We start from the raw sequence: 115,343 nt of genomic DNA, 5'->3' as shown, positions 1-115,343 counted from the left end.
GGAGCGTGCCCGTCACGTCGTGCTCGTCGACCCCCGCACCCGGTCCCTCGACCTTCTGCTGGCCGGCTCGTCGCTCGGCTCGTACGCGGGCGACATCGCCGTCGCCGCCGCGTGCGACGTGCCCGCGGCGCAGAACGCGCGCACCGCGCGCGTCGGTTCGCTCTTCGTCCCCGGCACCGGCGTCCAGGGGTGCTTCGCAACCGACGGCGGGTACGGCCTGCTCACCGTCGCCGAGGCCGACCGCACCGTCACCGCGATCGACGGCCTCGCGACCGTGACCAACGCCGCGCTCCCCCGCGACGGTGACGCCGCCCTCGCCCTGGGCGTGCTCGGACAGAGCGAACGACTCGTCTGGTACGTGCCGTCGCCCGGCGACGCCGACCCCGGCACCGCCCCTCCGACGATCTCCGAGCTGACCCCGCCGTGGGTCACGCCCGCCATCGTCCTGCTGCTGGTCTCGGCCCTCGTCGCGGCCGTCTGGCGGGGGCGCCGCTTCGGCCCGCTGGTGACCGAACGCCTCCCGGTGACCGTGCGGGCGAACGAGACCACCGAGGGCCGCGCGCGTCTGTACGCCTCGTCGGGCGACGCTGCGCACGCCCTCGACGAGCTGCGGCGAGCCGCGCGCGCCCGTATCGGTCGTCTGCTCGGCCTCGCGCCGCGCTCCGCCCCGGCGGATGTCGCGGATGCCGTCGCCGAGCGCCTGGGGGCCGAACGGGCGCGCGTGCGCGGCATCCTCATCGACGACCAGCCCCGCACCGACCGCGAGCTGGTCGCGGCCGCCGATCGACTCCGCGACCTCGAGGCGAGCGTGCGCGCCGCCGTCCGAACCGAAGGGACCACCCGATGAGCGACACCCCCGACACCCCGGCCTGGCCCGCACCCGCGCAGGCGACGCGCGTCGCCGCCGAGACCGCGGCCGACCACGCGGCGTTGCGCGACGCGATGCACCGAGTGCGTCTCGAGGTCGGCAAGGCCGTCGTCGGTCAGGACGGCACCGTCACCGGCCTGCTGATCGCCCTGCTCGCGCGCGGGCACGTCCTGCTCGAGGGCGTCCCCGGCGTCGCCAAGACGCTGTTGGTGCGCTCGTTCAGCCGCGCGCTGGGCCTCGACACGCGACGCGTGCAGTTCACTCCCGACCTCATGCCCGGCGACGTCACGGGCTCGCTCGTCTACGACGCGCGTGCGGGCGGCTTCGACTTCCGCGCCGGCCCCGTGTTCACCCACGTGCTGCTGGCCGACGAGATCAACCGCACGCCCCCCAAGACGCAGGCGGCCCTGCTCGAGGCCATGGAGGAGCGGCAGGTGTCGACCGACGGCGAGAGCCGGCCCCTGCCCGACCCCTTCCTGGTCGCGGCCACGCAGAACCCGATCGAGCACGAGGGCACGTACACCCTTCCCGAGGCGCAGCTGGACCGCTTCCTGCTCAAGCTCCTCGTCGACCTGCCCGGCCGCGACGCAGAGGTCGACGTGCTGCGTCGGCACGCGGACGGCTTCGACCCCCGCCGCCTCGGCGACGCCGGTGTCGAGCCGGTGGTCACGGCATCCGAGATCCTGGCCGCACAGCGCGCGGCGGCCTCGGTCGCCGTCGACGACGACCTGCTCGGGTACGTCGTCGACCTCGCCCGGGCGACCCGGCAGAGCCCGTCGGTGCTGCTGGGGGTGAGCCCGCGCGCGACGACCGGTCTGCTCGCGGCGGCCAAGGCGTGGGCGTGGCTCGGCGGGTACCCGGCGATCACCCCCGACCACGTGCAGACCATGCTGGTGCCCGTCTGGCGTCACCGCATCCGCCTGCGGCCCGAGGCCGAGATCGAGGGCGTCTCGGTGGATGCCATCCTCACCTCCGTCCTGCAGCAGACCCGCGTGCCGATCTGATGGTCGTGACCGGCCGCCTCGCCCTGCTCGTCGCCCTCGGTGTCGTGCCGCTCGTGGTGTTCGCCGCGGGCGGCGCGCCCGCGTGGGTCGTCGCGGGCGGGTGGGTGCTGCTGTGCGCGGTGCTGACGGGCGTTGACGTCGCCCTCGCGGCCGACCCGCGCCGGGTCGAGATCACCCGCACGCACCCCGACCGCGCGTTGCGCGACGAACCGGTCGCGGGCGAGATCCGCGTGCAGAACCGGGGCTCGAGACTGCTGCGCGCCCGCGTCCGCGACGCCTGGCAGCCGACCGCGGGGGCCCCCGCGGCGCGGCAGAGTCTCGTCGTCCCGCCCGGGGAGCGCCGCGGCGCGCCGCTCCCCCTGCTCCCCCGCCGTCGCGGCGAGCTGCGCAGCGCGTTCGTCGTGGTGCGCGCCATCGGCCCCCTGGGCCTGGCCGGACGCCAGGCGCGGCAGGACGCGCCCGCGCGGTTGCGCGTCCTCCCGCCGTTCACCTCGCGTCGGCACCTGCCGTCGCGGCTGGCGCGCCTGCGCGAGCTCGACGGCAACACCACGCTGCAGGTGCGCGGCCAGGGCACCGAGTTCGACAGCCTGCGCGAGTACGTCCGCGGCGACGACGTCCGCTCGATCGACTGGCGGGCCACGGCCCGCGCGGGCACGACCATGCTGCGCACGTGGCGCCCCGAGCGCGACAGACATGTCGTGATCGTCATCGACACGGGGCGCACGGCCGCCGCCCGCGTCGGCGACGGCGTCCGGCTGGACGCCGCGATGGAGGCGGCGCTGCTGCTGTCGGTCCTCGCCGCACGGGCGGGCGATCACGTGCACCTGCTCATGTTCGATCGCGTCACCCGCGCCCGCGTCACCCGGGTCGACGGCACGCAGCTGCTGCCCGCCCTGGTGGATGCCATGGCCCCCGTCGACCCGCAGCTCATCGACACCGACTGGGATGCGGCCCTCGCCCAGGTGCGCGGACTGTCGGTGCGTCCGGCCCTCGTGGTGCTGCTCACCGCCGCCGACGATCCGGAAGCGGCGCGGGGTTTCCTCGCGGCCCTCCCCGCCGTCGCCCAGCGCTCGCGCCTGCTCGTGGCCACGGCCACGGACGGCCCGGGGGACATCCCGGTCCATCGCGATGCGGCGGACGTGTACGCCGCCGCGGCGGTCGAGCGGGCCCGTCATGACGCCCAGCGCGTGCGCGACGCGGTCGTGCGCGCCGGCGGAGACGCGGTCTCGGCCTCCGCCGACGAGCTGCCGCCCCTGGTCGCCGACCGCTACCTGGCGCTCAAGGCCGCGGGGCGCCTCTAGCACGTCCAGCCCGCATGCAGCCCGCGACATACGTCCCGGCTTATTCTGGGGGGTACCCTTCCAGCCGTCAGCGTGTCCCCTCCGCGCGCGGCCTCGCCGTCTACGCACAGGATGCGGGAGCTCTCTTGCCAGGTAACGCCACCACGCACTTCGACGATGTGGCCCTCGTATCGGTGGCGAGCGTCCTGCCCAGCCGCGTCACGACGTCGGACGACATCGAGGAGCGTCTGGCTCCCGCGCTGAAGCGCCTCAAGCTCAAGCCGGGGCTGCTGCGCCGCGTGGCGGGAGTGAACGAGCGCCGCAACTGGGCCGAGGGCGAGTCGTCCGACGAGGCCACCATCGCCGCGGGCAAGCAGGCCCTGGCCGAGGCCGGTGTCGACCCGAGCGAGATCGGGCTGATCATCAACACGTCGGTCACCCGCAAGCACCTCGAGCCCTCGGTCGCGGTCCGCCTGCACCACGGCCTGGGATTGCCGAGCTCGGCGATCAACTTCGACGTCGCCAACGCGTGCCTCGGTTTCATCAACGGCATGAGCCTGGCGGCCGGCATGATCGAGTCGGGCCAGGTCAAGTACGCCCTGATCGTCAACGGCGAGGATGCCGACGAGATCCAGGTGAACACCATCAACCGCCTCGTGCGCGAAGACCTCGACCGCGACGCCTTCATGCAGGAGTTCGCCTCGCTGACGCTCGGCTCCGGTGCCGCCGCGGCCGTCCTCGGTCGCGCGAGCGACCACCCCGAGGGCCATCGCATCGTCGGCGGCGTGACGCGCGCGGCGACGCAGTTCTACGACCTGTGCGTGGGCAGCGTCGACGGGATGTTCACCGACGCCAAGGCGCTGCTCAAGGGCGGTCTCGACCTCGTCGTCTCGGCGTGGAAAGAGGCCAAGGACGAGTTCTCATGGACCGGCATGGACCGCTACGTCACCCACCAGGTGTCGTCGGTGCACACCTCGGCGATCGTCCGCGCGGCCAAGCTCGACCGCGAGCGCGTACCCGTGACCTATCCGAACCTGGGCAACGTGGGCCCGGCATCCATTCCCATCACCCTGGCCGCCGAGCAGAAGACGCTGCGCCGGGGCGATCGCGTGCTGCTGATGGGAGTGGGCTCCGGCTTGAACACCGGCATGCTGGAGCTGGCCTGGTGAGCCGTCCGCGCGTGACCGGCCCGCAGGCCACCCTTCCGCCCGCGGGGCTGCCCGGACTCGACCCCGCCCTCTCCCGTCTCGTCGGCGTCGACGGCGTCCTCGCCGATGCCGGCGCGACGCGCACCTGGCACGTGCTCGACACGGGCGACGCCCTCGCCCAACGGGGCATCGAGCCGGTGGGCACGATCGTGGCGGTCCACGGCAACCCGACCTGGTCCTACCTCTGGCGGGCCCTGGTCACCGCCTCGCTCGCGCGCGCCGACGCGGGGCGCACCGCCTGGCGCGTCGTCGCCGTCGACCAGCTCGAGATGGGCTTCTCGGAGCGCACCCCCCTGCGGCGCACGCTCGGGCAGCGGATCGCCGATCTCGACGCGCTCGTGAGCGAGCTCGGCATCCCGGGGCCGATCGTCACTCTCGGGCACGACTGGGGCGGGCCCGTCTCGCTGGGGTGGGCGGTCGAGAACCGCGACCGGCTCGCCGCGGTGATGGCGCTGAACACCGCCGTCCATCACCCCGAAGGGGCGGCTCTGCCGTTCGCGCTGCGCGTGGCGACCGCGCGGGGCATGCTCGCCGCCGGCACGACGGGGACGACCGCGTTCCTCGACGTCACCCTGGCCCTGGCCGACCTCGACCCGGCCGTGCGCGCGGCGTTCCGCAGCCCGTACGCGACCGTGGCGCGCCGCCGCGGCATCGGCGGGTTCGTCGCCGACATCCCGGCGACGCCCGAGCACGAGAGCACTCCGGCGCTGCACCGGATGTCGGCGGGCCTGCGCGAGCTGACGGTGCCGGCGCTGCTGCTGCGCGGACCGAAGGACCCCGTCTTCGGCGAGGACCACCTCGACGACCTGGCCGAGCGGATGCCGCACGCCGACGTGCACCGTTTCGAGGGCGCCGGCCACCTTATCGCCGAGGAACGCCCCTACGCCGAGGTCGTCCTCGACTGGCTCGACGAGAAGGTGACGGATGCCGCGCCGGAACCGTCGCGGCGGACCCGCACCAGACGCCGGTCGGCCGAGGCGTCGACCGGGCGCCTGTGGGACGCCCTCGCCGCCCGCCGCGACGACGACGACACCGCCGTGATCGACATGAGCACCCCGCGCGACGCCGAGCCGCTGCGGGTGAGCTGGCGTCGGTTGGCCGCCCGTGTCGACGAGATCGCGGCCGGGCTCGACGCGTTCGGCGTGCGGGCCGGCGACCGCGTGTCGCTGCTCGTGCAGCCGGGTCCGACGCTGACCGCCGCGCTGTACGCGTGCCTGCGCATCGGGGCCGTCGTCGTCGTCGCCGACCGGGGTCTGGGCATCCGGGGTCTGTCGCGCGCCGTGCGGGGCGCCGTGCCCGACGTCGTGATCGGCGAGGCCGCGGGACTCGCCGCGGCGCGAGCCCTCGGGTGGCCCGGCCGCCGCATCTCGGCCGCTTCGCTGCCCGCTGCCGCGTCGCGCGCGCTGGGCGTCGAGGCGAGCCTGTCCGATCTCGCGCGCGCCGGTCGCGGCCGTGCGCTGCCCGAGCCGCCGGCGGCCGACGCCGACGCGGCCGTGCTGTTCACCTCGGGCTCGACGGGTCCGGCCAAGGGCGTCGTGTACACGCACGCGCAGCTGACGGCGCTGCGCGACACCCTCGCCGCGCACTTCGGCGTCACGGCAGAGACGGGCCTGGTCACCGGTTTCGCCCCGTTCGCGCTGCTCGGCCCGGCCCTGGGCACCCGGTCGGCGACGCCCGACATGGATGTGTCCGCCCCGCGCACGCTCACCGCGGCCGCCGTCGCCGCTGCCGTGCGGGCCTCGGACGCGCGCATCGTGTTCCTCTCGCCCGCCGCCGTCGCCAACGTCGTGGCCACCGCGTCGGAGCTGACGGATGCCGATCGCACGGCCCTCGAGCGCGTGCAGACGTTCCTGTCGACCGGGGCCCCCGTCGGCGTCGACCTGTTGCGGCGCGCGCAGGCCCTGATGCCGAACGCGGTGGCGCACACCCCCTACGGCATGACCGAGTGCCTGCTCGTCGCCGACGTGACCCTGCCCGAGATCGAAGCCGCTCACGGCGACCGGGGTGTCTGCGTGGGCCGACCGCTCGGAACCGGCGAGGTGCGCATCTCGCCGCTCGACGAGCGCGGACGAGCGGCGGGCGACACGATCACCGACGCCGGTGTGACGGGCGAGATCGTCATCTCGGCGCCGCACCTCAAGAGCGGGTACTTCCGTCTGCACCTCACCGACCGCGAGGCGCGCCGCGGCCTCGGCGAGCGGTGGCACCGCACGGGTGACGTCGGGCATCTCGACGCGGACGGCCGCCTGTGGGTCGAGGGGCGCCTCCCCCACGTCATCACCACCGCCGACGGCCCGGTCACCCCGGTCGGGGTCGAGCAGGACGTCGAAACCGTCCCGACCGTCTCCCGCGCGGCGGCCGTCGGCGTGGGACCGGCGGGGCGGCAGGTCGTGGTCGCGGTCGTCGAGGCCGGAACCCGGCGGCCGGGGCTGGCATCCCCCGATCTGACCGACGCCGTGCGCGCGGCGACCGCGCAGCGCCTGGCCGCGGTCCTGGTGGTCCCGACCCTGCCGACCGACATCCGCCACAACTCCAAGATCGACCGCTCCCGCGTCGCCGCGTGGGCCGAACGCGTCCTCGCCGGCGAGAAGCCGAGCGCGCTGTGAGGGTCCTCGCCACCGGCGCGTCCGGCTTCCTCGGGCGGGCCGTCGTCCGCGCACTGCACGACGCCGGACACACCGTGCGCACACTGCAGCGCCGCCCCTCGGGCGTCGACGGCGCCGAGGACCGCCTCGGCTCGGTGACGGATCCGGATGCCGTGGCATCCGCCGTGTCGGGTGTGGACGCGGTCGTTCATCTGGCCGCGAAGGTCTCGCTCGCGGGCGATCCGGCCGACTTCCGCGCGGTCAACGTCGAGGGCACCCGCACGCTGCTCGACGCCGCGGCCGCCGCGGGGGTCCGACGCCTCGTGCACGTGTCGTCGCCGTCGGTCGCGCACGCGGGTCACGCCCTCGCCGGCGTCGGCGCCCAACCCGCCGACCCGGACTCCGCGCACGGCGAATACGCCCGCACCAAGGCCGAGGCCGAACTCCTCGCGCTCTCGCGCGCGGGTGGCGACACGGCCCTCGTGGCGATCCGGCCGCACCTGGTGTGGGGGCCGGGCGACACGCAGCTGATCGCGCGGGTCGTCGCGCGCGCCCGCCGGGGCACGCTGCCGCTGCTGGACGGCGGCACGGCGTTGATCGATTCCACCTACGTCGACAACGCGGCATCCGGGATCGTCGCCGCCCTGGCGCGCGCCGAGGACGTCAGCGGCCGGGCCTACGTCCTGACCAACGGCGAACCGCGCCCGGTCGGCGACCTGCTCGCGGGCATCTGCCGCGCGTCGGGGGTCGCCCCGCCGCGCTTCAGCGTGCCGGCGGGTCTCGCCCGGGCAGCCGGGTCGCTCATCGAACGCGTGTGGGCCGTGCGACCGGGGCAGGACGAACCGCCCATGACGCGCTTTCTCGCCGAGCAGTTGTCGACCGCGCACTGGTTCGACCAGACCGGGATCCGCCGCGATCTGCGCTGGAGCCCGACGGTGTCGCTCGACGAGGGGCTGCGGCGGCTGTCCCGCGCCTGACCCCGCCCGCCGGCCGGCACCTCGTCCCCCGTCCGGCGGGCGTAGGTCCCACCGATGGTCACCCGGCGCAGCCCCGACCGACCGCAAGGGGGACGAGGTCGCAAGCCCCGCCGCACGGCAGCCGCCCCGGCCACACGGCAGAAGGCCCGCCCCGCGAGGGGGACAGGCCTTCCGCATGCCGCGACGACCGAGCCGCAGCGGACCGCGCTCAGACCAGGTCGAACCGGTCGAGCTCGGTGACCTTGCGCCACGCGGCGACGAAGTCGCGGACGAACTTCTCCTTCGCGTCATCCGAGGCGTAGACCTCGGCGAGCGCGCGCAGCTCGGAGTTCGACGAGAACACGAGGTCGACGCGGGTACCGACGCCGACCTTGTCGCCCGAACCGTCCTTGGTGCCGATGAAGGCGTGCTTGCCGGCGTCGAGCGGCTTCCACGTGGTGCCCAGGTCGAGCAGGTTCGCGAACACGTCGTTGGTCAGGGCACCGGGGGTGTCGGTGAACACGCCCCAGTCCGAGCCGTCCCAGTTCGCGCCGATGGCCCGCAGGCCGCCGACCAGCACGGTCATCTCGGGTGCGGTCAGAGTGAGCAGGTTGGCCTTGTCCAGCAGCAGGAACTCCGCGGGCAGGCGCGTCTCGCGCGAGGCGTAGTTGCGGAAGCCGTCGGCGATCGGCTCGAGCCAGCGGAAGGACTCGATCTCGGTCTGCTCCTGCGTGGCGTCGGTGCGGCCGGGGGCGAAGGGCACCTCGACCTCGACGCCGCCGGCGAGGGCGGCCTGCTCGACCCCGGCGTTACCGGCGAGCACGATCAGGTCGGCGATCGAGACCTTCTTCTCGCCCTCAGCGTCGAACGCGGCCTTCACATCCTCGAGGACGGAGAGCACGGATGCCAACTGCTCGGGGTTGTTGACCGTCCAGTCCTTCTGGGGCTCGAGGCGGATGCGCGCGCCGTTCACACCGCCGCGCTTGTCGCTGCCGCGGAAGGTGGATGCCGCGGCCCAGGTCGTCGTGACGAGCTGCTGCACCGACAGGCCGCTGTCGAGGATCCGCTGCTTGAGCGTCGCGGCATCCGCGGCGTCGATCAGGGGGTGGTCCACGGCGGGCACCGGGTCCTGCCAGACGAGCACCTCGGCGGGGACCTCGGAGCCGAGGTAGCGCTCGCGCGGACCCATGTCGCGATGGGTCAGCTTGAACCAGGCGCGGGCGAAGGCGTCCTGGAACGCGGCGGGGTCCTCGGCGAAGCGCCGAGAGATCTTCTCGTAGGCGGGGTCGACGCGCAGCGCCAGGTCGCTCGTGAGCATGCGCGGCTCGCGACGTCCCTCGGAGTGGGCGAGCGGCACCATGTCGGCTCCCCCGCCGTTCTTCGGCCGCCACTGGTGGGCGCCCGCGGGGCTCTGGAAGAGCTCCCACTCGTAGGCGAACAGGATGTGGAAGAACTCGTTGTCCCAGCGGGTCGGGTGGTAGGTCCAGGTGACCTCGAGACCGCTGGTGATGGTGTCGTCGCCCTTGCCGGTGCCGTGGCTGTTCTTCCAGCCGAAGCCCTGATCCTCGATGCCGGCGGACTCGGGGTTGACGCCCACGTTCGACTCCGCGCCGGCGCCGTGGGTCTTGCCGAAGGTGTGGCCACCGGCGATGAGCGCGACGGTCTCTTCGTCGTTCATCGCCATGCGCCCGAACGTCTCGCGGATGTCGTTGGCGGACAGCTGCGGGTCGGGGTTGCCGTTGGGACCCTCGGGGTTGACGTAGATCAGCCCCATCTGGACGGCGGCGAGCGGCCGCTCGAGCTCGCGGTCCCCGGTGTAGCGGTCGTCGCCGAGCCAGGTGGTCTCGGGACCCCAGTACACATCGTCGTCGGGCTCCCACACGTCGGTGCGGCCGCCGGCGAAACCGAAGGTCGGGAAGCCCATGTCCTCGAGCGCGACATTGCCGGCGAGGATCATGAGGTCGGCCCACGAGATCGACTGGCCGTACTTCTTCTTGACCGGCCAGAGCAGTCGACGCGCCTTGTCGAGGTTGACGTTGTCGGGCCAGCTGTTCAGCGGGGCGAAGCGCTGCATGCCGGCGCCGGATCCGCCACGCCCGTCGGTGACGCGATAGGTTCCGGCGCTGTGCCAGGCCATGCGGATCATGAGGGGGCCGTAGTGGCCGAAATCGGCGGGCCACCAGTCCTGCGAGGTCGTCATGACCTGCTGCAGATCCTTCTTGACGGCCGCGAGGTCCAGGGCCTCGAAGGCCGCGCGGTAGTCGAAGTCCTGATCGAGCGGGTCGCGCTGGGCGGTGTTCTTGGCGAGGATCTTGACGTTCAGGCTCTCGGGCCACCACACGCGGTTGGCCGATCCCTGGGTGGGGTGCGGCAGGGCGCCGGCGGGCTCGCTGTCGGCGGGGGCCTCGCCCGTGCCCAGGCGGCTGTTGTCGGGGGCGGCGCCGTCGTGGAAGACGGGGCATCCGTTCAGAGTGTCGCTCATCGGGATCCTCTCGGGTTCTCTTGGTCGGATTCCGCTCGGCAGTCGGGGCACACGCCCCAGAACGTCACCTCGGCCGTCTCGATGACGAAACCGCTCCCCTCCGGCGCATGCAGGCACGGCGCTTCGCCGACGACGCAGTCCACGTCGTCGATGCGTCCGCACCGGGTGCACACCACGTGGTGGTGGTTGTCGCCCACGCGCAGCTCGAACGTGCCGGAGTGACCGGCCGGTTCGATGCGTCGGGCCAGACCCGCGTCGGCGAAATCGCCGAGCGCGTTGTACACCGATTGCTTGCTCGTTCCGGGGAGGAGGCCGACCAGACGCGCGTAGACGTCGTCGGCGGTGGCGTGCGGCCGGTCGCGCAGGGCCTCGAGCACGGCGACACGCGTCGCCGTCACCCGCAGCCCGGCTCCGCGGATGAGGGCATCCGCGGCGGCGTCCGGCTGACTGTCGAGCATGCGACCCAGCCTAGCCAGTTTTGAATGAATCAAAAATGACACGCCGGGGAACGGTCGGGAACCCGGATGCCGTCACCCGGCCGTGAGCGTGGGAGTCCCCGCCTCGTACTCGGTGACATCGCCCGTCTCACCGGCCCGGGCCGCGCGCCGGCCCACCCCCAGCATGTAGAACAGGAGCACCCCGAGCGCAGCGGCACCGATCGCGATCTTGATCGGCCACGGCCACTCGCGCGGGGTGACGAAGCCTTCTACGACGCCCGACAGCGCGAGGGCGAACACCAGTCCCACCGCGACGGTCGCGAGCGAGCGACCGGCGGCGGCGAGCGCCGCGGCGCGCGTGCGACGCCCCGGCGCCACCCAGGCCCAGAAGATCTGCAGCCCCGCCGCACCGGCGACGAAGATCGACGTGAGCTCCAACAGGCCGTGCGGGAGGATGAACTGGAAGAAGACGTCGGCGCGGTCGAAGGCGATCATGATCGCCGCCGAGCTGCCCACGCCCACCGCGTTCTGCATGATGACCATGACGGGCCAGAACCCCGTCACCCCGAACAGCACGCACTGCGCGGCGATCCAGGCGTTGTTGGTCCACACCGTTCCGGCGAAGATCGCATTCGGGTTCTCGCGGTAGTAGCTGACGAACTGCTCGTCGGCGTAGTTCTGCAGTTCGCTCTGCGACCCCAGGGCCGCCACGGCGGCCGGATCGCCCGAGATCCACAGGGCCACGAGCGTCGACACGGCGATGAAGAACAACGCCACCGCCAGCGTCATCCACCGCACGCGGTACAGCGCCGCGGGCAGCTGGAGCACGAAGAACCGCGGCAGCTGCTTCAGGACGTTGTCGCGGACGCCCGTCAGACGCAGTCGCGTGCGCGCGAGCAGGATCGAGACGTGATCGCCCTGGTCGGTGCGCCCCGCCGAGGTCTTGATGTCGGCCAGGTCGGCCGAGGCCGCACGATAGCGGGTGACGAGCTCGTCGACCTCGGGTCCGCTCAGTCGCCGGCGCCGGCCCAGTTCGTCCAGTCGCGCCCACTCGTCGCGCCGGGCGGCCGTGAGGGCGTCGAGGTCCATGTGGTCAACTGTACGCATGGCTTCGCCCTCGACCCCCGCGCCCGCGGTCGCGCTGGTGCACACGCACGCGGACGAAACGCTCACGGGCGAGGCCGTCGCCCTCGACGTGCAGCCCGTCGGCTTCTTCTTGCGCGCGGTGGGGGCGCTCATCGACCTGCTCGTCGGCGCGGTGGTCCTGGTCGGGGGCGTCCTGCTGCTGGGGGTGCTGATCGATCAGGGCGTGATCGCCGAGTCGGCGGTGAACATCGGGGTGATCTCGCTGATCGTGCTGGTGTTCGTCGCCCTGCCCACCGCGGTCGAGACGCTCTCGCGCGGGCGCAGCCTCGGTCGTCTCGCGGTGGGCGCCCGTATCGTGCGCACCGACGGCGGCGCCGCCGGATTCCGGCAGGCGCTGATCCGCGCCCTGACCGGGGTGCTCGAGATCTGGTCCACCCTCGGGGCGATCGCGGCGGTGGTCGGGATCTTCACCCCCCGCGCCCAGCGCCTGGGCGACCTGCTCGCGGGAACCGCCAGCGAGCGCACCCGGACCAGACCCCTCCCGCCGGCGGCGCCCGGCATCCCTCCCGGGCTCGAGGCGTGGGCCGCGATCGCCGACGTCTCGCGACTACCCGACCGGTTGGCGGCGCGCGTCTCTCAGTTCGTGCGGGGTGCCGCCGCGCTCGAGCCCTCGGCTCGCGCGCGCGTCGCCGCCCAGCTGGCCGAGGCGGTGCGGCCGTTCGTCTCCCCCGTGCCCGAGACGGATGCCGAGACCCTCGTCCGCGCGGTGTCGGCGGTGCGGCGCGACCGCGAGTACCGCGCCCTGCTGCTCGAGAACGAGCGGGCCGCGGCCCTCACCGAACGCGCCTGAGGCGGCGCATCGCGGAGCGCGGGGAGACGACGGGCACCACGATCGGAGGATCGCTGCGGGCCCGGGGCCCGGCATCCGTCAGGTGCGCAGCGTTTCGTGCCGCACGACGACCCATCCCTTGGGGACCGACAGTCGGTCGGCGTGGATCGCGCACAGGTCGTGCGCGTGCGGGTCGCCCGCGCGCCCCAGGGGGCCGAGCGCCGCCATCTGGTCGCCGTAGTCGTAGGTGAGGGTGCTCATCGCCTCGCGGGCGCATCCCACCTTCGAGCAGAGTCTGTCGCGCATCGCGGGTCAGCCTAGCCAGCCCCCACGGCACCGCCGCGACGCCGCGCCGCAGCGTCGGGCTTCGGGACGCGGGGCGGTGGACGGGCCGGGTGGGGGTGGATGGGGCGGGGGCGGGGAGGGTGGACGGGGCGGGGGCGGGGAGGGTGGACGGGCGGGCCGAACCGTGCACAAAGGCGGGCGGATGCCGGGACACGCCGCACTCGTGCGCTCACACGCGGCGTGTCCCGGCATCCGCCCGCCGTTGTGCCCGGCGATCCCTCCCGCCAGTCATGCCGGACGAAAGCGGGCCGTGCGAGGAGGCGGGCGACCACCCGCAGTCGGGCCCCGCAGAGGGCGGGCGGCGGCCGGCACCGGGCCGCGCACAACGGCGGGTTGATTCCACGACACGCCGCCCGACCCCACCCTCACCCGGAATGTCGCCCCCACCTCCCGCCGTTGTGCACGGCAACCCCGCCCGGCCACACCCGGCATGTCGCCCCCAACTCCCGCCGTCGTGCCCAGCGATCCCTCCCGGCGACCCCACCCACCGGCGACCCCCACCCTCGGCCCCGATGCCCGTCCCCCCGCTTCGGCGAACGTAGGATGGCTGCATGATGCGTCGGCGTTCCCGCGAAGCGCGACCGGTCGTCCGTCCGTCGCGTCACGGTCGTCACGGCCGCGAGAACCGCAGCCCGGTCGTGCGTCCCCCGCTGCCCCCGATCGACACCCGCGTCGAGCGGTTCGACATCGCCGTGGGCGCCGCCGCGGAGTTCCTGCGGTCCGCGTGGTCGGACCTGCGAGAGGTGTCGTTCGAGATCGGGATCATGCCCCCGGCGGCGGCCGACGGCATCCCTCGATGGACGGTGCTGCGCGACGAGAAGCGGATCATCCTCTACCGCGTGCCGATCGAACGCCTCGGGCACCCGCATCACGACGACGATCTGCACCGGCGGATGATGATCGAGGGCGCCGTCTTCCGGGCGGCGGCCGAGTACCTCGACCGCGACCCGTGGGATCTCGGCCCCGAGCGCTTCCGCTTCTTCTGACCCGCGGGCTCCACCGGCGCCGCACGCCGAGAACACCCCTCCCCCCGACCCGCGCCATCCAGCGGCGCCGCGCGAGAGGGACGCCCGCTCAGGGCAGGACGGTCAGCGCCGAGGCCGCGGCATCCGCCGGCCACAGCGGGTAGGACGCCAGCGCTCCCGGCCCCGCGTAGGTCACGGCCGCCCGCACGCCGGCGGTCGTTTCGAGTCGGTAGACCCCGGCGGCCACCGGAACGGCGGCCGTCGCACCGGCCGCGACCGTCGTCGACACGGCATCGCCGCCCGCGACCGGAGTGAGGGTGACGATCGCCTCGGATCCGCTCGCCGCCAGGGCGACGGCGACGTTCGCGCCCGCCCCGTCCGCGACGGCGATCACGCTCGTCGCCTCGATCTGGGGGGCGTCGGCGTACCAGGCGAAGTCCGCCCCCTCGCCGAAGCCCGTCGTCGACCACGTCGCGCCCACCACCGGCGAGGTCGCCGACACCTCGACGGTGTACGCACCCCCCGCGAGTCCGGACAGGTCGAGCGAGGTCGGGAGTCCGGCCGTCAGCGGCACGGCGGTGGGAGCGGGGGCGGATGCCGTGGCATCCAGCGGCAGGACGGTCACCGTCGCAGTGGCGTCGGATCCGGGCGACAGCAGCCGCAGCACGGTGCCCGCCTGGCCCTCGGCGGTGGTGATGACCTGGACGCCGGGCATGACCAGGCGCGTGTCCGCCTGTCGCGCCGGGGCGACCTGGTCGCTGCCGCCGGGCAGCAGCACGCGGGTCAGGCTGGCCTGGAGCGAAGCGTGCACGGGGGCGCCCGAGGACTCGACCCGGACGATCGGGCTCTCCTCGCCCAGCAGCAGACCGGCGAGGGGGACGACCCGTCGCTGACCGGCGGCGACGACGAGGTTCTGCCCGCTCGGCGGGGTCTGGACGCCCTGCGCCCCGTAGACCGACAGCTGCACGGTCGCCGGCACGTCACCCGGGTTGGCGACGACGACGAGGTCGTTGGCGCCCGTGGTGGTCGCGCCGCCCACGAGCCACGACTCGGCGAGCGGTGCGCGGCAGGCCGAGGCCGAGAAGCCGATCAGGTCGGGGGATGCCGCGGTGATCGAGCCCGCCGCGGCGAGCGGCGTGGGGGTGCGATCGCGCGGGGCGGCGCGCAGGGCCTGGGCGTCGCCCGCGGCGTCGGCGGTCGCGCCGCTGAGGGCGCTCGTCACGGCGTCGGCGTCGGCGGGACCGCTGACGATCTGCTGCGAGGCGGCGGCCGTCAGGCCGTTGGCGGAGTCGGCGCTGCGTCCCAGCGCGAGCAACGGACCGTCGCACGCCAGCAGGGTGTCGCTGGCCTCGGGGGTGGCGTCGACCCGGACGGGGGTGGCGGTGTACTGCGGCCAGGGCGCGGCGATCGCCGCGACCGTGCCCACCACCGCGGCCGTGGCGACGGCGGCACCGGCGATCAGGCGGGCGCTCGTGGCGGCGACGCGCACGAGTCGGCGTTCGCTCATCGGGGTCCTCCCGGGGTCGGCCCCACGATGCGGGGCGTACGGCGCGCGGTGCGCCGCGACGCCGCCGTCGGTACGGCCAGCAGCAGGGCCACCACGACGACGCCGAGCGAACCGAGGGCCACGAGGCTCTGCAGACCGACGCGGTGGTCGTCGAGCGGGGCGCGGGGCGCGACGTCGGCGTTGACGCGCCAGAGGTCGCCGCGCGAGGTGGCGCCGACGGGGTCGAGCAGATCGCGCTGGTCCAGCGAAGAGGCGGCGCTGAGACGGTCGCCGCGGATGACGTCGGACTCGCCGTCGGGGGCGGACTCGAGCAGCACGAATGCGATGCCGCGCGCCGCGAGGCGTTCGACGACGTCGTTCGAGGACGGGGTGACCAGGTCGGCGGCGAGGCCGGCGAGCTCGATGTCGCCTTCGTCCGCAGTCGTGCGGGTGGCCTGCACCGTGCTCTGACCCGAGAGGGTCGCGCTGCCACCCCAGACGACCTGCACCCGCAGGCCGTCGCTGCGGGGGTCGAGCACGATCGTGCCGATCGCGAGCGAGCCGCGTCCTTCGGCCGCGACGTACGCCGGAAGGGTCGACACGGGTCCGTCGGTCACCACGGTGCGCCCGCTCCCGGGTCCGGCGGCCGCGGCGGTCAGGGCCGGGGCGACGGCGATCGCCAGCGGCAGCAGGGCCAGGAGCGCACCGATGGGGCGCAGGGCCGAGACCCGCACGTGCACGCCCGCGTCGAGAGCGATGACCGCGGCGCCCACCAGGCCCACCCACGCCAGGCTGAGCCCCGCGCCGGGCCACAGGGCGACGGGAACGGAGTGGTCGAACGACACGGCGATCCCCACCGCGGCGAAGGCCGTCGCCAGCCCCGTGACGGCGATGAAGATGAGACCGGATGCCGCGATCCACCGCGGCGTGAGCACCGACAGCAGCGCGAGCACGGCGAGCGGGGCGATGAGCAGGCCGACCCACCACACCGTCCCGCCGGTGAGGCTCGCCCAGCCGCCGGGGTCGGAGGTGGGAAAGCCCGCCGCCAGCAGGGCGCGGCCGAGCGGGTCGGCGCCGGCTTCGGCGCCGGCGTAGGGCACGCCGGGATCGGCGAGCAGCCCCCAGGGGTTGCCGGCGCGCACCTGCGTCCACACCAGCGGGGCGAAGACCACCGCCGAGGGCACGACGAGCCATATGACGCGTGCGATCCCACGACCGGCGACCAGCGCGACGACCACGAGGGCGGCCGACCACAGCACGACCACCGCGGGCGCGAGCGACGGGGCGCACGCCAGCACCGCGATGAGCAGAACGGATGCCGCTCCCGCCGGCGCCCACGAGCGGTGTGCGACGCTCGCGGCGTAGAACAGCCAGGGCAGCAGCAGGTGTACGAGCACGCCCGCCGGGCGCCCCTCGGTGAGCGCGGCGAGGAAGGTGGGCGCGAGGGCCCAGGCGATGGCCGCGATGATGCGCAGCAGCGCGGACTCGGTGACGCGGGTCGCCGCGAACCAGCCGCCGAGCACGGCGAGCGGCAGCGCGAGCACCCACAGCACCACGAAGACGCGCGAGGGGTCGCCCGGCGACAGCGTGCCCAGCAGCGCGACGATCGCCGAGAACGGGTCGGCCGGGCCGACGGCATCCAGCCCCAGGGGTCGCGCGCCCCAGGCCGCGTCCTGCCAGAGCTGCGTGACCGTCGCGCGCAGAGGCGCGAGTCCTCCCCCGCCGAGGACGGGCCACGCGAGCAGGGGGGCGAACAGCGCCGCCGACACGGCGAGCGCCCCGAGCACGGCCCACGCGCCGCCGCCCGTGAAGAAGTGCAGTTCCGAGCGGACGGGAGCGTCGGGGTCGGCGACATCGCCCTCCCACCGCATGCGCATGTCGGCGCGCGAGACGCGCAGCGGCGCGATGCGCGACCATCCCACGCGCCGCGTGGTGCGGATGCGGCGGCGGGCGCGGGCCACGGCCGCGGGGCGGGCCATCACCAGCAGCGTGGCGCCCCACTCGGGGAGCACGCGGTAGGGCACCTTCGTCACCAGGTGCATGATCGTGCGCCACAGCGCCAGGGGCAGGAACGACAGCCAGTGCAGCAGCACGGTGGGCGCGGGGGCGTAGACCAGACGTCGATGCAACTGCGCGGTGCGGGTGGCGAAGGCGCGTCGTCGCGCGCGGCGGCGGCCCCGTGCCATCGCGGCCACGCCGTCGCCGGCCACCGCCACGCGCGCCGAGGGCACGAGCGAGACGAGGTGACCGGCCAGTCGGGCGCGCACGCCCAGGTCGAGTCCCTCGTCGGCCCCGCCGAGCGCGGGGTCGAGCCCGCCCAGGGCGGTCCAGGCGTCGCGGCGCACGAGCACACCGCGGATGTCGGAGCCGAGCACGTCGGCGTCGGTGTCGCGCTGGCCCTGGTCGAACTCCCCCGCGGCGAGTTCGACGGTACCGCCGTAGCGGTTCATGCTGACGCCGAGCGAGAGGATCGAGTCGCGGTCGTCCCACGCGACAAGCTTGGGAGCGGCCACCACCAGCGGGGGCGACAGCTCGAGGGCCCCCGCCAGGCGCACGAGGGCATCGGGGTCGGGGGCGGTGTCCTGGGCGAGCAGCCAGACGGCGTCGCCGGTGAGCCGGGGCGTGGCGAGGGCGGTCGCCGCGGCGAACGTCGTGCCGGCGGATGCCGTGATCACGCCCTCCGCGCCGGAGGAGGCGGCCAGGCGGGTCAGGGCGGGGTCGGACCCGCACAGGACGATCGTGAGCGCGTCGACCGGTCGGCTCTGCGCCGCGAGGGCGGCGAGGGTGCGTTCCAGGTGGTTCGCTGCGGGCGTGCGTCCTTCGGGACGCACGACGAGGATGGCGTGAACACGGGCGGGCATGACGCGGATCAGCCTAGGCGCGCGTCTTCGCGATCAGGGACGCCGCGCCGTCGCGACGAGGATCGCCCCGTGAACGGGGTCAGGCGCGGCGCTTGAGCTTGCGGCGCTCGCGCTCGCTGAGGCCGCCCCAGATGCCGAAGCGCTCGTCGTTCTGCAACGCGTACTCGAGGCACTCGCTCTTGACGTCGCACGAGGTGCAGATGCGCTTGGCGTCTCGCGTCGAGCCGCCCTTCTCGGGGAAGAACGCCTCGGGGTCGGTCTGCGAGCACAGCGCGTCGGTCTGCCAGGCGAGGGTGTTCTCCTCGGTGGAGTCGATGTCACGGCGGACGCCGGGAACCCCCAGGTCCACCGGATCAACGAACCAGTTGTCCGGGACCCCGGACCGGTACTGCGACGTCGCCATATCGTCCTCCGCCTCGTTCACGCCCCCATGACGCGGTTCCGCGCACTCATAATTACACCGGTGTGATTCCGATTGGTCAAGTCGCGGATCGTAAACCCTCAAGGCCGAGGTGAACCTTCACGCTCCGCCACGGCGTGTCGCGATCACGCTCCGGGCATCGCGACGAAGACCTCGCCCCCGCCGTCGGTCGTCAGCGGCGACTCGTCGGGGGTGACCACGGCGGCCTGTCCGGGCGCCAGCGCGATGCGCGCGCCCGAGGCACCCGTGACCGTGGCCTCGCCCGCGACGCCCAGCACGATCGAGACCCCGTCGAGGTCGAGACGGGCGGGTTCGCCCGCGGCCAGGTGTCCGAGCGCGAAGTCCGCGATCCCGGGCGCGAAAACCTCCGCTCCCTCGCCGGTCGCCGTTGCCCGCAGGAACGGCGGCTCGGCGGGGCGAAAGTCCACGAGCCCGAGCAGCTCGTCCACGTCGATGTGCTTGGGGGTGAGACCGCCACGCAGCACGTTGTCGCTCGCCGCCATGATCTCCACGCCCAGGCCCGCGACGTAGGCGTGCAGCACACCCGCGGGAACGAAGATCGCCTCTCCCCGGCCCAGTTCGACCAGGTTCATCAGCAGGGCCACCACGATGCCCGGGTCGGCCGGATACGCCCGGTGCAGCGACCGCGTCAGCGCCAGCTCGGCGCTGAACCGATCCGAAGAGGCGGATGCCGCGGCATCCACGATCTGTTCGATCTCGGCGGGCTGCGCCGCACCGAGCAGCCAGCCGATGGCGCCGCGCAGGGCCTCGGCGGCATCGGCGGCCGACAGGTGGTCGCGCACCGCCGCGACGGCCGGAGCGTCGCCGAGGGCGTCGAACAGCTCGCGGGTCGCCGCGATGTCGCGCAGCCCCGCGAGGGCGGTGAAGGTCTCGCTCAGCGCGACGATCACCTCGGGCTTGTGGTTGTCGTCCTTGTAGTTGCGATCGCCCGCGTCGCGCGGGACGCCGGCGGCCTCTTCGCGGGCGAAGCCCTCGACCGCCTGCTGCTTCGACGGGTGCACCTGGATCGACAGGGGGGCGCCCGCGGCCAGCAGCTTGAGCAGGTAGGGCAGCTTCGCCGGAACGCCCTGCGCCTCGGCCACGGCCGGGAGCCACCGGTCGAGCGTGCGGCCCGTTCCGTCGTGCACCGCGGCGGGCGAGCCGGGGTGGTCGCCGAACCAGACCTCGGCCTCGGGCGCACCGGTGGGCCGGCGCCCCTCGAGGTCGGCGATGAGCGTCGGGCTGCCCCAGGCGTAGTCGCGGGGCGTGTTCGAGAGGGCGATCAGCACGCGCGACAGCCTACTGGGCACCCCTGCGTCGCCGGATGCCGACGGGTAGCCTGAACACACCATGGCGATGCACACGAACCACCCCGTCTCGGCGCTGCCCACGGCGCCGACACGCGAGACCACCGCGCACCTGCTGCTGCGGGCCTGGTGCGTGTTCCTGCTGGTCCTCGCGCTGGGCGGAGTGGGCCTGGTCAACGCCGTCGGGCCGATCGTCACCGCCGTCGTCGTGGTCGCCTCGGCCATGGTGTCCGCCGTCGTCTGGCTCGTGACGCGCCCCCCGTTCGCCGTGCGGCGCCTGCCGTGGCTCGCCCTCGGCTACCTCGCGTGGGCGACCGCGTCGATCCTGTGGAGCGCGTGGCCCGCGGCATCCGTGCTCACCTGGCTGCTGCTGGTGATCACGACGTTCCAGGGGCTGTTCGTGGGAGCCGTGCTGACCTGGCGCGACGTGGTGCGCGCGGTCGCCTCGGCGGCCAAGTGGATCGTGGGGCTCTCGCTGCTGTTCGAGGTCGCCGTCGCGCTGCTCGTGCGCGGCCCGCTGCTGCCCGGGTTCGTGGCGGCTCCGGCGGGGGCCGACCCCGTCGCCCCGTGGTCGCGCGACAATCTGTTCGACGGCGGGCGCATCCAGGGCGTGTTCGGCAACGCCGACCTGCTCGCCGCCGTCATGCTCGTCGCGATCATCGTCTTCTCCGTGCGGATCGCGGCCGGCGCCCCGCGCCGGGTGCTGCTGTGGGTCTGGATCGCGGTGGCGGCGTTCCTGTTCGTCCGCGCCGGTTCGGCCACGGCGTTCATCGCCGCGGCGTTCGTGGCCCTCGTACTGGGGACCGTCCTGGTCATGCGCACCGCCCGCCGCCCCGGCGAGCGCACCCGCTGGTACGTGCTGTACGCCGCGATCGGCCTGGGCGGCGGGGCCGCGCTGTGGTTCGGCCGCGACACCCTGTTCGGCCTGATCGGACGCGGCGACGACCTGGTCGGGCGCGAGGGCGTCTGGGCCGAGGTGATCGCCCGGGCCGATCAGCATCCGTTCATCGGATGGGGGTTCTCGACGCCCTGGATCGCCACCGAGCCGCTCATCGACGGGTGGATCATCGACGACGGACGGACCGTCGTACAGGCGCACTCGATGTGGCTGGACGCCTACCTGCAGCTCGGCGGGATCGGCGTCCTGCTCCTCGCGCTGGTGTACCTCGCCTACGTGTGGCGGTCGTGGTTCTTCGCCGTCGACCGCCCGCGCTGGGACCTGCGCGACGACCGCCCCCACTCCCCCCTCACGCTGCTGCCGACCCTCATCGGAGCGCTGCTCGTGGTGCAGGGTCTCACCGAGTCGGGACCGCTGCTGCTGTGGGGCTGGATGTTCGTCGTGCTGTTCGGCGCCAAGATCAAGCAGACGCCGCTGGTGGGCGTCGGGCCCAGCGAGCAGAGCATCTCGATCGAGCGGGGCGAGCTGCCGCGGGCGTCCGCGTGACCGCATCCCCCGTGGTCATTCGGGGCCGGCGGTTATGATCGTCGAGCCATGACCTCGAACGACGACGCCAACGCCGCCCTCCAGGGCGAAGCCTTCGACCCGAAGACCGCGACGATCGTCGTCGTCACGTACAACCGCACGAACCTGCTCACGCGCCTGCTCGAGAGCATCGTGCGCATGGATCCCGCGCCCGGCCACCTCGTCATCATCGACAACGCCTCGACCGACGACACCACGGCGGTCGTGGAGTCCTTCCGCGACCGCGTCCCCACCGAGCTCGTCTACCGCCGCCTCGAGACCAACACCGGGGGCTCGGGCGGCTTCAGCGAGGGGATGCGCGTCGCCTACGAGCTGGGGTCCGAATGGATCTGGCTGATGGATGACGACGTCGAGGTCGTCCGCGACGGCCTGGCCCTCATGGGCAAGTGGACCCCGCGGTTCCGCAGCATCCAAGGGCGCCGCTACGACTTCGACGGCAGCGAGTTCTACTGGCAGTACCGGGTCGCCGAGTCACTGGCCATCCCGATCCCCTTCGCCCCGGCGAGCTTCGACGACTCCGGGTTCAAGCCGATGAACTCGGGATGCTTCGAGGGGATGTTCATCCACCGCGACATCGTCGCGAAGATCGGTCTGCCCGACCCCCGCTTCTTCATCTATTGGGACGACCAGCTGTACGGCTGGCTTGCCTCGCGCCAGACCGAGTCGGTCATCGTGAACGAGTTCGTCCTGCGGCGCACCCGCGAGATCAAGCAGTGGGACATGGGCATCCGCCACATGAACGCCTCGAGCGACGCGTACCGGTACTACATCATGCGCAACCGCTCGTACCTGCAGAAGTACTACCGTGCGGTCGGCGTCTACCGACCCGTGCCGTTCGCCCTCGGCACGGCGCTGACCTTCGTCAAGGAGCTCATCCGCCTGGTCGTCGTCGAGCGCAAGGCCAAGGGCACGAGTCACCTGTTCCGGGGGCTTCGCGACGGGCGTGCCATCTCGCGGGACAACTCCTGGAAGCCAATGCCGCCGCTCAAGCCGGTGAAAGCCGACGCGTGATGGGTCCGGCCGCACACCAAACCCTGCGGGCCAGCCAGGCCGCTCCCGAAGTCGCCCCGGCCGCCTAGGCGGGGGATCAGCCCTGGCGAAGGCGTGAGACGGTCATCGTCGCGGGAGGCGGGCTGATCGTCGCGACGCAGTGATCGGGTTGCGTCGGCTGGCGTCATCCGCGACCAGTCAGGGAGGGGTTCCCCACGTCCTCCTCGGCGAGCACGGTGAGGCGGGGCGCAGGGAGTCCTCTCATCGCGCCTCGCCTCGCCGTGCGGTCCGATGCGTCAGCGCTGCGGGTCGTGCAGCAGGGTTGTCCAACTCTTCACGCCGACCAAATCCGGCAGTGCACCCCGATAACGTCGCGACAGACGGTTCCACCGGATCGCCAGCTTGAAGCTCAGCAGCGCTGCGCGCACCAGAGACGCACGCATCTGCTTACGGTCGCGCTGATACCAGGCGACACCGATGCCGTCCGGGGCCGTGACGAGAGCCGAATCTATGTCGGCGAACCGCCACCAAGTGATGTCGGGCGCGGGAATGACCCGCTCCGGATTGCGTCTGCTGCCGGCGGACTCCCGGACGAGGAGCTGACGGAACGACACACGCAGGGCGAGCGCCACGGCTGCGGCCGGGTTTGTCGGCCGACGAACGGCACCGAGCAGAACCCGGGACGAGCGGCGAACAGGCGGAAGCGTCGAAAGATCCTCAACCACCCGGGCATCCACGAAATCAGCTCGCATCCGCCTCACCTCGCCTTGCCTCGACCCGAGCCAGCCCGGAAGATGGGAGGGACCCGCGAATACGTCGTGCAATGCCTGGTGGCGAAGCTTGACCGTAGAGTACTGCAGCATAAAGAGGAGCTTCAGATCACCAAGGAAGACGTGAAGGGGAAGGTAGCCCCCTCGGGGCACATCCGAGTGTAGAAGACCCGTGATGACCCGGTTGCGGTGGATGAAGTACTCCTCCCACGTGCGCGTCGGGTCCTTGTCATGCCACGCGAGATGCCAGACGGCGACGCCGGGCAGGCTCACCGTCGGATAACCGTGGCGCGCGGCACGCAACGAATACTCGATGTCGTCGAACTTGAGGAAGACCGGGAGCGACAGACCAATCTCTTGCATGACGGCGCGCGGGATGAGGCACATCCACCACCCGTTGAAGTCGGCATTCAGACGACGGTGCAGCTCGGGTGTCTCGCGAAGAGTGTCCTCGGCGAAGTCGTGGTCGTACTCGCTGTCGCCCGAGGCGGCCATCCAGGATTTGCGCGTGTTCCACACCTCTCCCTGGGTGTACAGCACCGCTCGCTCGTCGAGGTGCAACATGCCGCCTCCGACGATGGTGGGGGTGATCGCGAAGTCAGCGAAGCGCACCGCCCGTAGGATTGCTTCGGGCTCACTGATGGCGTCGTCGTCGAGGAGGAGCACGTATTCGCTCGACTCCGATGCGAGAGATTCAAGCATGGCCCGCGAGAAACCGCCGGAGCCCCCGAAGTTCGGCTGACGGACGACGTGCAGAAGATCGCCGAGCCGCTCGGCCACCTCGGCGAAGCCCGACTGCTGCTCCAGCAGGTCGGTCCCCTGGTCCACCACGACCACGCGGTCGAGAGCCGCCTGAACATACTCGTTCTCCCCAACCGTCCGAATCTGGTCGAGGCAGTACGTCGGACGGTTGAATGTCGTGATGCCGACGGTCGCCCGCCCGCCTTGCCAATCCTCGTCGACCGCCACCAGCCATTCCGCCTCGACAAGGGTGGCGTCTGCCTGGGCGCACGCGAGATCGAACCAGTAGAAACCACCGTCGACGAATGAACGGATGGGAAGATCGAACTCCACCGTCTCGTCGACAAACTGCTTCGAGGCGACCGCCGAGGAGCGGCCGCGCGCACTCGACTTGTAGACCGAGACCAGACCCTCACCCTCGAGCCGGATGCGGAGTCGCACGTCGCGCACCGAGGTCCAGCGCTGCCAGAAGCTCGCGGGGAACGCGTTGAAGAAAGTGCTCATCGAGACGCGCTTGTGTGCGAACACCCGCACGGAGCGGCGTCCGAGGATTTCATACGCCTCACCGGGCTGGGAACCGTCCCCGGTGCCGGTGTCAACGTATAGCGGGGAGACCTCGGCCACTCCCTCGACGGGGAAGACGACGTTGTTAACCGAGATGCGGCGAGTTGAGTCGGTCATGTCAGGCCTGCGCCAGGGTGTTGTTCCACATCGACAGGGCGGCACCGATGGCCATGTGCATGTCGAGGTATTGGTAGGTGCCGAGGCGTCCGCCGAAGTGGACGTCGCGCTCTCCCTTGGCGAGCTCGCGGTAGGCCAGCAGGCCGGTGCGGTCGTCGGCGGTGTTGACCGGGTAGTAGGGTTCGTCGGCGCGAGTGGCGAAGCGGGAGTATTCGCGGACCACGACGGTCTTGTCGGTCGGGTATCGGTCGGCGCGCTCGGGGTGGAAGTGCTTGAACTCGTGGATGCGCGTGTACGGCACGTCGGCGTCGGCGTAGTTCATGACGCTGGTGCCCTGGAAGTCGCCGATCGGCAGCACCTCTTGCTCGAAGTCGAGCGTGCGCCACGACAGCTCACCCTCGGCGTAGTCGAAGTAGCGGTCGACCGGTCCGGTGTAGACGACCGGAACCTGACCGACCGTGGCCTTCTTGTTCAGCGGCTGCGACTCGTCGAAGTAGTCCGTCGACAGCTTGACCTCGATGTTCGGGTGATCGGCCATCCGCTCGAGCCACGCGGTGTACCCGTCGACGGGCAGGCCCTCCCACGTGTCGTTGAAGTACCGATTGTCGTAGGTGTATCGCACGGGGAGGCGCGAGATCACCTCGGCCGGCAGATCCTTCGGGTCGGTCTGCCACTGCTTCGCGGTGTAATCGCGGATGAACGCCTCATAGAGCGGGCGACCGATCAGCGCGATGCCCTTCTCCTCCAGGTTCGCGGCATCCTTCGCATCGAACTCCCCCGCGAGCTCGGCCACCAGAGCGCGCGCCTGATCGGGGGTGTACGCCGCCTGGAAGAACTGGTTGATCGTGCCCAGGTTGATCGGCAGCGGGAAGACCACGTTCTTATGCGTCGTGTACACGCGGTGGACGTAGTTCGTGAACTGCGTGAAGCGGTTGACGTACTCCCACACCGTCGGGTTGGAAGTGTGGAACAGGTGCGCCCCGTACTGGTGCACCTCGATGCCCGTCTCAGGCTCATTCGCCGAGTAGGCGTTGCCTCCGATGTGATCGCGGCGGTCGATGACCGTCACCTGGCGGCCGGCATCCGCGGCCCGCTCGGCGATCGTGAGACCGAAGAAGCCAGAGCCGACAACGAGAAGATCCATTTATATGCACTCCGAGGTCATGTCCGGGCGCGTGGGAAGACCGCGCCGACCTGGTGGAGTCTAGCCCACGGCCTCGCACGCACCCTGATCACCCCCACCGCGGACGGTCGATCCCGCTCATTAGGCTGTTGCACGTCGCGGCGAGCCCGCGGCTCGGAGAGAACGGACATCTGCATCATGACCTTGTTTCCTCGTCACGATAATCCCGGGATTATCGTCCTTGCCGCCTACAAGCCGGACCCCGACCTCTTCGCGCGGCAGTTGCGTTCCATCCAGGCGCAGACCGTCGCGTCCTACCGTTGCCTGGTCACATCCGACGGCGCACCCGGTGCCACGGAGGCCTTGATGCGATCTGCCATCGGCGATGACCCGCGCTTCGAGATTCTGGGCTTCGACGAACGACTGGGTTTCTACCTCAACTTCGAACGCGGTCTCGCCGCGGTTCCCCGCGACGCTCCGTGGGTCGCGCTCTCCGATCAAGATGATTACTGGTATCCGCAGAAGATCGAGACCCTGCTCCCTCATCTGACGCAATTCGCCGCTGTAGCGGGGCAGGCGCGCGTCATTCAACATCCTTCCGGCAAGGTCGTCATGCACACGACAGGCAGACGCAACGTCGAAGTCGCGGATTTCATGCTCGACAACCAGTACACCGGAGGGCAAATGCTCTTCCGCGCCTCCGTCCTGGAGGTTGCCCTACCGTTTCCACGGCTGCACACCCCCGCTCAGGTCCACGATCATTGGATCGCCGTATGCGCCGCATTCGTGGGCGGCTCCTGCGTCGTCGACTCCGTCATTCAGGACTACGTGCAGCACGGCGGCAATGTGATTGGCGAGAGCACTCCCGGTTTCTCCCCGCGCCGCTCCATTGCGAACGCCCGCCGCATCGCGCAGCGCTACGAAGGGCGATCCGATCTGCGCGGGTTGTCACGAGCGATCTACCGTGTTGGGATCGGATGGCGCGAAACCATGGTGGAGGCACTGTCCGCCCGAGTCTCCACCCATTCGCCCGACCTGGACGCGCTCCGCAGACTGTACGGTCGCGACAGAAAAACGGCACGGACCGCGCTATTCCTCTTCCGCTCCGCGCGGAGAGGCGCCGTCTCCGTGCGGAGCCTGGCAGAGTACCTCGCCGGGGCGGCCCTCTCGCCGATCTACCGGCCGCGACGCTGATGGCGCCGTGCCCGTCGGAGGGCCTCAAGGATGGCGCGGCCCGTCATGATCCGCGCACGCAGCACCACCAAGACCGGTCTGTTTCCCCTCGCTGAGGAATTCGCGTCATGAACCCGACGATCGACCGTGTTCACTTCGAGATGTCGAACTGAATGACGGGCGTTCGCGACGTAACCAATCCACTGATCGTGGGTCTCGGATAGGTATTCCGGGAAAGGTAGGAGGTCGTCGACCAACTCCTTCCGGAATGCCATACAACACCCGTAGTAAGGTCGCGTGCCTACCCACATCCAGAAGATATTGCTGAACCACCGCCCGCTGTCAGATGCCTTCAGCCTCATGCGTTGCACCCGCGTCAATTCCCCCCCGAATGAAGCGAAGTTCGACACGACCAAATCTACGTCATTGAGGGCGGCAACCATGCTCTCGACCCGAGCCGGAATCCATCTGTCGTCTTGGTCGGACAAGAACAGCACCTCGTTCGAAGCCAGGCCGATTGCTTTTTCGAAGGTGCGCACGTAGCCAACGTTGCTCTCATTGATCACAAGCCGGATGCGATTGTCGGCAAAGCGCCTGACCCGATCCACCGTATCGTCGCGAGAACCGTCGTCGATGACGATCAGTTCATCGCCCATCACAAGCTGCGACAGGATCGAGGCAATCTGCTCTTCGATGAAGCGCGCGCCGTTGTAGGCAGCCATGCAGACACTGACTCGAGGTCGGTTGGCGCGCAGGGGGAAGTCAAGAGTTTCATCCACGCCGACCTAGACTATACGTCGGCCATACGCCGAGTTCCTGGAGGTGGGTCTTGACGACCTCGATCGATGTCATGCTGCCCTACTACGGCGACGTCACGCTGATGAAGCTTGCCGCTCAAAGCGTGCTGGACCAGACTTACGAGCACTTCCGCCTCGTCGTCATCGATGACGGATACCCCGACCCCGAGCCGCGGCGATGGTTCGAATCGATGAATGACCCCCGCGTGTCCTACCTACGGAACGAGACCAATCTCGGGGCCAACGGCAACTACCGCCGCGCCGTCGACCTCGTCGAGGCCGATTGGTTCGTCATGATGGGCGCTGACGACGTGATGCGATCTGACTTCCTCAGCCAGGTCGCCGGGGCGATCAGAACGCACGAGGTCGACATCATACAGCCCGCAGTCGACGTCATCGACGAAAATGGCGTCGTCTACACACCGCTCGGCGACCGGGTGAAACGCTTCCTCGCCCCGGACACGTCCTCCGGCTCGGTTCGGATGGGCGGCGAGTCCCTGGCTCGCAGCCTCCTGCGCGGCAACTGGGCTTACTTCCCGTCGCTGGCCTGGCGCACCGAAAAGGTGCGATCCATCGGATTCCGGGACGGTTTCGACGTCGTACAAGACCTTGCGCTCATCCTTGACATCGTCGCGACAGGCGGCCATATGGCCGTGCTGCCGGACGTTGTCTTCGAATACCGCCGTCATTCCGCTTCGGATTCCTCTGTGCGCGCACTCGACGGCCGCCGTTTCGACGAGGAACGTCGATTCTTCCGTGGTGAGCAGGAGCGTTTCGCCGCCCTAGGCTGGCCGCGCGCTGCGCGGGCAGCAAAGCTGCACGTCACGTCACGCCTCAATGCAGCATCAATGTTGCCGAAAGCGCTGAAAGCACAGGGGGCCACCGGAGCCCTTCTGCGGCACGTCATAAGCTGAGCAGAGACGGAAGGCCCCGCCGAGCTGTTCGAGCTCGGCGGGGCCTTTCGTCTATGCCGATCGTCAGCTCCGATCGAGATGGCGACCCGGTGGTCATGGCATGTCCTTCTCGATCTGATCAAGCCTGGCGCCGAGGATCGCAACTTCCTCGGAGAGTCGCCGTGCCTCGTCTTCGCTTTGCGAGAGCTCCCAGGACTGATGAAGTGTCACCCCGAGGAGAACAAAGATTGCGGCCGCGAAGAGAAGGTTCACGGGTATCTGCACGCCAAGGCTCGCGGTCGCTGTTTCCAGAAGACCGGGGAATAGCCCGAGCACCAGCAACAAGACACCTAGAACGAGCCAGAGCACCGCGTATTTCTCGTGCAGACGCCGGGTGAGCAGCATCCAGACCACGACGCTCAGCAGAATGACGGCAAGCAGGATGCCGGCTATGACGATGATCACTCCGCCGCCCCCTTTGGTTCAGTAGTCGATTTGGGCCGCAGCAAAGCGAGGCTCAGCGCGAAGACCGAGCGGAGCAGATAGATGGTCGCGCCAACGGTGCCTTGGCTCGGAGTGCCATGGCTACGCGGACGCATGGCTACGGGAACCTGCGAAACCCTAAGCCCGCGGTGAAGTGCGGCGACTAGCGAGTCGACGGTGTCACCGAGGTACTCGGCCGGGTAGTAACGCACGTACTGCTCAATGGCGCGCGGCCCAGCCGCGCGGAACCCGCTGGTCACGTCGGTGAGACGCACCTTCGCGACGCGAGACACGACGCTCGCCAAAACAATCATCGCCCACCGGCGAGGACCCCGGACCTTATAGTCCCCGACGTCGGCGAAGCGGGCACCAATGCAGATGTCCGCGTTCTCCAGCCCCGCGAGAACTGCTTCGATGTCGGCCGCGTTATGCTGCCCGTCGGCGTCGACCTGGATGGCGCGTTGATATCCGTGCCGGCGCGCATAGGTGAAGCCAGCCCGCATCGCACCACCGACGCCGAGATTGAACGGGAGGGACATGACGATCGCGCCTGCCTCCCGCGCAACTCGCGCAGTGGCGTCCGTGGAGCCGTCATCGACCACGACAATGTCGTAGACAGGACTGGCGGCACGAATTTCCTCCAGAGTGTGCCCGATGCTCGCCATCTCATTCCATGCCGGGACAATGACCAGTACGCGATCAGGACTGACGCCCACGTCAGCTCCCCCCGTCGAGTACCGCTGCGACGGCGGTCGACGCGTCGCGTGTTGTGACGCCCGCCGCGTGGATCTTGTCCAGAGCCAGCTCGCTATTCGATGGGCGCGGCGAGACCGGCGCCGAAGCGTCTCGGAAGTACTCCGCGGTGGACACGCCGGTGACACGTGCGGGGTCCGCGCCGACAGCCTTGAAAACGTCCCTCGCCACGTCCGCCCAGGTTGTGGCGGCGCCCGTCGCGCTGACGTTGTAGACCCCATAGGGCAGACCAGTATCGAGCAGCTGCCGAATGCTGGAAGCTATATCGCTCGCGACCGTCAGCCGGCCCAGCTGATCGTCGACGACCCTCGGGTCGATACCCCGCTCTGCCAGCGAAGCCATCGTTCGGACGAAATTGGCCCCATCGCCGATGACCCAGCTCGTGCGGACGATGTAGTGGCGCGGGACCACCGAGACGACCGCGTCCCCAGCCGCTTTCGTCTGTCCGTAGACGCCGAGAGGGCTCACGGGATCGGTCTCGGTGTACGCGCCCTCCTTTGTGCCATCGAAAACGTAGTCGCTTGAGACGTGCACGAGGGTGATGCCGTGCTGGGTCGCGATGCGAGCGAGGGCTGCCACCGCGGTGACGTTCGCAGCCCATGCCTCGACGCGCCCACCGGGGGTTTCCGCGGCATCCACCTTCGTATAAGCGGCCGCATTGATGATCGTGCCGTAGTCACGCCAGCGCCGGGCGGTCGCGAGCCCAGACGAGGTGAGGTCGAGGTCGTCGCGACTGGCGTAGTCGATCCAGGGGTGGTCGGCGTACTCGGCTCGCAAAGCCCGCCCGAGCTGCCCGTTCGCACCGGTCACGAGCATTTTCTTAGGCGGCATCGGAACCACCTCAGCCAATCGCGGGTGGCTCTTGTCCTTCTCGCTGATCTCGGCCCGCTCTAGCGGGATAGGCCAATCAACCGATGCGGTCTCGTCGGCGAGGTTCAAGAACGTATACGTGGCATCAGGTGACCAATGGTCATTCACTAGGTAGGTGTAGGCGGTGTCGGGCTCAAGCGTCTGGTAGGAGTTGCCGACACCGCGCGGAACAAAGATCGCCTTGGAGGCGTCCAGCTCCGTCGTAAAGACAGCGCCGAACGTATCGCCTTCGCGCAAGTCGACCCACGCGCCGAAGATTCGACCGGTAGCGACAGCGACATATTTGTCCCAGGGCTCGGCGTGGATGCCGCGCGTAGTGCCGACCGCATCGTTGAAAGAGATGTTGTTCTGCACGGGGCCGAAATCAGGCAGGTCGATTCCTTCGGCCGTCATCTTCTTGCGCTGCCAGTTCTCTTTGAACCAGCCGCGGGAATCTCCGTGGACTGGGAGGTCTAGAACGATGAGCCCTGGGATCGGCGTAGTCATACTCGACAGCTGCTTGTCGAAGGCGGTCACGGTGTCACTGGCCCTTCGAGGCGTAGAAGGCTTCGACGCCGTCTTTGGTGGGGGCCCACCAGGCTTCGTTGGCGCGGTACCAGTCGATGGTGGAGGCGAGACCGGATTCGAAGTCGCCGTAGGTGGGTACCCAACCCAACTCGGTACGAAGCTTGGTTGAGTCGATGGCGTAGCGGAGATCGTGGCCGGCGCGATCAGTGACGAGGTCGTACGCGTCGGCTGGCCGGCCGGCTAACTGCAGGATAAGTTCGACAACGGTCTTGTTGTCCTTTTCACCGTCGGCGCCAATGAGGTAGGTCTCACCGATCTCACCCTTGTCCAAAATGGTGAGCACGGCGGAAGAGTGGTCGTCGGCGTGGATCCAGTCCCGTACGTTCTCTCCCGTGCCGTAGAGCTTGGGGCGGATGCCGCGGATGACGTTGGTGATTTGGCGCGGGATGAACTTCTCCACGTGCTGGTAGGGCCCGTAGTTGTTGGAGCAGTTGCTGATGGTGGCCTGCACTCCGAAGGACCGCACCCACGCACGCACGAGCAGATCGGAGCCCGCTTTGGTGGACGAGTACGGCGAAGACGGGTTGTAGGGCGTCTGCTCGGTGAAGCGGGCGGGATCGTCGAGCTCGAGGTCGCCGTAGACCTCATCGGTGGAGATGTGATGGAAGCGCTTCTCGTGGCGGCGAGCTGATTCGAGCAGAGTGTAAGTGCCGATGATGTTGGTGTCCAGGAACGGACGGGGATCGTGCAGCGAGTTGTCGTTGTGCGATTCGGCCGCGTAGTGCACGACGGCGTCGGCTTCAGCGACGAGGGGGTCTACCACCGAGGCGTCGGCGACATCCCCCACGACCAGGCGTACCCGATCCTTCGGCAACCCGGCCAAAGAAGCTCGATTGCCCGCGTAGGTGAGTTTGTCCAGCACCGTCACGGTGTAGTCGGTGTGCTCCACCACGTGGTGGACAAAATTGGATCCGATGAACCCGGCGCCGCCGGTCACGAGAAGATGCGCCATCAGCGGCCTCTTTCCAGAATTTCCAGCAGGTACGTCCCGTACCCGGATTTCACCAGCTTGTTCGCCCGCTCCTGCACCTCAGCATCGCTGAGGAATCCCTGCCGCCACGCGACTTCCTCTGGCACGCCGATGCGCAGCCCCGTCCGCCGCTCGATCGTGCGGACGTAATCGGCCGCGTCGGTCATCTGGTCGAACGTTCCCGTGTCCAACCACGCCGTCCCACGCGGGAGAACCTCGACCTGAAGCTTGCCGCGGCGCAGGTACTCGGCGTTGATGTCAGTAATCTCATACTCACCGCGCGGCGACGGAGCGAGCTCGCGGGCGATGTCGATCACATCGTTGTCGTAGAAGTAAAGCCCCGGTACCGCATAGTTCGACTTCGGCCGCACCGGCTTCTCCTCCAACGACACGGCACGACCGTCGTCAGCGAACTCGACCACCCCGTACGCCGCAGGCTCGGCAACCCAGTACGCAAACACCGCGCCGCCGTCTACATCGGCGTACCGCTTGAGCTGCGAGCCCAACCCCGGCCCGTACAGCAGGTTGTCGCCCAGAACTAGGGCGACCTTGTCGTCGCCGATGAAGTCCGCGCCGATCGTGAACGCCTGCGCCAGACCGTCAGGTGACGGCTGCACGGCGAATTGCAGATCGATCCCGAACTGCGAACCATCGCCCAGCAGACGCTCGAAGAACGGCGCATCGTGCGGGGTCGTGATCACAAGGATCTCGCGGATGCCCGCCAGCATCAGCGTCGACAGCGGGTAATAGACCATCGGCTTGTCGTACACGGGGATGAGCTGCTTCGACACGCCCAAAGTGATCGGATGCAGACGCGTACCAGACCCACCGGCCAAAATAATGCCCTTCACGCGTCAATCGTGCCACACGGAGGGAAGCCAATTTGCGAATTTCGCAGCCTCACCATTGGCCTCAGCTGCCACATAGGTCACAATGGGCCCCGTGCATCCTGGGATCCTCGTGGCGCGTCGCCGCAACGCCGTCACTGCCGCTGCCACCGCGGTGGCTCTTGTCTTCGGCGTGTTCTTTCCGACTTCGCAGGCAGCTGCTTCGCTCCCAGTGAGCACGGCCTCCTCAGCGGTCATCGCCAGCGGCCCGGCCTACCTGGCGGCCGATCTATCGCAATTCCGTGCTGGCAACATCATCTCGAACGCAGTCTTCTACGACTCGTCGACGATGAGCGAAGGCCAGATTGACGCGTTCCTCCGGGCGCGGGTGGCAGCTTGCCAGTCGGGTTACACCTGCTTGAAGGATTTCCGTCAGACCACCACGACCCGAGCCGCAGACGCATACTGCGGTAAATATGAGGGTGCCGCCCAGGAGTCCTCGGCGCGCATCATCCAGAAAGTTGCGGCGGCTTGTGGCATCAACCCCCAGGTGCTCATCGTCACGCTACAGAAGGAACAGGGCCTCGTCACACACACCTGGCCCTCAGACTGGCGGTACACGAGTGCGATGGGGCAGGGATGCCCTGACACTGCAGCCTGCGACAGCAGGTACTACGGCTTCTTCAACCAGGTATACGGCGCGGCACGGCAGTTCAAACTGTACGGGCAGAGCTCGTACTTCACCTGGTATGCGCCCGGGAAGACCTGGAACGTGTTGTTCCATCCAAATCAATCCTGCGGCTCGTCACCGGTGTACATCGAGAATCAGGCGACGGCCAATCTCTATTACTACACGCCCTATCAGCCCAATGCTGCGGCGCTCCGCGCAGGGTACGGAGAGGGCGATGGGTGCTCCGCCTACGGCAACCGCAATTTCTTCAACTATTTCAATGATTGGTTCGGCTCGACTCAGAGCGCACCGATTCGTGACAGCTCCCTCGTGAAGTCGTCAGACGCAGACGAGATCTATCTTGTCGCTGGCACGACGCGACGTCATGTGCTCTCTCAGCTGGACCTCTCCGCTCTCTCCGTCCGCCTCGGCGGCGTCCAAGTGGTGCGCCCCTCACAGATCACCGCGCTCACGACTGCACCACCGGCGACACGGCTCGTGCGCGACGCCCGCGACGGGTCCATGTACCTCATCGAGGCCGATGGCTCCAAGCACCATTTCCAGTCGGCCGCGACCGTCAGGGGTTATGGCTTCTCGATGGATAACTATCTCAGCCTCCCCCCAGCCGTCATCGATTCGTACGGCACCGGTGCACCAGTAGGGGATGCTTTCCGCGCGGCCGATTCCCCCGATTATTACGTCTGGGCGGAAGGAGCCCGACACTGGGTGATGGACGGTCTTGCCTGGTCTCAAGACCCGGCATCCACAAGTGGATACGTAGCCGTCCTCGCCCCCGAAGCGGTAACACGTCTTCCCGTGGGTCTGCCTCGCCTGGGGGGCGGCACTCTCGTCGCGGAGAAGGGGCGTCCAGAGATCTACATTTCCGGCTACGGCGCCGAGATCGTGCATATCCCCTCATGGGCGATCGCAGCCGAGTTGGGCGTAGGCAATCTTCGCACCTTCCCCGCCGGTTCCCTCGATCCCTTTACTCGCGCAGCCGAATCGCTCGCACCCGTTGTCAGCTGCGGTGGGACATCTTTCCTGGTGGCGGGCGGCGGGCTCAATCAACTGACCGAGCGGTTGGGAACCCCCCTCGTCCTCACGGACGATCTGTGCCGCGCGCTACCCAAGACAGGTCGCACGGTGTCAACGCCGGTCTTCATCGGAACCTCGTCATCCCCTGATATCTTCGCCTTCGACGGTTCTGCACTTCGCCACATCCGGGACACAGACACGCTTCGCCGCCTTGCCGGGAACTCGCCGGTAGTAGTGACCCAGTGGTCTGCGGACATGACCGTCTCGGTCCCGCGGGCAGCCCCGCACCTGTCCGAGGGCACCTTGGTCAGCTTCGGGGATGATCGAATCTTCGTTTCAGAGAAGGGCATCATCCGGCACGTTCTCTCCTGGGCGACCGTGATTAGGCTTTCCCCCGACCCATCGCCGAAGATTGAACCTCTCCCGCTCGCTTACTACACCCAGTACGAGGAGGGAGAACCCCTACCCTGATGACCTGTCCGGGGTGTGATGCGCAGCGGCCGAGCCGTCGCGGGCGCGCCCACCCCGGCCGCCCGGAGGACGAATGCACGCTCACATCCGGCCGAGCGGTCCATCGAAAACCGCGCTTATCAAGCGCATCCTCGGGTTTTCGGCACTTCCCATCCTTGGCGGCATCCTGCCGCTCGTGGCCCTCAGCCTCATAGGCTTGAACGTCGCCTCGGATGTCGAATGGGTCGGTATGAACGTCGGCCTCAGCGTTGGTGGCATCGCGGGGGCCGTCGCCCTCGTAGGCTGGAATGTCCTCGGCACTCCCCTGATCGCCCTCGCGAAGCGCGATGAAGACCGTCGCAACCTCTACGCGCGGTCCTTCTACATTCGAGCTGCCGCGAGCATCACCCTCGCCGTGGTCGCCTCGCTCGTCAGCGCCCTGGTCGCGCCCGAGGCCGCACTTGCAAGCGCCGCGTTCGCGACGGCCGCAGCGCTGGGTGGGCTCACCATGAGCTGGTACGCCGTGGGTGTCGCCCGTCCCTCACTCATCCTGTGGTTCGACATCGTCCCTCGGGCGATGATGACGATCACGGGCGTCGGGTTGACTCTCTTGACCGGCTCGATCGTCTGGTACGCGGTCGGACTCGGCACCTCCGTCGTCCTCGGTGCCGTCGCGTTTCACGCGCACCTTCTCCGAAAGGCTCTGCCGCCATGGCCCGGATGGGGACAGATGAGACGAGATGTGAGGGAGATGCGCGCCGCTTGGGGAGTCGAAAGCGTCGGGAACAGCTTCGCCAACGCCCCCCTCCCGCTTGCAGGAATTTTTGGTTCCATCGCCTCCGCGGCGGGCTTCGCCTCGGCAGACAAGATCTATCGTTACGGCATAATGGGCGTCGCCGCCGTCGCGAATGCTTTGCAGGGGTGGGCACTAGAAGTGACCGGCGCGAGTCGTGCCCGTCGCAACATAATCTCCGTCCTCCTGATGTGCGTTGTGGCGCTGATTGGCCTTCTCGTTCTCGCCGTCGGCGGAACGTGGTTGTCCGCCTCGCTGTTCGGCGCAGATAAAGCCGGGGACGCCGGGACGTTGCTGTTCTACGGCATCGCCTTCTTCTGCGTGACGATGTCGACTCCGCTGATCCGCAATGTTCTCATTCCCGCGCGCCGCGATCGCGCCGTCTTCCGGGCGACGGTGGGCGCCGCGACCGTTGGCCTCGCGGCCATGACCTTGCTCGGGTCAATTCTGGGACCGCTTGGAGTAGCTATTGGCTTTGCCGCCAGCGAGGCTCTGATGCTAGTTGCCTGCGCCGCGCTCAGCGCGCGTGCGGGCCTGCGCGGATTACCCTCTGCCGGCCCACCCGTGATCGAAACGCCAAGGACCACGACATGACCATCCCGCAAGCGACCGGCCGCGTCCACATCGTCCTGCTCGGCGTCTCAGCGACCCCCATTGGGGGATACAAGGTCGCCTACGAGTACGCGAATGCGCTCGCGCGCCTGGGTACCCCTGTGACCGTCTGGCACTCGCACGCCCTCGTGGGCTTCCACGGATCCAAGTTTTCATGGTCTCGAGCCCTGCGCCCCGCTGTCGGGTGGTGGCTTCGCGGGGCCGGCGTGTTCTGGCGGAAGCACGGCGTCCCGTGGTTCAGGTTTGAGCCCCGGGTAGAAGTGCGTGCCACGGCCTGGCTCCCGCCCGTTCGGTCTCGGCAAGGCGATGCGATTCTCGCCACCGCCGTCGAAACGACCCCGTTCGTCGGTCGACTGGGTCACAAATCCGGGGCGCGAACAGCTGCGCTCATCCAGCATTTTGAGACGTGGGCTGAGGAGCGTTCTCACATTCTCCACGGGTGGTCGCAGGTTGATGAGCGCATCGTCATTGCGCCGTGGCTTCAGGACCTGTGCGACGAGGCAGGGATGTCATCCGTATACCTACCAAACGCTCTTGAGGTGCCCGCTTTTCCGCCCGGGCCCCTCCTCGAAGAGCGGCCCTTGCGGGTCCTCTCGCTCCTGTCGCCACACACCTACAAACGTCCGGATGTCGTCATGGCGGCCCTAACTGCGCTGATCGATGACAGAAGAGACGTCGAGGCTGTCGCTTTTGGACAGACCGCCCGCCCGGATCAGCTGGACGGGCGCATCCGCTACATCCAAGATCCCCCCCACGACACCCTGACGGAGCTGTATAGATCCTCTCGGGTGTACATGTGCGGAAGCGACGCCGAGGGGTGGCATCTGCCGCCTGCCGAAGCCAGTCTGTCCGGAGCGGCGGTCGTGTCGACAGACATCGGCGGAGTCCGCGCCTCGATGAGTGACGATGCACTGTACGCACCGCCGGGGGATCCGCAAGCCCTAGCAGAGCAGGTCATGGAGGCTCTCGATAATCCTGCTGCAGCGCAGGCTCGCGTCGACCGGGCACGCAAGCGGCTCGCCTCGACGAGTTACGAGGATAACGCGAAGCGTCTGCAAGGGGTGCTCTTCCCCGGGACATCCTCACCTCAGTGGCTCAGCACGCACCTGTAAGGTCGACGCGTTCGCGAAGCAGCCCCACGTAGGGCGCACGCGTCCGACCGGAGCACGAAGATGGAGAATTCATGAGTTGGTGGGAGTTCATCCCGTCTGTGCTGGCAGCGTTGGCGATCCTCTTCGTCCCGGGCATGCTGATGCTGCTGGCGTTGCGCGCACCGGCCGGCTCGATAGTGTTCATGGCCCCACTCATCTCGGTGGGGTCGATCGCTGTCGGCGCAGTTTTACTGGGACTGGTGGACATTCCATTCACTTTGGGAACCTTCGCGGGATTTCACGCTCTCGTGACGGGTGCCGCTGCCGTCATTCGGCTGGTCCTCCGCCGCGAACTAAAGTCCTTGCCGCGCGGACACGCCGCACAGATCCCTGCGGCGACTGTGGTCGCAGGAGCGATTGGAGCGGCAGCGGGCGCCCTCATCATCAGCCTGCAACTCATCCAGATCATGGGCCATCCGTTGTCAATCTCGCAGAGTTACGACAACATTTTCCACCTGAATGCCATCCGGTACATCTCCGACACCGGCGACGGCTCGAGCCTCACCCTCAACTCCCTAAGCACCGGGGCCACCGGCCTGAGCTTTTATCCCGCCGCATGGCACGATGCGACGGCGCTCGTCTTCTCGGCATTCCCTGGTTCCGTTCCCGCGGCCACCAACGCGATGACCTTCGCCGTCGCCGCCTTCGCGTGGCCGGCCTCCCTCGTGTTTTTGGCTGTGACATTGCGTCCGGCGGCACCCACCATCGCCGCGGCCACAGGGGCGCTCAGCTCATCCTTCGTCGCGTTCCCGGGCCTGATGCTCAAGTGGGGGATTCTTTACCCGAATCTCCTCGGGTACGCGCTCCTGCCAGCGTTCCTGGGCCTTATCGTCCTGTGGACTCGTGCGGTTTCGCGGGGCTCCCTATGGTCCGTTCTGTCGACGACGGCGGCTCTCGCGATCGGCACCGCCGCCCTTGGCCTCGCGCATCCGAACGCCGTGACGAGCGCCGCGGTGCTTTCCGCACCGCTTTTCGCTTGGCACGCCTGGATTGTCTTCCGCAACGGAACGGGCCGCGACCGGATTTTACGTACCCGGGGACTCACGTTGGCGATCGTCGCATGCATCGGAATATGGGCCATTGTGAGACCACCCGCATCGGCGAGCACGTGGCCAGAAAAGCTCCCCAGCGGGCAGGCCGTCGGCGAGTTTGTCGCCCACGCTTACGACGGCAACAGCATCGCCATCATCGTCTCGGTTCTCGTGCTGGTCGGCGTCGTAGTCGCTCTGCGTCAGCGCTCAAGCCGGTGGCTCGTGGTGATGTGGTTCTCGACGGGTTTTCTCTGGGTGGTCGTCGCGAGCCTGCACCCCGGTCTACTGCGGACCCTCATTACCGGCCCCTGGTATAACGACAGCTTCCGATTGGCTGCGCTGACCGCCATCCCGTCAGTTCTCCTTGCCGGGGTGGGGGCCGGCGCCCTCATTCAGAAGGCAGCGGCGTGGCCGCGACGGCTGCCGACAGCGCGCTTTACCCGCACGCCGTGGGCGGGGACCGCAGTTGTGATCGTGTTGGCGGCTATCGTCGCGGTGACCCCCGCGGCAAGGATGGCGACCAAGGCGGTCGCGCGTGAGTTCGAGGAGACACCCGACTCCCTTCTGATTACCACCGATGAGGCAGCGGTCCTCGCAAAGGTCGACGACTTCGTACCTGCGGACGGCGTAATCGCCGTTGATCCATGGGACGGCTCCGCCGTCGTCTACGCCCTCGAGGGTCGCCGGGTCACGCAGTTCCATACTCTTGGGTCGACCCTCCCCGCGTACGAAGCCATCCCACGGGCGTTGAACGAGGCGGACACGGATCCTCAGGTGTGCGAGCAGATCATCGACGGCAATGTCCGCTGGTATCTAGTCTTCGACGACACTCTTGGCATCGGAAACTGGGCTCGGGGTTCGTTCACCGGGTTTGAGGGAGTCGTAAGCAGCGGTCTCGTACAGCCGGTCTACACTGCCGGCGACGTAGGCCTCTACGAAATCACGGGATGCGATGGTTGAGGCATCTGTCACCGCCGACGACCGTTCCCCGCGTCGACGGTATCCTGAGACGATCTGCTCTCATTCGGGCAGCAATGGAAAGAACAAGTGGCAAGCCTGATTCCTGAACCCGTCGAACAATTCGCGCCCCCGGCGAGCGACAAGGGCCTCATCGAGGTCTTCCGCCGTCGCTACCTACTCTCGTTGATCGTGCGCAAAGAAGTGGGCATCCGCTACCGCGGCTCCGTCTTGGGCTGGCTGTGGTCGTATGTGAAACCCTTGATTCAGTTCCTGGTCTTCTTTATCGCGCTCGGCGTATTCCTCGGGCTCAACAGATCGATTGACTTCTACCCGATCTATCTCCTGTCGGGGATCACGGCGGTCACCTTCTTCAACGAAGCCTTCTCCAATGCGACACGGTCCCTCGTGGACAATGCCGCTCTCATCAAGAAGATCTACTTGCCCCGGGAGATGTTCCCTGTGGCGAGCATGTTAGTAGCGGCCGTCAACTCGCTGCCCCAGATCATCGTGGTCGTGGTCATCTCTCTGTTCTTCGGCTGGGCGCCGTCACCGCTGCAAGTCTCTGCGGTGCTATTGGGCTTCTTGCTCATCGCGCTCCTCGCGACCGGTCTGGGGCTGCTCTTCGGGGCAATCAACGTCACCTTTCGCGACGCGCAAAGCTTCGTGGAGATCATCGCCATGATGTCGGTGTGGGCGTCCCCCGTGATGTACCAGTGGCAAATGGTCCAGCGGGAAGTTCCGGAATGGCTTTTCAACCTCTATCGGCTCAACCCGCTGACGCCGGCCGTTGAGCTTTTCCATTTGGGTATCTGGTTCCCGTTGTCCCCGGAGGGGGCACAACAGCTTCCCGGCCTATGGGGCTTCACCGCAATTGCTCTGTGCGTTTCGATCGTGCTCGTCGTCACCGGGCAGATCGTCTTCCGTCATCTGGAGGGTCGCTTTGCCCAAGACCTTTGAGTCTCAGACGCCTCGCATTCTTCTTGAGGACGTTCGCAAGACATTCAAACTGCGCCACACACACTCCATCAAGGAGACGGTGGTCGCCGCCGCGCGACGGAAGCCGCTAACTTCGTCTTTCCATGCTTTAGACGGCGTATCGTTCTCGATCGCGTCGGGTGAATCCGTGGCGCTGCTCGGATTCAACGGCTCGGGCAAGTCCACATCGCTGAAAATGATCTCCGGTGTACTGCGCCCCGACACCGGTCGCGTGCTTACACGGGGCCGCATTGCCGGCCTCATCGAGGTCGGCGCGGGTTTCCACCCCGACCTCTCTGGCCGAGAGAACATCTACCTCAACGCTGCTATCCTCGGGATGAGCAAGAAAGAGACGGAGAACCGCTATGACGACATAGTCGCCTTTAGCGAGATTGAGCAGTTCATCGACACCGAGGTGAAGCATTACTCCTCGGGTATGTTCCTACGTCTGGCGTTCTCAGTGGCCATCCACACCGAAGTCGATATCCTGCTCATCGACGAGATTCTTTCGGTCGGTGACGAGCCATTCCAGCAAAAATGCCTCGCGCGCATCCGCGAGCTGCACGCCCAGGGCAAAACCCTCGTGGTCGTCAGCCACGATCTCGACATGGTCTCCGACCTCTGCGACCGCGGCATCCTGCTCCGCGACGGCAAGGTCGCCTTCGACGGTGACAGCAAGGAGGCCGTCGCGCTGATGCGCGCCTGACGCGCGGCGGTCCGCGACCGGCTATCCGACGGAATCGTCCCCCCTCACAGCTCCGCGTGCAGCGCCCACACGCGCTCGGCCGCAGCGCTCCACTGGAACCCCTTCGCCCGGTCCCCGGCGAGCACGCGCAGGCGCTCGGCATCCGTCCCCAGCGCCCGCGAGAGCGCGTCGCCCAGCTCGGACGCGGCCGCGAACACCGCGGCGTCGGCGAGCACCTCGTGGTGCACGGAGGTGTCGACGGCGGCGATGGGCACGCCGATCGCCAGGGCGTCGACGGCGCGCCAGGGCCAGTCGGTGCGCGCACACGACGCGACGAACGCCGCGGCGTGAGAGAGGACGGCGGCGCGATCCCAGCGGTCGAGCGAGCCCCGGCAGTGCACCCGGGATTCGGCCAGGCCGGCGGCCGCGGCGATGTCGAGCACGGCCGGCTCTTCACCCTCGGGCACGTCGAGCACCACGACGTCGCCGTCCCATCCGGCGGCGACGACTGCGGTGAAGCCGGCGAGCAGGCCGTCCGACTCCGCGGCGCTGCCGGCCAGAACGATCGACGTCGTCGGCAGATCGAGCGCGCGCAGGCGGCCCACGGCATCCGAGGGCACACGCAGACCCGCCGCGGGAGCACCGCTGATGACGCGCACCTTCTTGACCAGCTTGTTCTTCGCGACCTCGCCGAGGCGTTCGGCCATCGCGTGCGTGGGGACGATTACGGCATCCGCGTGTCGCGAGATGCGCGAGAGCAGGGCACGCGCGGCGAGCAGCTCGGGCTTGGTGAGCTCGTCCGGCGTCTCGAAGGCCCGCAGATCCCACAGGGTCGCGACGATCTGGTGCGTCTCGTTGACCCGGTCGTGCCGGACGAGGGGTGCGAGCGAGGTGGGCGAGTGGATGAGGCCCTTGCCGATGCCGGGGGCGACCCCCAGTTGCCAGGATGCCGCGACCTCGCGACGACGCATCGACAGCCGCGTCTCGGAGGTCAGCCCCGCCACGGCCTGGTCGTCGGGGATCCCGGGCGACGGCACGATCGCGGCGACGTCGCAGCCGCGCGGGGCGGTGGCGATCAGGGCGTCGGTGAGGGATGCCGAGGCCTCGGCCAGATCGCGAGAGGTCGGGGCGACGAGCTGGTCGAGGACGACACGCAGGGTCACGGTCACGAGGTCGGCGCCTCCGTCTCGGTGGGCGGGTGCAGTTTGTCGTTCACCATCTGCTTCACCTGGTCGTAGTCGGGGTCGAACTCGTCGACACCGCCCTCGGGCGTCAGCTCGAGGGTCTGCACGGGCTGATCCTTCGCCTGGAGCGCGAGGTTGACCAGGGTCGGCGCGATGAGCCCCTGGGGCAGGTCGGTCTCGACGATGTTCGTGCCGGCGGCCGCCACCTCTTGGAAGTGCGCGAGCACGTTCTGCGGCGTCGACTGGGCGAGGATCGCCTCTTGCAGCTCGCGCTGACGACGCATGCGGTCGAAGTCGCTCGTGGTGTAGCGCGAGCGGGCGTACCACTGGGCGGTGTCGCCGTCCATGTGCTGGGGGCCCGCTTCGATCCACCCGAAGGCCCAGTCGTCGACCGGCTGCCCGTCGTACTGCGGACCGCCCTTGGGAAGACGCTCCACCACGTTGATGTCGACACCGCCGAGCGCATCGACGACGTCGGCGAAGCCCTTCATGTCGATGAGCACGTAGTACGGGATCTGGATGCCCATGATCCCCTCCGCGGCATCCTTGGTCGCCTCGATGCCCGGCTCCGACCCCTGCGCCACCGCGTCGGGGTACAGCGCGTTGCCGTCCTGGCACACCTCGACCTCTGTGCGCAGCTGGTTGATGCCGCTGCCCCACCCGCAGGTGGCGTTGGCGTAGCCCTGATGCCCCTGGGGGTACGTGTCCTGCATCGGACCGGGCGCGAAGGGGAAGTGCGGCATGTCGCGGGGGATGCCGGTGATGGTCGTCGCCCCGGTGTCGGCGTTGATGGACACGACCGAGATGCTGTCGAAACGCATCGAATCACGGCCCTCGCCGGAGTCGGCGCCCAGCAGCAGGATGTTGTAGTACCCGTCCGACGGGGGCACCACGGGGGCGGACTCGCCGAAGAGGTCCGCGAACGCGTCGCGCGTGGTGCCGGCCGCCTGAGCGGCCCACGCCGCTCCCGAACCGGACAGCACGAGCAGCCCGACCGAGACGATCACCATGGCGATGCGCGAGATCGTCCCCACGCGCACCAACCGGACGAGACGCAGGGTGTCGATCGTCAGCACGATCCACAGCACCAGGTAGCCGATCAGGGCGATCTGCACGAGGGTGAGCGGCAGCGGCCGGAACCACGACAGGAACTCCGGGATGAACGATCCCGTCGCGACGGCGAACAGCACGCTCGGCGACAGCAGGGCCGCAGCTCCCGCGAGGATCAGCACGGTCCACATCGCCAGCGTCGCCCCGAGACCGAAGCGGCCGAGCCTGCGGCTGCCGGCGAGCACCTGCGCCGAACCGGGCAGGACGAAATTGAGCACGACGAGCCACCACCCGCGACGGGTCATGACGGCCGAAGACGTGGCATCCGGGTTTCGCAGCGGACGGGACTCCACCAGCGGCGCGTGCGCGCGCGGATGCGCGGCGGCGAGGGTCACAGGGACTCCTTCAGTCGCCGGTTCTTCTCTTCCACCTGACCCTCGAGGTCACGGGCGTAGGCCTCGACCTTCTCGGCCAGGGCGTCGTCGGCGCTGCCCAGAACGCGCGCCGCCAGCAGCCCCGCGTTCTTGGCGCCGTTGATCGACACCGTCGCGACGGGGATTCCGGCGGGCATCTGCACGATGCTCAGCAGCGAGTCGAGCCCGTCCAGCGTGGCCAGCTGCACCGGCACGCCGATGACCGGAAGAGCGGTGACGGATGCCAGCATCCCCGGCAGGTGCGCGGCTCCCCCGGCGCCCGCGATGATCACGCGCACACCGCGCGCCCGGGCCTCGCGCCCGTACCGCACGAGCTTGTCGGGGGTGCGGTGCGCCGACACCACCTCGACCTCGTGCGGGATGCCGAACTCCGTCAGCACCTGCGAGGCGTCGCTCATCACGCGCCAGTCGGAGTCGGAGCCCATGACGACGCCGACCACGGGCGTCTCGGAAGAATGCAGCGGCCGGGTCACCGGTCCAGGCTAGGGCGGCTCGCTGGAAGATCGCGGAGCGGCACGCTCACGGCGTCCGGTCAGTCGAAGAACGCCGCCGCCGCGCGCCCCTCGTAGACCACGTCGTCGAGGTCGTCCCCGACGACGTTGACGTGGCCCACCTTGCGACCCGGCCGCGGCGCTTTGCCGTAGGTGTGGATCTTGGCGGCGGGGTGCGCCTCCATGGCTCCGGCGAAACGCTCCTCGAGCGTGCCGTCGGCGGGACCGCCCAGCACGTTGATCATCACGGCCCAGGGGGCGACGGCATCCGTCGATCCGAGGGGCAGGTCGAGCACCGCACGCAGATGCTGCTCGAACTGGCTGGTGACCGCGCCGTCCTGGGTCCAGTGGCCGCTGTTGTGCGGGCGCATCGCGAGCTCGTTGATGAGGATGCGCTCATCCGAGGTCTCGAACAGCTCGACCGCGAGCATCCCGGTGACGCCGAGACCCTCGGCGACGGCCACGCCGATCTGCGCCGCGACGCGCTGCACACGCTGGTCGGCGCGCGGAGCGGGGGCGATGACCTCGGCACACACTCCCCCGCGCTGCACCGTCTCGACGACGGGATACGCGCGCACCTCGCCCGAGGGGCGGCGCGCGACCTGCTGCGCGAGCTCACGGGTGAAGTCCACGAGCTCTTCGACCAGCAGCGCCCCGCCGTTGGCGTCTTCGGCGAGCGCGGCGAACCAGTCGTCGGCCTCGGCCGCCGCCGACACGACCCGCACGCCCTTGCCGTCGTATCCGCCGCGCGGCGTCTTCACGACCGCGCGACCGCCGTGGGCGTCGAGGAAATCCTGCAGGGCCGCGGAGTCGGACACGGCGGCCCAGTCGGGCTGGGGCAGACCGAGCTCGGCCATCTTCGCGCGCATGACGAGCTTGTCCTGGGCGACGCCGAGCGGCGCCGGACCGGGGTGCACCGAGACGCCCGCGTCGACGAGTGCGTGCAGGACGTCCTGCGGGACGTGTTCGTGGTCAAAGGTGACGACGTCGACCTGGCGCGCGAAGGCGAGGACGGTCTCGGCGTCGCGATAGTCGCCGACCGCCGTCGCGGCGATCGCCGCCGACATGCCCTCCTCTTCGGCGAGGACGCGGATATCGACGCCGAGCTCCACGGCGGGTGCGATCATCATCCGCGCCAGCTGTCCGCCACCGACCACTCCGACTCGCAGCGCCATGCCGCTCCCTTCGTCGGCATCCATTCTGTCGGGGCCCGGGCGGGGGCGCGAGCCGGGCGGGACCGGAGCCCGCAGCGGCGAGGGAACGGGCCGGGTCGAGCCGCCCGCCCGCGGTCGGGGTCAGTACCCGCCGACCGCGCCCGAGCCGAAGGTCTGCGAATCGCGGTGCGCCAGGATCTGGTTGACCTCGACCTGGTCGACGAGGGTCTCGTGCACGAGCACCGCGTGGGGGATGTTCTTCATCCGCAGCGGCGGTTCGACGCCGTTCGACAACGTCAGCGAGCCGGCACCCCACAGACGCTGCAGGATGCCGCGCCGCATCTGGATCGCGTAGCCCCGCACGTGCGAGATCTCGCGCTGCGTCCCGCCGAACATGCCCGACCGCTCGATCACGCGGCGCGTCGTGATGGTCCAGGTGTGCGAGAGCCACACGAGGAACGGCACCACCACCAGCAGCAGCACGAGGGCCGCGGCCGCGCTCAGCAGCATCCAGTTCTCGTACGGCGCGGGCAGGTTGTCGTAGAAGAACGCCGTGGCCCCCGACACCGCGATGAGCACGAGCGCCGACCAGAACAGACGCCGGGCGTGCGCGCGGATCCGCGCGATCCGCAGCTCGGGCGCCGCCGACCCCGGCGCCGGCATGCGCGGGCGTCCGATCGAGCTCGACGGTTGGGTCACCCCTTCATTGTGCGGTGCGGATGCCGTGAGCGCGCCGATGCCACGCCCAGGCCCTCGCGGGTCAGCGCACGTGCACCACGTCGCCCGCCGACACGACGGTCTCGGTCGTGCCCGAGTCGACGACGAGGCGGCCGTCGCCGTCCAGGCGCACCGCCGTGCCGGCCAGGGTCGACCCGTCGGGCATCGACACGGTGACCTGGCGGCCGACGGTGGCGCACAGCTTCTCGACGTCGCGGTGCACCCGCTCGCCCTCGCCCCGCGCGAGCTGCGCGACCGCTTCGCCCAGGTGCTCGAGGTAGTCCGCGAGCAGCCGGTCGTCGTCGCCGTCCACCCCGATGGCGGCGAACGACGTCGCGGTCGTCACGGGCAGGTCGGCGCGGCTCATCCGCGTGTTGACGCCCGCCCCCACCACCACCGTGTCGAAGGTGCCAGGCACGGCCTCGGCCAGGATGCCGCAGATCTTCGCCCCGTCCACGAGCACGTCGTTCGGCCATTTCAGCTCGGCCTTTCCGCCGTGGCCGGCCAGCTGGCGGCGCACCGCCGTGGTCATCGCCGCGCCCGCCACGAGCGGGATCCATCCCCGCAGGGCGGTGGGGATGCCGGACGCGTCGACCACGACCGAGACGGCCAGCGCGGTGCCCGCGGGAGCGGTCCACGAGCGGTCGAGTCGGCCGCGCCCCGCCCGCTGATCGTCGGTGACGAGCAGCGACAGGTGCGGCCAGCCGGCGGGGTCGGCGATGACGGCGGCGATGACGTCGGCGTTTGTCGAGTCGGTCGTCTCGACGACCTGGACGCGGGGACTGTGGGCGGCGGCGCGGGGGTATCCGGCGGCGGGGATCGGCATGACCACACCCTAGGCATCCCGGCCGGGGTTGGCATCCACGTACCCGGCATGCGTCCGCCGAAGGGGCCTGGGATGGATGGATGCCACAGCACCCCCGGCCGTGGCTTGTGTGCACCCTCCAACGTCGGTGCCGGTGCGGTCGCTAGGGTGGAAAGCGTGACCGACCAGCCCGATCTCTTCACCACCGCCGGCAAGATCGCGGACCTGCGCAACAGGTTCCAAGAGGCGGTCGTGGATGCCGAAGCCACCGCCCGCGACAAGCAGCACGCGAAGGGCAAGCTCACCGCCCGCGAGCGCCTCGAGATGCTGGTCGACCCCGGTTCGTTCGTCGAGCTCGACGAGTTCGTGCGCCACCGCACCACCGCCTTCGGAATGGACAAGTCCCGCCCCTACGGCGACTCGGTCGTCACGGGCACCGGCACGATCCACGGCCGCACCGTCGCGGTGTACGCGCAGGACTTCTCGACCTTCGGCGGTTCGCTCGGCGAGGTCGCCGGCGACAAGATCATCAAGGTGATGGAGCTGGCGCTGCGCAGCGGCATCCCGATCATCGGCATCCTGGACTCGGGCGGCGCCCGCATCCAGGAGGGCGTCGTCGCCCTGGGCAAGTACGGCGAGATCTTCCGCCTCAACACCGCGGCGTCGGGCGTGATCCCGCAGATCTCGATCATCATGGGTCCCGCCGCCGGCGGCGCGGTGTACTCCCCCGCCCTCACCGACTTCGTCATCATGGTCGACAAGACCAGCCAGATGTTCGTCACCGGTCCCGACGTGATCAAGACCGTCACCGGCGAGGACGTCGGGATGGAAGAGCTCGGCGGCGCCCTCACCCACAACACCCGCTCGGGTGTCGCGCACTACCTCGCCGACGACGAGGACGACGCGATCGACTACGCCCGCGGACTCATCGGCTACCTGCCCGACAACAACCTGGCCGAGATCCCCGTCTACGACACCCCGTTCGAGTTCGAGACGACGGATGCCGATCGCTCGCTGAACACGATCATCCCCGACTCGCCGAACCAGCCGTACGACATCCACACCGTCATCGCGGGCATCGTCGACGCCGCGGAGTTCCTCGAGGTGCAGCCGCTGTTCGCCCCCAACATCGTGATCGGTTTCGGCCGCATCGAGGGACGCACCGTCGGCGTCATCGCGAATCAGCCCTCGCAGATGGCCGGCACGCTCAACATCGACGCGGGCGAGAAGGCCAGCCGCTTCGTGCGCTTCTGCGACGCGTTCTCGATCCCGATCGTGACCCTCGTCGACGTGCCGGGCTACCTTCCCGGCACCGACCAGGAGTGGACGGGCGTCATCCGCCGCGGCGCGAAGCTGCTGTACGCCTACGCCGAGGCCACCGTGCCGCTGGTCACGGTGATCCTGCGCAAGGCCTACGGCGGCGCGTACATCGTCATGGGCTCCAAGCAGCTGGGCGCCGACATCAACCTGGCCTGGCCCACCGCCGAGATCGCCGTCATGGGCGGTCAGGGCGCGGTCAACATCCTCTACCGCGGCGAGATCAAGCGGGCCGAAGAGGCCGGCGAAGACGTCGCCGCCGTGCGCACGCGCCTGGCCAACGAGTACACCTACAACGTGGCATCCCCGTTCCTGGCCGCGGAGCGCGGCGAGCTCGACGGGATCATCGAGCCCGCGCAGACGCGCGTCTCGATCGCCAAGGCCCTGCGCGCCCTGCGGAACAAGCGGGCCAGTCTGCCGGCCAAGAAGCACGGGAACATCCCCCTGTGAGCGACGGCACCGACGCCGCCGGCCTCCCGCCCGTCGTGGCGGAGGTCGTGCGCGGCACCCCCACGGCAGAAGAGCTGGCCGCGGCGATCGTCGTGGTCACCGAGGCGTACGCCCGCGAGGTGGCCGACGCGACCGTGCCCGACGTCGCTCCCCGCTCGCGGTGGGAGCTATCGGCGCGCGGCCTGCGCACCCCGCTGGACCGCGGCGCCGGCTGGCACGGCTTCACCGGCTGAACTGTCCCCCGAAATACCTACAGACGGGCCGCTCGCGGTGACGAATACTGGAGGAGCTGGAACGCATCGCGCGTTCGGTCGGACCGCTCCTTCGAGCCGGCTCCGGCCTCGCGGACGGTTTTCGGGTAACCGTCCGCCCGGGTGAGGGGTCGGCGAATACGCCGCCCCTCACCCCCACCTCCCCTGCGGCGGTAACGGTATTTGTCGACGGATCCCCCACCCCCCCTTGTCGATGAAGCCACCGGACCGCAGGGGTGGTGGGTCTGGGATGCCGAGAACCCGATCAGCGCGGACGGCGGATCTCGCGCCAGAGGTCGACGTTGTCGTCATCGCCCCCCGCGGCGTCGCCGGCGGAACGCCCCACGACGGTCACGGCGACCTCGTGATGGGGCGAGGTGCGGATGATCACGCGATCCGACCGCGACTCGCGCAGGATGCGCGCGAGCTCCGCGCGGATGCAGTCCAGGTCCGACACCGCCAGACCCTCGAGGCCCCCCTCGTCGAACAGACTGACGGCGGCGCCGCGGCGGCGAGCCGCGTCGATCTCGGCACGCACGCCGTCGTCGAGCAGCCGGGTGCCGCGCAGCTCGTCGCGCAGACTCGCTTCCGCTCGGCGCGCGGCCTGCTTGTCGGCCGCGCGCAGGTTGCCGCCGTTCTCGATCGTGCGGGCCAGGATCGGTCCCGCCGCCTGCAGCGCGCGCTGCACGTGGATCCGACGCTCACGCTGACGACCGCTCTGCGACGCCTGCCACGCCGACGCCGCCTGCTGCAGCTCGGCCAGTCGCTCGGCATCCCGCGCCGCACGATCGAGGGCGATCGTGACCAGCTGCGCCGCCGTCACCCAGACGAACGAGCCGACCAGTCCCAGGCTCAACGCCTGCAGGGGACCCAACCAGATCGAGGTCGACAGGGTCAGGATGCCCATCCCCACCCAGGCGACGACCGGGCGCCGGCGCACCATAACGATGGTCATGAGGGCGCCGATCGCGCCGATCACCCACGTCACGAAAGGCTGGGTGCGTCCCGACTCGGTGACCGCGAGGAACGGCGCATTGGAGACCACCACGGTGATCGACATCGCCAGCGCCACCCCCCAGGCGGGGAGCATCGCGGGCCGCGTGGTCGTCGCCTCGGCGCGCCGATCGCGCGCGCCGATCGCGAAGATCCACAACCACGTCACGGGCAGGTACAGCACGAGCGCCATCACGATCAGCCACCCGCGCTCGACGGTCTCGGGCGAGGTCCAGATCAGACCGCGCGCGGCGAGATAGGCCGTGAACGCCAGGCCGATGATGGACAGGATCGCGCGGACGGTCACCAGCGGTCACCGCTCTCCCACTCGAGGGTCACCGTCGTCCCACCGGCGTGGGAATCGATCTCGCTGCGACCGCCGACCGCCGCCAGACGCGCGTCGATCGAGCCGCGGATGCCGAGACGGTCGGGCGGGATCGCCGCGACGTCGAAACCGGGGCCGGTGTCGCGCACCCGGACGGCGACGCCCCCGGGCGCCGCGTGACCGGACAGCTGCACGGTCAATCCCTGCGCATCGGCATGCTGCACCGCGTTTGCCACGGCCTGCATCGCCGCGAGCACCAGGGCGCGCGCCACGCGCCCGGGGACGCGCGGGGTGCCCTCTTCGACGCGACGGATCACGCTCAGCTCGATCCCGAGTTCGCGCGCGGAGGTCTCGATGTCCTCGGCGAGCCGCGTCGCGGGGACGGGTTCGTCGCTGCCTTCCAGCGCGTCCTTCTCGGCGTTCGCCAGTCGGGTCAGGGCCTCTCGGGCCATGGTCACCGCCAGCGTCCGCTCACGCGGGGTCGTCGCGCGCTCCGCAGCGAGCAGCGCCCCCAGCACGCTGTCGTGCATGAGGGCCGCGACCGCGACGCGCTCGTGCTCCGTCGCCGCGGTCGCCGCGGCGGAGGCGTAGCTCGACACCGCCGAGGCGCGCGCCTGATCGACGTTCGCCGCGATCGAGCGGTACATCCACCCCAGCGTCACCAGGACGCTGCCGAGGATGAGCGCGAAAGAGACGTCCAGGGCGATCGGAACGATGAAATCAGCACGCCCGCCGACCTGGATCAGACGCACCACGCCGTACAACAGGGGCGTGGCGATGGTCCACGCCACCTGCAGCCAGAGGGGGAAGCCGACGATGGTCGCCACCGTGGCCACGTTGAGCAGATAGAAGATCCACGGGTTCTCGGTCGGGACGGGGGCTGCTCCCCCGGCCGTCGCGATGGGCCACACCGCCAGGGCGAGCAGGAACACCACGGCGAACACGCCCGAGAAGACGCGCGCGAAGCGCCCCAGCGAACACGCCACCACCATGGCGATGAGGGGGAGGAAGACCGCGACGACCAGGGGGACGTGCCACCCCTCGGCTTCGTCTCCGGGCCCGAACGCCGCCGCGAACGCCTGCGCGCCGAGCACCAGCGAGCCCGGACCGACGATCAGGGTGATGACGCGTTCGATGCGGGTCTGCGTGAAAGTCCCCTGCTCGGCCTGGACCTCGCGCGTGTGGGGGATGCGCCCCCAGGCTTCGTCGAGCACGGTCCGTTCGGTTTCAACCATGACCGGGAGCGTCATCGGGCGCGTCCTGCAGGATGCCGTCTTCCATCGCCCGTCGCAGCAGATCGACCTTGGTGGGTGCCGGGCGTCCGACCTCGACGTACTTCACCCGCACCCGCGTGATGTTCTCTTTCGCCGTCGAGTAGGCCACACCCAGACGGTCGGCCACCGCCTTCAACGGCAGGCCCGCCGCGTACAGGCGCAGCACCTCGCGCTCCCGCACCGACAGCTGGGCGTCCGCGAATTCGCGGTCGCCCTCGACGGCGCTGGCCCACTCGACGTTGTCGAGCAGCTCCCCGCGCGCGACGGTGCTGATGGCGCCGAGCACCTCGTGGGTCGGCGACGACTTGCTGACGATTCCGGCGGCTCCCGCGGCGAGCGCCTCGCGCACGGCGGCCGCACGATCGGCGACGCTGTGGATGATGACGCTCGAGCCGTCGCGGACGACCCGGTCGACGTTCTCGGACACGGTCGTGCCGTCGCCCAGCGTCAGGTCGAGGACGACGACGTCGGCGGGGGACGCCACGGCGCTCTTGCGCCACGACAGGTACGCGGCGACGTTCGCGCCCGAGAACACGACCTGGGTGGCCTCGGTGCGTGCGAGAGCGGCCTCCAACCCGAGCCGGACGGACTCATGGTCATCGATGAGGGCGACACGCGTCATCCCGTCATCGTATCGGCGCGGCGCGCCACCGCGTAGGAGTGTCCCGCGATGCGGCGCGTCCGCCCCGCGGGCGTGCCCTCGGCCAAGCCCGCGTCTCTCGACGAACGGGGACCCGGACGGGCGGACGCCGGGCGTCAGCGACGCAACACGGTCACGGCCTCGACGTGGTGCGAGTTCGGGAAGAGGTCGACACCGCGGATGCCACGATCGGCGCGGTACCCGTGCTCAGCGAAGATCGCCAGGTCGCGGGCGAGGGCGACCGGGTCGCAGGCGACGTAGACGACCGCCGAGGGCCGCAGACCGGCGATGCCGTCGACGGCGTCGCGGCCGGCGCCGGCGCGCGGCGGGTCGAGCAGCACGACACCCCGTGCCAGACGCTCGCGTTCGCGCGCCGAGGCGTCGGCGGCGAGCCGCGTGACGAAGCGATCCACCCGGGCGGTCTCGGCGCGGGCCCCGACCCACTCGGCGAGGTTCTCCCCCGCGTGCTCGGTGGCGCGCGGGTCGCTCTCGACGCTGATCACGCGCGTCGCCGCGCCGCCCCGCTCGGCCAGGGTCGCAGCGAACAGCCCCACCCCTCCGTAGAGGTCGAGGTGCGTGGCCTCGGGATCGAGCTCGCCCACGGATGCCGACAGCTCGGCCGACACCAGGGCGCTGAGCGTGCGCGCCGCCAAGCGGTGCACCTGCCAGAAGCCACCGGCATCCACCCGGAACACCCGGTCCCCCACGCGCTCCTCGACGACCTCGGGGGCCGGACGCGCGCGGTCGCCGTCGGGTCGAGGAAGCACCCGCACCCGGCCGTCGGCGGGCTGGACGAGGTCGATGCGCCCGGGGCGCGCGCCGGCGCGCGCCTCGTGGGCGGCACGCTCGACGGCCTCGGTCGCCAACGGCAGGTCGGGACTCTCCACGACGTGGTGCGTCCGTGCGGCGTACGCACCGACCCGACCCTCGTCGTCGACGTGCAGGCTCACGCGGGTGCGCCAGCGGGTCCCGTCGACGGACTCGGGATGCTGCTCGTCGCCCGCGGCGCGGACGTCGACGGGCAGGTCCAGTCGGCCGACGCGCTCGACGGCCTCGCGGATGACGCGCTCCTTCAGCGCGCGCTGGTGCGCCGGCTCGATGTGCCCGAACTCGGCGCCGCCCACGCGCTCGGCGGGGTCGACGTCGATCGCGGCGGAACGCCAGACGTGGGGGCGGCGCTGGGGGGCGGCATCCAGGACCTCGATCGCGTCGGCCCGCCAGAACGCCTTCTTGCGCGTGTCGGTGAGCCGGGCGCGTACGCGCTCGCCCGGCAGCGTGTCGGGGACGAACACGACCCGGCCCTCGTGTCGGGCGACGAACACCCCGCCGTGGGCGATGCCGGTGATGTCGAGTTCGATGAGGTCGCCGTCGTGCATCTTCCGAGCCTGACACATCGAGCCGGGAGAGCGCCCGGGTGCCCGACCCGTGAGCCCGTCGACGGTTCCGGCGCTTCGACGCGCTCGGCCACCCCGCGGTGCGGGGTCCGGGGCTTCGACAGGCTCTGCGCCCTGCCGTGCGCGGTCCGGAGGTCGAGCCGCGCGTGGGTAGCGTGGTCGCATGCGCGTGTGCCTGGCATCCACTTCTCCCGCCCGCATGATGCTGCTGCGTCAGGCGGGCATCGAACCCGCGACCCGGGCGCCCGAGGTCGACGAAGAAGCGGTGATCGCCGCGGTGGAGGCCGACCAGGGGCGCCGTCTGCCGGCCGCCGAGCACGTGCTGTTGCTCGCTCGCCGGAAGGCCGCCGATGTCGCACACCGCCTGCGCGCGGAGCAACCCGACTTCGACGGCTTCGTCATCGGGGGCGACTCGATGTTCGAGCTCGGCGACGAGATCCTCGGCAAGCCGTACACCCCCGAGGCCGCCACCGCCCGGTGGCGCGAGATGCGCGGGCGCACCGGCGTGCTGCACTCGGGGCACAGCGTCTTCCGCCTCGCGCCCGGGACGGAGCCGCGCGAGGCGTACGCCGTCGCCGACGCGTCCGTGACCTTCGCCGCCGACGTGGACGACGACGAGATCGCGGCGTACGTCGCCAGCGGCGAACCCCTGCTGGTCGCGGGCGCGTTCACCGTCGACAGCCTCGGCGGCGCGTTCATCGAGCGCGTCGAGGGCGACCCCTCGACCGTCGTGGGGATGTCGCTGTCGACCGTGCGACGACTCGTGCGCGAACTCGGCGGTTCGTGGACCGCACTGTGGAACCGTTCGTAGACTCCCGCACACGTTTTTCGGCGTTTCTTGTCGAGGAGGGTCAAAAGGGCGGGGTGCCCCCTCGCTAGGCTGGGAGGATGCCGAAGATCGCCAAGGTCCTTGTCGCCAACCGCGGCGAGATCGCCGTCCGAATCATCCGCGCCGCCCGCGACGCGGGCAAAGCCTCGGTCGCCGTCTACGCCGACCAGGACCGCGACGCCCTGCACACCCGCCTCGCCGACGAGGCCTACGCCCTCGACGGCGCCACGAGCGCCGACACCTACCTCTCCATCGAGAAGATCCTCTCGGTCGCCCGCCGCTCCGGCGCCGACGCCGTGCACCCGGGATACGGCTTCCTCGCCGAGAACGCCGACTTCGCCCGTGCGGTGACCGGGGCGGGCCTGACCTGGATCGGCCCCTCTCCCGACGCGATCGAGGCGCTCGGCGACAAGGTCACCGCCCGTCACGTGGCCGAGAAGGTCGGCGCCCCCCTCGCGCCCGGCACGCCCGGCCCCGTCTCGGGTGCCGACGAGGTCATCGCCTTCGCCGAGCAGGTGGGTCTGCCCATCGCCATCAAGGCCGCCTACGGTGGCGGCGGACGCGGGCTCAAGGTCGCCCGCGAGGTCGACGAGGTCGCCGAGATGTTCGAGTCGGCCACGCGCGAGGCCGTCGCCGCCTTCGGCCGCGGCGAGTGCTTCGTCGAGAAGTACCTCGACAAGCCGCGCCACGTCGAGACGCAGTGCCTCGCCGACTCCGCGGGCAACGTCGTGGTCGTCTCCACGCGCGACTGCTCGCTGCAGCGTCGTCACCAGAAGCTCGTCGAAGAGGCGCCGGCGCCGTTTCTCACCGACGAGCAGAACCGCATCCTGTACGCGGCATCCAAGGCCATCTTGAAAGAGGTCGGCTACGTCGGTGCGGGCACGTGCGAGTTCCTCATCGGCGCCGACGGCACCATCTCGTTCCTCGAGGTCAACACGCGCCTGCAGGTCGAGCACCCCGTGTCCGAGGAGGTCACGGGCCTCGACCTCGTGCGCGAGCAGTTCCGCCTCGCCGAGGGCGAGGAGCTCGGCTACGACGACCCCGCCCCGGTGGGCCACTCGATCGAGTTCCGCATCAACGGCGAGGACCCCGGTCGCGGCTTCCTCCCCCAGCCCGGCCCGATCCACGTCTTCAAGACGTTCGGCGGTCCCGGCATCCGTCTCGACTCCGGCGTCACCGCGGGCGACAGCGTCTCGGGTGCGTTCGACTCGCTGCTCGCGAAGATCATCGTCACCGGCCGCGACCGCGCCGAGGCGCTCGAGCGCGCGCGCCGGGCGCTCGACGAATTCGAGGTCGCCGGTATGCCCACCGTGCTGCCCTTCCACCGCAAGGTCGTCCGCGATCCCGCGTTCACCGCCGAGGACGGCACGTTCGGCGTCTTCACCCGGTGGATCGAGACCGAGTTCGTCAACGACATCCCGGCCTGGGACGGCGAGCTCGAGGTCCCCGCCGCAGCCCCCGGCCGGCACACCGTGGTCGTCGAGGTCGGCGGCAAGCGCCTCGAGGTGAGCCTTCCCGACCGCATCAGCGCCGCAGCCCCGCAGGTCGGCCGCCCGGCCGCCGCTCCGCCGTCCCGTCGCGCGCACGCCGCGTCGCCCGCGGCCGGAGCCACCGGCGACGCCGTGAAGTCGCCGATGCAGGCCACGATCGTCAAGGTCGCCGTCGAGGAGGGCCAGCAGGTCGTCAAGGGCGACCTGGTCGTCGTGCTCGAGGCGATGAAGATGGAGCAACCCATCCAGGCGCACAAGGACGGCACGATCGCGAGCATCGACGCCACGGCCGGCACCACCGTGTCGGCGGGGCACCAGCTGCTGCTGATCAGCTGACACGGTCCGTCTCGACCGGCGCCGCGCTCCTTCGGGGGCGCGGCGCCGTCGTTCCCGGCTGCTGCGCGGCGGCGTCGTTCCGGCTGCTGCGCGGCGGCGTCGTTTACGGTGCTGCGCGGCGGCGTCGTTTACGGTGCTGCGCGGCGGCGTCGTTTACGGTGCTGCGCGGCGGCGTCGTTCCCGGCTGCGGCGATGCGCGCGTGCCGGCCCGCGGCGATGCGCGCGTGCCGGAGGGCGCGGGCTGAGTCCCGCCCAGCCGCGAGAAACGGCATCCGTCACGAGACACGCGGCGACACGGCGTTCCTCGAGACAAACGGCGTTTATCGCAGCCCAGACGGGCTGAACCGCCGGGCTCGGACCGTGGATGCCAGGCCGCAACGCCGCGGGCGCGCCGGACGCCGCGAGGCTGAAGGCGCGGCCCAGCCGCGAGAAACGGCATCCGTCACGAAACACGCGGCGACACGGCGTTCCTCGAGACAAACGGCGTTTATCGCGGCCCAGACGGGCTGAACCGCCGGGCTCGGACCCCGGATGCGAGGCCGCACCGACACGCGCGCCGGACGCCGCGAGGCTGAAGGCGCCGCCCAGCGGCGACAAACGGCATCCGTCACGAAACACGCGGCGACACGGCGTTCCTCGAGACAAACGGCGTTTCTCGCAGCCCAGACGGGCTGAACCGCCGGGCTCGGACCGTGGATGCCGGACCGCACCGACACGCGCGCCGGACGCCGCGAGGCTGAAGGCGCCGCACAGCCGCGAGAAACGGCATCCGTCACGAAACACGCGGCGACACAGCGTTCCTCGAGACAAACGGCGTTTCTCGCGGCCCAGACGGACATCGCCGGGCTCGGACCCCGGATGCCGGGCCGCAACGCCGAGGCAGCGCGGGCGCCGCGACGCAGGACGACGCCGCAGCGACGCCGGGGCGACGCCGCAGCGACACAGGACGACGCCGCCGCGACGCAGGGGCAACGCCGCAGCGGCACAGGGGCTACGCCGCCGCGACGGAGGCCGCGGCTTCGGCGACGGTCAGTCCTCGCCGGGGTCGTCGTGATCGACGATGTGCATCGCGCGCGCCGCATCGGTGATGCTCGACGTCAGCGAGGGGTACACCGCGAACACGCGGGCGACCTGATCGACCGTCAGACGACGCTCGACCGCGATCGCGATGGGGTAGATCAGCTCGGACGCCTTGGGACCGACGATCACGCCGCCCATGACCGTCCCGCTGCCCTCGCGGGCGATCAGCTTGACGAAGCCGTCGGTGATGCCCTGCATCTTCGCCCGAGGGTTGGCCGACAGCGGGAGTTTGCGCACCTTGCCGGCGATACGGCCCTCGGTGACGTCCTGCTCGCTGAAGCCGATCGTGGCGATCTCGGGCGCCGTGAAGATGTTGGCCGTGATGCGGCGGGTCTCGAGCGGGATGACGATGTCGCCCAGCGCGTGGAAGATCGCCTGACGCCCCTGCATCGACGCGACGGATGCCAGGGGGTAGAAGTTCGTGCAGTCGCCGGCCGCGTAGATGTTGGGCACCGAGGTACGCGCGACGCGGTTCACGCGGATGTGACCCGAGGGGGTCATCTGCACGCCGGCCTGCTCGAGGCCGAGGCCCGCGGTGTTGGGGATCGAGCCGACCGCCATGAGGCAATGGCTGCCCTCGATCGTCCGGCCGTCCGCGAGGGTGACGACCACGCCCTCGCCCGTGTTGACGACCGACTCGGCCCGCGCCTTTGCCAGCAGCGTCATGCCTCCGCGCTGGAACACGCGTTCGAGGACGGCCGCGGCATCCTGGTCCTCACCGGGGAGCACCTGGTCGCGGCTGGAGACGAGCGTGACCTTGGCGCCGAGGTTCATGTACGCCGAGGCGAACTCGGCACCCGTCACCCCCGAACCGACGACGATGAGGTGGGTGGGGACGGACTTCATGTTGTAGAGCTGCGTCCATGTGAGGATGCGCTCGCCGTCGGGCTGCGCCGAGGGCAGCTCACGCGGGGACGCGCCCACCGACACCACCAGGGTCTCGGCCTCGATGCGGTCGAAATCGGTACCGCCCGCCTCGGTCGACACCACGACCGCGCCGTTGCCGTCGAGACGTCCGTGCCCGGAGATGATGCGCACCCCCGCCTCGAGCAGCGAGGAACGCATGTCGTCGGACTGCTGACGGGCGAGCGAGAGCAGGCGCTGATTGACGGCGGCGAGGTTGATCGCGACCTCGGGGGTCAGGGGCTTGCCGCGGTCGTCCTTGGCGAACAACTGCACGCCCAGGCTGCTGGCGTTGCGGATGGCGACGGCCGCGTCGGCGGTGGCGATCAGGGTCTTGGAGGGGACGACGTCGGTGATGACGGCCGAACCGCCCACGCCGGCGCGCTCGACCAGGGTGACGTCGGCGCCGAGCTGCGCCGCCGAAAGCGCGGCCTCGTACCCGCCGGGGCCGCCGCCGACGATCGCGACGGACTGCTTGCGCTCGAAGCTCTGCACCATGGCATCCATTCTGTCAGCGTGGACGAGCCCGCCCGGCACCGGGGCGGATTCCCCGTCCGACACGGGCTTCGTCGTCTGGCCCGCAGGCCCCGCGTTTTCTAGAGTGGGGGGATGTCCAACAGCACTCCTCACCCGCTCGATGACCCGTCGGTCGACCCGTTCGAGGTCGCCACGGCCGCGGCGGCCGACATCGCCCGCCTTTCCGGTGTCGAGCACCACGACATCGCCGTCACCCTGGGGTCCGGCTGGGGGCGCGCCGCCGAACTCATCGGCGAAGAGACGGCGTCGTTCCCGGCGACCGAGGTGGTCGGCTTCAGCAAGCCCGCCCTCGAGGGTCACGTCGGCACGCTGCGCAGCGTCCGCACCCCCGGCGGCAAGAACGTCCTCGTCATCGGCGCGCGCACGCACTACTACGAGAACCACGGCGTACGCCGGGTCGTGCACAGCGTCCGCACGGCGGCGGCGACCGGGGCCACGACGATGATGCTCACCAACGGCGCGGGAGGGATCCGCGAGACGTGGAAGCCCGGTCAGCCCGTGCTGATCAGCGACCACATCAACCTCACCGCCGACTCGCCCCTCGAGGGCGCGACGTTCATCGACCTGACCGACCTGTACTCGAAGCGGCTGCGCGAGGTCGCGCGGAGCATCGACCCCACCCTCGACGAGGGCGTCTACACCCAGTTCCGCGGTCCGCACTACGAGACCCCCGCCGAGGTGCAGATGGCCAAGACGATCGGCGGCGACATCGTCGGCATGTCCACCGCCCTCGAGGCGATCGCGGCACGGCAGGCCGGCATGGAGATCCTCGGCTTCTCGCTCATCACGAACCTGGCCGCCGGCATCCAGCAGACGCCCCTCAGCCATGAAGAGGTGCTCGAGGCCGGCCGCGACGCCGAGCCGGTGATCTCGGACCTGCTCGCTCGCGTGATCGGCGCGCTGTGAGCGCGTACCTGGACGCGGCCCGCGCGTGGATCGCGCAGGACCCGGATGCCGAGACCCGCGAGGAGCTCACGGCCCTGATCGCACGCGTCGAGGACGGGGATGCCGAGGCCTCCGCCGACCTCGACGACCGCTTCGCGAGCCGCCTGGCGTTCGGCACGGCCGGCCTGCGCGGGACCCTCGGCGCCGGCCCCAACCGCATGAACCGCGTGCTCGTGGCGCAGGCGGCGGGCGGTTTCGCGGCCTACCTCGCCGAGCGCTCCTCCGGCGGCACCCCGACCGTCGTGGTCGGCTACGACGGGCGTCGCAACTCCGACGTCTTCGCCCGCGACTCGGTCGAGATCTTCGCCGGGGCGGGGCTGAACGCGATCCTGCTCCCCCGGCTGCTGCCCACACCCGTGCTCGCCTTCGCCGTGCGCCACCTCGGCGCCGACGCGGGCGTCATGGTCACCGCCAGCCACAACCCGCCCGACGACAACGGCTACAAGGTGTACCTCGGCGGTGACGACCAGGGCGCCCAGATCGTCTCGCCGGCGGATGCCGAGATCGCCGCACACATCCAGCGGATCGCCGACGAGGGCACCATCGCGATCCTGCCGCGCTCGGTGGGGTACGCCAACGCTCCGGAGTCGGTCGTCGAGGCGTACGTCGCGGCGACCGCCGCGGTCGCTCCCGCGCCGGCCGGTGCCGACGGCCTGAACTGGGTCTACACGGCGATGCACGGCGTCGGGTGGGAGACCGTCTCGCGCGTGCTGGGCGCAGCCGGCTACCCGCAGCCCACCGTCGTCGAGGCGCAGATCCACCCCGACGGACGCTTCCCGACCGTGGCGTTCCCCAACCCGGAAGAGCCCGGGGCGATGGACCTGTCGTTCGAGACCGCTCGCGCCGTCGACGCCGAGCTCGTCATCGCCAACGACCCGGATGCCGACCGCCTCGCCGTCGCGATCCCCGACGCCGACGCCGAGGGCGGGTGGCGCCGGCTGACCGGCAACGAGATCGGGCTGCTGCTGGGGTGGCGCGCCGCGCGACGGGCGGCCACGGGCCCGGACACCGGCGGAGACGCCTTCTCCCCGAACGACGCCCCCGACGGCCCCGCCGAGCCGCGCGGGGACGCCGGGGCCCCGGCATCCCTCGCCTGTTCGCTGGTGTCGTCGCCCGGACTCCAGGCCGTCGCCGAGCACTACGGTCTCGCGTTCCACGCGACCCTCACGGGGTTCAAGTGGATCTCGCGTGCGCCCGGGATCGTCTTCGGCTTCGAAGAGGCCCTCGGTTACCTCGTGAACCCTGAGGTCGTGCGCGACAAGGACGGGATCTCGGCCGCCGTGGCGCTGCTCGGCATGGCCGCCGAGGCGCGTGCGCAGGGCCGCACGGTCGCCGACCTGCTGCAGGAGTTCCGCGACACGTTCGGCGCGTTCGCGAGCGACCAGATCTCGGTGCGCGTGACCGATGTGAGCGAGATCGGCGCGATCATGGCATCGCTGCGCTCACAGCCGCCGGCCACGATCGGCGAGATCGCGGTCACCCGCATCGACGATCTGCTGCTCGGCGTGGACGGTCTGCCCCCGGGCGACGTGCTGCGCGTGTGGCTCGAGGACGGCTCCCGCCTGATCGTGCGCCCGAGCGGCACCGAACCGAAGCTCAAGTTGTACCTGGACGTGCGCGGATCGTCGGCGAAGAAGGCGCGGCGCCGTCTCGAGGCGCTGCGCGCGGGCGCCGAGGAGCTGCTGGCGTCGGTGCGCTGAGGGGTCTGGGGCGTCCGGCGTGCAATGGGGTGGTTGGTGACCGCCCCACTGCACGTCGGACGCCCCGACCCGCCACCGCGCTCTCTCCACAGGCCGCGGATCCGATGCCCTCTCCACGGATGCGGGCGACGACGCCGAGACCGGATCGCGTCTCGTGGAACCGTGAGCCCGTGGCATTCGAAGACGCGGTCCCCCTCATCTCCCGACAGCAGCTCGAGGCTCTCGGTTGGCATTCGCGGCGTGTGCGCCATGCGGTGGATGCCGGGGATCTGCAGGTGCTCAGGCGCGGCGTCTACGTGCGGTCGGCAGACCTCGCCCGGTCGACGACGGAGGAGAAGATCGTGGTGCGCGCTCGCGCACTCGCTTCCGTGTCGCGGCGCGCACCGCTGTTCTGCGGCCTCACCGCTGCTGCGCTCCTCGGGCTCCCGGTACTCCGCGACGACGGGGCGCTTCACATCGTCTCCGATGACCCCCGATCATCCAGCGGCCCCGGAGTCGTTCGCCACCGCGGCGCGAAAGACGACGCGGTCGTCATCGAGACCTCGGGGGTGCGCTGCACCTCCCTCGCCCGGACCGTCGTCGACGTCGCGCGGAGCGCGTCGCACGACGCCGCCGTGTGCGTCGCGGATGCCGCGCTCCGGCAGACGGCCTTCAGCCCGCCGGGCACCTACGACGCGGAGGTCGCCGCGGTCTTCCGCGACGAGGTGCGGCGCATCGCCGCAATGACGACGCGCGGACGAGTGCGGGTCGAGAGGGTGATCGGAATGGCCGACGGGCGGGCGCAACTCCCGGGTGAGAGCATCAGCCGGCTGCGTCTGCTGGATCTCGGCTTCGCCACTCCGTCCCTTCAGGTGCCGGTGCCCGGCCCGCGCGGGGGAACGTACTGGGTCGACTTCGGTCTCGACGATGTCGGGGCCTGGGGTGAGTTCGACGGTCGAGTCAAATACCGCGAGCTCGCAACGGCGGCGCGTCAGAACGCGTCCGACATCGTCGAACGAGAGAAGCAACGCGAAGACTGGATCCGCGGCACGACTCAGCGACGGCTGGCGCGCTGGGGGTGGCGCGATGTTCGAGACGCGCGAACCCTCGGTCAGCGGCTCCGAGCGTTCGGGATCGAGCCGCCTCGACGCCAGCCCTGACCGGGCGAGGGGCGCGCGCGTTCGGAAGGCCCGCATCGGGGCGCGGCGCGTGCGTGCGTTGAGAGCGCCCGCATCGGGGCGCGGCGCGTGCGTGCGTTGAGAGCGCCCGCATCGGGGCGCGGCGCGTGCACCGGGGCGTCCGCCGACCGCCCCGCTGCACGAAGGGCGCCCCGGGCGCTGGCGGGACGCGGCCTTGCGCAGGCCCCGGTGAACGGCGCAGGCGCGTTCGGCCGGCGCACGGCGACCCGGTGTCTCGCAACGGGGCGCGGCGCGTGCACCGGGGCGGTCGGCGGACGCCCCGCTGCACCCAGGGCGCCCCGGGCGCTGGCGGGACGCGGCAGGAGGGCACCCCGCGGCAGGAGGGCGCCCCGCGGCCGGAGGGCGCCCCGCGGCACGGAGGGCGCCCGATGCGGCGCCGGCGCGTGTCGGCCGTGCCCGGCGAGGCGCGCGGGCGTCAGCCGTCGATCACCGCGACCAGCTCATCGAGGAACGCCGGGAACGACGTCGCGCGGCGGACGATCCGCTGCACGCTGTCGCGCTCGCTGAACACCTCGACGAACTGCTCGAACACGGTCTGGAACGCCTCGCGATCGGTCTCGCTGAACGCCACGAGCGCCACCACCTGCACCCGGCCCTCTCCCCACGCGATCGAGGGGTCGGCGATGCCGATGGCGATGCGGGTCTGCGTCGCGGTCATGCCCATCGCATGGGGCACCGCGAGCGCGTCGGTGAACGCCGTCGACGAGATGGCCTCGCGCTCGACGGCGCGGGCGACGTAGGCCTCGTCGATGACCCCCTGCTCCACCAGCAGGCCGCCCAGGCGCCGGATGACACCGGCCTCGCCGCCCGCGGCATCCAGGCCCCGCACGAACGCCTCGGGCGCGAAGTAGCGCTCGAGCTCGGCCCGCAGGCGCGCCAGACGCCGGCCGCGGCGGATGCGCCCCGCGGCCGCCTGCACACGCTCCACGTCGGCGTCGGTGAGGAACGGCTGGATGCGCACGAACCGATCGCCCGGGCGCGGCGGGTCGATCGTGGTGAGCACGAGGTCGGAGTCGATCGCATCCCACGCCGGGTCGATGCGGGTCTCGACCCCGACGACCTCGATCGCCTGGCCGAGCGAGCGGTCGACGCTGGAGCGCAGCAGTTCGTGCAGCTCGTAGTAGCCCGGGCACACGATGGTGGCGGTGAGCAGCTGGTCCGCGCGGCGGCTGCGCTCGAGCCGTCCGCCCACGTGCATCGCGATGTAGGCGATCTCGTCGTCGAGGATCGGGATGCCGAGACCGTCCTGCAGGCCCTTGGCGATGTACACCGCGACCTCGAAGATCATCGGGTACGTCGACTTGAGCGACCGGGTCAGGGGGTTGCGCGACCACGCCTGTTCGCGCGAGCGCGCCAGCAGGTTCTGCACGTGCAGCGCGAGGCGCAGGATGAAGTCGTCGTGGGCGATGTCGACGAGGAACTCGGATGCCGCGTTGTCGACGACCAATCGGACCGCCGCCTCGACCGCGGGGTCCAGCCGTGCGCGCACGTCGTCTTGCGCCGGCGCGCCGGGGGCGACGATGCGGGTCAGGACGAGGGTCGCGAGGTGGCGCAGGTCGCCCGAGCCGAGCTGCACGCCGATGTGCTTGACGGTGAGTCGGTCGAGCAGCTCGACCACGGCCGCCGCCGCGTCGGACGAGTCCCCGCCGGGCGACCCGAGGGCGCGGTCGCGGGTCGTGCGGTCGGCGGCGATCGCGATGTGCATCACGACGTCGCCGATACCGATCTCGTTGACGTAGTAGCCCAGGGCGCCGAGTTCGGCGACGAGCTCGGCCTTGAACGGACCGAACGCACGCGCACCGACCGAGCGCTCGCCGAGCGTGCGACGCAGCGCGTCGAGGTCGAACAGGCCGGCATCCATCTCGTCGTGGGCGAGCTTGGACAGCAGGCGACGCTGGGCGACCTCGGTCCCGCGCAGTCGGGCGGTGGATGCCGAGCGCTCCAGCGTCAGTTCGGTGCCCCCGAGCAGACTCCGCACGCGCGACAGATCGGCCTCGAGCGTGGCGGTGCTCACGTGCAGCGCGTCGGCGGTGTCGAACACGTCGATGCCGTCCGCGGAGTCGAGCAGGCGGCGCACCAGCGTGTGCAGGCGGTCGCGGGGGGTTCCGGCATCCGTCCCCGGCAACGCGCGCAGGGCCGCGGCCGCCCCGGAGCCGGCGCGGTAGCCGAGCGGACCCGATTCGATCGCCGCTCCCCCCGCTACGCGCGCGTTGACCGCGGTGACGTAGGAGCGGACGCTGCGGGGCGTGACGCCGAGTGCATCCGCCAGCGACGCCGCGGTCGACCATTCCCCGTCCCGCAGCAACAGGGCCAGCAGGCGGTCTTGGCGAGCTTTCGTCGTCACGATCCGTCCTCCGCACCGCCCTGGTCGGCGGATGTCTTCATCCATCCAACCACGCGCCGGCGGGCCGGGCGCGGGGCGGGGCGGGCCCGCTCGGCATCCGCGTTCCGGGGGGTGGGAAACGAACCTGGTTGTCCGCTGAGAGCGCGGTGAACACAATCGAAAGGAAGAAAGGCCGGTCGATGAAGATCCTCGTGGTGTGTGGAGCGGGTGCGTCGAGCACGTTCGTCGCGCAACGCGTACGCCATGCTGCGCTCGAGAAGGGCCTGGACCTCTCCGCATCCGCCGGCGCGTGGCACGCGCTCCCCCACGACCTGGATGCCGGTGACGTCGTCCTCGTGGGACCCCACCTGGCCCTCGATGTGGAACGCATCCGTGCCGAAGCCTCTCCGCGGGGCGTGCTGGTGGCCCTCCTGCCCGACGATGTCTTCACCGACCGCAGCGGTGCCCGCACCCTCGCCCTGATCGAGGACGCCCTGCGTTCCCGCCAGCCCGCGGACACGATCTGAGAGCCGAGGACAGACCATGCCCCACCTGACCCGCACCGTCCGCATCGGATCGTCCCACGGTCTGCACGCCCGCCCCGCGAAGCTCTTCGCGCAGGCGGCCAAGGACGCCGGCATCCCGGTGACCCTGGCCAAGGACGCGGGCAAGCCCGTCAACGCCGCGAGCATCCTGGGCATCATCGCCCTCGGACTCGAGCAGGGCGACTACATCACCCTCACCGCCGACGGCGACAACGCCGAGGCGACGCTGGAGCGTCTCGCCGAGTTGCTCACCACCGACCACGACGCCGAGTAAAGGAACACAGCACCATGACGGAACTCCGTGGAGTCGGAATCGGACTGGGCGTCGCCCAGGGCCCCATCGCGCGCATGGCCGAGCCCCTGCCCGCCCCGAAGGATGCCGCGAGCGAGCTGAGCGTCGAGGACGAGACGGCGCGCGTGCGCGAGGCCGTCGCCGCCGTCGCCCGCGAGCTGGAGGCCCGCGGCGCTGAAGCCGGCGGCGCCGCGCGCGACGTGCTCGAGGCGCAGGCCATGATCGCCGAGGACCCCACCCTCGAGGCCGAGGTCGACTCCCGCCTCTCCGCCGGCAAGACCGGCGAGTTCGCCGTGCACGACGCCTTCGCCTCGTTCCGCGAGCAGCTCGTCGCCCTCGGCGGCTACCTCGGCGAGCGCGCCGCCGACCTCGACGACGTGGCTCAGCGCGTGATCGCGCGCCTGCGGGGCGTCGCGGCCCCCGGCATCCCCGATCCCGGACACCCGTTCGTGCTCGTGGCCAAGGACCTCGCCCCCGCCGACACCGCGCTGCTCGACCTCGACAAGGTGCTGGCCCTGGTCACCACCGAGGGCGGACCGACCTCGCACACCGCGATCCTCGCCCGCGAGAAGTCGATCGTCGCCGTCGTCGGTGCGAGCGGCGCGAAGGACCTCGTCGACGGACAGTCCGTCATCGTGGACGCGGCCGCAGGCGTCGTCACCGCCGACCCGACCGACGACGAGAAGGCGCGGGCGCTCACCCGTGCCGCGTCGCGGGCCGCCGCGGCATCCGCCCCGATCACCGACGGCGCCCTCGCCGACGGCACGCGGATTCCTTTGCTGGCCAACCTCGGCAAGCCCGGCGGAGCCTCGGAGGCCGTCGAGCTGGGCGCCGAGGGCGTCGGGCTGTTCCGCACCGAGTTCCTCTTCTTGAGCTCCAGCTCCGCCCCGACCGTCGAGGAGCAGCGGGCGGCGTACATCGAGCTGCTCAGCGCGTTCCCCGGCAAGAAGGTCGTCGTGCGCGTGCTCGACGCCGGCGCCGACAAGCCGCTGCCCTTCCTCAATGACGCCCACGAAGAGAACCCCGCGCTGGGGCTGCGCGGTCTGCGGGCCCTCCGCGCCAGCGAGGACATCCTGCGCGAGCAGCTCACCGCCCTCGCCGAGGCGGATGCCGCGACCCGCGCGAGCGACGCCGGCCCCGCCGACCTGTGGGTCATGGCGCCCATGGTCTCGACCGTCGAAGAGACGCGCTACTTCACCGCACTCGCCAAGGACTACGGCCTCAAGACCACCGGCGTCATGGTCGAGGTGCCCTCGTCGGCACTGCTGGCCGACCGGATCCTGCAGATCGCGGACTTCGCCTCGATCGGCACCAACGACCTCACGCAGTACACGCTCGCGGCCGACCGGCTGCTCGGCTCGGTCGCCTCGTTCCAGGACCCCTGGCACCCCGCCGTCCTCCGCCTCATCCGCGAGGTCGGTGCGGCGGGCCGCGCGAACGGCAAGCCCGTCGGCATCTGCGGCGAGGCCGCGGCCGACCCCCTGCTGGCCGTCGTGCTCGTCGGCCTCGGCGCCACCACGCTTTCGATGGCGCCCACGGCCCTGGCCGACGTGCGCGCCAGCCTGCTCACCCAGACTCTCGACGATGCCCGGCGCATCGCCGAGGCCGCCCTGGCCGCGGATGACGCGGCCTCCGCCCGCGAGGCAGCCCAGGCCGCCTCCTCCACCCCTGTCGCGGCGTAAGCCGCACCCTCCGGCGGCTCCGGCCGCCCAGCCACTCAAGGAGACACAGCAATGACGACGACGTCACCCACCAAGAAGCCGGGAGGGGCACGGATCGCAGTCCAGCGATTCGGCACGTTCCTGTCCGGCATGATCATGCCGAACATCGCGGCGTTCATCGCATGGGGCTTCATCACCATGCTCTTCATCCCCGCCGGGTTCTTCGGCGCCGCCAGCCCCTTCGGCTGGCACTGGGCCCCCGTCGCCGAGATCATCGGCGGTGGCGGTGACGCCGCGGCCATCAACTGGCCCGGCGCGATGACCGCACTCACCGCGAACGAGGACGGCACGACCTACCAGGGCTACGTCGGCCTGGTCAGCGTCATGATCACCTACCTGCTGCCCCTGCTCATCGCCAACACCGGTGGACGCATCGTCTACGGCGCGCGCGGTGGCGTGGTCGCGACCATCGCCGTCATGGGCGTGATCGTGGGCACCAACATCCCCATGTTCCTCGGCGCGATGATCATGGGCCCGCTCGCAGCGTGGATCACCAAGCAGATGGACAAGCTGTGGGACGGCAAGATCCGCCCCGGCTTCGAGATGCTCGTGAACAACTTCTCGGCCGGCATCCTCGGCATGGTCCTCGCGATCGTCGGCTTCTTCGCCTTCGGTCCCGTCTTCCTCGGCATCAGCGCGGTCCTCGGCAGCATCGTCGCGTTCCTCGTGCAGTTCAACCTGCTGCCGGTGCTGTCGATCATCGTCGAGCCGGCCAAGGTGCTGTTCCTCAACAACGCGATCAACCACGGTGTCTTCACCCCGCTCGGCATCGAGCAGGCCGCCGACACCGGCAAGTCGATCCTGTTCCTCATCGAGGCCAACCCCGGCCCTGGCCTCGGTCTGCTGCTCGCCTTCACCTTCTTCGGTGTCGGTGCGGCGAAGGCCTCGGCCCCCGGTGCCATCGTCATCCAGTTCCTCGGCGGCATCCACGAGATCTACTTCCCGTACGCCCTCGCCAAGCCCATGACGATCCTGGCCCTCATCGCCGGTGGCGCCTCGGGCGTCGCGGTCAACATGATCTTCGGCGGTGGCCTGGTCTTCCCGGCCGCTCCCGGCAGCATCATCGCCGTGACGGCCGCCGCGGCCGGTGGCGGTGTCGCCAACGTGCTCGTGGTCTACCTGTCGGTGATCGTCGCCGCCGTGGTGACCTTCCTCATCGCGGGCGTCATCCTGCGGGCCTCCCGTAAGCGCGACGCCGAGGCCGAGGGCGACAGCTTCGCCGCGGCGATCGATCAGACCGCGGCCAACAAGGGCAAGGAGTCCTCCGCCCTCGGCGCCCTGCGCACGCGAGCGGCCGGCACCACCGGATCGGGCACGACCGAGTCCGCCGACCGTGACGTCGACGGCGCCCTGGGCGGCCTCGGCGGAGCCGTCGCGACCAAGCAGCTGAACAACATCGTGTTCGCCTGCGACGCGGGCATGGGTTCGTCGGCGATGGGCGCGAGCGTCCTGCGCAACAAGATCAAGAAGGCCGGTATCGACGGCGTCACGGTCACCAATCAGGCGATCGCGAACCTCGACGGCTCGGCCGACCTGGTCATCACGCAGAACCAGCTCACCGACCGCGCCAAGGCGCAGTCGCCCGACTCGCTGCACGTGTCGGTCGACAACTTCATGAACTCGCCGCGGTACGACGAGGTCGTGGAGATGGTGCGCGCGCAGCACGAAGCGAAGTAATCCCCCTAGCACGCCAGGGGCCGGAGCGTCAGCCCGGCCCCTGGCGTCTTCCCGTTCGGCCCGCGGTTTGCGAGGCTGGACAGCACGACGAGAAAGGCGAGAACCATGTCAGACGTCCTCCGCATCGAATCCGTCCGCATCCACCCCGGGAGCGCCACCCGCGAGGAGGCGATGAAAGAGGCGGCCGACCTGCTTCAGGCCACCGGCTCGGTGACCGACGAGTACTTCGCCGCCATGCAGCAGCGCGAAGAGACCGTGTCGACCTACATGGGCAACGAGCTCGCCATCCCGCACGGCACGAACGAGACCAAGCAGGCGATCCTCGCCTCGGGCCTGTCGGTCGTGCGCTACGACGGCGGCGTCGACTGGGGCGGAGAGCCCGTGACCTTCGTCGTCGGCATCGCCGGCAAGGGCGACGAGCACCTCGAGATCCTGTCGCAGATCGCCATCCTCTTCTCCGAAGAGGACGACGTCGCCCGACTCAAGGCCGCCTCCTCCCCCGAGGAGCTGTTCGAGGCCCTCTCGGGCTCCGTCAACGCATGAAGGCCGTCCACTTCGGCGCCGGCAACATCGGCCGCGGATTCGTCGGACTGCTTCTGCACGAGGGCGGCTACGACCTCGTCTTCTCGGACGTCTCGGCGGCACTCGTCGCCGCGATCAACGACGCCTCGTCCTACACGGTCCACGAGGTGGGCGAGGGCGGCGTCGACAAGCCGGTCACGAACTTCCGCGCCATCGACAGCTCGGTGGATGCCGAGGCCCTCGTCGACGAGATCGCCACCGCCGACGTGGTCACCACCGCCGTCGGACCCACGATCCTGAAGTTCGTGGCTCCGCACATCGTCGCCGGTCTGGCGTTGCGCGACCCCTCCCTCGCGCCGCTGCAGATCATGGCGTGCGAGAACGCCATCGGGGCGACCGACCAGCTGCGCGAGCACATGGTCGGGCTGGCCGGCGAATCCTGGGACGCCCTGGCATCCCGAGCCCTGTTCGCCAACACCGCGGTCGACCGCATCGTGCCCGCCCAGGCCGCGGGCGGTGTCGACGTCACGGTCGAGCCGTTCTACGAGTGGGCGATCGAGCGCGCCCCGTTCGGCGACAACCCGCCGCACATCCCCGGGGCGCATTTCGTCGACGACCTCGAGCCCTACATCGAGCGCAAGCTCTTCACGGTCAACACCGGTCACGCCACCACCGCCTACTTCGGCGCCCAGGCGGGGATCGAACGCATCTCGGACGCCCTCGCCGACCCCGCGATCGCCTCGAAAGTCGAGGCCGCGCTCGAAGAGACCAGCGCCCTGCTGGTGCAGAAGCACGAATTGGATGCCGCTGTCCAGGCCGAGTATCGAGCGACCATCCTGCGTCGCTTCCGCAATGCCGCCCTGCCCGACACCGTGTGGCGCGTCGGCCGTCAGCCGCTGCGCAAGCTCTCGCGGCACGAGCGTTTCGTCGGTCCCGCGGCCGAAGCGGTCGAGCGGGGTCTCGACGTCGACGCACTCGTGGCGGCGATGGCTGCGGCGCTCGAGTTCGACGACGCCGAGGACGCCCAGGCCGCCGAGCTGCAGCGCCTGCTGCGCGAGCGCGACGCCGAGGCGTTCACCGCCGAGGTGACCGGGCTCGACGCCGACCACCCGCTGCACGAGCGGATCGTGCAGATCGTCTCGGCACGGCAGGCGGCGCTGACCGCCTGACTCCTCGACGCCGCCGACGTGCCGCCCACGGGCCACGTCGGCGGCGTCGTGTCGAGCACCGCCAGCGTCCTGGGGGCAGGGATACGCTCGTGACGTGACCGACCGTGAGACCCCCTCCGACTCCGCTCCCGCCCGCCCTCCCCGCCGTCGTCGGCGGTGGCTGCGGTGGACCCTCGGCGGTCTGGGTGCTCTCGTGGTCCTGCTGGTCGCCGGCATCCTGATCTACAGCCAGGTGGGGGTCATGGGCGCCGAGCCCGATCCGCTCGCCGACGCCCGCGCGAACCCCGGCCTGACGATCACCGACGACGGCGCCGGGATCGTGCTCGCCCCCGCGGCCGGCGCGACCGGTCAGGGACTGGTGTTCATCCCGGGCGCCAAGGTCGCGGCCGAGGGGTACATCGCGACCTTCGCCGACACGGTCGTCGACGATGGCGTCACCGTCGTCATCACCCGCCCCTGGCTGAACCTCGCGTTCTTCGATCCGCGCCCGCTGACGACGTTCACCGACCTCGCCCCCGGCGTCAGCTCGTGGGCGGTGGGCGGGCACTCGCTCGGCGGTGTGCGCGCGTGCTAGCTCGCGTCCGACGCCGACGCCCTCGTCCTCTTCGCCTCGTACTGCGCGAACGACCTCTCGGCATCCGGTCTGCCCGTGCTCAGCCTCTCGGGTTCGGAGGATGGCCTGTCCACCCCGCAGAAGATCGCGGATGCCCGGGACCTCCTGCCCGCGGACGCCACCTTCGTCGAGATCCCCGGCGCCTCGCACGCCTCGTTCGGCTCGTACGGCCCGCAGCCCGGCGACGGCACTCCGACGGCGGATCCGGCCGAGGTCGACCGCGTGATCGCCGACGAGCTGGCGGGGTTCCTCCCCGCGCCGTGACGACCGCACGCGCGTCAGGGCCGGGACCCGCGCCCCCCTCCCCCCTCCGCCCTGCCCCCTGCACGACCGCACGCCCGGGTTCGCGGCATCCGTCCCCTCCCCGAACCCCGTCGAGTGTCCACAACACGCCGCACCCGAGACCGGGGTGCGGCGTGTCGTGGACACTCGACAGGAACGGTCACTCCCGCGGAGGCTCACCCCGGGCGGCGCGGGCCCTCTCGGCCGCGAGCTCGGCGCGGATCGTCTCGGTGCGCACGTCGGTCGGACGCTCGCCCGGCTCCCAGAGGCGATCGACGGCGGCCTGAGGGTGCCCCTCGGTCGCGGCGAGCGACGCCTCCAACGCCCGCTCGTAGCGGCTCTGGCGGCGCTTGAGCCACAGCCCCACGACGAGGAACACCGCCAGCAGCACGTACGCGGACGCCGCGAAGGGGTGCAGCACGAGGTCGGCGACGTCGCCCTGGCTCAGCTGCAGCGCCTTGCGCAGCTGCTGCTCGCCCATCGGCCCGAGGATCAGGCCCACGATGAGCGGCGCGATCGGGAAGCCGAAGCGCCGCATGAAGTACCCGAGCGCTCCCACGATCAGCAGGATGACGATGTCGAGCGTCGAGAAACTCACCGCGTAGGCGCCCAGCACCGCGAAGGTGAGGATGCCGGCGTACAGGTACGGGCGCGGGATCTGCAGCACCTTCACCCACAGGCCCGCCAACGGCAGGTTCAGCACGATCAGCAGCACGTTGCCGATGTACAGGCTCGCGATCAGCGCCCACACTAGGTCGCCCTGGTTCTGGAACAGCTGGGGTCCGGGCTGGATGCCGTACGACTGGAACGCCGTGATGATGATGGCGGCGGTCGCCGTCGTCGGAAGACCCAGGGTCAGAAGGGGCACGAGCACGCCCGCCGCGGCGGCGTTGTTGGCCGCCTCGGGACCGGCGACGCCCTCGATCGCGCCGCGACCGAACTGCTCCTTGTTCTTGGACAGCTTCTTCTCGCTCGCGTACGACAGGAACGTCGCCACGTCCGCCCCGCCGGCGGGGATCGTGCCGATCGGGAATCCGATGAAGGTGCCGCGCAGCCACGGCTTCCACGAGCGACGCCAGTCCTCGCGGGTCATCCAGCTGCGCCAGCCGCGCGTGACCGGGATCACGGGGACGGTCCCGTGCCGCAGGCGCGCGGCGACGTACAGGGTCTCGCCGACGGCGAAGAGGCCGACGGCGACAAGCACGACGCTCACGCCGTCCGAGAGGGCGAGCACACCCATCGTGTACCGCGCCTGTCCCGTCGTGGCCTCGGTGCCGATCAGCCCCACCAACAGGCCGATGCCGAGGGAGGCGAGTCCGCGCGCGGGAGAGGAACCCAGCAGAGCCCCGACGGTGATGAAGGCGACCACGATGAGGGCGACGAAGTCGGCCGGTGAGAGGTTGACCGCGAACCGCGCCAGCAGGGGGGCGAACAGGGTCAGCAGCGCGGTGGCGATCGTGCCGGCGATGAACGAGCCGATCGCGGCGGTGGCGAGTGCCGCCGCTCCGCGACCGAGCTTGGCCATTTTGTTGCCCTCGATGGCGGTGATCACGGATGCCGACTCACCCGGCGTGTTCAGCAGGATGCTCGTCGTTGAGCCTCCGTACATGCCGCCGTAGTAGATCCCCGCGAAGGTGATGATGGCCGCCGTCGGCGACAGCGAGTAGGTCAGAGGCAGCAGCAGCGCCACGGTCATCGCTGGCCCGATACCCGGGAGCACCCCGACCGCGGTCCCGATGACGACGCCCAACAGCGCGAACAGCAGATATTCAGGTTGCAGCGCGGTGGCGAAGCCCTCCATGAGGGAGTTCACAGCATCCATGTCGACGGTCTCCTAGCCGAACAGGGGTCCGGGGCCGTACCACCAGTCGAAGGCGGCCCCGCGGGGAAGGAAGAGGCCCAGGCCCTCACCGAAGAGGAGCTGGGTGCCGATGCCGATGATCAGGCCGGCGAGGAAGGCGGCCCACGGCCGCTTGGCGCCGAGGGTCCAGGCGACGCCGCCGAACAGCAGAGCGGCGACCATCCACCAGCCGAGCAGTTCGAGCAGCAGCAGCACGGCGACCATGAGGGCCACGAGCTTGAGGATCGTCCACCAGTCGGTCGAGGCATCCGGATCGATGTCCTCGCCCTCTTCGCGAGGAGCGACCTGTCCGCGCAGCGCCGCCACGACGAGCGCGGCGCCCGAGCCGAGCAGGATCACCGCGACCGCGAAGGGGAACACCTGGGGACCGATCGCCGCTCCCGCGGGCACGCGAATGGCGAAGGCGCCGACGAGGGCGAAGACGCCGAGGCCGAAGACGACGCCCGCGAAGATCGCGTTGCCGATCCGGTCGGCGCCCCACCGGGGGCGGACGGTTTCCGCCCCCGGTGCGTCGGTGGTCGTCACGACACCAGCCCGATGTTCTTCAGGGTGCCCGAGACGTCGACGATGTTCTCGTCCACGAACGTCGCGAACTCCTCGCCCGTGAGGAAGGCGTCGGTCCAGCCGCGCTCCTCGAGCACGCTCTTCCACGCCTCGGAGGAGTGCATGTCGGTGACGAGCTTGGTCAGACCCTCGGCATCCGCTTCGCTGATCCCGCCGGGGGCGAGCAGTCCGCGCCAGTTGGTGTAGACGACGTCGAAGCCCTCGCTGGTCATGGTGGGCACGTCGGGCAGCAGCGTCGCGGGGTCTTCGCTCGAGACGGCCAGTGCGCGCAGGTCGCCCGACTCGACGTACTCGGCGAACTCGCCGACGCCCGAGATGCCGGCCGCGGCGTTGTTGCCGAGCAGCAGCGACACGGCTTCTCCGCCGCCGGCGTTGGGGACGTAGTTGAGCTTCTCGGTGATGTCGGCGCCCGTCAGTCCGGCCTCTTCCAGCAGCAGCCCGGCGAGGATGTGGTCGGCGCCGCCGGCGGAGCCGCCGGTGATGGTGACGCCCTGACCGTCGGCGACGACGGCATCCACCAGATCCTCCAGCGTCTGATACTCGCTCGCGGCGGGCACGACCACGACGAGGGGCTCCTCGGTGAGGCGCGCGATGGGGGTGGTGTCCTCGATGCGGTTCTCGGACGCGTTGGTCTCGACGGCTCCCACCATCACCAGGCCCGTGACCATGAGCGTGTAGGGGTCGCGCTCGTTCGCGAGCGAGGCGAGACCGACGGTGCCGCCCGCGCCGCCGACGTTGCTGACCGCGGCGGTGCCGACGAGGGAGTCGCCGGTGAGCACGTCCGACACGGCACGGCCGGTCTGATCCCAGCCGCCGCCAGGGTCGGCGGGGACGACGATGTTGACGGCGTCGATGGAGGCGGCATCCTGCGACGCCGCCGCTCCCCCGGCTCCCGCACCCTGCGGGTTGCACGCGGTCAGGGCCACGACCGACAGCGCGGCGAGGGGGATGAGGGCAAAGGTGGTGCGACGCATGCGCGGTACTCCTCTTCGAGTTCGAGGAGGCTCCGTCGCCTCCCCGCTGAGCGCTCACGGTAGACAGAGCAGCCGGATGCCGTCGCGCTTGCGCAACTAAGACCGAGTTCGGCAACTATTGGTCGTACTCGGCCGTCGGCGAGGTGCGGGTGGCGGGAGAGAATGAACCGTGGTCCGAGCACTGTCGCTGAGACTGCAGCTGTTGCTGCTGCAGGCGTTGATCGTGTGCGTCGTGACCCTTGGAGCCGGTGTCGTCACCGTGTGGATCCAGGAGAGCGCGATCCGCGACTCCTATCGCGAGCGCATGGTCGGCGTCGCCCTGTCGATCGCACGACTGCCCGTGATCGTCGAGGCGTTCGACGACCCCGACCCCGCCGCCGCGATCCAGCCCGTCGCCGAGGTCATCCGCGAGGCGTCGTCGTTGACCTACGTCGTGGTCACCGACCCCTCCGGCATCCGCTTCTCGCACCCCAACCCCGACCGCATCGGCGAGAGCGTGTCGACCGATCCGTCGATCCCCCTCTCGGGACAGGTCTGGTCGGGCACAGAGACGGGCACACTGGGCGAGTCGTACCGCGTGAAGGCGCCGGTTTTCGCCGACGGCGACGAGGAGGGCGCGCGGGTCATCGGCTCGGTCTCGGTCGGAGTGCTGGAATCCGAGCTCGCCGCCGACCTGCGGTCCCGGCTGCCGGGACTGCTGCTGGCCTTCGGCGGGGCGGCCGTAGTGGGGGTGTTCGGCGCTGCCTGGGTCGCCGCCCTCATCCGCCGACGCATCTTCGGCCTGGAGCCCGACGAGATCGCCGAGATGGTGGGCGAGCGCGAGACGATGCTGCACCGCCTGAGCGAGGGGGTGGTGCGTGTGGATCACCGCGGCGTCGTCACCAGCGCCAACGACGCCGCTGAGCGGCTCATCGGTCGCGGATCGCTGGTCGGCAGACGAGCGGACGAGACCCTCGACGGCCCTCTGCTGCAGGTGATGGAGGACGGCGAGCCCGAGGGGCGGCTGGTCCTGGCCGGAGAGCGCCCCGTCATCGCGCGCTCGACGGGCCTGCGCGACGACCGCGGGCGCCTGGTCGGTGCGACCCTGCTGCTGCGCGACCACAGCGAACTGCACGAGGCGCTGCGTCAGATGGACGGCCAGCAGTCGCTGACCGAGGGCCTGCGGGCGCAGGCGCACGAGTTCGCCAATTCCCTCCACGTGGTCTCGGGCCTGCTCGAGCTCGGCGCCTACGACGACGCGCGCGACTTCATCGCCCACGTCCGGCCGGGCGGTCCCCTCGATCCGGGTCCGGATGCCGCGGCACTGGGCAGCGAGCTGACCGCCCTGCTGTCGGTCAAGCTGGCCCGCTCGCGCGAGCTCGACGTCGGTCTCGAGGTCGCGGCTCTCGGCACGCCGGCTGCCGAGGTGGTCGGCGACCTGGTCACGGTCGTCGGCAACCTCGTCGACAACGCGCTGGAGGCCTGCCGCCCCGGTGACCGCCTCCGCGTGGAGGTGGATGCCACCGGCCCCGGCGTGCACGTCCGGGTCGACGACAGCGGCGCGGGGGTGCCTGCCGTCCTGCGCGAGCACGTCTTCGACGAGGGCGTCAGCACCAAGGACACGCGCGACCGGGCGCGCGGCATCGGTCTCGCCCTCGTGCGTCGCGTGGCCCGCCGCCGCGGCGGCGATGCCCGCGTCGTGCCCTCGCCGCTGGGCGGCGCCCGGTTCGAGGTGTCGCTGCCCGCGGCGGAGAGGGTCTCGTGATGCTGCGCGTCCTGGTGGTCGACGACATCCCCGCGGTCGCCTCACTGCACGGCCGGTTCGTGTCGGTGCACCCGGAGTGCGAGCTGGTCGGTACGGCGGGAAGCGGTCCGGATGCCGTGGAGGCGATCGACCGGCTGCGCCCCGACCTCGTGCTGCTCGACGTCCACCTCCCCGGGTTCTCCGGGCTCGATGCGCTGCGCGCCGTGCGAGGTGACGCGGGCCGGCCACAGCCCGAGGTGATCGCCGTCACCGCCGCCCGCGACGTCGACACCGTGCGCACCGCCCGGCTCATGGGCGTGCAGCACTACCTCGTGAAACCCTTCACGGCAGGAGACCTGCACGCGCGCATCGACGACGTGGTGGCGGAGCGCCGGTCCTCGGCCGCCGTCGCGGGCTCGCTCGACCAGCAGGGTGTCGACGCCGTGCTCCGACCGCTCTCCCGCCGTCCCCTGCCGAAGGGCCTGTCGCGGCCCACTCTCGACCTGGTGCGGTCGGCTCTGGTGGAGCTGGGCTCCGCGAGCGCGTCGGAGGTCGCCGACCGCCTCGGGCTCTCCCGGGTCAGCTGCCGCCGATACCTCGAGCACATCGCCGAGGACGGCACGTGCACCCGCAGCTTGGACTACTCGACCGCCGGCCGGCCGAGCACGCGCTACACGGTGGTCGCCCCCGCCCCCTGAGCGCCCCGCGCCCGCGCCCGCGCCCCGCGCCCCGCGCGCCCCGCGGAGCTCGTTGAGTGTCCAAAACACGCCGTACGCGGGCAGGCGCCACCGGCGTGTCCTGGACACTCAACAGAAGGAGCGCCCCGCGCCCGCGCGTCCCCGCCCGCACGGACGCCGAGCTCGTCGAGTGTCCAAAACACGCCGCACGCGGGCAGGCGACACCGGCGTGTCCTGGACACTCAACAGAAAGTGCGCCCCGCGCCCGCGCGTCCCCGCCCGCGCGCCCCGCCGAGCTCGTCGAGTGTCCAAAACACGCCGCACGCGGGCGGGCGCCACCGGCGTGTCCTGGACACTCAACAGAAGGTGCGCCCCGCGCGGGAGGGGGCGGGGGCGCGCCGAAGACAGGGCTGGCTCAGCGCCGGAAACCCTCCGAGATGATCTCGATGAGCTCCTCGCGCTCCTCCACCGGCAGGAACGCCCCGGCGGCGGCGTTGAGCTGGAACGCCTCGAGATCGTCGAGGTCGTACTCGAACGCCTCGGCCAGCAGGCCGAGCTCGCGCGTCAGCGATGTCGCGCTCATCAGACGGTTGTCGACGTTCACGGTGACCGAGAAGTCGAGCTGGTACAGCAGGTCGAACGGGTGCGCGTCCATCGTGTCGCCCCACGCGGTGACGGCGCCGGACTGCAGGTTCGACGTCGGCGACAGCTCGAGGGTGATCTCGCGATCCCGCACCCAGCGCGCCAGATCGCCGAAGGTCACCTGCACGTCTTCGCCTTCGCGCGAGACGACGTCGAGGTCGTTGGCGATACGCACGCCGTGGCCCAGGCGCAGGGCCCGACCGTCGATGAGGGCGGAACGGATGGATGCCAGCCCCGCCCCCTCGCCCGCGTGCACGGTCGTGGGGAAGAACTGCTCGGCGAGGTAGTCGAAGGCCGCGCGATGGCGGCTGGGGAGGAACCCGTCCTCGGCACCGGCGAGGTCGAACCCGACCACGCCGCGGCCGCGCCACGCGACGGCCAGTTCGGCGATGTCGCGGGAGTTGTCGGTGTGCCGCATCGCGGTGAGCAGCTGGCCGACCCGGATCTCGCGTCCGCGGGCGTCCGCGGCGTCCTCACCCTCTTCGATCCCCTCCTGCACAGCGTCCACGACGTCGTCCAGGCTGAGTCCGCGGGTGAGGTGCTGCTCGGGCGCCCACCGCACCTCGCCGTACACGACGCCGTCGGCGGCGAGGTCCTCGACGAACTCCTTCGCTACGCGCACGAGACCCTCGCGCGTCTGCATGACGCCGACGGTCACATCGAACTTGGCGAGGTAGTCCTCGAGCGAGCCGCCGTCGACGTGGTCCGAGAACCAGGCCTCGAGCCCCTTCGCGTCGTCGGCGGGCAGGTCGAGGCCGATCCCGTCGGCGAGCTCGAGCACCGTGGCGGGGCGGAGCGCGCCGTCGAGGTGGTCGTGCAGCGATACCTTGGGCAGGTCGCGGACCTTGCGCCCCTGGACCCTGAACTCCTCGGATGCCATGGTGTTCCTCTTCTTCGACGCCATCAGGCGGTGATGCGTTCGCGCACGATGGGCGACGCCGCGGGCGCGGTGTCGCCGATCTCCCAGGCGCCCTCGACGGCGCCGAGTGCGCGTTCGAAGCGCGACTCGTCGTCGGCCGAGAGCGTGAACAACGGCTGACCGGCGCTGACGGACTGCCCGACGGTGACGTGGAGGTCGATGCCCGCGGCGTGCACGACGGCGTCCTCGGCCCGGGCGCGGCCCGCTCCGAGACGCCAGGCGCCGATGCCGAAGGGCAGCGCGTCGACTCGCGTGACGACGCCGGCGCGGTCGGCGACCACCGTGTGCGTCTCGCGAGGCGCCGGGAGGGCGGCATCCGGATCGCCGTCCTGGGCGCGGATCATGCGCTTCCACACGTCCATCGCGCGACCGTCCGACAGCGCCGCCTCGATGTCGGCGTCGGGTCGACCGGCGAGGGTGAGCATCTCGCGGGCGAGGGCGACGGTGAGCTCGACGACGTCGGCGGGACCGCCACCGGCGAGCACCTCGACCGACTCGCGGACCTCGTTGGCGTTGCCGATCGCCAGACCCAGCGGGGTGTTCATGTCGGTGAGCAGGGCCGTGGTGTTCACTCCCGAATCGGTGCCCAGGGCGACCATCGTCTCGGCGAGCTCGCGCGCGCGGTCGATGTCCTGCATGAAGGCACCCGAGCCGAACTTCACGTCGAGCACGAGGGAGTCAGTGCCTTCGGCGATCTTCTTCGACATGATGCTGGATGCGATCAGCGGGATCGCCTCGACGGTGCCGGTGACGTCGCGCAGGGCGTACAGCTTCTTGTCGGCCGGGGCGAGGCCCGTCCCCGCGGCGCAGATGACCGCGCCGACGTCGCGCAGCTGCGCCATGATCTCGTCGTTGGACAGCGCCGCACGCCAGCCCGGGATCGATTCGAGCTTGTCGAGCGTCCCCCCGGTGTGCCCGAGCCCCCGGCCCGAGAGCTGCGGCACGGCCACGCCGAACACGGCGACCAGCGGCGCCAGCGGCAGGGTGATCTTGTCGCCCACTCCACCGGTGGAGTGCTTGTCGACGGTGACCTTGCCGAGCGACGAGAAGTCCATCCGCTCGCCGGAGGCGATCATGGCATCCGTGAGCACGCGGATCTGGTCGCGGCCGAGACCGTTCAGCAGCACCGCCATGGTGAACGCCGACATCTGCGCGTCCATCACGTAGCCGCGCGTGTACGCGTCGACCAGCCAGCGGATCTCGCCCTCGGTGACGGGGCGCCCATCGCGCTGGGCGCGGATGATGTCGACGGCGTCGTACTGCTCGGCGCTCATCGGACCGCCTCCTCGAGGTCGCGCGGGCCGAAGGCGTCGGGCAGCACCTCATCGATGGTCCGGATGCCGCTGACGGTCTCGAGCAGCATCCCGGGGATGGCGTGCTCGAACAGCAGCTGGCGGCACCGGCCGCACGGCATGAGCGTGCGGCCCTCGCCGTCGACGCACACGAAAGCGACCAGCTGACCGCCCCCGCTCATGTGCAGCTCGGACACGAGCCCGCACTCGGCGCACAGCGTCACGCCGTAGGAGGCGTTCTCGACGTTGCACCCCGAGACGATGCGCCCGTCGGCGACGAGCGCAGCGGCGCCCACCTTGAATCGCGAATAGGGCGCGTAGGCGCGGTGCATGGCATCCGTGGCGGCGACGCGGAGTTCGTCCCAGTCGATGTCGGTCATCGTGAAGTGCAGGGTCCTCTCGTGAAGGGGAAGAGCGGGCCGGATCAGCCCTTGATGTATGGTTTGCCGGCGGCGGCGGGTCCGCGCACCTTGCCGACCAGTCCGGCGACGGCGAAGATCGTCACCACGTACGGCAGCATGAGCATGAACTCGCTCGGCACGGGCGATCCGATGACGCCCAGGGTGTTCTGCAGGTTCGAGGCGAAGCCGAACAGCAGAGCCGCGAGCGTCGCGCGGATCGGGTCCCACTGGCCGAAGATGACCGCCGCGAGGGCGATGTAGCCGGCACCGGCCGTCATCTCTTTGTTGAACGCGCCGACCGAGCCGAGCGTGAAGAACGCCCCGCCCAGTCCCGCGATGGCGCCGCCCAGCGAGACGTTCCAGAACCGGGTCTTGGCGATGTTGATGCCGACCGTGTCGGCGGCCTGCGGGTGCTCGCCGACCGCGCGCAGGCGGAGGCCCCAACGGGTGTGGAACAGGCCCAGGTAGACCAGGGCGACCGTGACGTACATCAGGTAGACGATGACCGTCTGGTTGAACAGCATCGGTCCGATGATGGGGATGTCCGCGAGGAACGGGATCGGCAGACGCGGGAAGCGCGGCGGCGAGTTCAGGGTGGCCGCGTTGGGCGCGAGCAGCTGCGAGAACAGGAAGCTGGTCAGACCCACCACGAGCACGTTGAGCACGACGCCCACGATGACCTGGTCGACGAAGTACTTGATCGCGAAGGCCGCGAGCACGAACGAGACCAGCACGCCCGAGACACCGGCGGCGAGCAGGCCCACGAAGGGGTTGCCTGTCGCGGTGGCGACGATCGCCGAGGTGAAGGCACCGGCCAGGAGCTGTCCCTCGATGGCGATGTTCACGACGCCGACGCGCTCGCTCAGCACGCCGGCCATGGCGCCGAAGATGAGCGGGACGGACAGGCTCAGGCCGCCGGCCAGCAGACCGGTCAGGGGGATCACCGAGGTGGTGGCCCCCGCCGCGGCCCAGGTCAGGAAGCCGATCATGAAGACCAGCGCGAAGAGCACGGCGAGCCAGATCGGCGGGCGTCGACGGGCGCGGACCATCAGCACGCTCGCCCCCGTGATGAGAGCCAGCAGCACCGTGCACACGATGCCGGTGACGACACCGCCGAGAACGACCTCGGGGAGCTGGAGGAACTCACCCGGACTGGAGATGCGGAACACCGCGTCGCCGTCCTGGCGGGCGATGACGAACAGCACGGCGGCCAGCACCGTGATCACGGCGTAGACCAGGGGGGCCTTCCAGCTGACGACGACGGCGGTGTCGAGCGCCTGCGGCGCGGCTGCGGCCTCGGGGTGTGCGGCGGTGGTGCTCACCGGGCCGCCTCCTTCTTCTTCTTGAGGGCGCGCGCGCTGGGCTGGCGCGCCCCGGGGGCGGGCAGGCGGAAGATCGCGCGCACCAGCGGCGGCGCCGCGATGAAGAGCACGATGAGCGACTGCACCACCAGGACGATGTCGATCGGAACGCCGTTGGCGGCCTGCATGGCGAAACCGCCGGCCTTGAACGCACCGAAGAGGATGCCGGCGACGAGGACGCCGACGGGGGTGGAGCGACCGAGCAGCGCGACGGTGATGGCGTCGAATCCGATGCCGGCGTCGATGCCGCTGGAGAAGCCGGTCGTGACGGTGCCCAACACCTGGTCGACGCCCGCGAGACCGATCAGCGCTCCCGAGATGAGCATCGCGATCACGTACATCGACTTGACGTTGATACCCGCCACACGCGCGGCGTGCGGGTTGAGACCCACGGCGCGGAAGCGGAACCCGAGCGAGGAGCGTTCCAGGATCCACCAGACCACGGCCACGGCCGCGAGCGACAGCAGGAAGCCGAAGTGCAGGTTGTAGGACGGACCGAACAGGTCGGGGAAGACGGCGGTGTCCTTCATCGCCGGCGTGGTCGGGTTGTTCGATCCCGGGGCCTGGAGCAGGCCGGGGGTGCGCAGCAGGTAGTAGACCAGGTAGAACGCGACGTAGTTGAGCATGATCGTGACGATCACCTCGTGCGCTCCCGTCCGTGCCTTGAGCAGACCCGCGATGCCCGCCCACAGGGCCCCGGCGGCGACGCCCGCGAGCAGGGCGACGATCATGTGCAGGCCCCACGGCAGGTCGAACGCGAACGCGACGTACCCGCCCGCGGCGGCGGCCACGAGCATCTGACCGCGTCCACCGATGTTGAACATCCCCACCCGGAAGGCGAGGGCGACGCCGAGGCCGGCCGCGATGAGCGGGGTCGCGAACGTCAGCGTCTCGGTCAGCGGGCGGATGCCGGTGGCGAACTCGGGACGGCGGAAGTTGTAGATCGCGCCCTGGAAGAACGACGCGTACGCGCCCGAGACCGACTGCCAGACGGCGGCGAGGGTGTCACCCGGGCGCGCGAAGAAGTACCCCGCGGCGGCCTGGACGTTCTCGTCGGTCACGGCGATCATGATCGCCCCGACGACGAGGGCGAGGATGACGGCCAGGACCGAGATGATCGCGTTGCCCGTGGCGATTTCGCGCAGCGCGCGGCGCCAGCGGTTCTCTTCGGGTACGGGGTCGGGATCCACCACGCGGGCGCCGGAGGCGGCGTCCACCGTCGTCTCGCCCTGGAGCGCGAGGTCGGCGCGCGTCGCGTCGGCGACCTCGGCGGCGCGGTCCGCGCGGGCCGCGGTCGGGTCGTGGGGGCTGTGCGAATCGCTCACGCGGCGACTCCTTCGTTCTGGGGCGCCTCGCCGGCCATCATCAGGCCGAGGACGTCACGGGATGTGTCGCCGGGGACGATTCCGACCACGCGACCGCGGTACATGACCATGATGCGGTCGGCGAGGGCGGTGACCTCGTCGAGCTCCGTGGAGACGACGATCACGGGGACACCGGCGTCGCGCGTCTCGATGACGCGCTTGTGGATGAATTCGATGGACCCGACGTCGACACCGCGGGTGGGCTGCGCGGCGACGAACAGGCGCAGATCGCGGCTCAGTTCGCGCGCGAGGACGACCTTCTGCTGGTTGCCGCCGGAGAGACGGCCGACGGGGGTCTCGATGGACGGGGTGCGGACGTCGAACTCGGACACCTTCTCGCGGGCGAAATCCGCGAGCGTCGATAGCTGCAGGGCGCCGGCCTTGACGAAGGGGGCTCCGTCGGCACGGTCGAGCATGAGGTTCTCGGCGATGGAGAACTCACCCACGAGTCCGTCCTCTTTACGGTCCTCGGGGACGAAGCCGACCCCGGCGTCGAGAACCGCTCGCACGGTCGACCCGGTGAGCTCGCGGCCGTCGAGGGTGATGGAACCCGCGACGCGCTCCTGAAGCCCCACGAGCGCCTCGGTGAGCTCGGTCTGGCCGTTGCCCTGCACGCCGGCGATGGCGAGCACCTCGCCGCGGCGCACGTCGAAGCTGACGTCGTTGACGACGACCTGACCGATGGCGTCGACGACCGTGAGGCCCGAGACCGACAGGCCCACCTCACTGAGGGTGGGCGCCTGCTTCTGCACGGTGAGCTCCACCGCGCGGCCCACCATCAACGACGCCAGTTCGGCATTGGATGCCGACGGCTCGGCCTCGCCGACCACCTTGCCCAGGCGGATGACGGTGATGCGGTCGGCGACCTCGCGGACCTCGCGGAGCTTGTGGGTGATGAAGACGATCGAGGTGCCCGACGTCTTCAGCTGGCGCATGATGGCCATCAGCTCGTCGGTCTCTTGCGGGGTCAGCACCGCGGTGGGCTCGTCGAAGACGAGCACCTTCGCATCACGCGAGAGCGCCTTGATGATCTCGACGCGCTGTTGCACGCCGACGGGCAGGTCGTCGACCAGCGCATCGGGGTCGACGTCGAACCCGAAGCGGTCGGAGATCTCTTTGACCTTCGCGCGCGCGGCGGTCAGGTCCAGGCGCCCGCCGGCCTTCGTCGGCTCGTGTCCGAGCATGACGTTCTCTGCGACGGTGAAGACGGGGATCAGCATGAAGTGCTGGTGCACCATGCCGATTCCGGCGCGCATCGCGTCGCCGGGGCCGGAGAAGTGCTGGACGGCGTCGTCCAGCAGGATGTCTCCTCCGTCGGCCTGATACAGGCCGTACAGGACGTTCATCAGGGTGGACTTGCCGGCACCGTTCTCGCCGAGCAGGCAGTGGATCTCTCCGGCCTCCACGGTGAGGTCGATGTGGTCGTTCGCCACCAGGGATCCGAAGGTCTTCGTGATCCCGCGGAGTTCGAGCTTCATGTTCCCGATCCTAAGTTCTCGACGCCGGACGCGGCAGGCGTCCGACGAGAAGGGCCGCCTCGTGAGCGGACCCGGGGAGAGGGCGCGACGCAACGCCGCAACCCCATAAGGGAGGGGAGGCCGGCTTGCGCCGGCCTCCCCCGAGACGTTTCGTCCGATCAGCCGTTGAGGTAGGACTCGACGGTGATGGAGCCGTCGACGATCTGCGCCTTGAGCTCCTCGATCTTGCTCGTGACCTCGGCGGGAACACGGTCGGCCCAGTCGTGGTACGGAGCCAGGCCGACACCCTCGTTCTCGAGGGTTCCGACGAACGGAGCCGCGTCGAACTCGCCGTTGCCGGCGGCGACGATGGCGTCCTTGGTACCGACGTCGATGCCCTTGAGGATCGAGGTCAGCAGCAGGTCGCCCACCGACTCGTCGGTCTCGTAGACGTCGGCGTCGACGCCGACCAGGGCGATCTCGCGACCGGCGTCGCGGATGGCGACGGCGGCCGACTGGTAGATCGGCCCGCCGACGGGCAGCAGCACGTCGACGTTCTGGTCGATGAGCGCCTGAGCGGTCTGACGAGCCGTGTCGTTGGCCTCGAAGCCACCGGTGAAGGAGCCGTCCTGGGCGGTGCGGTCCCAACCGACGACGCGCACGTTGGCGCCGTTGTCGGTGTTGTACTTCTCGACGCCCTGGGCGAAGCCGTCCATGAAGATGCTCACGGTCGGGATGTTCAGACCGCCGAAGGTGCCGACGACGCCGGTCTTGGACGTACCCGCGGCGAGGTAACCGGCGAGGTAGGCCGCCTGGGCGGTGTCGAAGATGATCGGCTTGATGTTCGGCGCGTCGGTGGTGCCGTCGAAGTCGCTGTCGACGGTGTCGTCGATCGAGACGTACTGCACGTCGGGGTTGGCCGTGGCCGACTCGAGGGCGGCCGGGGCGAGCAGGAAGCCGACCGTGACGATCGTGTTGCAGCCCTGGTCGACGAGGTTCTGCAGGTTGGAGGCGTAATCGGTCTCGGCCTGCGACTCGACCTCGATGGGGGTCTGCGCACCGAGCTCGGTCGCCGCCTCGTCGACGCCCTGCTTGCCCAGCTGGTTGAACGACTTGTCGTCGAACCCACCGGCGTCCGACACCATGCAGGGCAGGTAGTCGCTGGCACCGGCTGCGGCACCACCGGACGCGCCGTTGCTCTCGGGTGCGGCGCCGCAACCGGCGAGCAGCGCCGCGGCGCCGATCATGGCGAGGCCGCTGACGACGGCCTTCTTCGTGGTCTTCACGAATGGTCCTCCAAGACGGATGCCCCCAACGGGTTCGGGGGACGATGCCGTCACGTTACCTACTGTGTCGGCTCCGCCGGGACCCCGGAGGCCCCGTGCACGTCAATGGTTACAAAGACGCAATCTCGCGTGACGCGCCCGCCACACGACGGGGCGCGTACGGGACCGAATGCCACCGGGAGTGGCATCCGGTGTCAGAGAACGTCGCCGCGTCCGGTGAGCTTGAGCGCGTCGACGACGCCCTTGACGCGCTGGGCGTTCTCGCTGGTGGTGACCAGGAGGGCGTCGGGGGTGTCGACCACGACGATGTCGCGGACGCCGATGAGGCTGATGACGCGCTTGGTCTGCGACACGACGATGCCGCTCGACGCGTCCGACAGCACGCGGGCGTCCTCGCCGAGGATCGCGAGCTCGTTGCGCCCACCCGAGGAGTTGAGCTTGGACAGACTCGCGAAGTCGCCCACGTCGTCCCAGTCGAAGTGACCGGGGATCACCGCGAGGCGCCCCTTCTCGGCCGCGGGCTCGGCGACCGAGTAGTCGATCGCGATCTTCTTCAGGTCGGGCCAGATGCGGTCGACGGCGGGCCCGCGGCGTTCGCGGTCGTCCCAGGCCTCGGCGAGCTCGAGCAGCCCCGCGTGCAACTCCGGCTCGTTGACCGCCAGTTCCGCGAGCAGGACGTCCGCGCGGGTGATGAACATGCCGGCGTTCCACAGGTACGACCGGTCGGCGAAGTACTGCTTGGCGGTGTCGAGGTCGGGCTTCTCGACGAAACGCTCGACCATGTAGGCCTCGGGGGCGCCGTCGACGATCAGCTCATCGGACTGCTTGATGTAGCCGAACCCGACCGAGGGCTCGGCCGGCTGGATGCCGATGGTGCAGATGTAACCGGCGCGGGCCACCGCGACGGCCTGCCGCACGGCGAAGTCGAACTGGCGGGTCTGTCGGATGACGTGATCCGCCGCGAAGGAGCCGATGATGACGTCCGGTTCGCGCCGCACGAGGATCGCGGCGGCCAGCCCGATCGCGGCCGAGGAGTCGCGCGGCTCCGACTCGAGGAAGACGTTGTGGTCGGGCACGCCGGGCAGCTCGCGCTCCACGGCGGCGCGGTGAGCGCGTCCGGTGACGACCGCGATGCGGTCCTCCCCCGACAGCGGGGCCAGGCGGTCCCACGTGTCGCGCAGCAGCGTCTGCCCGGAACCGGTCAGATCGTGGAGGAACTTGGGTGCATCCGCGCGAGACAGCGGCCAGAGGCGGCTCCCGATGCCCCCGGCGGGGATCACGGCGTAGAAGTCGTCGATAGCGAGGTCGGCCATGGCACCGACCCTACTGCCCGCGCCGCGGATCCCCCGTTCGCGCCGGTTCCGCGGGCATCGGACGGCATCCGCGAACTATCTCGACATCGAGAGAGTCTTAGGACGGCCTAATCACCCCGTTTCATAGGCCGGACGTAGTATTCAAGAGCGCCCGTGTGACGCTCGGGGCCCACGTGGGCCCCCAACACCGTGTTCGATCAGGGAGGACGACCGTGTCAGCACCAGCACGTGCCACGCCGTCGGTGAAGGAAACGACGTCGAAGAGGCCGCGCGGCACTCTCTACCGCGGTCGCGAGGGGATGTGGTCCTGGGTCCTGCACCGCATCACCGGTGTCGCGATCTTCTTCTTCCTCCTCGTGCACATCCTCGACACCGCGCTCATCCGCGTGTCCCCCGAGGCGTACGACGCCGTCATCGGCACCTACAAGAACCCGATCATGGGCCTCGGCGAGGTGGCCCTGGTCGGAGCGATCGCGTACCACGCGTTCAACGGCCTGCGCATCATCCTGGTCGACTTCTGGCCCTGGGCCACCCGCCACCAGCGTCAGCTCTGGTGGGGCGTGCTCGGCCTGTGGGTCGTCACCATGGCGGGCTTCACCCCGCGCCACCTGATCAACGTCTTCAGCGCCGTCACCGGGAGCCACTGATGTCCGTCGCCCAAGAAGCCGCCACGATTCCCGCCCCGCGCACGCCCAGCGTCCGCAAGAAGGGCTCCAACCTCGAGAAGTGGGGCTGGATCTACATGCGCGCCTCCGGCGTGCTGCTGATCGTCCTGATCTTCGGCCACTTGTTCGTCAACCTCATGACGGGCGACGGCATCCACCAGATCGACTTCGCATTCGTCGCGGGCAAGCTCGCCTCGCCCTTCTGGCAGTGGTGGGACGTGCTGATGCTCTGGCTCGCGCTCATCCACGGCGCCAACGGCATGCGCACCATCGTCAACGACTACGTCACCAACGCCAAGATCCGCACCATCCTGGTCGGATCGCTGTGGGTGTCCGCCGGTTTCCTGATCCTGCTCGGCACTCTCGTCGTCTTCACCTTCGACCCCTGCCTCGGTGTGACCGAGAGCAGCTCCCTGTGGGACGTGTGCCAGGCGGCGTAAGCCTGTGGCATCCCTTCTCTCCCCTGACAACAGAGGTATTGCACACGTGAGCACTCAGACCAGCTCGGACTCGATCGTCAAGGACGGCGTCCACTACCACCAGTTCGACGTCGTCATCGTCGGCGCCGGCGGCGCGGGAATGCGCGCGGCCATCGAGGCCGGCCCCGGCGCCAAGACCGCCGTCATCTCGAAGCTCTACCCGACGCGTTCGCACACCGGCGCGGCGCAGGGCGGGATGGCCGCGGCCCTCGCCAACGTCGAAGAGGACTCCTGGGAGTGGCACACCTTCGACACCATCAAGGGCGGCGACTACCTCGTCGATCAGGATGCCGCCGAGATCCTCGCCAAAGAAGCCATCGACGCCGTCATCGACCTCGAGAACATGGGCCTGCCGTTCAACCGCACGCCCGAGGGCAAGATCGACCAGCGTCGCTTCGGCGGCCACACGGCCGACCACGGCAAGACCCCCGTGCGCCGCGCGTGCTACGCCGCCGACCGCACGGGTCACATGATCCTGCAGACGCTGTTCCAGAACTGCGTCAAGCTCGGCATCAACTTCTTCAACGAGTTCTACGTCCTCGACCTGATCACGGTGAAGGATGCCGCGGGCAAGACCCAGGTGGCCGGCGTCGTGGCCTACGACCTCGCCACCGGCGAGCTGCACGTCTTCCAGTCCAAGGCCGTCGTCTTCGCCACCGGTGGGTTCGGCAAGATCTTCAAGACCACCTCGAACGCCCACACCCTGACCGGGGACGGCGTCGGCATCGTGTGGCGCAAGGGACTGCCGCTCGAGGACATGGAGTTCTTCCAGTTCCACCCCACCGGCCTCGCCGGTCTCGGCATCCTGCTCACCGAGGGTGCCCGCGGTGAGGGCGCCATCCTGCGCAACGCCAGCGGCGAGCGGTTCATGGAGCGCTACGCCCCCACCATCAAGGACCTCGCCCCCCGCGACATCGTCGCGCGCTGCATGGTCCAGGAGGTGGCCGAGGGCCGCGGCGCGGGCCCCCACCGCGACTACGTGCTGCTGGACTGCACGCACCTGGGCGCCGAGGTGCTCGAAACCAAGCTCCCCGACATCACCGAGTTCGCCCGCACCTACTTGGGCGTCGACCCGGTCGTCGAGCCCGTCCCGGTCATGCCGACCGCGCACTATGCGATGGGCGGCATCCCCACGAACATCAAGGCCGAGGTGCTCGCCGACAACGACACCGTCGTCCCGGGCCTGTACGCCGCCGGCGAGTGCGCGTGCGTCTCGGTGCACGGCTCGAACCGCCTGGGCACCAACTCGCTGCTGGACATCAACGTCTTCGGCAAGCGCGCCGGCCGCAACGCGGTCGAGTACGTCAAGACGGCCGATTTCGTGCCCCTGCCCGAGGACCCCGCCGCCGAGGTGCGCGGTCTCATCGAGAGCCTGCGCAACAACACCGGCACCGAGCGCATCGCGGTGCTGCGCAAGACCCTGCAGGACGAGATGGACAAGGGCGCGCAGGTCTTCCGCACGCACGAGTCGCTGTCGAAGGTCCTGGACGTCATCGCCGACCTGCGCGAGCGCTACAAGAACATCCACGTCGACGACAAAGGCAAGCGGTTCAACACCGACCTGCTCGAAGCCGTCGAGCTCGGCTTCCTGCTCGACCTCGCCGAGGTCGTCGTCTACTCGGCGCAGAACCGCGAAGAGAGCCGCGGTGGTCACATGCGCGACGACTTCCCCACGCGCGACGACGAGAAGTACATGCAGCACACCATGGCGTACCTGTCGGGCGACCCGCACTCGTCGCACCCCGCAGACCACATCGAACTCGGTTGGAAGCCCGTCGTGTTCACCAAGAACGAGGCCGGGGAGCTGCGCTACCCGCCGCTGGAGAGGAAGTACTGAGATGGCATCCACCGTCATCGAGCAGGTCGACACCTCGGAAGAGGTCGAGCAGACTCCTGAGGACACCGGCATCCAGTCGTTCCTCGTCACCTTCAACATCCGCCGCTTCGACCCCGAGGTCGACGACGAGCCCCGCTGGGTCGACTACGACGTGGAGCTGTACTCCACCGACCGCGTCCTGGACGCCCTGCACAAGATCAAGTGGGAGGTCGACGGTTCGCTGTCGTTCCGCCGCTCGTGCGCGCACGGCATCTGCGGATCGGATGCCATGCGCATCAACGGCCGCAACCGCCTGGCCTGCAAGACGCTGATCAAGGATCTCGACATCTCGCAGCCGATCTACGTCGAGGCGATCAAGGGCCTGCCGCTCGAGAAGGACCTCATCGTCGACATGGAGCCGTTCTTCGCCTCCTACCGCGAGGTGCAGCCCTTCCTCATCTCGAACTCGAAGCCCGAGGCGGGCAAGGAGCGCGTGCAGTCGATCGTCGACCGCGAGGTCTTCGACGACACCACCAAGTGCATCCTCTGCGCCGCGTGCACCTCGTCGTGCCCCGTCTTCTGGACCGACGGGCAGTACTTCGGTCCCGCCGCGATCGTCAACGCGCACCGCTTCATCTTCGACTCGCGCGACGACGCGGGCGACGTGCGCCTCGACATCCTCAACGACAAAGAGGGCGTGTGGCGCTGCCGCACGACCTTCAACTGCACCGAGGCGTGCCCCCGCGGCATCGAGGTCACCAAGGCCATCGCCGAGGTCAAGCAGGCCGTCCTCCGCGGCGGTCGCTGACCCCTCCCCTCTCGAACGGCGGGTGCGCTCCGGCGCCCCCGCCGTTCGGCGTTCCCCGGTCCTTCCCGGGCGCGAGTCGCCATGATTCGTCGCTGCGGGCGGGGTCGCGGCGACAGATCCTGGCGACTCGCGCGGGCGGGATGGGACGGGGGATGCCGGGGACCGGCGCGACGCGAGGGGGCGGCATCCGGTCATCTAGGCTTTTCGGGTGACCGACACGCCCTCCGACCCGCGGCCGCTGCCCGCGGTGCGCGACGACGACACGTCGCTGCGCGATCGGTTGTCCGAGGCGCAGTCGGCCGTGCGCGAACGCCTCGACCAGCCGATCGCGCGGGCCGCGCGGATCGCCCAATGGTTCCCGATCCGGGTGTGGCGGCACTTCCTGCGGCACAACGGCTTCCTGCTCGCGGCGGGGATGAGCTACCAGGGGCTCTTCGCGGTCTTCTCGGCGCTGTACCTCGCCTTCGCGGGCGTGGGGATCTGGCTGGGCGGCAGCAGCGCGGCCATCACCGGGCTCATCCGCATCGTCAACAGCTACATCCCCGGCCTCATCAGCGACAACGGTCTCGTCGACCGCGAGCAGGTCGAGGCCGTCGCGCAAGAGAGCGGCCGCCTGCTCACGGTCACCGGAATCGTCGCCTTCGTGGTCGTCGTGTGGACCGCGATCGGCTTCGTCACGTTCACCCGCCGCGCCGTGCGCGACACATTCGGCCTGCCGTTCGATCTGCGCAACTACGTCATGCTCAAGGCGCGCGACTTCCTGGCCTCCGTCCTCTTCGGCGTCTCGCTGCTGGTGGGCGCCCTGCTCGGTTCCATCACGACGGGCGCCGTCGACCTGGTGTTCGGGCTCATCGGCTGGGATCGCGAAACGCTCGGGTGGTCCATCGGCGCACGCTCGGTCTCGCTCGTCGTCGCCTTCGCGATCAACACGGTCGCCCTCGCCTCGCTCTTCCGCTTCCTCACCGGCACGACGCTGTCGTGGCGCCGGGCCTGGCCGGGGGCCCTCGTGGGCGCCACCGGCATGGTCGTGCTGCAGGTGGCCGCGGGCTTCCTGTTCGTGTACACGCCGTCGAACCCGCTGCTGGCCACCTTCACCGTGCTGATCGGCTTCCTGCTGTGGTTCCGCTTCATCGGAATCGTCATCCTCGTCGCGGCGGCGTGGATCGCCGTGGCCGCGGGGGACCGCGACGTACCGCTGCGCTCCCCGGAGGACCGGCGGGCGATGGAGCAGGCCGCCCTCGTCATCGCCGCGCAGGTGGGCCTGCGCGAGGCCGAGAAGGCCTTGGCCCTGTCGCGCTGGCCGCTGCGCTGGCGGGCGAGGCGACGGGTCGTCGCCGCGGAGAAGACCCTGGCGCGCGCCGAGGCCGACGTGCCCGCCCCGCGACGGATGTCGCTCATCCCCGACTGATCCCGGATGCCGCTCCCCCGCGCGACAGGACGGGCGGGGTCGCGCCGCCCGGTGTCGGAGGCGTTCGTTAGGCTCGGACGGTGGCTCGTTCCGTACGCATCGTCTCGATCAACGTCAACGGCATCCGTGCCGCCGTCCGCAAGGGCATGACCGACTGGCTGGACGCCTCGGAGGCCGACATCGTCGCCCTACAAGAGGTGCGCGCCACGGCCGAGCAGCTGGCTGACGCCCTGCCCGGGTGGCAGATCGTCAACGACGAGGCCCTGCAGAAGGGGCGGGCGGGCGTCGCGATCATCAGCCGTCTCGCCGGCGTCGACACGCGCACGCACCTCGGCCCCGAGCCTCTGGATGCGTCGGGCCGATGGATCGAGACCGACTTCGACATCGATGGAGAGACCCTCACGGTCGTCAGCGCCTACGTGCACAGCGGCGAGGTCGACACCCCCAAGCAGGACGCGAAATGGCTCTTCCTGGATGCCATGGAGCGCCGCCTCGGCGAGCTGAAGACCGAGCGCGAGCTGGCCGTGGTCGTCGGCGACCTCAACGTGGGTCACCGCGAACTCGACATCAAGAACTGGCGCGGCAACCGCAAGAACGCCGGTTTCCTGCCCCGCGAGCGCGCCTACTTCGACCGCTTCTTCGGTCCCGCCGGCGAGCAGGTCGAGGGCGTCGACGGCTCGACCGGCACGGGCCTGGGGTGGATCGACGTCGGTCGACGGGCCATGGGCGAGGTCGAGGGCCCGTACACGTTCTGGTCGATGCGCGGCAAGGCGTTCGACACCGACAGCGGGTGGCGCATCGACTACCACGTGGCCACCCCCGCCCTCGCCGACCGCGTCACCTCCTATCGCGTGGATCGCGCGCCCTCGTACGACACCCGGTGGAGCGACCACTCCCCCGTGATCGTCGACTACACGCTCGGTCGCTGACGCAGGCGCGGCAGCGCCAGCGCGGGCGCATCGCCGGGGGCGCGGGTGCGTCGGCGCGCATCCGGCCGCGCGTATCCGTCGGCGCGCGACGTGCGCGATGCAGCGGATCTCCCGCGGTGCGGCGGCATCCCGATCCTCTCGGCGCGAGGGACCCCCGCGCACGCGGCCTAGGATCGTACGGTGACCACCGAGCGCCTCTACTCCGGAATGCAGCCCTCCGCCGACAGCCTTCAGATCGGCAACTACATCGGTGCCCTGCTGCAGTGGCGCCAGCTGCAGGACGAGTACGACGCCTTCTTCTCGGTCGTCGATCTGCACGCCCTCACGCAGCCCGGCGACCCCGCCGAGCGTCGCGAGAAGACGCGCCGGACGGCCGCGCAGTACATCGCCGCCGGCATCGAGCCCGCGCGTTCCACGCTCTACGTGCAGTCGCACGTCCCCGCGCACGCCGAGCTGCAGTGGGTGCTCGCGACCCTGACCGGCTTCGGCGAGGCCGGGCGCATGACCCAGTTCAAGGACAAGTCGGCCCGATACGGAACGGATGCCACCAACGTCGGCCTGTTCACCTACCCGGTGCTGATGGCCGCCGACATCCTGCTCTATCAGACCGACGTCGTCCCGGTCGGCGACGATCAGAAGCAGCACATCGAACTGACCCGCGACCTCGCCGAGCGCTTCAACCAGCGATTCGGTCAGACCTTCACCGTGCCCACGCCCGTCATCCAGCGCGAGACCGCGCGCATCTACGATCTGCAGAACCCAACGTCGAAGATGTCGAAGTCGGCGGAGTCCGACGCGGGCGTGCTGTGGCTGCTCGACGACCCCGCAGCGAGCGCGAAGAAGATCATGCGCGCCGTCACCGACTCCGAGGGGGCCGTGCGTTTCGACCGCGAGGCCAAGCCCGGCGTGTCGAACCTCCTGGTCATCTACGCGGCACTGACCGGGCGCGAGATCGCCTCCATCGAGGACGAGTACGCCGGCCGCGGCTACGGCGACTTCAAGAAGGGCCTCGCCGAGGTCGTCGTGAGCGAGTTCGAGCCTGTGCGCGCGCGCGCCCTCGAGCTGCTCGACGACCCCGCCGAGCTCGACCGCGTGCTGGCCGTCAATGCCGGGCGGGCGGCATCCGTCGCCGAGAAGACCCTCTCGGACGTCTACGACCGCATCGGACTGCTGCGCCGCGGCTGATCCGCCCGCCGTTCCGCGCAACGGATTCGGATCGGCGCAACGGAATCGGACGTGGCGCCCCGCGGCATCCGATTCCGTTGCACCGGTCCGAATCTGCGACGCGGCACGCGGCGCCGCTGTGGGCGCGAGGACTGCTGCGCGGCGATGATCGCGCGCGGGTGAGGTGGCCGGTGCTCGGCTGGGGTGCAAGGCCCGCCCCCGATGTCGGAGGGGCGTGGCAGCATGGCCGCATGCCGGAGATGCCTGAGGTCGAGGGACTCGTCGAGTTCCTGCGTGGTCGCATCACGGGGCTGCGCATCGACAAGGCCACCGTGTCGGCGATCAACGCGCTGAAAACCTACGATCCGCCGCTGACCGCACTCGTCGGGGCCACCGTCGTCGGTGTGGAGCGGCACGGCAAGTTCGTCGACATCGCGGCCGAGGGTGGCATCCATCTGGTCTTCCACCTCGCCAAGGCGGGATGGCTGCGGTGGTACGACGCCCTGCCCACGACGATCATCAAGCCGGGCAAGACGCCCATCGCGTTGCGCGTCGGGTTCGCCGACGGTTCGGGCTTCGACCTCACCGAGGCCGGCACCAAGAAGTCGCTCGCCGTGTACGCGGTGCGCTCCGTCGGCGAGGTGCCGGGGATCGCCCGCCTCGGTCCCGACCCGTTGAATCCGGACTTCGACCGCGCCGCCTTCGGGGCGCTGCTCGAGGGCCGTCGCACGCAGATCAAGGGCGTGCTGCGCGACCAGTCGATCATCGCGGGGGTCGGCAACGCCTACTCCGACGAGATCCTGCACGCGGCCAAGATGTCACCGTACGCGCTCGCGGCGAACCTCTCGGCAGAAGAGATCGATCGCCTCTTCGCCGCGATGACGGCGACGCTGGCCGAGGCGATCACCGAGGCTCGCGGCAAGCCGCCCGCCGATCTGAAGGACGCCAAGCGGCGCGGCATGCGCGTACACGGCAGACGCGGCGAGGCGTGCCCGGTGTGCGGCGACGAGGTGCGCAGCGTCTTCTTCGCCGATAACTCCCTCGAGTACTGCCCCACCTGTCAGACCGGCGGCAAGCTGCTGGCCGACCGGCGCCTGTCGCGGCTGTTGAAGTAGGCGCGGGTCGCGCCCGGGAGCACCGCGCCCCCGCGGGTGGCCACCCGGCGGATTCACGGGACGCACCCGCCGGCGCCCCGCCTCGAGCCGGCCGACCGCGGCCCGTCGCCTCCCGGGGCGCGGTCCACACGGCAGCACCCCCACGTACCACGAAACGTCGCCGGATGACGGGGGAATGAAACCTCGCACACCGCGTTGACTACACTTCGAAGAGAAACACGTGCTCCGGGGTCGGTGTGAATCCGAACCGGCGGTGACAGTCCGCGAACCCCTCCGCGAAGCGGTGGGGCCGATCCGGTGGAACTCCGGAACCGACGGTGATGCGAGGGTCCGCCCGCGCGAGTCCGGATAGGAGGCAGCACGGACGGCGCGTCGCGCCCTCCCGCTGGCCCTGCCCCGAATCTGCGGGAAGGACAGGGACATGGCATCCGCCGTCGAGATCGACGCCATGCGGCGAGCGCTGCAGCTCGCCCGGCGCGGCCCGCGCGGACTCAATCCGCAGGTGGGTGCCGTCATCCTCTCTCCCGCGGGCGAGGTGCTCGCCGAGGGCTTCCACCGCGGTGCCGGAACGCCCCACGCCGAGGTCGACGCGCTGTCGCGACTCGCCCCCGGAGCGGCGCGGGGCGCGACCGCGGTGGTGACCCTCGAGCCGTGCAACCACACCGGCCGCACCGGCCCGTGCGCCCTCGCCCTGATCGAGGCCCAGGTGGCCCGCGTCGTGCACGCGATCGACGACCCCACCGCGAACGCCGCGGGGGGTGCCGATCGCCTGCGCGCCGCGGGCATCGACGTCGAAGCGGGCGTCGAAGCGGATGCCGCCGACGCGCTGATCCGCGATTGGACCCACCTGCAGCGCACCGGGCGCCCCCACGTCACAGTCAAGTGGGCGCAGAGCCTCGACGGTCGAGCCGCCGCCGACGACGGCAGCAGCCAGTGGATCACGGGTCCCGCCGCGCGCCGTGACGTGCACGAGCGTCGGGCGCGGGCCGATGGCATCGTCGCCGGCACCGGAACGGTCCGCGCGGACGACCCCGCCCTGACGGCCCGCGCGGCCGACGGGACGCTGCTCGACGCCCAGCCGCGGCCCGTCGTCATCGGCGAGAGCGAGATCGCCGCGGATGCCGCGGTGCGCCGCCACCCGCTCGCGCCCCTCTTCTACGCGACCCACGACCTGCACGCGGTGCTGGCCGACCTCGCCGAGCAGGGCGTGCAGCGCGTCTTCGTCGAGGGCGGACCGACGCTGGCGAGCGCGTTCGTGCGCGAGGGCCTGGCCGACGAGCTGCTCGTCTACGTCGCGCCCGTGCTGCTGGGCGGCTCCCGTCTGGCGCTCGGCGACCTGGGCGTGCCCACCATCGACGGCGCACGGCGGCTGGACGTGGCATCCCTGCAGACCCTCGGCGACGACCTGTTGATCGTCGCCGTCCCCCGCCCGAGCGGCCCCGCCGCCGGTACCCACCCGAACAGAGGAGAAGCCTGATGTTCACCGGAATCGTCGAAGAGATCGGCGCCGTCACCGCCGTGGAGCCGTCCGGTGACGGCGTGCGTCTGACCCTGCGCGCACCGCTGTCGGTGTCGGATGCCGGCCACGGCGACTCGATCTCGGTGAGCGGCGTGTGCCTCACCGTCGTCGACCAGGGCGAGGACTGGTTCACCGCCGATGTCATGAAACAGACGCTCGACATGTCGACGCTCGTCGACGTCGCCCCCGGACGCGCCGTCAACCTCGAGCGGGCCACCGCCGCCCACGGCCGCCTCGGCGGGCACATCGTGCAGGGGCACATCGACGGCACCGGCGTGGTGCGCGAGGTGCGACCCGGAGCGCAGTGGAGCGTCGTGCGCGTCGGCATCCCGGCCCACCTCGCCCCGCTGGTGGTGGACAAGGGGTCGATCGCGATCGACGGCGTCTCGCTCACCGTCAGCGCCGTGAGCGGAGCCTCCGAGCCCGAGCCGTGGCTCGAGGTCTCGCTGATCCCCGAGACCCTCGAGGCCACGACCCTCGGCCGCGCCGAAGCCGGCACGCCCGTGAACCTCGAGACCGACATCCTGGCCCGTCATGTCCAGCGCATGCTCGCCTTCCGCACGACAGAGAATCCCGCGGCCACCGCCGCACAGACCGAGAGGGGCTCCCGATGAGCCTGTCCACCATCCCCGAGGCCCTGGAAGCGCTGCGTCAGGGGCGTCCGATCCTGGTCGCCGACGACGAGAACCGTGAGAACGAGGGCGACGTCATCATCTCGGCTCAGCTCGCCACGCCCGAGTGGCTCGCCTGGACCGTCCGCTGGTCCAGCGGCTACGTCTGCGCGCCGATGCCCGCCGAGTGGGCCGACCGCCTCGACCTGCCGCCCATGGTCGAGGTCAACCAGGACGCCCGCGGCACCGCCTACACCGTGAGTGTCGACGCCGCGTCGGGCGTGTCCACCGGCATCAGCGCCGCCGACCGCGCGCACACCCTGACCGTGCTGGCCGATCCCGCGTCGGTGCCCACCAGCCTCATCCGTCCCGGTCACGTGCTGCCGCTGCGGGCGGTCGACGGCGGCGTGCGCGAGCGTGCCGGGCACACCGAGGCCGCGGTCGATCTCATGCGGCTCGCGGGCCTCGAGCCGGTCGGCGCGATCGCCGAGGTCGTCGCCGAAGACGGCAGCATGATGCGCCTGCCCGGGCTGTTCGAGCTCGGCGAGCGCGACGGCATCCCGGTCATCACCATCGAGCAGCTCATCGCCCACCTGAACGAGACCGACCCGCTGCCGGCGACGGCCGCACCCCGGCGCCGCGTGAGCCTGCGCGCGGAGTCGAACGTGCCCACCTCGCACGGGACCTTCCGCTTCCTCGCGTACAAGGACCGCGTCACCGGCACCGACCACCTGGCCGTGGTCTCGGGCGACCTCACCGAGCAGGCTCCCCTCGTGCGCGTGCACTCGGAGTGCCTGACCGGCGAGGCGTTCGGTTCGCTCAAATGCGAGTGCGGTCCGCAGCTGGAGGCCGCCCTCGACACGATCGACCGCGACGGCGGCATCGTCATCTACATGCGCGGACACGAGGGCCGCGGCATCGGCCTCATCAACAAGCTGCGCGCCTACAACCTGCAGGAGCGCGGGATGGACACCGTGGACGCCAACCTCGCCCTGGGGCTTCCCGCCGACGCGCGCGACTACGCCGCCGCCGCCGGCATCCTCGGCGACCTGGGTGTGGAGAAGGTGCGCCTGCTGACCAACAACACCGACAAGGTCGCGCAGCTGCGCGGCTTCGGTCTCGACGTCGTGGAGCAGGTCCCCCTGCTCGTGGGCGTCGGCCCCAACAACCACCAGTACCTCGAGACGAAGCGCGACCGGATGGGTCACATCATCGCCGAGGACGACCTGCGCGAGGCCCTCGCGCACATGAAGGAAGAGAGCGCCTGATGGCCGGTAGTGGAGCACCCGAGACCGGCGGCGTCGACGCGTCGGGACTGAACGTCGTCGTCATCGCCGGCACCTGGCACGAGGTCATCACCGACGGCCTGATCGCCGGGGCGCGAAGGGTCCTGGATGCCACCGGTGCGACGTACCGCGTGGTGCGCGTTCCGGGGTCCTTCGAGCTGCCGGTCGCGGCGAAGGCCGCGCTCGACGGCGGGGCGGATGCCGTGGTCGCCCTCGGCGTGATCATCCGGGGCGGGACGCCGCACTTCGAGTTCGTGTCGTCGGCGGCGACCGACGGCCTGACCCGGGTCGCGCTGGACACGGGCAAGCCCGTCGGCTTCGGCGTGCTGACCCTGGACGACGAGCAGCAGGGCCTGGATCGCGCGGGCCTCGAGGGGTCCAAGGAGGACAAGGGCGAGGAGGCCGCGGACGCGGCCATCCGCACCGCGCTCGTGCTGCGCGAGCTGCGCGGCTGAGGCCGACGGGCCTTCGACGGGCTCAGGGACCACCCTCCGGCGGGCGCTCCGACAGGCTCGGGAACCGCCTTCGACAGGCTCAGCGACGCTGTCCAGATGGCTGAGCCCGTCGAAGCCCCCGGGATCATCGCCCCGGGCGCCGCACGGGGTGAGGAGCGCCTTGCTGGCGTCCCGCGGACGGCATCCCTACCCTGACGGGTATGGAGATCCTGCGGAACGTCGTCGTCCTGGTCCACCTCGTCGGTTTCGCGATCCTCTTCGGCGCCTGGGTCGTCGAGGCGGTCGCGCGTCGCGTGCGCGTGACCCGTCTGATGAACATCGCCCTCGCGATCTCGCTGGTGACCGGTCTGGTCCTGTCGGCTCCGTGGGGTCTGGACCACGACCTCAACTACGCCAAGATCGGCATCAAGCTCGTCGTGCTGCTGGTCATCGGTGCGCTGCTGGGCGTCGGCTCGGCGCGTCAGAAGCGCACGGGGGCCCTCTCTCCCGCGATCTTCTGGCCCATCGGCATCCTGACCCTTCTCAACGCCGCGCTCGCCGTCATCTGGCGCTGAGGCCCGAGGCCGGGCGGCGCTCAGCCGGCGCATAGACTGGAGCGTCGCGACGGACCTCACTCGGGGACGTCGCCGGTGCTTCCGCCCGTGCGCTCCCTCACCACCACCCTCGTGACTGCTGCGCACCACCGCTGCGCCCCACCCCGGACGCGATTGCAGAATCCTCTCGTCAGGCAGTCATGACCACCACATCCCCCTCCGCCCCCGCCGCACCGGCGAACCCGCGCTCGCGCGTCATCACCGCGAGCCTCGTCGGCACCACGATCGAGTTCTACGACTTCTACGCGTACGCCACGGCGGCGGTGCTGGTCTTCCCGATCCTCTTCTTCCCGACCGGCAACGAGACCACCTCGCTGCTGCTGTCGTTCAGCGTCTTCGGCGCCGCCATGGTCGCCCGCCCCCTGGGCGCCGTCGTCTTCGGCCACTTCGGCGACCGCTTCGGACGCAAGGCCACGCTCGTGGCATCCCTGCTCACCATGGGTGTGGCGACGTTCCTCATCGGATGTCTGCCGACGTTCAACGAGATCGGCGTCTGGGCGGCCGTGCTGCTGCTGATCATGCGTCTCGCTCAGGGCTTCGCGCTGGGCGGCGAGTGGTCGGGCGCGGCGCTGGTCGCGACCGAGAACGCGCCGAAGGGCAAGCGCGCCCTGTTCGGCACGTTCCCCCAGCTCGGCGCTCCGATCGGCTTCATCATCGCCAACACGGTGTTCCTGGTGATCAACTTCGCCCTCCCCCACCCCGACGGCACCGCCCAGCGGTCGGCGGAGTTCTTGTCGTGGGGCTGGCGCGTGCCGTTCCTGTTCTCGGCGATCATGGTCATCGTCGGTCTGTACGTGCGTCTCAAGCTCGTCGAGAGCGAGTCCTTCGCCAAGGCCGAGAAGAGCGGCGCGATCCGCAAGTTCCCCCTCGGCGAGGTCGTGCGTCGCAACTGGAAGCAGCTGATCCTCGGCACGTTCATCATGCTGGCGACCTACGTGCTGTTCTACCTGATGACGAGCTTCACGCTGTCGTACGGCACCAAGCCCACCGTCGAGGGCGCGGCCGCCGCGGCCGAGAAGGCGGGGACCGCGTTCGACGCCGCCGCCTACGTGCCGGGACTCGGATTCGGGTACACCGACTTCGTCATCATGCAGATCATCGGCGTGGTGTTCTTCGGGATCTTCACGATGCTCTCGGGCCCCGTCGCCGACGCGATCGGCCGCAAGCGCCTGCTGATCGGGGTCACCCTCGGCATCATCGTGTTCGGTCTGCTGTTCTCGGTGTTCCTGCTGCCCGCGGCCGATCCGAAGTTCACGGGCGCGCTGGTGCAGGCCTTCCTCGTGCTCGGCTTCCTGCTGATGGGCGCGACGTTCGGCCCGATGGGTGCGGTGCTGCCGGAGCTCTTCCCCACCAACACCCGCTACACGGGCTCGGCGATCTCGTACAACGTCTCGTCGATCCTGGGCGCGGCGCTCGCGCCCATCGTCGCGGTCGCCCTGTGGGCGGCGGGCGACGGCAACCCGTGGCTCGTCGGCGTGTACCTCTCGGTCATGGGCGTGCTGACCCTCATCGCGCTGGTGCTCTCGCCCGAGACCAAGGACGTCGACTACGACGACAACATCGCCGCGGCGGCGACCGCGCCGTAACGCCGGGTTTTCGGGACGACGGATGCCACGGGGCCCGGGCCTCGTGGCATCCGTCGTTTCGCGGGTCATCGCGCGGTGATCGTGCCGGGCGGGCCGAACTCCGGAGAGAACACCGGGATCGGCCCCGAACCGGGCGCCCGACGCAGAAGAGCCTCGATTCTCAGGAGTTGCGCTCACCGTCGAACGAGCGCGACCGACGGTGTCCGCGGCGGCAGGTACGGTCGAAGTACCCCTTTCCCTTTCCCGAGGATGAGCATGTCCGTTCCCGCTCCCGCGCGCGGTCGGCGCGGCCGCCGCGCACCCGAGGGCCCCCGCGCCTCGTTCCGCCAACTCCTGCCGTTCCTGCTCGAGCACAAGCGCACGCTCGTCGTCGTCGCCGTGCTGAGCGTCCTCGGCGCGGCCGCCACCCTCGCGCAGCCCCTCGTCGTCGGCCAGGTCATCACGCGCGTGCAGAACAGCGTGCCCCTGGGCGCCCTGGTCTGGCTCCTGGTGGGCTTCGTGGTGCTGTCGTCGGTGATTTCGGGCTGGCAGCACTACCTGCTGCAGCGCACCGGGACGGCGGTGGTGTTCTCGAGCCGCCGACGGCTCATCGCGCGCATCCTGCGCCTGCCCATCAGCGAGTTCGACGCCCGGCGCACCGGCGACCTCGTCTCGCGCGTGGGCACCGACACGACGCTGCTGTACGCCGTCCTCACGCAGGGCCTCGCGGATGCCGTCGGCAACGCCCTCATCCTCGTCGGCGCCGTCATCGCCATGGCCTTCATCGACCCCCTGCTGCTCGGGCTCATCGTCGTGGTCGTCGGCGCCTCGCTCGCGGTGGTCGTCCTGCTCAGCTCGCGCATCCGCTCGGCATCCGCGGATCAACAGCAGAAGGTGGGCGAGCTGTCGTCGGGGGTCGAGCGTGCGGTCGGTTCGATCCGGACCATCCGCGCCGCGGGCGCCACCGATCGCGAGATCGCCGCGGTCACCCGCGACGCCACCGCCGCCTACGCCGCGGGTGTGCGCATCGCGCGGGTCTCGGCGTTCATCGTGCCGATCGCCTTCGTCGCGCTGCAGGTCTCGCTGCTCGTCGTCCTGGGTGTGGGCGGGTACCGCGTGGCATCCGGAGCCATCGACGTGGCCTCGCTCGTGACGTTCGTGATCTTCCTGTTCCTGCTCGTGCAGCCCCTGGCCTCGGCGATCGGGGCGATCACCTCGGTCAACCAGGCGCTCGGCGCGCTCGGGCGCATCCAAGAGGTGCTCGATCTGCCGCTCGAGGACGACGGCGATCGCGCCTCCTCCACACCCCCGGTTCCGGATGCCGCGGCCCTGGCCTTCCGTGACGTGCACTTCCGCTACCCGGACCACGTCGTGAAGGCCCGCGAGGCGGCCGCGGCCGAGGCCCGCTCCGTCCTCGCGCAGGTGCACCTCGAGCCCTCGACCGACGACGAGCCCGCCGAGGTCGTCGAGCACGACCGCGACGTGCTGCGCGGGGTGTCGTTCGAGGTCCCGCGCGGGACGCGGGTCGCCCTCGTCGGCCCCTCGGGTGCCGGAAAGAGCACGATCCTCTCGCTCGTCGAGCGCTTCTACGACCCCACCGAGGGGGCGGTCCTCGTCGACGGCGTCGATGCCCGCGACCTCGCGCGCGACGATCTGCGGGCGCGCTTCGGCTACGTCGAGCAGGACGCCCCGACCCTCGCCGGAACCATCGCCGACAACCTGCGCCTGGCGACCCCCGACGCCACCGACGCGGACTGCGAGCGCGTGCTGCGGGCGGTCAACCTGGGCGACGTGCTCGCGCGCAGCCCCCTCGGCGTCGACGCCCCCGTGGGCGAGGACGGGGTGATGCTGTCGGGCGGAGAACGCCAGCGTCTCGCGATCGCCCGTGCCCTGCTGGCCGCTCCCCCGGTGCTGCTGCTCGACGAGTCGACGTCGTCGCTCGACGGCGTCAACGAGCAACGCATGCGCGAGGCCATCGACGCGGTCGCCGCCGGACGGACGCTGCTGGTCATCGCGCATCGCCTGTCGACGGTCGTCGACAGCGACCTCATCGTCGTGCTCGACCAGGGGCGGGTCGTCGGCCGGGGCACGCACAGCGAGCTCGTGGCATCCACCCCCCTCTACCGCGACCTGGCCAAGCACCAGCTGCTGGTCTGACCGGCGGGCTCTCAGCCCCGCGCGACCCCCTCCCCTCCCCTCCCCCCCCTCTCCGCGCGAGACTGCACGTCGCTGACATTTCGGTTGCAGGATGTCGCCGAGTTGTCAGCGGGATGCAGTCTCGCGGTGCCCCCGGCCGACGGAGGCCGGCACTCCGCACGCGCGAGCGCATTCGTGAGCGCGCCGCGGGCACAGGACGACGCCCCTCCCGTGCGCCAAGAACGGGAGGGGCGTCGAGTCGGAGCCCGTCCCGCCCGCGACACGGCGGGCGGGACGGGAGCGGTCAGTCGCGCGTGAGCCGGTACCGCAGCGACGCGAGTTCGGCGCGCAGGGCGGCCGGCAGGTGCGACCCGAAGGTGTCGTAGAACTCCTCGGTCAGATCGGCCTCGGCGAGCCACGAGGCGCGATCGATCGAGAACAGCTCCTCGAGGTCGGCGGCGGGCAGGTCCAGGCCCGACAGCTCGAGATCCTCGACGCGGGGCAGGCGTCCGATCGGGCTGTCCACGGCATCCACCTGTCCATCCACACGACGGATGATCCAGTCGATCACGCGCGCGTTGTCGCCGAAACCGGGCCAGAGGAACCGGCCGTCGTCGCCCTTGCGGAACCAATTGACCTGGAAGATGCGGGGCGCACGGTCGAAGCGCAGCTTCTGGCCCACCTCGAGCCAGTGGCCGAAGTAGTCGCCCATGTTGTAGCCGCAGAAGGGCAGCATCGCGAACGGATCGCGGCGGAGCTCGCCGACCGTGCCCTCTTGCGCCGCCGTCTTCTCGCTCGACACGGTCGACCCGAGGAAGACGCCGTGCGACCAGTCGGTCGCCTCGACCACGAGGGGGACGTTGGTGGCGCGACGGCCGCCGAACAGGATCACGTCCAGGGGAACGCCCTCGGGGGCCTCCCAGTCCTCGGCGATCTGCGGGCACTGCGCGGCACCCACCGTGAAGCGCGAGTTGGGGTGGGCGGCGGGACGACCCGACGCGGGGGTCCAGGGATTGCCCTCCCAGTCGATGAGCTGCGGCGGCGCCTCGTCGGTGAGGCCCTCCCACCACACGTCGCCGTCGGGGCGGAGCGCGACGTTGGTGAAGATCGTGTTGCCCCACAGCGTCTCGATCGCCGTGACGTTGGTCGACTCGCCGGTGCCGGGGGCCACGCCGAAGAAGCCCGCCTCGGGGTTGATGGCCCAGAGGCGCCCGTCCTCGCCCGGACGGATCCAGGTGATGTCGTCGCCGAGGGTCTCGACGCGCCAACCCGGGATCGTGGGACGCAGCATCGCGAGGTTCGTCTTGCCGCACGCCGAGGGGAAGGCCGCGGCGACGTGGTACGCCGTGCCCTTCGGGTCGATGACGCGGATGAGCAGCATGTGCTCGGCGAGCCAGCCCTCGTCGCGGCCGATGACCGAGGCGATGCGCAGGGCGAAGCACTTCTTCGCCAGGATCGCGTTGCCGCCGTAGCCCGAGCCGAACGACCACACCTCGAGGGTGTCGGGGAAGTGCACGATGTACTTCTCGTCGTTGCAGGGCCACGCCACGTCGGCCTCGCCCGCCGCCAGCGGCGCTCCCACCGAGTGCACGGTCTTGACCCACGGCGCACCCTGCGCGATCTGCTCGGTGACGGCGGTGCCCACGCGGGTCATCACGCCGATGGATGCCACGGCGTAGGCGCTGTCGGTGATCTGGACGCCGATGTGGCTCAGGGGGCCGCCCACCGCGCCCATCGAGAACGGCACGACATACATGGTGCGTCCGCGCATCGAGCCCTCGAAGACGCCGTTCAGCGTCTCGCGGATCTCGGCGGGGGCGATCCAGTTGTTGGTGGGACCGGCATCCTCTTCGCGCTCCGAGGCGATGTAGGTGCGCGACTCGAGCCGGGCGACGTCGCCGGGGTGGGAGCGGGCCAGGTAGGAGCCGGGGCGCCACTCGGGGTTGAGCTTGATGAGCTTGCCCTCGTCGACCATCTCGCGCAGCAGCGCGTCGTTCTCGGCCGCCGAACCGTCGACCCAGTGGATGCGGTCGGGCTGCGTGAGGGCGGCGACCTGGTCGACCCAGGCGGTGAGGGCGGCCAGCCCCGGGCCCTCGACGGCCGGCTTCACGCCGTGACCGGGGCGGGCGGGGGCGGTGGGGACCGCGGCGGCGCGGCCGGTGGAGCGGGAAGCGAAGATGTCGGCGAGTGCCATGTCGTTCTCCTCGGTTGGGAGCGAATTCGGTGGTGTTCCTCCATGGTGGAGGCGCGAAAGCCTCTCTTTCCGACGTTTCTGGGTGTAAGAATCGCGATTCTTTCGATATGGTCAAGGAATGGCGTCGTCGTTCGAACTCACCACCCTGGGCCATCGCATCCGGCACCACCGCCTCGCTCGCGGCTTCACCCTCGACGAACTCGGCGCCCTCGTCGGCGTGGCCGGCAGCCAACTCAGCCTGATCGAGAACGGCAAGCGCGAGCCGAAGCTCTCGCTGCTGCAGGAGATCGCCCGGGCGACCGGCACCGACGTCGCCGAGCTGCTCTCGCAGGAACCCCCCAACCGCCGCGCCGCGCTCGAGATCGAGCTCGACCGGGCGCAGACCAGCCCGTTCTTCCGGCAGCTCGGCATCCCCCCGGTCAAGATCAGCAAGGGCACCAGCGACGACACCATCGAGGCCGTGCTGGGTCTTCACCGCGAGCTGCAGCGACGCGAGCGTGCCACGATCGCCAGCCCCGAAGAGGCCCGCCGCGCCAACACCGAACTGCGCCTGCGCATGCGCGGCATCGCCAACCATCTGCCCGAGATCGAGGGTCTCGCCGAGAAGCAGCTCAAGGCCGCGGGCCACTCGATCGGCGCGCTCACCCACCGCACGGTCAGCATCATGGCCGAGCAGCTCGGCTTCGAACTCATCTACGTCAGCGACCTGCCGCACTCCGCACGCTCGGTCACCGACCTCGAGAACGGACGCATCTACCTGCCGCCCGCGTCGATCCCGGGCGGCCACGGCCTGCGCTCCATGGCGCTGCAGGCGATGGCGCACCGTCTTCTCGGACACCGCCCGCCCACCGACTACGCCGACTTCCTGCAGCAGCGCCTCGAGATCAACTACTACGCCGCCTGCTGCCTCATGCCCGAGACGAGCGCGGTCGCCTTCCTCGCCCAGGCGAAGAAGGACCGCAACCTCGCCGTCGAGGACTTCCGCGACGCGTTCGGGGTGACCCACGAAGCGGCCGCGATGCGCATGACCAATCTGATGACCACGCACCTCGGCATTCATCTGCACTTCTTGCGCGTGGACGGCGACGGCGCGATCTCGCGCGTGTACGAGAACGACGGGCTCCCCCTGCCCACCGACGTGACGGGCAGCGTCGAGGGGCAGATCGTGTGCAAGAAGTTCTCGGCGCGCTCCGCGTTCGCCGAGCACAACCGCACGACCGAGCACTACCAGTACACCGACACCCCCGCGGGCACCTTCTGGTGCTCGACGCAGACCGGCACCACCCGCGACGGCGACTTCTCGATCACCGTGGGCGTGCCGTTCGACGACGCGCGGTGGTTCCGCGGACGAGAGACGTCCAAGCGCGGCATCTCGCACTGCCCCGACGAGTCGTGCTGCCGTCGCCCCGATGCCGAGGCCGCCGAGCGCTGGCAGGGCAAGGCGTGGCCGAGCGCGCGGGTGCACCGCCACATGTTCTCGCCGCTGCCGCGGGGCATGTTCCCCGGCGTCGACGACGCCGAGGTCTTCGCGTTCCTCGACCGTCACGCCGACGGCTGACCGCACCCCGCGCGCGGCAGCGCCGCGCGGGCGATCCGCCGCGCGCGCGAGGCGCCAGAATCCGTCGCCTCGGGAGTCTCGCGAGCGACGAAAGGTGGCGACTCACGCGAAGAGAGGGCAGGACGACGGATGCCGCGAGCCCGGGCCCTCGCGGGGCGCCGGGGTCGTGGCATCCGCTGTGTGCCGCGAGCCGATCAGGCGTACGGGTTCGCCGTCAGCGTGTACTTCGTCTGCATGTACTCGTGGATGCCCTCGTCGCCGCCCTCGCGACCGAGGCCCGACTGCTTCCAGCCGCCGAAGGGCGCCGCGGCGTTGGAGACGACCCCGACGTTCAGGCCCATCATCCCGGTCTCGAGCTTGTCGATCATGCGCTGACCGCGCGCGAGCGACTCGGTGAAGACGTACGAGACGAGACCGTACTCGGTGTCGTTGGCCAGGCGCACGGCGTCGTCCTCGTCGTCGAAGGGGATGATCGCCAGCACGGGTCCGAAGATCTCCTCGCGGAGGATGTCGCTGCCCGGTCGCACACCCGACACGACGGTCGGCTCGAAGAACGTTCCCGGACCGTCGATCGGCGATCCGCCGGTGGTGACCGTGGCGCCGCGGTCGACGGCATCCCCCACGAGGGTCTTCGCCTTGTCGACCGCGCGGTCGTCGATGAGCGGTCCGATCTGCACGCCCTCCTCCGTGCCGCGGCCGATCTTCAGACCCCGCACCCGCTCGGTGACCCGGCGCGTGAACTCCTCGACGACGCCCCGCTGCACGATGAAGCGGTTGGCCGCCGTGCACGCCTGACCGATGTTGCGGAACTTCGCGAGCATCGCTCCCTCGACCGCCTTGTCCATGTCGGCGTCGTCGAACACGACGAAGGGGGCGTTTCCGCCGAGCTCCATCGAGGTGCGCAGCACGCCGGGCGCGGCCTGCTGCAGCAGCTTCACGCCGACCGGGGTCGAGCCGGTGAACGAGAGCTTGCGCAGCCGCGGGTCGGAGATGATGCGCTCGGACACGGGGCCCGTGTTCGTGGTCGTGACGACGTTGACGACGCCGGCGGGGAGTCCGGCATCCTGCAGGATCTGCGCGAAGAACAGGGTCGTGAGAGGGGTCAGCGTCGCGGGCTTGATGACGACCGTGCAGCCGGCGGCGAGCGCGGGCGCGATCTTGCGGGTGGCCATCGCGAGCGGGAAGTTCCACGGGGTGATCAGGTAGCAGGGACCCACGGGGTGCTGCGAGACGATCATGCGACCGGTGCCCTCGGGGTTCGCGCCGTAGCGGCCCTGGGTGTGCGCGGTCACCTCGCTGAACCAGCGCAGGAATTCCCCGCCGTACCCGACCTCGCCGCGCGCCTCGGCCAGGGGCTTGCCCATCTCGAGCGTCATGAGAAGGGCGACGTCCTCTTTGCGCTCCTGCAGCAGGTCGAAGGCGCGGCGGAGGATCTCGGCGCGTTCGCGCGACGGGGTCGCCGCCCAGGACGGGAAGGCCTCGGCCGCGGCATCCATCGCGGCGACGCCGTCGTCGATCGACGCATCCGCGATCTCGAGCAGGACGTCACCCGTGGCCGGGTCGTTCACCGCCACGGTCTTGCCCGCCTCGGCGGCGCGCCACTCCCCGTTGATCAACAGGCCGGTGGGTACGGATGCCAGCAGCTCGCTCTCGCGCGAATCGGTCATGAATCCTCCTGTGTCGGGGCGGGGTTCCCCGCCATTCTGCTCAGCACCAGCGCGGGCGCCGATATACGTCGTGTACAAAGCGGATGCCGAAGTCGCCATCGTGGACGCCGCGGTCGGCATCGCGTGGCGCACGGTGTCCCGTGTCGCGCCGCCGCGTCGCCCCACCGCACCGCTTGGTTGCGCCCCACCCCGGCGAGAAACGGCGATCCTCACCGGAAACGCCGCGACGCCGCGTGCCTGGCGCGGATCGGCGTTTATCGAGAGCGCTTCGCGCTCCGGCGCATCTTCGGCGGGGATCGGCGCTCATCGGGAGCGCTTCGCGCCCGGGCGCATCGCCGGTGCACGCGTCAGTTCGCCCCGGTGGCCGCCGGCACGGCCATCACCCCGGCCAGGAAGCGCTCGAGGCCGGCGGCGTCCGTCAGCGGCAGCACGTGCGCGACGTACTGGTCGGGGCGCACCACCACCACGGCACCGTCGGCGCCGATGCCGCGTTCGGCGAAGATGTCGGCGGCCGTCCACGCCGAGGGGGCCGCGGCGAACACCTTCTCGAGGTCGGTCAATCCGAGGGGCCCGGATTGCGGACGGAACAGCGCGGGCACGTCCTCGACGTCCTCCCACCGCCCGGGGAACACCGCCTTGACGTCGAAGACCGCGTCGAGGTCGGCACCGTCGGGAGTGAAGTGCTCGACGATCCCCCGCGCCTGCGACGCCCAGGTCCGAAGCGCCGTGGCATCGGCATCCGCGAAGGCGTAGATCCGCCACCGACCGTCGGCCCGAGCGTGGTGGCCGAGGTGCACGCGGTTGCCGTCGCACACCCGCACGACCTCGACGCTGTGGAAGCGCTTGCCCACGGGGAATCCGGATGCCAGCTGCTGCGCCGCATCCCCCGCCACGATCTGCGAGGCGGCGTAGTGCGTACCGAACCCCGAGGGGAACTCCGCGGTGGCGAGGTAGTACGTCGCGAGCTCGGCGGGGTCGGTGATCTCTCCGGGCTTGCGGGCCATGAGCGAGGACCACTCGCGGTCGAAGTCGATGAGCTGCTGGGCGACGGGGCGTCGCTCCTCGTCGTAGGTGCGCAGCAGATCGGTGGACGCCAGTCCGGTGAGGACGTGCCCGAGCTTCCAGCCGAGATTGAAGCCGTCCTGCATCGAGACGTTCATGCCCTGCCCGGCCTTGGCGCTGTGGGTGTGGCAGGCGTCCCCGGTGAGGAAGACGCGCGGGCTGTCGAGGTCGTCGACGAACCGGTCGGTCACCCGGTGCCCCACCTCGTAGACGCTGTGCCAGGCGACCTGCTTCACGTCGATCGAGTACGGGTGCAGGATCTCGTTCGCCCGGCGGATCACCTCGTCGATCGGGGTCTGTCGCACGCGGTGGTCGTCGTCGGCGGCGACCTCGCCCAGGTCGATGTACATGCGGCTGAGGTACCCGCCCTCGCGCGGGATGTGCAGGATGTTGCCGGCGGCGGCGTTGATCGCGCACTTGATGCGCCAGTCGGGGAAGTCGGTCTCGACCAGCACGTCCATGACGCCCCAGGCGTGGCGGGCCGAGGCTCCGACGTGCGTGCGCCCGATCGCCTGGCGCACACCGCTGCGGGCGCCGTCGCATCCGGCGACGTACTTCGCGTGGATCGTCCGCTCGCCCTCCGCGGTGCGCACCCGCACCTCGACGCGGTCGCCCTGCACCTCGAGGCCCCGGAACTCGACGCCGTAGTCCGGGGTCACACGCGCCGGGCCGTGGGCGGCGGCCTCGGCGAAGTAGTCGAGCACGCGCGCCTGGTTGACGATGAGGTGCGGGAACTCGCTGATCTTGTAGCCGTAGTCCTCGGTGCGGGTCGTGCGCACGATCCGGTCGGGGTTGTCGGGATCGGGGGCCCAGAAGTTCATCCAGCCGATGTTGTAGGCCTCGGCGGTGATGCGGTCGGCGAAGCCGAAGGCCTGGAAGGTCTCGACGCTGCGGGGTTGGATGCCGTCCGCCTGGCCGAGCGCGAGCCGGCCGTCCCGCTTCTCGATGAGGCGGGTCGTGAGCTGCGGGAACTGCGACAGTTGCGCGGCCAGCAGCATGCCCGCCGGACCCGAGCCGACGATCAGGACGTCCACCTCGTCGGGCAGGTCGGCGGGCCGATCGATTCCCGTGCCCGCGGCGTTCTGCACGCGTGGATCGCCCGAGACGTAGCCGTGGTGGTGGAACTGCATCGTTTCTCCTGACGTCGATGTCGGGTTGTGTTGTCGCGCCGGGTGTTCTATATTCGAACGCGACGTTCACCTATCGAACGAGAGGCTAACGGACCCGTGTCTCCCCGGCAAGACGCCGCCCCGGCCTCGCAGACGCTGAGTCGCGGCATTCGCCTTCTCGAGACCCTCGCCGAGGCCCGCGCCCCGCTGACGATCGACGATCTCGCCGCCCGTGTCCAGCTGCACCGCTCGGTGGCCTACCGCCTGCTGCGCACGCTCGAGGACCACGGACTGGTGACCCGGGATGCCGCCGGAGCGATGCGCCTGGGAACCGGCCTGGCCGCCCTGGCCGCGGGGGTCGCCGCCGACCTGCAGGCCGAGGCCCTGCCCGAGCTCACCGCGGCCGCGAACGACCTGGGCATGACGTGCTTCCTCGTCGTGCTCGACCACGACGAGTGCGTGACGCTCGCGAGCGTCGAGCCCCGGCACGCGGTCACCGCCGTCGCCCAGCGGCCGGGGTCGCGGCATCCGGTCACCCGGGGCGCCCCCGGTCGGGCGATCCTCGCGCAGCTGCCTCCGCGACAGTGGCCCGACACGGTCGACGCGCGTCTGGCCGCCCAGGTCGCCGCGGCCGCCGATCACGGGTGGGCGACGAGCCACGACGAGGTCGTCCCCTCTCTGCGCGCGGTGGCGGTACCGCTGGCCGTGCAGGGACGCGAGCCCGCGGCCGTCGCCGCCGTGCATGTGTCGACCGAGATCGACGACGCCGTCATCGCGACCCGACTGACCGTCGCGGCCGAGGCCATCCGCGGGGCCCTGTAGACCGCGCGAGAGGACCACCGGGCATTGCGCGCAACACCGTCGATTCCGCCTGCGCTTCATGCACGGCGCACCCGCGTCGAATCCTGCAGAATGCGTCGCGCGCCCGAGAAGGTCACCCCTATACTCGAACCCGTCAGGCGCACGAGGCCGTGCGTCGCTGCTCGAAAAAAGGGCACGTAGCGGGCATCCGCGAGACACATACGGCATCCCTCCGTCCCGTCTCGAAAGGTCCCGTTCGCCATGCCCACCGTCTCCGCGCACGTCGCGCACACCCTCGCCCACCACATCGACACCGTCTTCGGCGTCATGGGCAACGGCAACGCCTACTTCCTCGACGCCCTGGGCCGCGACACCACCTCGGGCTTCGTCGCCGTCCGGCACGAGGCCGCCGGCGTGGTCGCCGCCGATGCGCACTACCGCGCCTGCGGACGGCTCGCCGCCGCCACCGCCACCTACGGTGCCGGCTTCACCAACACGCTGACGGCGCTCGCCGAGGCCGTGCAGGCGCGCACCCCGCTCGTGCTGATCGTCGGCGACGAGCCCACCTCGGGCCCGCGCCCCTGGGGCGTCGACCAGATCGCCCTGGCCGCGGCCGTCGGCGCCCGCACCTACACCGTGGGCCACCGCGACGCCGCGGCGACCATCGTCATCGCCATCGAGCACGCCCTCACCTACCGGCTGCCGGTCGTGATCGGCATCCCCTACGACGTCACCACCCGGGAGGCGGGACAGATCCCGGATGCCACGGCCCCGGGAGCTGCGCCCCGGGTGACGCCGGAGCACCCGCCCCTCGACGCCTACGCGGACCGGGTCATCGATCAGATCGTCCACGCCCTCGCCGGTGCCGAGCGTCCCGTCCTGCTCGGCGGGCGCGGAGCCTGGCTCGCCGGCGCGGGAGCGACCCTCGACGAGATCGCCGCCCTCGCCGGCGCCCTCACGACCACCAGCGCCCTGGGACGTGGTCTCTTCTCCGACCCGGCGCGCGACCTCGGTGTCGCCGGCGGGTTCGGCGCACCCGGCGCGATGCAGCTCGTGCGCGAGGCCGATGTCGCCGTCGTGTTCGGCGCGGGCCTCAACCAGTTCACGATGCGCTTCGGCGAGCTCTTCGCGCCCGGAGCGCGGGTGTTCCAGGTCGATCTCGCACCGACCGCGACCCACCCCCACGTCGGCGGCTACGTCCGCGGCGACGCCGACGACGTCGCCCGTGAGATCGTCCGGCGTCTGCGCGGTCGGGGCTCATCGCCGTCGACCTGGGGAGCAGGCCTCGACCTCGAGGCCGCCCGGCGCCAGCCGGCCGGTCAGTCGGTCGGCCCCGACGGCCGTCTCGACCCGCGCACCGCGGCGGCCCGCATCGCCGAGCTCCTGCCCGCCGACCGCGTCGTCGTGCACGACGGCGGCCACTTCATGGGCTGGTCGAACATGTACTGGCCGGTCGAATCCCCCGACCGCATGCTCATGGTGGGCACCGCGTATCAGTCGATCGGCCTCGGCTTTCCGAGCGTCCCGGGCGCCGCGATCGCCCGCCCCGACTCCGCGATCGTCCTCAGCACGGGCGACGGCGGCGGCCTGATGGCCCTCGCCGACCTCGAGACGGCGATCCGCGTGGCCGCTGGCCGCGGGATCGCGGTGGTGTGGAACGACGCGCAGTACGGCGCCGAAGTGCTCAACTACGGCGTCAAGGGACTGCACCCCGACCCCATGCTCATCCCCCAGGTCGACTTCGCGGCCGTCGCGCGCGGGTTCGGCGCCGAGGGCGTCGTCGTCGAGTCGGTCGACGACCTCGACGCGTTGGCATCCTGGGTCGCCCGCCGGGAGTCGGACCGCCTCTTCCTGCTGCTGGACCTGCGCGTGAGCGCTGCGGTCGTCGCGCCGTTCTGGGAAGAGATCGCGGCGCGCTGATGCGGCGGGCGTGCCGAGCTCCGTGGGAACCGGCGCGATCGGCGCCCCGCGCGCGCGGGTGGCCTCGGCGCACGCGCAGCCCCGGAGCCGGGCACAGCCGCCCCTTCGGCGCCGCCGCCCACACGGCTCCGGAGCCCGGCACACCCCCGCACGCCGAACGGCCCCGCCGCGCCGGAGCGCGACGGGGCCGAGGTCGTCGGTCACACGCGCGACAGGCCCCGCACCGGGCTGACCGTCTGCTCGACCTCGTGGTCGGGACCGAGGGGGATGCCGCTGCGGTCACGCAGGAGCAGGGTGGCCACCAGGCCGAGCGCCGCCATTCCCACGAGGTACACGGTCACCGAGTCGGTCGTCCCCGTGGCATCCACGAGCGCCGTGGCGATGGTCGGGGCGAACGCTCCGCCGAGGATCGCCCCGAGGGCGTA

General features: G+C 70.4%; 94 protein-coding genes and 1 pseudogene (2 of these 95 cut by a window edge). 52 read left to right on the top strand and 43 right to left on the bottom strand.

The window, feature by feature from the left end:
• From ACIPVB_RS06315 to ACIPVB_RS06290, 6 genes are all read left to right on the top strand, one after another.
• Positions 1-847: the 3' portion of a DUF4350 domain-containing protein gene (locus tag ACIPVB_RS06315; RefSeq protein ID WP_400367664.1), read on the top strand. Its footprint begins 323 nt before the window's first position; 847 of the gene's 1,170 nt are visible here — the last part of the coding sequence; the start codon falls outside the window, past its left edge; the stop codon is at positions 845-847.
• A gap of 95 nt (positions 848-942) precedes the next feature.
• Positions 943-1,872: an AAA family ATPase gene (locus ACIPVB_RS06310; RefSeq protein ID WP_400368195.1), complete on the top strand. Its 930-nt coding sequence runs from the start codon at positions 943-945 to the stop codon at positions 1,870-1,872.
• Positions 1,872-3,173: a DUF58 domain-containing protein gene (locus tag ACIPVB_RS06305; protein ID WP_400367663.1), complete on the top strand. Its 1,302-nt coding sequence runs from the start codon at positions 1,872-1,874 to the stop codon at positions 3,171-3,173. The genes ACIPVB_RS06310 and ACIPVB_RS06305 overlap by 1 nt, the downstream gene beginning before the upstream one ends.
• 125 nt (positions 3,174-3,298) lie before the next feature.
• Positions 3,299-4,321, top strand: coding sequence for a 3-oxoacyl-ACP synthase III (locus ACIPVB_RS06300; RefSeq protein ID WP_400367662.1), 1,023 nt, complete (start codon positions 3,299-3,301; stop codon positions 4,319-4,321).
• Positions 4,318-6,966: an alpha/beta fold hydrolase gene (locus ACIPVB_RS06295; RefSeq protein ID WP_400367661.1), complete on the top strand. Its 2,649-nt coding sequence runs from the start codon at positions 4,318-4,320 to the stop codon at positions 6,964-6,966. Before ACIPVB_RS06300 ends, ACIPVB_RS06295 begins: the two co-directional genes overlap by 4 nt.
• Positions 6,963-7,922, top strand: coding sequence for an NAD-dependent epimerase/dehydratase family protein (locus ACIPVB_RS06290; RefSeq protein ID WP_400367660.1), 960 nt, complete (start codon positions 6,963-6,965; stop codon positions 7,920-7,922). Before ACIPVB_RS06295 ends, ACIPVB_RS06290 begins: the two co-directional genes overlap by 4 nt.
• A 208-nt stretch (positions 7,923-8,130) precedes the next feature.
• Here the strand turns inward: ACIPVB_RS06290 and katG are convergent, their stop codons facing one another.
• The 3 genes from katG to ACIPVB_RS06275 all read right to left on the bottom strand — a co-directional run bounded on the left by katG (position 8,131) and on the right by ACIPVB_RS06275 (position 11,909).
• Positions 8,131-10,383 (bottom strand): catalase/peroxidase HPI, encoded by a 2,253-nt coding sequence (gene katG, locus ACIPVB_RS06285; RefSeq protein WP_400367659.1) that lies wholly within the window; start codon positions 10,381-10,383, stop codon positions 8,131-8,133.
• A complete protein-coding gene (locus ACIPVB_RS06280; protein WP_400367658.1) occupies positions 10,380-10,841 on the bottom strand; it encodes a Fur family transcriptional regulator in 462 nt (153 codons plus the stop codon). Before ACIPVB_RS06280 ends, katG begins: the two co-directional genes overlap by 4 nt.
• A 72-nt stretch (positions 10,842-10,913) precedes the next feature.
• Positions 10,914-11,909, bottom strand: a complete 996-nt coding sequence (locus tag ACIPVB_RS06275; protein WP_400367657.1) for a stage II sporulation protein M — start codon at positions 11,907-11,909, stop codon at positions 10,914-10,916.
• Between the two features lie 16 nt (positions 11,910-11,925).
• On the opposite strand from ACIPVB_RS06275, the gene ACIPVB_RS06270 reads away from it, so the two are divergent.
• Positions 11,926-12,756 (top strand): RDD family protein, encoded by an 831-nt coding sequence (locus ACIPVB_RS06270; RefSeq protein WP_400367656.1) that lies wholly within the window; start codon positions 11,926-11,928, stop codon positions 12,754-12,756.
• A 78-nt stretch (positions 12,757-12,834) separates the two neighbouring features.
• Here the strand turns inward: ACIPVB_RS06270 and ACIPVB_RS06265 are convergent, their stop codons facing one another.
• Positions 12,835-13,041, bottom strand: a complete 207-nt coding sequence (locus ACIPVB_RS06265) for a DUF3499 family protein (RefSeq protein ID WP_400367655.1) — start codon at positions 13,039-13,041, stop codon at positions 12,835-12,837.
• A gap of 593 nt (positions 13,042-13,634) precedes the next feature.
• Here ACIPVB_RS06265 and ACIPVB_RS06260 point away from each other — a divergent pair.
• Complete coding sequence (locus ACIPVB_RS06260) at positions 13,635-14,066, top strand: hypothetical protein (protein WP_191966730.1); 432 nt, start codon at positions 13,635-13,637, stop codon at positions 14,064-14,066.
• 88 nt (positions 14,067-14,154) lie between these two features.
• Here the strand turns inward: ACIPVB_RS06260 and ACIPVB_RS06255 are convergent, their stop codons facing one another.
• The 4 genes from ACIPVB_RS06255 to manA all read right to left on the bottom strand — a co-directional run bounded on the left by ACIPVB_RS06255 (position 14,155) and on the right by manA (position 20,102).
• Positions 14,155-15,552 (bottom strand): DUF5719 family protein, encoded by a 1,398-nt coding sequence (locus ACIPVB_RS06255; protein ID WP_400367654.1) that lies wholly within the window; start codon positions 15,550-15,552, stop codon positions 14,155-14,157.
• On the bottom strand, positions 15,549-18,392 hold the full coding sequence (locus ACIPVB_RS06250) for a glycosyltransferase family 2 protein (protein ID WP_400367653.1): 2,844 nt from the start codon (positions 18,390-18,392) through the stop codon (positions 15,549-15,551). Before ACIPVB_RS06250 ends, ACIPVB_RS06255 begins: the two co-directional genes overlap by 4 nt.
• 79 nt (positions 18,393-18,471) lie before the next feature.
• Positions 18,472-18,795 carry a WhiB family transcriptional regulator gene (locus ACIPVB_RS06245; protein WP_400367652.1) on the bottom strand — a complete coding sequence of 108 codons (324 nt, stop codon included), beginning with the start codon at positions 18,793-18,795 and terminating at the stop codon, positions 18,472-18,474.
• Between the two features lie 143 nt (positions 18,796-18,938).
• Positions 18,939-20,102, bottom strand: a complete 1,164-nt coding sequence (manA, locus tag ACIPVB_RS06240) for a mannose-6-phosphate isomerase, class I (RefSeq protein ID WP_400367651.1) — start codon at positions 20,100-20,102, stop codon at positions 18,939-18,941.
• A gap of 61 nt (positions 20,103-20,163) precedes the next feature.
• On the opposite strand from manA, the gene ACIPVB_RS06235 reads away from it, so the two are divergent.
• Both ACIPVB_RS06235 and ACIPVB_RS06230 read left to right on the top strand, forming a co-directional pair.
• Positions 20,164-21,564, top strand: coding sequence for an O-antigen ligase family protein (locus ACIPVB_RS06235; RefSeq protein ID WP_400367650.1), 1,401 nt, complete (start codon positions 20,164-20,166; stop codon positions 21,562-21,564).
• Positions 21,565-21,612: 48 nt separating this feature from the next.
• Positions 21,613-22,614 (top strand): glycosyltransferase, encoded by a 1,002-nt coding sequence (locus ACIPVB_RS06230; RefSeq protein WP_400367649.1) that lies wholly within the window; start codon positions 21,613-21,615, stop codon positions 22,612-22,614.
• Positions 22,615-22,889: 275 nt separating this feature from the next.
• Here the strand turns inward: ACIPVB_RS06230 and ACIPVB_RS06225 are convergent, their stop codons facing one another.
• Complete coding sequence (locus ACIPVB_RS06225; RefSeq protein ID WP_400367648.1) at positions 22,890-24,785, bottom strand: glycosyltransferase; 1,896 nt, start codon at positions 24,783-24,785, stop codon at positions 22,890-22,892.
• A gap of 1 nt (position 24,786) precedes the next feature.
• On the bottom strand, positions 24,787-25,929 hold the full coding sequence (gene glf / locus ACIPVB_RS06220; protein ID WP_400367647.1) for a UDP-galactopyranose mutase: 1,143 nt from the start codon (positions 25,927-25,929) through the stop codon (positions 24,787-24,789).
• A 177-nt stretch (positions 25,930-26,106) separates the two neighbouring features.
• Here glf and ACIPVB_RS06215 point away from each other — a divergent pair, with 177 nt between their 5' ends.
• Entirely contained in the window at positions 26,107-27,102 is a 996-nt protein-coding gene (locus ACIPVB_RS06215) for a glycosyltransferase (RefSeq protein ID WP_400367646.1), read from the top strand.
• On the opposite strand, the gene ACIPVB_RS06210 is transcribed toward ACIPVB_RS06215, so the two are convergent.
• Positions 27,084-27,860 (bottom strand): glycosyltransferase, encoded by a 777-nt coding sequence (locus tag ACIPVB_RS06210; RefSeq protein ID WP_400367645.1) that lies wholly within the window; start codon positions 27,858-27,860, stop codon positions 27,084-27,086. The genes ACIPVB_RS06215 and ACIPVB_RS06210 overlap by 19 nt on opposite strands.
• Positions 27,861-27,910: 50 nt before the next feature.
• Between ACIPVB_RS06210 and ACIPVB_RS06205 the strand changes: the two genes are divergently transcribed.
• Positions 27,911-28,792 (top strand): glycosyltransferase family 2 protein, encoded by an 882-nt coding sequence (locus ACIPVB_RS06205; RefSeq protein ID WP_400367644.1) that lies wholly within the window; start codon positions 27,911-27,913, stop codon positions 28,790-28,792.
• 93 nt (positions 28,793-28,885) lie between these two features.
• Here ACIPVB_RS06205 and ACIPVB_RS06200 read toward each other — a convergent pair whose 3' ends face one another.
• Genes ACIPVB_RS06200 through rfbA form a run of 5 tightly spaced genes read right to left on the bottom strand, consistent with a single transcriptional unit; the run spans position 28,886 to position 33,265 of the window.
• The gene (locus tag ACIPVB_RS06200) at positions 28,886-29,236 is read right to left on the bottom strand and encodes a DUF2304 family protein (protein WP_400367643.1); all 351 of its coding nucleotides are present in this window, start codon (positions 29,234-29,236) and stop codon (positions 28,886-28,888) included.
• Entirely contained in the window at positions 29,233-29,970 is a 738-nt protein-coding gene (locus ACIPVB_RS06195) for a glycosyltransferase family 2 protein (RefSeq protein ID WP_400367642.1), read from the bottom strand. Before ACIPVB_RS06195 ends, ACIPVB_RS06200 begins: the two co-directional genes overlap by 4 nt.
• A gap of 1 nt (position 29,971) precedes the next feature.
• Positions 29,972-31,363 carry a sugar nucleotide-binding protein gene (locus tag ACIPVB_RS06190; protein WP_400368193.1) on the bottom strand — a complete coding sequence of 464 codons (1,392 nt, stop codon included), beginning with the start codon at positions 31,361-31,363 and terminating at the stop codon, positions 29,972-29,974.
• A 34-nt stretch (positions 31,364-31,397) separates the two neighbouring features.
• Positions 31,398-32,396 (bottom strand): dTDP-glucose 4,6-dehydratase, encoded by a 999-nt coding sequence (rfbB, locus tag ACIPVB_RS06185; protein ID WP_400367641.1) that lies wholly within the window; start codon positions 32,394-32,396, stop codon positions 31,398-31,400.
• Positions 32,396-33,265 (bottom strand): glucose-1-phosphate thymidylyltransferase RfbA, encoded by an 870-nt coding sequence (rfbA, locus tag ACIPVB_RS06180; RefSeq protein WP_400367640.1) that lies wholly within the window; start codon positions 33,263-33,265, stop codon positions 32,396-32,398. The genes rfbB and rfbA overlap by 1 nt, the downstream gene beginning before the upstream one ends.
• A 91-nt stretch (positions 33,266-33,356) precedes the next feature.
• On the opposite strand from rfbA, the gene ACIPVB_RS06175 reads away from it, so the two are divergent.
• The 6 genes from ACIPVB_RS06175 to ACIPVB_RS06150 all read left to right on the top strand — a co-directional run bounded on the left by ACIPVB_RS06175 (position 33,357) and on the right by ACIPVB_RS06150 (position 41,624).
• Positions 33,357-35,417 carry a hypothetical protein gene (locus ACIPVB_RS06175; protein WP_400367639.1) on the top strand — a complete coding sequence of 687 codons (2,061 nt, stop codon included), beginning with the start codon at positions 33,357-33,359 and terminating at the stop codon, positions 35,415-35,417.
• Between the two features lie 73 nt (positions 35,418-35,490).
• Positions 35,491-36,783: a hypothetical protein gene (locus ACIPVB_RS06170; RefSeq protein WP_400367638.1), complete on the top strand. Its 1,293-nt coding sequence runs from the start codon at positions 35,491-35,493 to the stop codon at positions 36,781-36,783.
• The gene (locus ACIPVB_RS06165) at positions 36,780-37,913 is read left to right on the top strand and encodes a glycosyltransferase family 4 protein (RefSeq protein WP_400367637.1); all 1,134 of its coding nucleotides are present in this window, start codon (positions 36,780-36,782) and stop codon (positions 37,911-37,913) included. Before ACIPVB_RS06170 ends, ACIPVB_RS06165 begins: the two co-directional genes overlap by 4 nt.
• A 71-nt stretch (positions 37,914-37,984) precedes the next feature.
• Positions 37,985-39,943 carry a DUF6541 family protein gene (locus tag ACIPVB_RS06160; protein WP_400367636.1) on the top strand — a complete coding sequence of 653 codons (1,959 nt, stop codon included), beginning with the start codon at positions 37,985-37,987 and terminating at the stop codon, positions 39,941-39,943.
• 87 nt (positions 39,944-40,030) lie between these two features.
• Positions 40,031-40,900 (top strand): ABC transporter permease, encoded by an 870-nt coding sequence (locus tag ACIPVB_RS06155; RefSeq protein ID WP_400367635.1) that lies wholly within the window; start codon positions 40,031-40,033, stop codon positions 40,898-40,900.
• Positions 40,884-41,624, top strand: a complete 741-nt coding sequence (locus ACIPVB_RS06150) for an ABC transporter ATP-binding protein (RefSeq protein ID WP_400367634.1) — start codon at positions 40,884-40,886, stop codon at positions 41,622-41,624. Before ACIPVB_RS06155 ends, ACIPVB_RS06150 begins: the two co-directional genes overlap by 17 nt.
• A gap of 44 nt (positions 41,625-41,668) precedes the next feature.
• On the opposite strand, the gene ACIPVB_RS06145 is transcribed toward ACIPVB_RS06150, so the two are convergent.
• From ACIPVB_RS06145 to ACIPVB_RS06120, 6 genes are all read right to left on the bottom strand, one after another.
• Entirely contained in the window at positions 41,669-42,772 is a 1,104-nt protein-coding gene (locus tag ACIPVB_RS06145) for a glycosyl transferase (RefSeq protein WP_400367633.1), read from the bottom strand.
• The gene (locus ACIPVB_RS06140; RefSeq protein ID WP_400367632.1) at positions 42,769-44,232 is read right to left on the bottom strand and encodes an LCP family protein; all 1,464 of its coding nucleotides are present in this window, start codon (positions 44,230-44,232) and stop codon (positions 42,769-42,771) included. The genes ACIPVB_RS06145 and ACIPVB_RS06140 overlap by 4 nt, the downstream gene beginning before the upstream one ends.
• Positions 44,229-44,696, bottom strand: a complete 468-nt coding sequence (purE, locus tag ACIPVB_RS06135; protein ID WP_400368192.1) for a 5-(carboxyamino)imidazole ribonucleotide mutase — start codon at positions 44,694-44,696, stop codon at positions 44,229-44,231. Before purE ends, ACIPVB_RS06140 begins: the two co-directional genes overlap by 4 nt.
• A gap of 107 nt (positions 44,697-44,803) precedes the next feature.
• Entirely contained in the window at positions 44,804-45,937 is a 1,134-nt protein-coding gene (locus ACIPVB_RS06130) for a 5-(carboxyamino)imidazole ribonucleotide synthase (protein ID WP_400367631.1), read from the bottom strand.
• A 120-nt stretch (positions 45,938-46,057) separates the two neighbouring features.
• On the bottom strand, positions 46,058-46,615 hold the full coding sequence (locus ACIPVB_RS06125) for a PH domain-containing protein (RefSeq protein ID WP_400367630.1): 558 nt from the start codon (positions 46,613-46,615) through the stop codon (positions 46,058-46,060).
• A 61-nt stretch (positions 46,616-46,676) separates the two neighbouring features.
• Entirely contained in the window at positions 46,677-47,459 is a 783-nt protein-coding gene (locus ACIPVB_RS06120) for a biotin--[acetyl-CoA-carboxylase] ligase (RefSeq protein WP_400367629.1), read from the bottom strand.
• Between the two features lie 156 nt (positions 47,460-47,615).
• On the opposite strand from ACIPVB_RS06120, the gene ACIPVB_RS06115 reads away from it, so the two are divergent.
• Both ACIPVB_RS06115 and ACIPVB_RS06110 read left to right on the top strand, forming a co-directional pair.
• Positions 47,616-49,205 carry an acyl-CoA carboxylase subunit beta gene (locus ACIPVB_RS06115; protein ID WP_400367628.1) on the top strand — a complete coding sequence of 530 codons (1,590 nt, stop codon included), beginning with the start codon at positions 47,616-47,618 and terminating at the stop codon, positions 49,203-49,205.
• Entirely contained in the window at positions 49,202-49,438 is a 237-nt protein-coding gene (locus tag ACIPVB_RS06110) for an acyl-CoA carboxylase subunit epsilon (protein WP_400367627.1), read from the top strand. The genes ACIPVB_RS06115 and ACIPVB_RS06110 overlap by 4 nt, the downstream gene beginning before the upstream one ends.
• Positions 49,439-49,721: 283 nt before the next feature.
• Here ACIPVB_RS06110 and ACIPVB_RS06105 read toward each other — a convergent pair whose 3' ends face one another.
• The 4 genes from ACIPVB_RS06105 to ACIPVB_RS06090 all read right to left on the bottom strand — a co-directional run bounded on the left by ACIPVB_RS06105 (position 49,722) and on the right by ACIPVB_RS06090 (position 54,064).
• A complete protein-coding gene (locus tag ACIPVB_RS06105) occupies positions 49,722-50,756 on the bottom strand; it encodes a hypothetical protein (RefSeq protein WP_400367626.1) in 1,035 nt (344 codons plus the stop codon).
• Positions 50,753-52,009, bottom strand: a complete 1,257-nt coding sequence (locus ACIPVB_RS06100; protein WP_400367625.1) for a sensor histidine kinase — start codon at positions 52,007-52,009, stop codon at positions 50,753-50,755. Before ACIPVB_RS06100 ends, ACIPVB_RS06105 begins: the two co-directional genes overlap by 4 nt.
• Positions 52,002-52,670 carry a response regulator gene (locus ACIPVB_RS06095; RefSeq protein WP_400367624.1) on the bottom strand — a complete coding sequence of 223 codons (669 nt, stop codon included), beginning with the start codon at positions 52,668-52,670 and terminating at the stop codon, positions 52,002-52,004. Before ACIPVB_RS06095 ends, ACIPVB_RS06100 begins: the two co-directional genes overlap by 8 nt.
• Positions 52,671-52,804: 134 nt before the next feature.
• Positions 52,805-54,064 (bottom strand): class I SAM-dependent RNA methyltransferase, encoded by a 1,260-nt coding sequence (locus tag ACIPVB_RS06090; RefSeq protein WP_400367623.1) that lies wholly within the window; start codon positions 54,062-54,064, stop codon positions 52,805-52,807.
• Positions 54,065-54,245: 181 nt separating this feature from the next.
• On the opposite strand from ACIPVB_RS06090, the gene ACIPVB_RS06085 reads away from it, so the two are divergent.
• Together ACIPVB_RS06085 and ACIPVB_RS06080 are read left to right on the top strand one after the other, a co-directional pair.
• Positions 54,246-54,893: a Maf family protein gene (locus ACIPVB_RS06085; protein WP_400367622.1), complete on the top strand. Its 648-nt coding sequence runs from the start codon at positions 54,246-54,248 to the stop codon at positions 54,891-54,893.
• A gap of 77 nt (positions 54,894-54,970) precedes the next feature.
• On the top strand, positions 54,971-56,737 hold the full coding sequence (locus ACIPVB_RS06080; protein ID WP_400367621.1) for an acetyl/propionyl/methylcrotonyl-CoA carboxylase subunit alpha: 1,767 nt from the start codon (positions 54,971-54,973) through the stop codon (positions 56,735-56,737).
• Positions 56,738-57,766: 1,029 nt separating this feature from the next.
• On the opposite strand, the gene ACIPVB_RS06075 is transcribed toward ACIPVB_RS06080, so the two are convergent.
• A complete protein-coding gene (locus tag ACIPVB_RS06075) occupies positions 57,767-59,227 on the bottom strand; it encodes an NAD(P)H-quinone dehydrogenase (RefSeq protein ID WP_400367620.1) in 1,461 nt (486 codons plus the stop codon).
• Between the two features lie 102 nt (positions 59,228-59,329).
• On the opposite strand from ACIPVB_RS06075, the gene ACIPVB_RS06070 reads away from it, so the two are divergent.
• From ACIPVB_RS06070 to ACIPVB_RS06060, 3 genes are all read left to right on the top strand, one after another.
• Positions 59,330-60,163 (top strand): purine-nucleoside phosphorylase, encoded by an 834-nt coding sequence (locus ACIPVB_RS06070; RefSeq protein ID WP_400367619.1) that lies wholly within the window; start codon positions 59,330-59,332, stop codon positions 60,161-60,163.
• Positions 60,160-61,902: a phospho-sugar mutase gene (locus ACIPVB_RS06065; protein ID WP_400367618.1), complete on the top strand. Its 1,743-nt coding sequence runs from the start codon at positions 60,160-60,162 to the stop codon at positions 61,900-61,902. Before ACIPVB_RS06070 ends, ACIPVB_RS06065 begins: the two co-directional genes overlap by 4 nt.
• Before the next feature lie 170 nt (positions 61,903-62,072).
• Positions 62,073-63,041 (top strand): type IV toxin-antitoxin system AbiEi family antitoxin domain-containing protein, encoded by a 969-nt coding sequence (locus ACIPVB_RS06060; protein ID WP_400367617.1) that lies wholly within the window; start codon positions 62,073-62,075, stop codon positions 63,039-63,041.
• 454 nt (positions 63,042-63,495) lie between these two features.
• Here the strand turns inward: ACIPVB_RS06060 and ACIPVB_RS06055 are convergent, their stop codons facing one another.
• On the bottom strand, positions 63,496-65,469 hold the full coding sequence (locus ACIPVB_RS06055) for a BglG family transcription antiterminator (protein WP_400367616.1): 1,974 nt from the start codon (positions 65,467-65,469) through the stop codon (positions 63,496-63,498).
• Between the two features lie 134 nt (positions 65,470-65,603).
• Here ACIPVB_RS06055 and ACIPVB_RS06050 point away from each other — a divergent pair, with 134 nt between their 5' ends.
• The 7 genes and pseudogenes from ACIPVB_RS06050 (at position 65,604) to ACIPVB_RS06020 (ending at position 72,206) form a co-directional block, all read left to right on the top strand.
• Positions 65,604-65,930, top strand: coding sequence for a PTS sugar transporter subunit IIB (locus ACIPVB_RS06050; protein WP_400367615.1), 327 nt, complete (start codon positions 65,604-65,606; stop codon positions 65,928-65,930).
• Positions 65,931-65,946: 16 nt separating this feature from the next.
• Positions 65,947-66,222: an HPr family phosphocarrier protein gene (locus ACIPVB_RS06045; RefSeq protein WP_400367614.1), complete on the top strand. Its 276-nt coding sequence runs from the start codon at positions 65,947-65,949 to the stop codon at positions 66,220-66,222.
• A 14-nt stretch (positions 66,223-66,236) separates the two neighbouring features.
• A complete protein-coding gene (gene ptsP, locus ACIPVB_RS06040) occupies positions 66,237-67,922 on the top strand; it encodes a phosphoenolpyruvate--protein phosphotransferase (RefSeq protein WP_400367613.1) in 1,686 nt (561 codons plus the stop codon).
• Positions 67,923-67,973: 51 nt separating this feature from the next.
• The gene (locus ACIPVB_RS06035; RefSeq protein WP_400367612.1) at positions 67,974-69,638 is read left to right on the top strand and encodes a PTS mannitol transporter subunit IICB; all 1,665 of its coding nucleotides are present in this window, start codon (positions 67,974-67,976) and stop codon (positions 69,636-69,638) included.
• A 105-nt stretch (positions 69,639-69,743) separates the two neighbouring features.
• A complete protein-coding gene (locus tag ACIPVB_RS06030) occupies positions 69,744-70,181 on the top strand; it encodes a PTS sugar transporter subunit IIA (protein ID WP_400367611.1) in 438 nt (145 codons plus the stop codon).
• The gene (locus ACIPVB_RS06025; RefSeq protein WP_400367610.1) at positions 70,178-71,329 is read left to right on the top strand and encodes a mannitol-1-phosphate 5-dehydrogenase; all 1,152 of its coding nucleotides are present in this window, start codon (positions 70,178-70,180) and stop codon (positions 71,327-71,329) included. Before ACIPVB_RS06030 ends, ACIPVB_RS06025 begins: the two co-directional genes overlap by 4 nt.
• Positions 71,330-71,423: 94 nt before the next feature.
• Positions 71,424-72,206: pseudogene (locus ACIPVB_RS06020) on the top strand (alpha/beta hydrolase).
• Between the two features lie 178 nt (positions 72,207-72,384).
• On the opposite strand, the gene ACIPVB_RS06015 reads toward ACIPVB_RS06020, so the two are convergent.
• From ACIPVB_RS06015 to ACIPVB_RS06005, 3 genes are read right to left on the bottom strand one after another with little or no spacing between them, the layout of a single operon-like run.
• Positions 72,385-74,046 (bottom strand): tripartite tricarboxylate transporter permease, encoded by a 1,662-nt coding sequence (locus ACIPVB_RS06015; protein WP_400367609.1) that lies wholly within the window; start codon positions 74,044-74,046, stop codon positions 72,385-72,387.
• Positions 74,047-74,058: 12 nt separating this feature from the next.
• Positions 74,059-74,610 (bottom strand): tripartite tricarboxylate transporter TctB family protein, encoded by a 552-nt coding sequence (locus ACIPVB_RS06010; protein ID WP_400367608.1) that lies wholly within the window; start codon positions 74,608-74,610, stop codon positions 74,059-74,061.
• Entirely contained in the window at positions 74,607-75,623 is a 1,017-nt protein-coding gene (locus ACIPVB_RS06005) for a Bug family tripartite tricarboxylate transporter substrate binding protein (protein ID WP_400367607.1), read from the bottom strand. The genes ACIPVB_RS06010 and ACIPVB_RS06005 overlap by 4 nt, the downstream gene beginning before the upstream one ends.
• Before the next feature lie 169 nt (positions 75,624-75,792).
• Between ACIPVB_RS06005 and ACIPVB_RS06000 the strand changes: the two genes are divergently transcribed.
• Positions 75,793-77,367: an ATP-binding protein gene (locus ACIPVB_RS06000; protein WP_400367606.1), complete on the top strand. Its 1,575-nt coding sequence runs from the start codon at positions 75,793-75,795 to the stop codon at positions 77,365-77,367.
• Positions 77,367-78,044 carry a response regulator gene (locus ACIPVB_RS05995; protein ID WP_400367605.1) on the top strand — a complete coding sequence of 226 codons (678 nt, stop codon included), beginning with the start codon at positions 77,367-77,369 and terminating at the stop codon, positions 78,042-78,044. The genes ACIPVB_RS06000 and ACIPVB_RS05995 overlap by 1 nt, the downstream gene beginning before the upstream one ends.
• A gap of 394 nt (positions 78,045-78,438) precedes the next feature.
• Here the strand turns inward: ACIPVB_RS05995 and ACIPVB_RS05990 are convergent, their stop codons facing one another.
• From ACIPVB_RS05990 to ACIPVB_RS05955, 8 genes are all read right to left on the bottom strand, one after another.
• Complete coding sequence (locus tag ACIPVB_RS05990) at positions 78,439-79,545, bottom strand: adenosine deaminase (RefSeq protein ID WP_400367604.1); 1,107 nt, start codon at positions 79,543-79,545, stop codon at positions 78,439-78,441.
• Positions 79,546-79,568: 23 nt separating this feature from the next.
• Positions 79,569-80,858, bottom strand: a complete 1,290-nt coding sequence (locus tag ACIPVB_RS05985; RefSeq protein ID WP_400367603.1) for a thymidine phosphorylase — start codon at positions 80,856-80,858, stop codon at positions 79,569-79,571.
• The gene (locus ACIPVB_RS05980; RefSeq protein ID WP_400367602.1) at positions 80,855-81,256 is read right to left on the bottom strand and encodes a cytidine deaminase; all 402 of its coding nucleotides are present in this window, start codon (positions 81,254-81,256) and stop codon (positions 80,855-80,857) included. Before ACIPVB_RS05980 ends, ACIPVB_RS05985 begins: the two co-directional genes overlap by 4 nt.
• A 44-nt stretch (positions 81,257-81,300) precedes the next feature.
• Positions 81,301-82,599: an ABC transporter permease gene (locus ACIPVB_RS05975; protein WP_400367601.1), complete on the bottom strand. Its 1,299-nt coding sequence runs from the start codon at positions 82,597-82,599 to the stop codon at positions 81,301-81,303.
• A complete protein-coding gene (locus tag ACIPVB_RS05970) occupies positions 82,596-83,963 on the bottom strand; it encodes an ABC transporter permease (RefSeq protein WP_400367600.1) in 1,368 nt (455 codons plus the stop codon). Before ACIPVB_RS05970 ends, ACIPVB_RS05975 begins: the two co-directional genes overlap by 4 nt.
• Complete coding sequence (locus tag ACIPVB_RS05965; RefSeq protein ID WP_400367599.1) at positions 83,960-85,480, bottom strand: ABC transporter ATP-binding protein; 1,521 nt, start codon at positions 85,478-85,480, stop codon at positions 83,960-83,962. The genes ACIPVB_RS05970 and ACIPVB_RS05965 overlap by 4 nt, the downstream gene beginning before the upstream one ends.
• A 158-nt stretch (positions 85,481-85,638) precedes the next feature.
• Complete coding sequence (locus ACIPVB_RS05960; protein ID WP_400368191.1) at positions 85,639-86,706, bottom strand: BMP family protein; 1,068 nt, start codon at positions 86,704-86,706, stop codon at positions 85,639-85,641.
• Positions 86,707-86,939: 233 nt separating this feature from the next.
• The gene (locus ACIPVB_RS05955) at positions 86,940-88,058 is read right to left on the bottom strand and encodes a mannose-1-phosphate guanylyltransferase (RefSeq protein WP_400367598.1); all 1,119 of its coding nucleotides are present in this window, start codon (positions 88,056-88,058) and stop codon (positions 86,940-86,942) included.
• A 212-nt stretch (positions 88,059-88,270) separates the two neighbouring features.
• On the opposite strand from ACIPVB_RS05955, the gene sdhC reads away from it, so the two are divergent.
• From sdhC to ACIPVB_RS05880, 15 genes are all read left to right on the top strand, one after another.
• A complete protein-coding gene (gene sdhC, locus ACIPVB_RS05950) occupies positions 88,271-88,705 on the top strand; it encodes a succinate dehydrogenase, cytochrome b556 subunit (protein WP_400367597.1) in 435 nt (144 codons plus the stop codon).
• Complete coding sequence (locus ACIPVB_RS05945) at positions 88,705-89,163, top strand: succinate dehydrogenase hydrophobic membrane anchor subunit (RefSeq protein ID WP_108320626.1); 459 nt, start codon at positions 88,705-88,707, stop codon at positions 89,161-89,163. Before sdhC ends, ACIPVB_RS05945 begins: the two co-directional genes overlap by 1 nt.
• Before the next feature lie 46 nt (positions 89,164-89,209).
• Positions 89,210-91,039 (top strand): succinate dehydrogenase flavoprotein subunit, encoded by a 1,830-nt coding sequence (gene sdhA, locus ACIPVB_RS05940; RefSeq protein ID WP_400367596.1) that lies wholly within the window; start codon positions 89,210-89,212, stop codon positions 91,037-91,039.
• Between the two features lies 1 nt (position 91,040).
• A complete protein-coding gene (locus tag ACIPVB_RS05935) occupies positions 91,041-91,826 on the top strand; it encodes a succinate dehydrogenase iron-sulfur subunit (protein ID WP_116536175.1) in 786 nt (261 codons plus the stop codon).
• 208 nt (positions 91,827-92,034) lie between these two features.
• A complete protein-coding gene (locus tag ACIPVB_RS05930) occupies positions 92,035-93,234 on the top strand; it encodes a YihY/virulence factor BrkB family protein (protein ID WP_400367595.1) in 1,200 nt (399 codons plus the stop codon).
• An 80-nt stretch (positions 93,235-93,314) separates the two neighbouring features.
• Complete coding sequence (locus ACIPVB_RS05925) at positions 93,315-94,163, top strand: exodeoxyribonuclease III (RefSeq protein ID WP_400367594.1); 849 nt, start codon at positions 93,315-93,317, stop codon at positions 94,161-94,163.
• 180 nt (positions 94,164-94,343) lie between these two features.
• A complete protein-coding gene (gene trpS, locus ACIPVB_RS05920) occupies positions 94,344-95,348 on the top strand; it encodes a tryptophan--tRNA ligase (protein ID WP_400367593.1) in 1,005 nt (334 codons plus the stop codon).
• 230 nt (positions 95,349-95,578) lie between these two features.
• Entirely contained in the window at positions 95,579-96,442 is an 864-nt protein-coding gene (locus tag ACIPVB_RS05915; protein ID WP_400367592.1) for an Fpg/Nei family DNA glycosylase, read from the top strand.
• Positions 96,443-96,863: 421 nt separating this feature from the next.
• The gene (gene ribD / locus ACIPVB_RS05910) at positions 96,864-97,919 is read left to right on the top strand and encodes a bifunctional diaminohydroxyphosphoribosylaminopyrimidine deaminase/5-amino-6-(5-phosphoribosylamino)uracil reductase RibD (RefSeq protein ID WP_400367591.1); all 1,056 of its coding nucleotides are present in this window, start codon (positions 96,864-96,866) and stop codon (positions 97,917-97,919) included.
• Positions 97,919-98,575 (top strand): riboflavin synthase, encoded by a 657-nt coding sequence (locus tag ACIPVB_RS05905; protein WP_400367590.1) that lies wholly within the window; start codon positions 97,919-97,921, stop codon positions 98,573-98,575. The genes ribD and ACIPVB_RS05905 overlap by 1 nt, the downstream gene beginning before the upstream one ends.
• A complete protein-coding gene (ribA, locus tag ACIPVB_RS05900) occupies positions 98,572-99,840 on the top strand; it encodes a GTP cyclohydrolase II (protein WP_400367589.1) in 1,269 nt (422 codons plus the stop codon). Before ACIPVB_RS05905 ends, ribA begins: the two co-directional genes overlap by 4 nt.
• A complete protein-coding gene (gene ribH / locus ACIPVB_RS05895) occupies positions 99,840-100,313 on the top strand; it encodes a 6,7-dimethyl-8-ribityllumazine synthase (protein ID WP_400367588.1) in 474 nt (157 codons plus the stop codon). The genes ribA and ribH overlap by 1 nt, the downstream gene beginning before the upstream one ends.
• Before the next feature lie 200 nt (positions 100,314-100,513).
• Positions 100,514-100,867, top strand: coding sequence for a Fe-S protein (locus tag ACIPVB_RS05890; RefSeq protein ID WP_400367587.1), 354 nt, complete (start codon positions 100,514-100,516; stop codon positions 100,865-100,867).
• Between the two features lie 179 nt (positions 100,868-101,046).
• On the top strand, positions 101,047-102,492 hold the full coding sequence (locus ACIPVB_RS05885; protein WP_400367586.1) for an MFS transporter: 1,446 nt from the start codon (positions 101,047-101,049) through the stop codon (positions 102,490-102,492).
• A 255-nt stretch (positions 102,493-102,747) separates the two neighbouring features.
• Positions 102,748-104,628, top strand: coding sequence for an ABC transporter ATP-binding protein (locus ACIPVB_RS05880; protein ID WP_400367585.1), 1,881 nt, complete (start codon positions 102,748-102,750; stop codon positions 104,626-104,628).
• Positions 104,629-104,911: 283 nt separating this feature from the next.
• Here the strand turns inward: ACIPVB_RS05880 and ACIPVB_RS05875 are convergent, their stop codons facing one another.
• Complete coding sequence (locus tag ACIPVB_RS05875) at positions 104,912-106,801, bottom strand: phosphoenolpyruvate carboxykinase (GTP) (protein ID WP_400367584.1); 1,890 nt, start codon at positions 106,799-106,801, stop codon at positions 104,912-104,914.
• 118 nt (positions 106,802-106,919) lie between these two features.
• On the opposite strand from ACIPVB_RS05875, the gene ACIPVB_RS05870 reads away from it, so the two are divergent.
• Positions 106,920-108,359 carry a helix-turn-helix domain-containing protein gene (locus tag ACIPVB_RS05870; protein ID WP_400367583.1) on the top strand — a complete coding sequence of 480 codons (1,440 nt, stop codon included), beginning with the start codon at positions 106,920-106,922 and terminating at the stop codon, positions 108,357-108,359.
• A 194-nt stretch (positions 108,360-108,553) separates the two neighbouring features.
• Here the strand turns inward: ACIPVB_RS05870 and ACIPVB_RS05865 are convergent, their stop codons facing one another.
• Positions 108,554-110,026 carry an NAD-dependent succinate-semialdehyde dehydrogenase gene (locus tag ACIPVB_RS05865; RefSeq protein ID WP_400367582.1) on the bottom strand — a complete coding sequence of 491 codons (1,473 nt, stop codon included), beginning with the start codon at positions 110,024-110,026 and terminating at the stop codon, positions 108,554-108,556.
• Between the two features lie 347 nt (positions 110,027-110,373).
• Positions 110,374-112,218: an FAD-dependent monooxygenase gene (locus ACIPVB_RS05860; protein WP_400367581.1), complete on the bottom strand. Its 1,845-nt coding sequence runs from the start codon at positions 112,216-112,218 to the stop codon at positions 110,374-110,376.
• Positions 112,219-112,314: 96 nt separating this feature from the next.
• Here ACIPVB_RS05860 and ACIPVB_RS05855 point away from each other — a divergent pair, with 96 nt between their 5' ends.
• Both ACIPVB_RS05855 and ACIPVB_RS05850 read left to right on the top strand, forming a co-directional pair.
• Positions 112,315-113,019, top strand: coding sequence for an IclR family transcriptional regulator (locus ACIPVB_RS05855; RefSeq protein ID WP_400367580.1), 705 nt, complete (start codon positions 112,315-112,317; stop codon positions 113,017-113,019).
• Positions 113,020-113,259: 240 nt separating this feature from the next.
• Positions 113,260-114,918, top strand: a complete 1,659-nt coding sequence (locus tag ACIPVB_RS05850; protein WP_400367579.1) for a thiamine pyrophosphate-binding protein — start codon at positions 113,260-113,262, stop codon at positions 114,916-114,918.
• 200 nt (positions 114,919-115,118) lie between these two features.
• Here ACIPVB_RS05850 and ACIPVB_RS05845 read toward each other — a convergent pair whose 3' ends face one another.
• A protein-coding gene (locus ACIPVB_RS05845) for an MFS transporter (RefSeq protein ID WP_400367578.1) crosses the window boundary here: on the bottom strand, positions 115,119-115,343 show its 3' portion. It continues 1,158 nt past the right edge of the window; 225 of the gene's 1,383 nt are visible here — the last part of the coding sequence; its start codon lies beyond the right edge, outside the window; the stop codon is at positions 115,119-115,121.

Origin of the sequence: Microbacterium sp. NPDC090007 (genome assembly GCF_044748345.1) — a bacterium.
In the GTDB taxonomy this organism is placed as follows: Bacteria; Actinomycetota; Actinomycetes; order Actinomycetales; family Microbacteriaceae; genus Microbacterium.
Note: the sequence above shows the minus strand (reverse complement) of the source record. Positions and strands in the feature narration are given on the sequence as shown.

What these genes read in the sequence shown, in the direction of transcription:
- ACIPVB_RS05915 (WP_400367592.1), top strand. Translation starts at nt 95,579, where the DNA reads ATGCCGGAGATGCCTGAGGTCGAGGGACTCGTCGAGTTCCTGCGTGGT.
- ribA (WP_400367589.1), top strand. Translation starts at nt 98,572, where the DNA reads ATGAGCCTGTCCACCATCCCCGAGGCCCTGGAAGCGCTGCGTCAGGGG.
- ACIPVB_RS06170 (WP_400367638.1), top strand. Translation starts at nt 35,491, where the DNA reads ATGCACGCTCACATCCGGCCGAGCGGTCCATCGAAAACCGCGCTTATC.
- ACIPVB_RS06005 (WP_400367607.1), bottom strand. Translation starts at nt 75,623, where the DNA reads ATGCGTCGCACCACCTTTGCCCTCATCCCCCTCGCCGCGCTGTCGGTC.
- ACIPVB_RS05870 (WP_400367583.1), top strand. Translation starts at nt 106,920, where the DNA reads ATGGCGTCGTCGTTCGAACTCACCACCCTGGGCCATCGCATCCGGCAC.
- ACIPVB_RS06100 (WP_400367625.1), bottom strand. Translation starts at nt 52,009, where the DNA reads ATGGTTGAAACCGAACGGACCGTGCTCGACGAAGCCTGGGGGCGCATC.
- ACIPVB_RS05905 (WP_400367590.1), top strand. Translation starts at nt 97,919, where the DNA reads ATGTTCACCGGAATCGTCGAAGAGATCGGCGCCGTCACCGCCGTGGAG.
- ACIPVB_RS05960 (WP_400368191.1), bottom strand. Translation starts at nt 86,706, where the DNA reads ATGATCGGCGCCGCGGCGCTGCTCGCCGGTTGCGGCGCCGCACCCGAG.
- ACIPVB_RS06225 (WP_400367648.1), bottom strand. Translation starts at nt 24,785, where the DNA reads ATGACCGACTCAACTCGCCGCATCTCGGTTAACAACGTCGTCTTCCCC.
- ACIPVB_RS06245 (WP_400367652.1), bottom strand. Translation starts at nt 18,795, where the DNA reads ATGGCGACGTCGCAGTACCGGTCCGGGGTCCCGGACAACTGGTTCGTT.
- ACIPVB_RS05885 (WP_400367586.1), top strand. Translation starts at nt 101,047, where the DNA reads ATGACCACCACATCCCCCTCCGCCCCCGCCGCACCGGCGAACCCGCGC.
- ACIPVB_RS06090 (WP_400367623.1), bottom strand. Translation starts at nt 54,064, where the DNA reads ATGCACGACGGCGACCTCATCGAACTCGACATCACCGGCATCGCCCAC.
- ACIPVB_RS05875 (WP_400367584.1), bottom strand. Translation starts at nt 106,801, where the DNA reads ATGGCACTCGCCGACATCTTCGCTTCCCGCTCCACCGGCCGCGCCGCC.
- ACIPVB_RS06165 (WP_400367637.1), top strand. Translation starts at nt 36,780, where the DNA reads ATGACCATCCCGCAAGCGACCGGCCGCGTCCACATCGTCCTGCTCGGC.
- ACIPVB_RS06070 (WP_400367619.1), top strand. Translation starts at nt 59,330, where the DNA reads ATGTCCAACAGCACTCCTCACCCGCTCGATGACCCGTCGGTCGACCCG.
- ACIPVB_RS06055 (WP_400367616.1), bottom strand. Translation starts at nt 65,469, where the DNA reads ATGGATGAAGACATCCGCCGACCAGGGCGGTGCGGAGGACGGATCGTG.
- ACIPVB_RS06035 (WP_400367612.1), top strand. Translation starts at nt 67,974, where the DNA reads ATGACGACGACGTCACCCACCAAGAAGCCGGGAGGGGCACGGATCGCA.
- ptsP (WP_400367613.1), top strand. Translation starts at nt 66,237, where the DNA reads ATGACGGAACTCCGTGGAGTCGGAATCGGACTGGGCGTCGCCCAGGGC.
- ACIPVB_RS05955 (WP_400367598.1), bottom strand. Translation starts at nt 88,058, where the DNA reads ATGGCCGACCTCGCTATCGACGACTTCTACGCCGTGATCCCCGCCGGG.
- ACIPVB_RS05980 (WP_400367602.1), bottom strand. Translation starts at nt 81,256, where the DNA reads ATGACCGACATCGACTGGGACGAACTCCGCGTCGCCGCCACGGATGCC.
- ACIPVB_RS06160 (WP_400367636.1), top strand. Translation starts at nt 37,985, where the DNA reads ATGAGTTGGTGGGAGTTCATCCCGTCTGTGCTGGCAGCGTTGGCGATC.
- ACIPVB_RS06015 (WP_400367609.1), bottom strand. Translation starts at nt 74,046, where the DNA reads ATGGATGCTGTGAACTCCCTCATGGAGGGCTTCGCCACCGCGCTGCAA.
- ACIPVB_RS06250 (WP_400367653.1), bottom strand. Translation starts at nt 18,392, where the DNA reads ATGCCCGCCCGTGTTCACGCCATCCTCGTCGTGCGTCCCGAAGGACGC.
- ACIPVB_RS06260 (WP_191966730.1), top strand. Translation starts at nt 13,635, where the DNA reads ATGCGTCGGCGTTCCCGCGAAGCGCGACCGGTCGTCCGTCCGTCGCGT.
- ACIPVB_RS05880 (WP_400367585.1), top strand. Translation starts at nt 102,748, where the DNA reads ATGTCCGTTCCCGCTCCCGCGCGCGGTCGGCGCGGCCGCCGCGCACCC.
- ACIPVB_RS06085 (WP_400367622.1), top strand. Translation starts at nt 54,246, where the DNA reads ATGCGCGTGTGCCTGGCATCCACTTCTCCCGCCCGCATGATGCTGCTG.
- ACIPVB_RS05890 (WP_400367587.1), top strand. Translation starts at nt 100,514, where the DNA reads ATGGAGATCCTGCGGAACGTCGTCGTCCTGGTCCACCTCGTCGGTTTC.
- ACIPVB_RS05860 (WP_400367581.1), bottom strand. Translation starts at nt 112,218, where the DNA reads ATGCAGTTCCACCACCACGGCTACGTCTCGGGCGATCCACGCGTGCAG.
- rfbB (WP_400367641.1), bottom strand. Translation starts at nt 32,396, where the DNA reads ATGGCGCATCTTCTCGTGACCGGCGGCGCCGGGTTCATCGGATCCAAT.
- ACIPVB_RS05995 (WP_400367605.1), top strand. Translation starts at nt 77,367, where the DNA reads ATGCTGCGCGTCCTGGTGGTCGACGACATCCCCGCGGTCGCCTCACTG.
- ribD (WP_400367591.1), top strand. Translation starts at nt 96,864, where the DNA reads ATGGCATCCGCCGTCGAGATCGACGCCATGCGGCGAGCGCTGCAGCTC.
- ACIPVB_RS06310 (WP_400368195.1), top strand. Translation starts at nt 943, where the DNA reads ATGCACCGAGTGCGTCTCGAGGTCGGCAAGGCCGTCGTCGGTCAGGAC.
- ACIPVB_RS06230 (WP_400367649.1), top strand. Translation starts at nt 21,613, where the DNA reads ATGACCTCGAACGACGACGCCAACGCCGCCCTCCAGGGCGAAGCCTTC.
- ACIPVB_RS06050 (WP_400367615.1), top strand. Translation starts at nt 65,604, where the DNA reads ATGAAGATCCTCGTGGTGTGTGGAGCGGGTGCGTCGAGCACGTTCGTC.
- ACIPVB_RS06130 (WP_400367631.1), bottom strand. Translation starts at nt 45,937, where the DNA reads ATGGCGCTGCGAGTCGGAGTGGTCGGTGGCGGACAGCTGGCGCGGATG.
- glf (WP_400367647.1), bottom strand. Translation starts at nt 25,929, where the DNA reads ATGGATCTTCTCGTTGTCGGCTCTGGCTTCTTCGGTCTCACGATCGCC.
- purE (WP_400368192.1), bottom strand. Translation starts at nt 44,696, where the DNA reads ATGGGCTCCGACTCCGACTGGCGCGTGATGAGCGACGCCTCGCAGGTG.
- ACIPVB_RS06190 (WP_400368193.1), bottom strand. Translation starts at nt 31,363, where the DNA reads ATGACTACGCCGATCCCAGGGCTCATCGTTCTAGACCTCCCAGTCCAC.
- ACIPVB_RS06045 (WP_400367614.1), top strand. Translation starts at nt 65,947, where the DNA reads ATGCCCCACCTGACCCGCACCGTCCGCATCGGATCGTCCCACGGTCTG.
- ACIPVB_RS06265 (WP_400367655.1), bottom strand. Translation starts at nt 13,041, where the DNA reads ATGCGCGACAGACTCTGCTCGAAGGTGGGATGCGCCCGCGAGGCGATG.
- ACIPVB_RS06255 (WP_400367654.1), bottom strand. Translation starts at nt 15,552, where the DNA reads ATGAGCGAACGCCGACTCGTGCGCGTCGCCGCCACGAGCGCCCGCCTG.
- ribH (WP_400367588.1), top strand. Translation starts at nt 99,840, where the DNA reads ATGGCCGGTAGTGGAGCACCCGAGACCGGCGGCGTCGACGCGTCGGGA.
- ACIPVB_RS06275 (WP_400367657.1), bottom strand. Translation starts at nt 11,909, where the DNA reads ATGGACCTCGACGCCCTCACGGCCGCCCGGCGCGACGAGTGGGCGCGA.
- ACIPVB_RS06270 (WP_400367656.1), top strand. Translation starts at nt 11,926, where the DNA reads ATGGCTTCGCCCTCGACCCCCGCGCCCGCGGTCGCGCTGGTGCACACG.
- ACIPVB_RS05865 (WP_400367582.1), bottom strand. Translation starts at nt 110,026, where the DNA reads ATGACCGATTCGCGCGAGAGCGAGCTGCTGGCATCCGTACCCACCGGC.
- ACIPVB_RS06120 (WP_400367629.1), bottom strand. Translation starts at nt 47,459, where the DNA reads ATGCCGATCCCCGCCGCCGGATACCCCCGCGCCGCCGCCCACAGTCCC.
- ACIPVB_RS06030 (WP_400367611.1), top strand. Translation starts at nt 69,744, where the DNA reads ATGTCAGACGTCCTCCGCATCGAATCCGTCCGCATCCACCCCGGGAGC.
- ACIPVB_RS05935 (WP_116536175.1), top strand. Translation starts at nt 91,041, where the DNA reads ATGGCATCCACCGTCATCGAGCAGGTCGACACCTCGGAAGAGGTCGAG.
- ACIPVB_RS05850 (WP_400367579.1), top strand. Translation starts at nt 113,260, where the DNA reads ATGCCCACCGTCTCCGCGCACGTCGCGCACACCCTCGCCCACCACATC.
- ACIPVB_RS05945 (WP_108320626.1), top strand. Translation starts at nt 88,705, where the DNA reads ATGTCCGTCGCCCAAGAAGCCGCCACGATTCCCGCCCCGCGCACGCCC.
- ACIPVB_RS06075 (WP_400367620.1), bottom strand. Translation starts at nt 59,227, where the DNA reads ATGGATGCCATGGTGCAGAGCTTCGAGCGCAAGCAGTCCGTCGCGATC.
- ACIPVB_RS05990 (WP_400367604.1), bottom strand. Translation starts at nt 79,545, where the DNA reads ATGGCATCCGAGGAGTTCAGGGTCCAGGGGCGCAAGGTCCGCGACCTG.
- ACIPVB_RS06025 (WP_400367610.1), top strand. Translation starts at nt 70,178, where the DNA reads ATGAAGGCCGTCCACTTCGGCGCCGGCAACATCGGCCGCGGATTCGTC.
- ACIPVB_RS05985 (WP_400367603.1), bottom strand. Translation starts at nt 80,858, where the DNA reads ATGAGCGCCGAGCAGTACGACGCCGTCGACATCATCCGCGCCCAGCGC.
- ACIPVB_RS05965 (WP_400367599.1), bottom strand. Translation starts at nt 85,480, where the DNA reads ATGAAGCTCGAACTCCGCGGGATCACGAAGACCTTCGGATCCCTGGTG.
- ACIPVB_RS06095 (WP_400367624.1), bottom strand. Translation starts at nt 52,670, where the DNA reads ATGACGCGTGTCGCCCTCATCGATGACCATGAGTCCGTCCGGCTCGGG.
- ACIPVB_RS06305 (WP_400367663.1), top strand. Translation starts at nt 1,872, where the DNA reads ATGGTCGTGACCGGCCGCCTCGCCCTGCTCGTCGCCCTCGGTGTCGTG.
- katG (WP_400367659.1), bottom strand. Translation starts at nt 10,383, where the DNA reads ATGAGCGACACTCTGAACGGATGCCCCGTCTTCCACGACGGCGCCGCC.
- ACIPVB_RS06080 (WP_400367621.1), top strand. Translation starts at nt 54,971, where the DNA reads ATGCCGAAGATCGCCAAGGTCCTTGTCGCCAACCGCGGCGAGATCGCC.
- ACIPVB_RS06235 (WP_400367650.1), top strand. Translation starts at nt 20,164, where the DNA reads ATGGCGATGCACACGAACCACCCCGTCTCGGCGCTGCCCACGGCGCCG.
- ACIPVB_RS06280 (WP_400367658.1), bottom strand. Translation starts at nt 10,841, where the DNA reads ATGCTCGACAGTCAGCCGGACGCCGCCGCGGATGCCCTCATCCGCGGA.
- ACIPVB_RS06215 (WP_400367646.1), top strand. Translation starts at nt 26,107, where the DNA reads ATGACCTTGTTTCCTCGTCACGATAATCCCGGGATTATCGTCCTTGCC.